Source organism: Stenotrophomonas sp. TWI602, assembly GCF_039674045.1.
Classification (GTDB): Bacteria; Pseudomonadota; Gammaproteobacteria; order Xanthomonadales; family Xanthomonadaceae; genus Stenotrophomonas.
The window spans coordinates 342,816-458,158 of sequence record NZ_JBDJMT010000001.1 but is presented as its reverse complement, the minus strand read 5'-3'; the positions used below and the strand labels follow the sequence as shown (position 1 = coordinate 458,158).

91 protein-coding genes and 1 pseudogene (2 of these 92 cut by a window edge) are annotated in these 115,343 nt (G+C 66.8%); 45 read left to right on the top strand and 47 right to left on the bottom strand.

Features of this window, described 5'->3' with window-relative positions; genetic code table 11:
- From ABE483_RS01975 to ABE483_RS01960, 4 genes are all read right to left on the bottom strand, one after another.
- Positions 1-2,229, bottom strand: the 5' portion of a protein-coding gene (locus ABE483_RS01975) for a glycoside hydrolase family 3 C-terminal domain-containing protein (RefSeq protein WP_346481056.1). The gene continues 396 nt to the left of window position 1, outside the view; only the first 2,229 of its 2,625 coding nucleotides appear in the window; it begins with the start codon at positions 2,227-2,229; the stop codon falls past the left edge of the window.
- Positions 2,230-2,300: 71 nt separating this feature from the next.
- Positions 2,301-3,998, bottom strand: a complete 1,698-nt coding sequence (locus ABE483_RS01970; protein ID WP_346480986.1) for a glycoside hydrolase family 43 protein — start codon at positions 3,996-3,998, stop codon at positions 2,301-2,303.
- Complete coding sequence (locus ABE483_RS01965) at positions 3,998-6,010, bottom strand: sialate O-acetylesterase (RefSeq protein WP_346480985.1); 2,013 nt, start codon at positions 6,008-6,010, stop codon at positions 3,998-4,000. Before ABE483_RS01965 ends, ABE483_RS01970 begins: the two co-directional genes overlap by 1 nt.
- Positions 6,007-8,121, bottom strand: a complete 2,115-nt coding sequence (locus ABE483_RS01960) for an alpha-glucuronidase family glycosyl hydrolase (protein WP_346481055.1) — start codon at positions 8,119-8,121, stop codon at positions 6,007-6,009. Before ABE483_RS01960 ends, ABE483_RS01965 begins: the two co-directional genes overlap by 4 nt.
- Positions 8,122-8,232: 111 nt before the next feature.
- Here ABE483_RS01960 and ABE483_RS01955 point away from each other — a divergent pair, with 111 nt between their 5' ends.
- Positions 8,233-9,288: a LacI family DNA-binding transcriptional regulator gene (locus tag ABE483_RS01955; protein ID WP_346462363.1), complete on the top strand. Its 1,056-nt coding sequence runs from the start codon at positions 8,233-8,235 to the stop codon at positions 9,286-9,288.
- Between the two features lie 17 nt (positions 9,289-9,305).
- On the opposite strand, the gene ABE483_RS01950 is transcribed toward ABE483_RS01955, so the two are convergent.
- From ABE483_RS01950 to ABE483_RS01915, 8 genes are all read right to left on the bottom strand, one after another.
- Positions 9,306-11,870, bottom strand: coding sequence for an exo 1,3/1,4-beta-D-glucan glucohydrolase (locus ABE483_RS01950; RefSeq protein ID WP_346480984.1), 2,565 nt, complete (start codon positions 11,868-11,870; stop codon positions 9,306-9,308).
- A complete protein-coding gene (locus ABE483_RS01945; RefSeq protein WP_346480983.1) occupies positions 11,867-13,276 on the bottom strand; it encodes a sugar porter family MFS transporter in 1,410 nt (469 codons plus the stop codon). The genes ABE483_RS01950 and ABE483_RS01945 overlap by 4 nt, the downstream gene beginning before the upstream one ends.
- A gap of 47 nt (positions 13,277-13,323) precedes the next feature.
- A complete protein-coding gene (gene xylA / locus ABE483_RS01940) occupies positions 13,324-14,658 on the bottom strand; it encodes a xylose isomerase (RefSeq protein WP_346480982.1) in 1,335 nt (444 codons plus the stop codon).
- 42 nt (positions 14,659-14,700) lie between these two features.
- Complete coding sequence (xylB, locus tag ABE483_RS01935) at positions 14,701-16,194, bottom strand: xylulokinase (protein WP_346462367.1); 1,494 nt, start codon at positions 16,192-16,194, stop codon at positions 14,701-14,703.
- A gap of 64 nt (positions 16,195-16,258) precedes the next feature.
- Positions 16,259-17,788, bottom strand: coding sequence for a tryptophan halogenase family protein (locus ABE483_RS01930; protein ID WP_313218406.1), 1,530 nt, complete (start codon positions 17,786-17,788; stop codon positions 16,259-16,261).
- A 13-nt stretch (positions 17,789-17,801) separates the two neighbouring features.
- Complete coding sequence (locus tag ABE483_RS01925; RefSeq protein ID WP_346480981.1) at positions 17,802-18,821, bottom strand: cupin-like domain-containing protein; 1,020 nt, start codon at positions 18,819-18,821, stop codon at positions 17,802-17,804.
- A gap of 3 nt (positions 18,822-18,824) precedes the next feature.
- Entirely contained in the window at positions 18,825-19,583 is a 759-nt protein-coding gene (locus ABE483_RS01920) for a SapC family protein (RefSeq protein ID WP_313209774.1), read from the bottom strand.
- A gap of 68 nt (positions 19,584-19,651) precedes the next feature.
- Entirely contained in the window at positions 19,652-22,783 is a 3,132-nt protein-coding gene (locus ABE483_RS01915; RefSeq protein ID WP_346480980.1) for a TonB-dependent receptor, read from the bottom strand.
- 298 nt (positions 22,784-23,081) lie between these two features.
- Between ABE483_RS01915 and ABE483_RS01910 the strand changes: the two genes are divergently transcribed.
- Positions 23,082-24,170 (top strand): LacI family DNA-binding transcriptional regulator, encoded by a 1,089-nt coding sequence (locus tag ABE483_RS01910; RefSeq protein WP_346462373.1) that lies wholly within the window; start codon positions 23,082-23,084, stop codon positions 24,168-24,170.
- Positions 24,171-24,182: 12 nt separating this feature from the next.
- Here ABE483_RS01910 and ABE483_RS01905 read toward each other — a convergent pair whose 3' ends face one another.
- The 5 genes from ABE483_RS01905 to ABE483_RS01885 all read right to left on the bottom strand — a co-directional run bounded on the left by ABE483_RS01905 (position 24,183) and on the right by ABE483_RS01885 (position 29,068).
- The gene (locus tag ABE483_RS01905) at positions 24,183-24,707 is read right to left on the bottom strand and encodes a GNAT family N-acetyltransferase (protein WP_346480979.1); all 525 of its coding nucleotides are present in this window, start codon (positions 24,705-24,707) and stop codon (positions 24,183-24,185) included.
- Between the two features lie 130 nt (positions 24,708-24,837).
- Positions 24,838-25,365, bottom strand: coding sequence for a DUF6622 family protein (locus ABE483_RS01900; RefSeq protein WP_346480978.1), 528 nt, complete (start codon positions 25,363-25,365; stop codon positions 24,838-24,840).
- 155 nt (positions 25,366-25,520) lie between these two features.
- Positions 25,521-25,988 (bottom strand): hypothetical protein, encoded by a 468-nt coding sequence (locus ABE483_RS01895; RefSeq protein ID WP_313209785.1) that lies wholly within the window; start codon positions 25,986-25,988, stop codon positions 25,521-25,523.
- Positions 25,989-25,995: 7 nt separating this feature from the next.
- Positions 25,996-27,378: an aldehyde dehydrogenase family protein gene (locus tag ABE483_RS01890; protein ID WP_346480977.1), complete on the bottom strand. Its 1,383-nt coding sequence runs from the start codon at positions 27,376-27,378 to the stop codon at positions 25,996-25,998.
- Between the two features lie 34 nt (positions 27,379-27,412).
- Positions 27,413-29,068 carry an acetolactate synthase large subunit gene (locus tag ABE483_RS01885; protein WP_346480976.1) on the bottom strand — a complete coding sequence of 552 codons (1,656 nt, stop codon included), beginning with the start codon at positions 29,066-29,068 and terminating at the stop codon, positions 27,413-27,415.
- 294 nt (positions 29,069-29,362) lie between these two features.
- Between ABE483_RS01885 and ABE483_RS01880 the strand changes: the two genes are divergently transcribed.
- The gene (locus tag ABE483_RS01880) at positions 29,363-33,976 is read left to right on the top strand and encodes an autotransporter outer membrane beta-barrel domain-containing protein (RefSeq protein ID WP_346480975.1); all 4,614 of its coding nucleotides are present in this window, start codon (positions 29,363-29,365) and stop codon (positions 33,974-33,976) included.
- Between the two features lie 77 nt (positions 33,977-34,053).
- The gene (locus tag ABE483_RS01875) at positions 34,054-35,241 is read left to right on the top strand and encodes a hypothetical protein (protein WP_346480974.1); all 1,188 of its coding nucleotides are present in this window, start codon (positions 34,054-34,056) and stop codon (positions 35,239-35,241) included.
- Between the two features lie 58 nt (positions 35,242-35,299).
- Here the strand turns inward: ABE483_RS01875 and ABE483_RS01870 are convergent, their stop codons facing one another.
- The 8 genes from ABE483_RS01870 to ABE483_RS01835 form a co-directional block, all read right to left on the bottom strand.
- Positions 35,300-36,472, bottom strand: a complete 1,173-nt coding sequence (locus ABE483_RS01870) for an MFS transporter (protein WP_313209798.1) — start codon at positions 36,470-36,472, stop codon at positions 35,300-35,302.
- Positions 36,473-36,573: 101 nt separating this feature from the next.
- The gene (locus tag ABE483_RS01865; RefSeq protein WP_346480973.1) at positions 36,574-37,479 is read right to left on the bottom strand and encodes a LysR substrate-binding domain-containing protein; all 906 of its coding nucleotides are present in this window, start codon (positions 37,477-37,479) and stop codon (positions 36,574-36,576) included.
- A 150-nt stretch (positions 37,480-37,629) separates the two neighbouring features.
- Positions 37,630-38,565, bottom strand: coding sequence for a hypothetical protein (locus tag ABE483_RS01860; protein WP_346480972.1), 936 nt, complete (start codon positions 38,563-38,565; stop codon positions 37,630-37,632).
- A gap of 109 nt (positions 38,566-38,674) precedes the next feature.
- Complete coding sequence (locus ABE483_RS01855) at positions 38,675-40,906, bottom strand: TonB-dependent receptor (RefSeq protein ID WP_313209804.1); 2,232 nt, start codon at positions 40,904-40,906, stop codon at positions 38,675-38,677.
- Between the two features lie 245 nt (positions 40,907-41,151).
- Positions 41,152-42,150 (bottom strand): dipeptide epimerase, encoded by a 999-nt coding sequence (locus tag ABE483_RS01850; RefSeq protein WP_346480971.1) that lies wholly within the window; start codon positions 42,148-42,150, stop codon positions 41,152-41,154.
- A gap of 184 nt (positions 42,151-42,334) precedes the next feature.
- Positions 42,335-43,783 (bottom strand): serine hydrolase, encoded by a 1,449-nt coding sequence (locus ABE483_RS01845; protein ID WP_346480970.1) that lies wholly within the window; start codon positions 43,781-43,783, stop codon positions 42,335-42,337.
- 37 nt (positions 43,784-43,820) lie between these two features.
- On the bottom strand, positions 43,821-45,440 hold the full coding sequence (locus ABE483_RS01840; RefSeq protein ID WP_346480969.1) for a D-aminoacylase: 1,620 nt from the start codon (positions 45,438-45,440) through the stop codon (positions 43,821-43,823).
- Positions 45,440-46,459 (bottom strand): alpha/beta hydrolase, encoded by a 1,020-nt coding sequence (locus ABE483_RS01835; RefSeq protein ID WP_346480968.1) that lies wholly within the window; start codon positions 46,457-46,459, stop codon positions 45,440-45,442. The genes ABE483_RS01840 and ABE483_RS01835 overlap by 1 nt, the downstream gene beginning before the upstream one ends.
- Before the next feature lie 383 nt (positions 46,460-46,842).
- Between ABE483_RS01835 and ABE483_RS01830 the strand changes: the two genes are divergently transcribed.
- From ABE483_RS01830 to ABE483_RS01800, 7 genes are all read left to right on the top strand, one after another.
- Entirely contained in the window at positions 46,843-47,241 is a 399-nt protein-coding gene (locus ABE483_RS01830; protein ID WP_313219202.1) for a hypothetical protein, read from the top strand.
- A gap of 173 nt (positions 47,242-47,414) precedes the next feature.
- Positions 47,415-49,454, top strand: a complete 2,040-nt coding sequence (locus ABE483_RS01825) for a TonB-dependent receptor (RefSeq protein ID WP_346480967.1) — start codon at positions 47,415-47,417, stop codon at positions 49,452-49,454.
- 1 nt (position 49,455) lies between these two features.
- Positions 49,456-50,865, top strand: a complete 1,410-nt coding sequence (locus ABE483_RS01820; RefSeq protein ID WP_346480966.1) for a PepSY domain-containing protein — start codon at positions 49,456-49,458, stop codon at positions 50,863-50,865.
- Positions 50,866-50,992: 127 nt separating this feature from the next.
- Positions 50,993-52,336 (top strand): TolC family protein, encoded by a 1,344-nt coding sequence (locus ABE483_RS01815; RefSeq protein ID WP_346480965.1) that lies wholly within the window; start codon positions 50,993-50,995, stop codon positions 52,334-52,336.
- The gene (locus ABE483_RS01810; protein ID WP_346462400.1) at positions 52,329-53,345 is read left to right on the top strand and encodes an efflux RND transporter periplasmic adaptor subunit; all 1,017 of its coding nucleotides are present in this window, start codon (positions 52,329-52,331) and stop codon (positions 53,343-53,345) included. Before ABE483_RS01815 ends, ABE483_RS01810 begins: the two co-directional genes overlap by 8 nt.
- Positions 53,342-54,529 (top strand): ABC transporter permease, encoded by a 1,188-nt coding sequence (locus ABE483_RS01805; protein WP_346480964.1) that lies wholly within the window; start codon positions 53,342-53,344, stop codon positions 54,527-54,529. The genes ABE483_RS01810 and ABE483_RS01805 overlap by 4 nt, the downstream gene beginning before the upstream one ends.
- On the top strand, positions 54,526-55,638 hold the full coding sequence (locus ABE483_RS01800) for an ABC transporter permease (RefSeq protein WP_346480963.1): 1,113 nt from the start codon (positions 54,526-54,528) through the stop codon (positions 55,636-55,638). The genes ABE483_RS01805 and ABE483_RS01800 overlap by 4 nt, the downstream gene beginning before the upstream one ends.
- A gap of 29 nt (positions 55,639-55,667) precedes the next feature.
- On the opposite strand, the gene ABE483_RS01795 is transcribed toward ABE483_RS01800, so the two are convergent.
- Positions 55,668-56,024 carry a YkgJ family cysteine cluster protein gene (locus tag ABE483_RS01795; RefSeq protein WP_313218440.1) on the bottom strand — a complete coding sequence of 119 codons (357 nt, stop codon included), beginning with the start codon at positions 56,022-56,024 and terminating at the stop codon, positions 55,668-55,670.
- Between the two features lie 184 nt (positions 56,025-56,208).
- On the opposite strand from ABE483_RS01795, the gene ABE483_RS01790 reads away from it, so the two are divergent.
- The 3 genes from ABE483_RS01790 (at position 56,209) to ABE483_RS01780 (ending at position 59,371) form a co-directional block, all read left to right on the top strand.
- On the top strand, positions 56,209-56,679 hold the full coding sequence (locus ABE483_RS01790; RefSeq protein ID WP_265308006.1) for a hypothetical protein: 471 nt from the start codon (positions 56,209-56,211) through the stop codon (positions 56,677-56,679).
- A 213-nt stretch (positions 56,680-56,892) separates the two neighbouring features.
- Positions 56,893-58,092 carry an MFS transporter gene (locus ABE483_RS01785; RefSeq protein ID WP_346480962.1) on the top strand — a complete coding sequence of 400 codons (1,200 nt, stop codon included), beginning with the start codon at positions 56,893-56,895 and terminating at the stop codon, positions 58,090-58,092.
- 31 nt (positions 58,093-58,123) lie between these two features.
- The gene (locus ABE483_RS01780; RefSeq protein WP_346480961.1) at positions 58,124-59,371 is read left to right on the top strand and encodes an arsenic transporter; all 1,248 of its coding nucleotides are present in this window, start codon (positions 58,124-58,126) and stop codon (positions 59,369-59,371) included.
- A 41-nt stretch (positions 59,372-59,412) separates the two neighbouring features.
- On the opposite strand, the gene ABE483_RS01775 is transcribed toward ABE483_RS01780, so the two are convergent.
- From ABE483_RS01775 to ABE483_RS01755, 5 genes are all read right to left on the bottom strand, one after another.
- Positions 59,413-59,703 carry a hypothetical protein gene (locus ABE483_RS01775; RefSeq protein WP_346462409.1) on the bottom strand — a complete coding sequence of 97 codons (291 nt, stop codon included), beginning with the start codon at positions 59,701-59,703 and terminating at the stop codon, positions 59,413-59,415.
- 82 nt (positions 59,704-59,785) lie between these two features.
- Positions 59,786-61,057 carry a carbohydrate porin gene (locus ABE483_RS01770; RefSeq protein WP_346480960.1) on the bottom strand — a complete coding sequence of 424 codons (1,272 nt, stop codon included), beginning with the start codon at positions 61,055-61,057 and terminating at the stop codon, positions 59,786-59,788.
- Positions 61,054-62,451 carry a cytochrome c gene (locus ABE483_RS01765; protein ID WP_346480959.1) on the bottom strand — a complete coding sequence of 466 codons (1,398 nt, stop codon included), beginning with the start codon at positions 62,449-62,451 and terminating at the stop codon, positions 61,054-61,056. Before ABE483_RS01765 ends, ABE483_RS01770 begins: the two co-directional genes overlap by 4 nt.
- Positions 62,448-64,088, bottom strand: a complete 1,641-nt coding sequence (locus ABE483_RS01760) for a GMC family oxidoreductase (RefSeq protein WP_346480958.1) — start codon at positions 64,086-64,088, stop codon at positions 62,448-62,450. The genes ABE483_RS01765 and ABE483_RS01760 overlap by 4 nt, the downstream gene beginning before the upstream one ends.
- Positions 64,089-64,134: 46 nt before the next feature.
- A complete protein-coding gene (locus ABE483_RS01755) occupies positions 64,135-64,680 on the bottom strand; it encodes a sugar dehydrogenase complex small subunit (protein ID WP_346480957.1) in 546 nt (181 codons plus the stop codon).
- Between the two features lie 182 nt (positions 64,681-64,862).
- Between ABE483_RS01755 and ABE483_RS01750 the strand changes: the two genes are divergently transcribed.
- From ABE483_RS01750 to ABE483_RS01735, 4 genes are all read left to right on the top strand, one after another.
- Entirely contained in the window at positions 64,863-65,114 is a 252-nt protein-coding gene (locus ABE483_RS01750; RefSeq protein ID WP_313209861.1) for a hypothetical protein, read from the top strand.
- Between the two features lie 6 nt (positions 65,115-65,120).
- On the top strand, positions 65,121-65,315 hold the full coding sequence (locus ABE483_RS01745; RefSeq protein ID WP_313209863.1) for a hypothetical protein: 195 nt from the start codon (positions 65,121-65,123) through the stop codon (positions 65,313-65,315).
- A 207-nt stretch (positions 65,316-65,522) separates the two neighbouring features.
- Positions 65,523-67,109: an SDR family oxidoreductase gene (locus ABE483_RS01740; protein WP_346480956.1), complete on the top strand. Its 1,587-nt coding sequence runs from the start codon at positions 65,523-65,525 to the stop codon at positions 67,107-67,109.
- Positions 67,110-67,235: 126 nt separating this feature from the next.
- On the top strand, positions 67,236-68,972 hold the full coding sequence (locus ABE483_RS01735; RefSeq protein ID WP_346480955.1) for a sensor domain-containing phosphodiesterase: 1,737 nt from the start codon (positions 67,236-67,238) through the stop codon (positions 68,970-68,972).
- Here ABE483_RS01735 and ABE483_RS01730 read toward each other — a convergent pair.
- A complete protein-coding gene (locus tag ABE483_RS01730; protein WP_346480954.1) occupies positions 68,962-69,636 on the bottom strand; it encodes a ChrR family anti-sigma-E factor in 675 nt (224 codons plus the stop codon). The genes ABE483_RS01735 and ABE483_RS01730 overlap by 11 nt on opposite strands.
- On the bottom strand, positions 69,633-70,259 hold the full coding sequence (locus tag ABE483_RS01725) for a sigma-70 family RNA polymerase sigma factor (RefSeq protein WP_123729332.1): 627 nt from the start codon (positions 70,257-70,259) through the stop codon (positions 69,633-69,635). The genes ABE483_RS01730 and ABE483_RS01725 overlap by 4 nt, the downstream gene beginning before the upstream one ends.
- 197 nt (positions 70,260-70,456) lie before the next feature.
- Here ABE483_RS01725 and ABE483_RS01720 point away from each other — a divergent pair, with 197 nt between their 5' ends.
- The 5 genes from ABE483_RS01720 (at position 70,457) to ABE483_RS01700 (ending at position 75,006) form a co-directional block, all read left to right on the top strand.
- Positions 70,457-71,596: an SPFH domain-containing protein gene (locus tag ABE483_RS01720; RefSeq protein WP_346480953.1), complete on the top strand. Its 1,140-nt coding sequence runs from the start codon at positions 70,457-70,459 to the stop codon at positions 71,594-71,596.
- Between the two features lie 21 nt (positions 71,597-71,617).
- On the top strand, positions 71,618-72,964 hold the full coding sequence (locus tag ABE483_RS01715; RefSeq protein WP_313218460.1) for a TFIIB-type zinc ribbon-containing protein: 1,347 nt from the start codon (positions 71,618-71,620) through the stop codon (positions 72,962-72,964).
- Positions 72,961-73,227: a hypothetical protein gene (locus ABE483_RS01710; RefSeq protein WP_313209877.1), complete on the top strand. Its 267-nt coding sequence runs from the start codon at positions 72,961-72,963 to the stop codon at positions 73,225-73,227. The genes ABE483_RS01715 and ABE483_RS01710 overlap by 4 nt, the downstream gene beginning before the upstream one ends.
- A 69-nt stretch (positions 73,228-73,296) precedes the next feature.
- Positions 73,297-74,244: a prolyl aminopeptidase gene (gene pip / locus ABE483_RS01705; protein WP_313218462.1), complete on the top strand. Its 948-nt coding sequence runs from the start codon at positions 73,297-73,299 to the stop codon at positions 74,242-74,244.
- 9 nt (positions 74,245-74,253) lie between these two features.
- On the top strand, positions 74,254-75,006 hold the full coding sequence (locus tag ABE483_RS01700) for a sulfite exporter TauE/SafE family protein (RefSeq protein ID WP_313209881.1): 753 nt from the start codon (positions 74,254-74,256) through the stop codon (positions 75,004-75,006).
- Here the strand turns inward: ABE483_RS01700 and ABE483_RS01695 are convergent.
- A complete protein-coding gene (locus tag ABE483_RS01695) occupies positions 74,945-76,411 on the bottom strand; it encodes a serine hydrolase domain-containing protein (protein WP_346480952.1) in 1,467 nt (488 codons plus the stop codon). The genes ABE483_RS01700 and ABE483_RS01695 overlap by 62 nt on opposite strands.
- A gap of 62 nt (positions 76,412-76,473) precedes the next feature.
- Positions 76,474-76,608, bottom strand: a complete 135-nt coding sequence (locus ABE483_RS01690; RefSeq protein ID WP_313209886.1) for a hypothetical protein — start codon at positions 76,606-76,608, stop codon at positions 76,474-76,476.
- 273 nt (positions 76,609-76,881) lie between these two features.
- Here ABE483_RS01690 and ABE483_RS01685 point away from each other — a divergent pair, with 273 nt between their 5' ends.
- Complete coding sequence (locus ABE483_RS01685) at positions 76,882-78,114, top strand: MFS transporter (RefSeq protein ID WP_346480951.1); 1,233 nt, start codon at positions 76,882-76,884, stop codon at positions 78,112-78,114.
- Between the two features lie 10 nt (positions 78,115-78,124).
- Here the strand turns inward: ABE483_RS01685 and ABE483_RS01680 are convergent, their stop codons facing one another.
- Entirely contained in the window at positions 78,125-78,922 is a 798-nt protein-coding gene (locus tag ABE483_RS01680) for a helix-turn-helix transcriptional regulator (protein ID WP_346480950.1), read from the bottom strand.
- Between the two features lie 104 nt (positions 78,923-79,026).
- A pseudogene (xth, locus tag ABE483_RS01675) lies at positions 79,027-79,803 on the bottom strand (exodeoxyribonuclease III); the annotation flags it as partial.
- Between the two features lie 179 nt (positions 79,804-79,982).
- Here xth and ABE483_RS01670 point away from each other — a divergent pair.
- The 4 genes from ABE483_RS01670 (at position 79,983) to ABE483_RS01655 (ending at position 82,956) form a co-directional block, all read left to right on the top strand.
- Positions 79,983-80,603 (top strand): DNA-3-methyladenine glycosylase, encoded by a 621-nt coding sequence (locus ABE483_RS01670; protein ID WP_346480949.1) that lies wholly within the window; start codon positions 79,983-79,985, stop codon positions 80,601-80,603.
- The gene (locus tag ABE483_RS01665) at positions 80,600-81,178 is read left to right on the top strand and encodes a M23 family metallopeptidase (protein ID WP_346462434.1); all 579 of its coding nucleotides are present in this window, start codon (positions 80,600-80,602) and stop codon (positions 81,176-81,178) included. The genes ABE483_RS01670 and ABE483_RS01665 overlap by 4 nt, the downstream gene beginning before the upstream one ends.
- Before the next feature lie 91 nt (positions 81,179-81,269).
- Positions 81,270-81,767: a ferritin-like domain-containing protein gene (locus ABE483_RS01660; protein WP_346480948.1), complete on the top strand. Its 498-nt coding sequence runs from the start codon at positions 81,270-81,272 to the stop codon at positions 81,765-81,767.
- A 109-nt stretch (positions 81,768-81,876) separates the two neighbouring features.
- Positions 81,877-82,956, top strand: coding sequence for a catalase family protein (locus ABE483_RS01655; protein WP_313209901.1), 1,080 nt, complete (start codon positions 81,877-81,879; stop codon positions 82,954-82,956).
- A 15-nt stretch (positions 82,957-82,971) separates the two neighbouring features.
- Here ABE483_RS01655 and ABE483_RS01650 read toward each other — a convergent pair whose 3' ends face one another.
- Positions 82,972-83,865: an ArgP/LysG family DNA-binding transcriptional regulator gene (locus ABE483_RS01650; RefSeq protein WP_346480947.1), complete on the bottom strand. Its 894-nt coding sequence runs from the start codon at positions 83,863-83,865 to the stop codon at positions 82,972-82,974.
- A 101-nt stretch (positions 83,866-83,966) separates the two neighbouring features.
- On the opposite strand from ABE483_RS01650, the gene ABE483_RS01645 reads away from it, so the two are divergent.
- Positions 83,967-84,584: a LysE/ArgO family amino acid transporter gene (locus ABE483_RS01645; protein WP_346480946.1), complete on the top strand. Its 618-nt coding sequence runs from the start codon at positions 83,967-83,969 to the stop codon at positions 84,582-84,584.
- A 3-nt stretch (positions 84,585-84,587) separates the two neighbouring features.
- On the opposite strand, the gene ABE483_RS01640 is transcribed toward ABE483_RS01645, so the two are convergent.
- From ABE483_RS01640 to ABE483_RS01610, 7 genes are all read right to left on the bottom strand, one after another.
- Positions 84,588-85,211, bottom strand: coding sequence for an AAA family ATPase (locus ABE483_RS01640; RefSeq protein ID WP_179458840.1), 624 nt, complete (start codon positions 85,209-85,211; stop codon positions 84,588-84,590).
- 3 nt (positions 85,212-85,214) lie between these two features.
- On the bottom strand, positions 85,215-85,556 hold the full coding sequence (locus tag ABE483_RS01635) for a type II toxin-antitoxin system prevent-host-death family antitoxin (RefSeq protein WP_261996700.1): 342 nt from the start codon (positions 85,554-85,556) through the stop codon (positions 85,215-85,217).
- A gap of 93 nt (positions 85,557-85,649) precedes the next feature.
- Positions 85,650-87,944: a GH92 family glycosyl hydrolase gene (locus ABE483_RS01630; RefSeq protein ID WP_346480945.1), complete on the bottom strand. Its 2,295-nt coding sequence runs from the start codon at positions 87,942-87,944 to the stop codon at positions 85,650-85,652.
- Positions 87,945-88,134: 190 nt separating this feature from the next.
- On the bottom strand, positions 88,135-89,622 hold the full coding sequence (proP, locus tag ABE483_RS01625; RefSeq protein ID WP_313212147.1) for a glycine betaine/L-proline transporter ProP: 1,488 nt from the start codon (positions 89,620-89,622) through the stop codon (positions 88,135-88,137).
- 367 nt (positions 89,623-89,989) lie between these two features.
- The gene (locus ABE483_RS01620) at positions 89,990-90,319 is read right to left on the bottom strand and encodes a thioredoxin family protein (RefSeq protein WP_346480944.1); all 330 of its coding nucleotides are present in this window, start codon (positions 90,317-90,319) and stop codon (positions 89,990-89,992) included.
- Positions 90,320-90,328: 9 nt separating this feature from the next.
- Entirely contained in the window at positions 90,329-90,742 is a 414-nt protein-coding gene (locus tag ABE483_RS01615) for a host attachment family protein (RefSeq protein ID WP_313212149.1), read from the bottom strand.
- Positions 90,743-90,858: 116 nt separating this feature from the next.
- Positions 90,859-91,911, bottom strand: coding sequence for an alpha/beta hydrolase fold domain-containing protein (locus tag ABE483_RS01610; protein ID WP_346481054.1), 1,053 nt, complete (start codon positions 91,909-91,911; stop codon positions 90,859-90,861).
- 234 nt (positions 91,912-92,145) lie between these two features.
- Here ABE483_RS01610 and ABE483_RS01605 point away from each other — a divergent pair, with 234 nt between their 5' ends.
- From ABE483_RS01605 to ABE483_RS01535, 15 genes are all read left to right on the top strand, one after another.
- Complete coding sequence (locus ABE483_RS01605; protein ID WP_346466404.1) at positions 92,146-93,138, top strand: aldo/keto reductase; 993 nt, start codon at positions 92,146-92,148, stop codon at positions 93,136-93,138.
- 75 nt (positions 93,139-93,213) lie between these two features.
- Positions 93,214-94,398 (top strand): hypothetical protein, encoded by a 1,185-nt coding sequence (locus tag ABE483_RS01600; RefSeq protein WP_346480943.1) that lies wholly within the window; start codon positions 93,214-93,216, stop codon positions 94,396-94,398.
- A gap of 78 nt (positions 94,399-94,476) precedes the next feature.
- A complete protein-coding gene (locus ABE483_RS01595; RefSeq protein WP_346480942.1) occupies positions 94,477-95,154 on the top strand; it encodes a DUF3348 domain-containing protein in 678 nt (225 codons plus the stop codon).
- A gap of 10 nt (positions 95,155-95,164) precedes the next feature.
- Entirely contained in the window at positions 95,165-97,570 is a 2,406-nt protein-coding gene (locus ABE483_RS01590) for a DUF802 domain-containing protein (RefSeq protein WP_346480941.1), read from the top strand.
- Positions 97,567-98,214, top strand: coding sequence for an OmpA family protein (locus ABE483_RS01585; RefSeq protein ID WP_313218474.1), 648 nt, complete (start codon positions 97,567-97,569; stop codon positions 98,212-98,214). The genes ABE483_RS01590 and ABE483_RS01585 overlap by 4 nt, the downstream gene beginning before the upstream one ends.
- Complete coding sequence (locus tag ABE483_RS01580; protein ID WP_346480940.1) at positions 98,204-98,809, top strand: DUF2894 domain-containing protein; 606 nt, start codon at positions 98,204-98,206, stop codon at positions 98,807-98,809. The genes ABE483_RS01585 and ABE483_RS01580 overlap by 11 nt, the downstream gene beginning before the upstream one ends.
- 294 nt (positions 98,810-99,103) lie before the next feature.
- Positions 99,104-100,747, top strand: coding sequence for a malonate decarboxylase subunit alpha (gene mdcA, locus ABE483_RS01575; protein WP_346480939.1), 1,644 nt, complete (start codon positions 99,104-99,106; stop codon positions 100,745-100,747).
- A gap of 10 nt (positions 100,748-100,757) precedes the next feature.
- Entirely contained in the window at positions 100,758-101,078 is a 321-nt protein-coding gene (gene mdcC / locus ABE483_RS01570) for a malonate decarboxylase acyl carrier protein (RefSeq protein WP_121036901.1), read from the top strand.
- Positions 101,075-101,971 carry a biotin-independent malonate decarboxylase subunit beta gene (locus ABE483_RS01565; RefSeq protein ID WP_346480938.1) on the top strand — a complete coding sequence of 299 codons (897 nt, stop codon included), beginning with the start codon at positions 101,075-101,077 and terminating at the stop codon, positions 101,969-101,971. Before mdcC ends, ABE483_RS01565 begins: the two co-directional genes overlap by 4 nt.
- Positions 101,962-102,666 carry a biotin-independent malonate decarboxylase subunit gamma gene (gene mdcE / locus ABE483_RS01560; protein ID WP_346462447.1) on the top strand — a complete coding sequence of 235 codons (705 nt, stop codon included), beginning with the start codon at positions 101,962-101,964 and terminating at the stop codon, positions 102,664-102,666. The genes ABE483_RS01565 and mdcE overlap by 10 nt, the downstream gene beginning before the upstream one ends.
- Positions 102,667-102,669: 3 nt before the next feature.
- A complete protein-coding gene (gene mdcG, locus ABE483_RS01555) occupies positions 102,670-103,308 on the top strand; it encodes a malonate decarboxylase holo-[acyl-carrier-protein] synthase (RefSeq protein WP_346480937.1) in 639 nt (212 codons plus the stop codon).
- Complete coding sequence (gene mdcB / locus ABE483_RS01550) at positions 103,305-104,171, top strand: triphosphoribosyl-dephospho-CoA synthase MdcB (protein WP_346480936.1); 867 nt, start codon at positions 103,305-103,307, stop codon at positions 104,169-104,171. The genes mdcG and mdcB overlap by 4 nt, the downstream gene beginning before the upstream one ends.
- Positions 104,168-105,085: a malonate decarboxylase subunit epsilon gene (mdcH, locus tag ABE483_RS01545; protein ID WP_346466414.1), complete on the top strand. Its 918-nt coding sequence runs from the start codon at positions 104,168-104,170 to the stop codon at positions 105,083-105,085. The genes mdcB and mdcH overlap by 4 nt, the downstream gene beginning before the upstream one ends.
- A gap of 87 nt (positions 105,086-105,172) precedes the next feature.
- Entirely contained in the window at positions 105,173-106,516 is a 1,344-nt protein-coding gene (locus tag ABE483_RS01540; protein WP_123729373.1) for an SLC13 family permease, read from the top strand.
- 75 nt (positions 106,517-106,591) lie between these two features.
- Positions 106,592-107,311, top strand: a complete 720-nt coding sequence (locus ABE483_RS01535) for a GntR family transcriptional regulator (RefSeq protein WP_346480935.1) — start codon at positions 106,592-106,594, stop codon at positions 107,309-107,311.
- A gap of 30 nt (positions 107,312-107,341) precedes the next feature.
- Here the strand turns inward: ABE483_RS01535 and ABE483_RS01530 are convergent, their stop codons facing one another.
- A complete protein-coding gene (locus ABE483_RS01530; RefSeq protein WP_346480934.1) occupies positions 107,342-107,587 on the bottom strand; it encodes a hypothetical protein in 246 nt (81 codons plus the stop codon).
- Between the two features lie 430 nt (positions 107,588-108,017).
- Here ABE483_RS01530 and ABE483_RS01525 point away from each other — a divergent pair, with 430 nt between their 5' ends.
- Positions 108,018-110,372 carry an ATP-binding protein gene (locus tag ABE483_RS01525; protein ID WP_346480933.1) on the top strand — a complete coding sequence of 785 codons (2,355 nt, stop codon included), beginning with the start codon at positions 108,018-108,020 and terminating at the stop codon, positions 110,370-110,372.
- A 241-nt stretch (positions 110,373-110,613) separates the two neighbouring features.
- Here the strand turns inward: ABE483_RS01525 and ABE483_RS01520 are convergent, their stop codons facing one another.
- Positions 110,614-115,343: the 3' portion of an ESPR-type extended signal peptide-containing protein gene (locus tag ABE483_RS01520; RefSeq protein WP_346480932.1), read on the bottom strand. 457 nt of this gene lie beyond the right edge of the window; only the last 4,730 of its 5,187 coding nucleotides appear in the window; the start codon falls outside the window, past its right edge — the gene reads right to left on this strand; the stop codon is at positions 110,614-110,616.

Sequence of the window (115,343 nt, the reverse complement as noted above, 5' to 3'; positions counted from 1 at the left end):
GGGATACAGCGGCGTGCCGCGGAAGTAGCGGTAGGTGCGGCCCTGCATCGCGTAATCATCAAATGCGGGCATCACCTGGTCTGCGCTGTAGAACGTTACCGGTAGCCGGCCGCCCGGGTTGACGTCGCCGAACAGCGCTTCGCCCACGGCGGTGCCGCCGCGTTGCCCGGGATACCAGCTCATCAGGATCGCGGACAGGTTCGCCTGAGCCCACTCCACCGCCAGCGCCGATCCTCCCGTCAGCACCATCACCACCGGCGTGCCCGTGGCGTGCAGCGCGTCCAGCAGGGCGCGCTGGGTGGCGGGCAGGCGCAGGTCGGTGCGGTCGCCGCCGGCGAAGCCCGGATAGTTGACCGTCATCTCTTCGCCTTCCACGTCGCCGGTCAGGCCGCCGACGAACACCACCACATCCGCGCTGCGGGCGGCATCGACGGCTTCTTCGAACGGCGGCTTCGCCCCGGGCATGCGCCAACCCAGCCGCACGCCGGCGTCGCGCTCGGCATCGTAGTACTCCAGCGTCAGTTCATAGGCACGGCCCGCCCGCAGGTCCAGGTCCACCCCGTCGCTGCGCAGGCGATCGCTGTTGGCCCAATGGTCCAGCACCCGCTTGCCATCCACGTAGAGACGGAAGCCGTCATCGGCGGCCGCCTCGATCCGGTAACGGCCCGAGACCGGCGGCAGCAGCTGGCCACGCCAGCGGATGCTGAAGCCATCGTTGGGAATGCCCTGCCCCGGCGCCGCTTCACCGCGGGCCAGCAGGTTGTCGGTCGGCGAGCCGCGGTCCCAGCGGAAGCCGATCTGCGCATCGGTGCGGACGAGCGCCGGTGTCCCGGACAGATCGGGCGTACGGAAGTACTCGCCGCGCAGGCCGCGTTCCGGGGAGTCGGCCGAGGGTCGCAGATACGCCGCCTCGATCAGCGGCGTCGCGCTGGGATCATCGCGTCCTTCGACCAGATCCACGCCGCGTGCATAGCGCACCTCGATGCCCTTCGCCGCGTCGCGGATGCCCTGCAGGATCGTCACCGGTGCCGCCGGTGTGCCGAAGTAGTTGCCGAGCAGTGCCATGGTGTCATCGGCAGTCGGGCCGACCACGGCAATGCGCTTGAGGGTGCGTGACAGCGGCAGCACGCCATCGTTCTTCAGCAGCACCAGCGATTCCTGGGCGGCCTTCAACGCCAGCGCATCGTGTGCCGGGGCCTGGTTCACCGACGCGGGTATCCGCGCCCAGCGGACGCGCTCGGGTGGATCGAACATGCCCAGCCGCATCCGCGCGGTGAACAGGCGCGTCACCGCGTCGTCGATCTCCGCCTCGCTGATCAGGCCCTGGCGTACGGCTGCGGGCAGCGTGGCGTACTCCTGGCCGCACTCCAGCTCGGTGCCATTCTTGACCGCCAGCGCCGCGGCGGCCTCGCGGGTCGGCACGATTTTGTGATGCTTCCAGATATCGACGATGGCCCAGCAGTCGGACACCACGTAGCCCTTGAAGCCCCAGTCCCGGCGCAGCACGTCGCGCAGCAGGAACTTGCTGGCGCTGGCGGACTCGCCGTACACCCGGTTGTAGGCGCCCATCACCGCGTCGACCTGGCCTTCCTTGACCAGTGCCTCGAAGGCCGGGAGGTAGGTGTCGTACAGGTCGCGCTTGCTGGGCCGTGCGTCGAAGTGGTGGCGATCCGCCTCGGGACCACTGTGTACCGCCAGGTGCTTGGCCGTGGCGTCGAGCTTGCGGTACACCGGGTCGTCGCCCTGCAGGCCGTGAACGAAGGCGACGCCCATGCGCGCGGTGAGGTACGGGTCTTCGCCGTAGGTTTCCTGGCCCCGGCCCCACCGCGGATCGCGGAAGATGTTGATGTTCGGCGACCAGTAGGTCAGGCCCTGGTAGCGGCCATGCGAGCCCTCGCGCACGAACTGGTGATGCTTGGCGCGTGCCTCGTCGCTGATGGTGGTGGCCACCTGCCCCATCAACGGCACATCGAACGTGGCGGCCAGCCCGATGGCCTGCGGGAACACCGTGGCCTGTCCTGCCCGCGCCACACCGTGCAGGCCCTCGTTCCACCAGTCGTAGGCCGGAACGCCAAGGCGCTCGATGGCCGGCGCGGCGTTCTGCATCTGGGCGGCCTTTTCCTCCAGGGTCATCTGCCCCACCAGCGCGGCGGCGCGGGTTTCAAAGCTGGCCGAGGTGTCCAGCCACGGCTGGGTTTCCGCGGCATGACCGGCGGTCGCCGCTGCCATGGCAGCGCACAGCACCAGGGTGCGGAAGGTGGGGCCACGACGGCCACTGCAGAGGTAAGGCGCACGCGTCATCATTTGCTCCTCAAGGCGCGCTCGTCGCGCGCGAATGGTCCCAGCAGCGCGCCGACAAAGCCGCCTGCGCGATCCGTACTCAACACCGTTCCGTCCACGTCGTCGGCGAGCGTCTGCCAGCCCTGCCCATCATCCGTGTCGAATGCGAACGCATAGCGGCCCCCGTCACCTGCGATCTTCAGGCGCAGCGACGTGGACGCCGTCGCGGTACGCGTGGCCAGGGTGCGGGTCACGCCGCTGCCATCGCGCCCTTCCAGGAAGATCGCCACGCGATCCCCGCCGAAGCTGCGCACGCCCAGGAAGTACCAGTAACGCTCGCTCTGGAACGCAGCAAGGCCCGCCGCCACACCCGTCGCCGGCCGCGTCATGTCGGTGCTGGCCTCGAAGCGCAGATGCTGCTGACGGCGGCCAAGGAAGGCGGGGTTGCGCAGCGTATCCAGGTTCTCCGGCAACGGATGCACGGCCAAGCTACCCGGACGCAGGCCCAGGTCTGCCCACGCCTGTTTGGGGACGCGTACCCGCAACCATCCCATGCCGAGCGTCGGTGCATCGAAGCCGTCGCGATCGACGAAGTTGCCGGTTGATGGGGCCTGCGAGGCATCGCCCTGCATCCACGACGGCGCCTTGACCACGTACGGAATGGCCTGGTTGGCCGGCAGGATCACCGGCCAGCCATCCCGCCATTGCACGGGCAGCAGATACGTCTCCCGCCCCGTGTTGTAGTGGCGCGTCTGGTAATTGCGACTGGCCAGGAACACCGCCCACCAGGCGCCGTCCGGACCTTCCACCAGATCGGCATGGCCGGCGTTGGTGATCGGCAGCGGCCGGTCGTCCGGCAGGTCGCGCTGGGTAAGAATCGGATTGCCCGCATACGGGAGGTAGGGCCCCCAGACCTCGCGGCTGCGCAGGACCACCTGGGAATGCTGCGGCCCGGTGCCACCCTCGGCATCGGAAAGGTAGTACCAGCCATCGCGCTTGAAGACATGCGGACCCTCGATCCAGATCGGGTTCTTCGCCGGCTCCACCCCGCCGTCGATGAGCACCCTGCGCGGCCCCACCGGCTTGAACGCGGCCAGATCGATCTGCTGCATCCAGATGGCGCGGTGGCCTTCGTAGCGCTGCGGACCGGGTGGCACATCGTTGTTGACCAGGTAGACGGCGCCGTCTTCGTCGAAGAACAGCGACGGGTCGATGCCCTCCACGCTGGGCAGCCAGTGCGGGTCGGACCAGGGGCCGGCAGGGTCGCGCGCGGTCGCGATGAAGTTGCCGCCACTGTCGACGGCCGTGGTGACCACATAGAACATGCCGTCGTGGTACTCGATCGCCGGCGCGAAGATGCCGCGCGATACGTTCAATCCATCGAAGTCCAGCTGCGTCGGGCGGTCGATCACGTTGCCGATCTGTTTCCAGTGCACCAGATCGATGCTCTCGAATACCGGAATGCCCGGGAAGAACGTGAAGCTCGAATTGACCAGATAGAAGCGGTCGTTGGCGCGGACGATGCTGGGATCCGCATGGAAGCCGGCCAGGATCGGGTTGCGGTAGTGACCGGCGGGCAGCGGTGCTTCAAAGGCCGCGTCGTGACCCGAATAGTCGAACCAGTCGAAATAAACCGGTGGCGCAGGCGCAGGCGCAGCGCCCAGTGGCGACACCGTCGCCGACAACAGCAGAACGACCGTGGCCATCAGCAGGCGCATCAGCGAATCTCCGCAGCGTTAAGGGAAAGCTCGAAGGGCCCGGCCGGCGCACCGCTGCTGTCGCGCAGCGTGCAGACCGGACCGTCCGCCCAGCAATAGCGCACACGCAACGCGCCGCTCCGGTCGTGCCGGCCGCTGGCCGGCTCCACGCAATCCATGCAATCCAACACAACCTCACGCCCCTCCAGCACCGCGTCGGCATAGCGGCAGTGCCGTGCATCGGCGTCACAGAGCTCGAATCCTATGGGGCCGTTCGCACCGGTCGTGACCAGGGTGCCGGTGACATTGTCGAACGCAATCCTTGCTTCGCCCTGCCCGCGCGACACGGTGCGAACCGTCGGGCCGGAAGGTGCCAGCGCCCGTTCGCCGTAGGCCACGTGACGTGCCACCCGGGCCAGGCGCCGGCCCAGCTCCTGTTTGTTGGGCGGGTGGATGTCGTACGCATCGCCGATGTCGATGGCCACCGCGAGCCCGGTAAGCGGGTCTTCCGCCGCGACGCGACGCTGCGCCTCGCGCACCTGCGCCCAGCCACTCTCCACCGGCGCCTGGGGCGGCTGCCCATAGCCGGCCAACTGCACCACCAGCAACGGCAACCGCGCACCGAACCGGCTGCGCCAGTCATCGCGCAGGCTGCGCAGCTGGTTGGCATAAGCGGCACCGTCCGCCGTGTTCGACTCGCCTTGGTACCAGAGCATCCCACGCAGGCCATAGCCGCCGAGCGGTGCGATCATGCCGTTGTACAGCGTCGACAGACCGGTGGCGGCATGCCATGGCGCCAGCGGCGGTGGTTGTGTGCCGGGCGCCACCCGGTAGTGCCACGGTGCGTCCAGGACGATGCGCGTGCCGTCGTCCAGCTGCACGGCGTGAGCGTCGGCCGGTCCCGACAGCCCGCCCTCGCCGTAGGTATCCAGTACGTTGATCACCACCGTGTTCTCACCGGCGTTCAAGAGCCCGGCCGGAAGTGTGTAACGCCGCGCCTCCCCGGCACCGTACTGGCTGCCCACCGCCACGCCGTTGACCCAGGTCATGTCCGTCTCATCGACGGCGCCCAGCGCAAGCCGTGCACCCTGCGCCGCCTGCGCGGCGGTCAGCGTGACCTGGGTGCGGTACCAGACCATGCCGTTGTACGCGGCAAGGTCCGGCACGCCCCAACGCTCCCATGCCCCCAGCGCGGCGGGGGCCCTGTGCCATGCCGTGTTGTCTGCGCCTGGCTGCCAGGGAGTGTCGCCTTGCCGGGCTCCGTCGCGCGTCGACCACCACTGCTGCCATACCTCGCCCCAGCCCGCGGTTGCCGCCGCAGGGTTGCTTGCGTAGAGCGCGAGCAGGTCAAGCGCGGGGTCCATGCCGCCCTGCGTATGCAGCGCGTCGGCGCTGGTCCACGCCTCGATCCGCGAGCCGCCCCACGCCGCCTGGATCAGCCCCATCGGGACGTTGACGGTCTTCTGCAGTTCACGCGCAAAGTAGTAACAGGCGGCGGAAAAGCCCCGCACCGCGGCTGGCGACGCCGGCCTCCACGCCGTCGGCGCCGGGAACGTGCTCTGCGGCGTAACGGCTTCGGCCTTGGGCACGGTGAGCAGGCGAATCGTCGGGTGCGTGGCGGAGGCGATCTCACTGTCTGCGTCGAGCGCGCGCCAGACCGGCAGGTCCATGTTCGACTGCCCGGAACACAACCAGACATCACCCATCTGCACGTCATGCACGTTCCGGGTGGCGTGCCCTGCGCGGACGCTCATGTCGTGAGGGCCGCCAGCGGGAATGGGTTTCAGCGTTGCATGCCACTGGCCGCCGGCATCCGCGCGCGTGGTGACGCTTTGTCGCGCGAACGCCACGGAAACCGGAGTGCCGGGCGCAGCATGGCCCCAGACCGGAATCGGCTGGTCGCGCTGCAGCACGGCGTGGTCCTGGAACAGTGGATGCAGCAGCCGTGTGGCCGGTTCCTGTGCCACCGCCGGCATGCCAGCGCATGCCACGGCGGTCGCCAGCATCCAGACGATCACCCGTGTCCGACTCATCGCCCGTCTCCCGGCGCGGAAGGAAACTGCAAACGCTGGTACCAGGTCAGCGCGTGTGGCGGCGCGGTTTCGCCCGCAGGCAAGGGCCTGCCGCTGATCGACTGGAAGTACGCCACACTGGCATCGCGCCACCACTGCGCTTCGCGCCGCTGGATGCTGAGGAAGGCGGCGACCTGCGCATGCCGCTGCGCATCCACCCTGCCCTGGAGGCCTGCCCAGGTGGCCTGCATTCCTTCCACCTGACGCACACCCAGGGAGTAACGCCCCACCAGTTCGTCCCACAACGGTCGTCCCGAGGCCATGCGGTGATTCCACGGGACATGGTGGAACCACAACAGGAGCGGCTCCGGCACCCGCGCCAGGTCGCCGTACACGGTGGCCACCTCGGGGGCGTACTGGGCCACCGCGTTGCTGCCGCTCGCGGTGCGATCGAAGCCGATGCCATCGCGGTCGGCGCGGTGGTAGTACACGGCGGTCCAGTCCGCGCGCGGACCGCCGTCCACCCAGGGGCCGGGCCCGTAATGGTGCCCGCGCGCCATCAGGTGGTGCAGACCCAGCGGCGTCATGTAGTTCACCGCGGCCTCGCGCGAGACCATCATCATCTCGACGATGGGCACGACCACCTCGGGATCCGGCGCGAACGTCATCGCGGCCCAGTCCGCCGCGATGTCGCCGGCAGACTGGGCCGGATTCCAGGCGAGACGGCCGAAGGTGTACCAGTTGGCCTGGTCGAAGTGCGACCCACTCCAGGTGCGATCGCTGCCGATGTTGGCGACGCCGGCGATCCCGGTCAGAAACTGCGCGACCGTGGCGCCCGCACCGCGTGCGTGGGTGTCGGACTGCAGCACCTCCTCGTACAGCGGCCCCAGGTAGACCAGATGCGTGGCGAAGCCGAGATACTCCTTGGTGATCTGGACCTCCATCATCAGCGGCGTGCGTGGCATGGCCCCGAACAGGGGATGGAACGGCTCCCGCGGCTGGAAGTCGATGGGCCCGTTCTTTACCTGCACGATCACGTTCGGGCGGAAGTCACCGTCGAGCCCGGCAAATTCGTTGTAGGCCTGCGTGGCGCGGTCCTCGGGCAGTTCATGCGCGTAGACGAAGGCGCGCCACATCACCACGCCGCCATGCGGTGCCAGCGCGTCCGCCAGCAGATTGGCCCCGTCCGCATGCGAACGGCCATAGTCCTGCGGTCCGGGCTGTCCTTCCGAATTGGCCTTGACCAGGAAGCCACCGAAATCCGGAATGCGCGCGTAGATCTCGTCAGCCTTGTCGCGCCACCAGCGCTGCACGTCCGGGTCGAGTGGATCGGCGTTTTTCAGCCCGCCCAGCTCGATGGGCGCGCTGAAGCGCGCGCTCAGGTATACGCGGATGCCGTACGGGCGGAACCTGTCTGCCAGCGCGGCGGCTTTGATGAGATATGCCGGCGCAAGGCTCTGCGCGCTCGCGTTTACATTGTTCAGTACGGTGCCGTTGATGCCGAGCGAGGCGTTGGCACGCGCATAGTCCGTATAGCGTGGGTCCCGCCACTCCGGCAGGGTCTGCCAGTCCCACAGCGAGCGGCCCGCATAGCCGCGTTCCACATAGCCGTCCAGGTTGTCCCAGTGGTCGAGCACGCGCAGTCGGAGGCGGGGTGATTCGCGAACCTCGAGGGCATCGAGTGACGCGCCGGTCTGCAGCAGTCGCAGCAGATGGAACACGCCATACAGGACGCCGATATCCCGGCGCGCGGCTACCAGCAACACCTCGCGCCCGCCGATGTGCGCACGCCTGAGCAGGTAGCCATCGTCGCCGAGTGAGTCAATCTCCTGGCGGAGGGGCGCGATCACGGCCGACGAATCCGGGGTGCCCAGCACCACGGTGGGGTCTGCGCTTGGCGCGATCTGCATCCGCGGCGCGCGACCCAGCAGGCCGGTGAGGCCACGCACAAGTTCCTCACGCGCGGCGCGTTGCGTCGGGGTCTGATCGGGAGCCACGACCCCGCCCAGCCGTGCCCGGGCGTCCGCCGCGAGCGCAGGTTCCAGCGGTGCGTAGCGCAGCCATAGGGCGTAACCGTCCTCTGCGCGCACGGTGCCCGAGCAGGCGAAAAGCGCCACGGCGACACCCAGCATCCAGTGACACCGCTCGACATTCCGGCGCAGCAGCAGCGTCGCCAGCAAACCTTGTAAGCTGGGGATGTGCCCGCCTCGCGGCAGCGTCACAAAGAAGAAAGGCAACACGCATTGGACAAGCCGAAGAAATCGGTCCGCCGCAAAACCAGTGGCGTGACGATCGACGAGGTGGCTGCCCTGGCCGGGGTATCGCCGATGACCGTGTCGCGCGCGATCAACCAAGGCAAGGTGCGCGATGTCACGCGCGAACGGGTGATGCGCGCGGTGCGCGAACTGGGCTACACGCCCAACCTGGCCGCGAGTTCGCTGGCCGCGGCGCAGCACACGCGGATCGCGCTGATCTACACCAATCCCAGTGGCGCCTACCTGCGGGAGCTGCTGGTGGGCCTGCTGCGTGTCGCGTCCAACGCGGCCATCCAGCTGGTCATCCATTACTGGGACAACTTCGACCCCGAGGCCGAGCGCAACGCTGCACGCGCCTTGGCCGGACGTGTGGATGGCGTCATCCTGCCGCCGCCGCTGTGCGAGTCGCAGGCGGCCGTCACCGAACTGGTCAGCGCCGGCATCCCGGTGGTCGCGATCGCATCGGGGCACCTGAGAGACGATCTTTCCTGCGTCCGCATCGACGACTTCCATGCGGGCAAGGAGATGGCCGAACACCTGATCCAGCACGGGCACCGACGGATCGGCTTCATCTGCGGCCGCAGCGACCTCAGTGCGAGCGCGCGTCGCTACGATGGGTTTGTCACCGCCCTGCAGGAGGCAGGGCTGCAGGTCGAACCCGGCCTCGTCGAACAGGGGGATTACACCTACCGTTCGGGGCTTGCCGCGACCGAGAAGCTGCTGTCCCAGCGTCGGCCGCCCACGGCCATCTTCGCCAGCAACGATGACATGGCCGCGGCGGCCATCTCCGTTGCGCACCGACGCGGCCTCGAGGTGCCCCGCGATCTGTCGGTCGTGGGCTTCGATGACACCTCGGCGGCAACGACCGTCTGGCCCGAGCTCACCACCCTCCATCAACCCATCGCCGCGATGGCCGACGCCGCCATCGATATCCTGCTGCGTACCATCCGCCGCAAGGGCGACGACACGCGCGTGCTGACCGATCACGTCATGCCGCACCGGCTGGTGGTGCGCGACTCGGTCGCGCGCCCGCCCAAGCGCTGAGGGCGCAGGCCGCATCGTCACGCGCCGGGGCATGCGATGGTGGCCTCCGCTTCATTCAAGGCGCCCAGGGCAACGCGTGACACCGAGAGCGTCATCGCGCCTGCCGTCCCGAGCGACCAGGGGCGATCCAGCTTGCCGACCTCCGCGCCGGCCGCCGCCAGACACTTCAAGGGCACGCCCACGCGGGTCCATTGGCCCACGGGCAGCGTTGCCAGCGCCGGTCCGAGCGCGACGCGTGCCGAACAACCCGTGCCGCAGCCCACGGACAACCACGCCTCGCCCTGGGGTGCGGCGTCGACGCGCATCGTCGTCAACAGCATCAGGTCGCCGTTGCTCTCGCGCTGCAGGTCCAGCGGCGTGTGCGACTGCAGCGCGACGATCGCCTCACCCTTGCCCGACCACGCCAGACGGCGACCATCTTCCTGTGCCAGGTGATCCACGCCGGTGACCTTCAGCAGGTCGCCCTCGAGGGATTCCGGCACCTGCGTGACGGTTACCCCCTGCCCGGCGCTGCCCTCCAACCGCAGGGCCATGCCGGAGCCGGCATCCCCGCGCGCGAAGAACACCCCGGCGGCCCCTTCGTTGCCCGTCACGCCCGAGGCTTCCGGCAGCGCGGCCAGATCGCCGTTGTCGGCATAGGTCAGGCCGAAGCCGAAGGCGAACAGGGGGTTGTAGTCCTTCTGCCCGACATTGTTGGCGTACTGCGTCGCGGTGCGCGGCCAGCTGAAGCTCAGCTTGCCCTTGAAGTCGTGCTGCACGCTGCCATCCGGCCTGCGCAGCAGCACATCGGCAATGCCGGCACCTTCCGAACCGGGCAGCCAGGCCGCCACGAAGGCATCGGTGGCGTTGATCTCACGATTCACCCAGAGCGGGCGTCCGCTGAGGAACACCGCGATCACGGGGATGCCGTCGGCCTTGAGCCGCTTGATCAATGCCAGATCCGCGTCGTCCCCCGGCTTGTAGGCAAGGGTCGCCAGATCGCCCTGGAACTCCGCATAGGGGTTCTCGCCGAACACCACCACGGCCACATCCGGTTTCGTGGTGTAAGCGCCATCCACCGCCAACTGCGCTTCGCCGCCAGCGGCCGTGGCCTGCTGCGCAATGCCCTCGTAGATCGTGTCCGCGTTCGGGAAGTCTTTGCGGGTGGTGCCGGTGCCCTGCCAGTTCAGCGTCCAGCCGCCCGCCTGCTTGCCCACGTCGTTGGCACCGTCACCGGCCACCAGGATGCGTTGCTTCGGCGACAGCGGCAGCACGCCGCCCTGGTTCTTCAGCAGCACCAGCGATTCGCGCACCGCCTGGCGTGCAACCTGACGATGCTCCGGCGCACCGACCAGTGCGAACTGCCCACCGACCGCGCGCGACGATGGCTTGCCCGCCTCGAACAGGCCCAGCCGCATCTTGACCCGCAGAATCCGGCGCACTGCGTCGTCCAGGCGTTGCTGGGGAAGGGAGCCGTCCTTCACCGCGGCCAGCGTGGTCTCGTAGAAACCCTTCCAGCTGTCCGACGCCATGGCCATGTCCAGGCCGGCATTGATCGTGGCCGGACAATCGGTGGTGGTGCAGCCCTTGACCTGCCCGTGGCCGTTCCAGTCGCCCACCACGAAACCACCGAAGTGCATGCGCCCCTTCAGCGCATCGGTCAGGTACGGCTTGTTGCCGTGCATTTTTTCGCCGTTGACGCTGTTGAAGGAGGCCATCACCGTCTGCGCGCCCGCCGCGATGGCGGGCGGATACCCGGCCGCGTGGATGCGCACCAGCTCGGCCTCGCTGATCCGGGTATCGCCCTGGTCCTTGCCGTCGGTGGTGCCGCCATCACCGAGGAAGTGCTTGACCGACGCGATGACATGGCGACCGTCAAGGAAGCCTGGCGAGCCCACCTTGCCCTGCAGGCCCTCGACCATCGCGCCGGCATAGCTGGCCACCACCTCGGGCGACTCGGCGTACCCCTCGTAGGTACGCCCCCAGCGGTCGTCCTGCGGTACTGCCACGGTCGGCGCGAACGCCCACTCCATGCCCGTCGCACGGGTTTCCAGCGCGGTGATCTCACCGATACGGCGCAGCAGCTCCGGGTTACGGGTCGCGCCCAGGCCGATGTTGTGCGGGAACAGGGTCGCGCCGATGATATTGCTCTGCCCGTGGACGGCGTCGATGCCGAACAGCACCGGAATCGCCTTGCCGCCCTGCGAGGTGTCCATCGAGGCTGCGTAGAACGCATCGGCCAGCGCCAGCCATTCGGCAGGCGAGGCATCATAGCGGCCGCCGGGATCGGAGTTGCCGCCCGCGAGGATCGAGCCGAGCCGGTAGGTGCGGAGGTCCTCCGGCGTGATGCTGGCAATGTCACCCTGCACCAGCTGACCCACCTTTTCCTCCACCGTCATGGTGTCCATCAGGTCGGTGATCCGCTTCTCCAGCGCGGCATCCTGGGGCAGCGGCCAGGTCACCTGCGGCCACGGATCCGCATCGGCCGCCGCCGGTGCAACGGCCTTGTCATCGTTCCCGCAGGCAGCCAACACCCCCATCAGCGCGGCCAGCAGCACGCCACGGCGGGCGTGGGCAAGGCGTCGATTCGTCATCGTGTTCATCCTTCCATCTGCTCCAGTTCCTTGCCCTTGGTTTCGCGCACGTACCTGAGCACGAAGAAGACCGAGATGATGGCCGAGGCCAGGTAGAGGCTGTAGGTCGCCGCGAGCCCGATGGCGGCCAACAGGATGGGGAACGTCACCGTGACCGCGAAGTTCGCGGTCCATTGCGCCGCACCCGCCACGGCCAGTGCCGAGCCGCGGATCTGGTTGGGGAACATCTCGCCCAGCATCACCCACATCACCGGCCCCCAGGAAAGATTGAAGAACACCACGTAGGCATTGGCCGCCACCAGCGCCAGCGTGCCCATGCTCCCGGGCAGCTGCAGGCGCCCATCGGCCAGCGAGCCACTCGCGAAGGCGACCACCAGGAGCGCCAACGACACCGACATGCCGGCCGAGCCGATCCATAGCAGCGGCTTGCGCCCGATGCGGTCGATCAGCAGCACGGTGACGACGCAGGCGCCAATGCTGAGCGCACCAGACAGCACGTTGATCAGCAGTGCGTCGTTCTCGGAAAAACCGACCGCTTGCCAGAGCACGGCGCCGTAGTAGAACACCACGTTGATGCCAACCAGTTGCTGGAAGATGGCCAGGCCGATGCCGACCCAGACAATCGGCCGCATCCTCCCGGTGACCTTGCTGCGCAGGTCCGACAGCCGCGGGCGATGGTGGTCCGTCGACAGCGAGGCGTCGATCTCGGCCAGCTTGGCCTGTGCCTCCGCACCGCCGAACAGCCGCGTCAGCACGTGCAGCGCCTCGTCCTTGCGGCGCTTCACCACGAGGTAGCGTGGGCTCTCCGGAATGGTCAACAGAAGCGCCAGGAACAACAGCGATGGCACCGCCTGCATCCAGAACATCCAGCGCCACGCCGCGTACCCGCCCCACAGCGCCTCGGTCGAGGCACCGGCGGTGGCCGCCAACAGATAGTTGGAGAGGAACGCGACGGTGAGGCCGCTGATGATGGCGATCTGCTGGACCGTCGCGAGGCGGCCACGGTAACGCGCCGGCGCAACTTCGGCGATGTACGCCGGCGAGATCACACTGGCTGCGCCGACCGCAAAGCCCCCCAACACCCGCGCGATGATGAACAGGGTCGAGGACGCCGCCGCGCCTGCCCCGATCGCCGACAGCAGGAACAACACCGCCGAGACGATCAACACGTTGCGGCGTCCCAGGCGGTCGGACAGCCGCCCGGCGCTGAAGGCACCGATGGCGCAGCCCAACAGCATCGAGGCGATCTCGAACCCCTGCATCCACTCGCCTGACCGGAACGTCTGGTGCAGGCCGTCCTGGGTGCCGTTGATCACGCCGCTGTCGAAGCCGAACAGGAATCCGCCAATCGTCGCCACCACGCTGATCAATACGATCAGCCGGGTGTTCTCCCTACCGCTCACTGCCTGGTTCATTGCCCTGCCCCTCCCCGGTTCGGTGTCATCGCTGCGAGCTGTCGCGCTCAGCGCAGCAGGTACTGGTTGAGCAGGTTCTCGTAGCGTTCCTGCTTGCCGCTGGTCTGGTTGGGCTCACCGCCCTTGGCACCCAGTGCGGCCAGGTCCGTGAGGCTGAGCGCGCCTTGCGCGAACTCCTTGCCGGCACCAGTGTCGAAGCTGGCGTAGCGCGCCGTGCGCCACTGTTCCAGCGGGGAGTCGTTGATCAGCGCGTGGGCCACTTCCAGCCCGCGTGCGAACGCGTCCATGCCGCCGATGTGGGCGATGAACAGGTCTTCCATGTCGGTGGATTCGCGACGCAGCTTGGCGTCGAAGTTCAGGCCGCCCTCCAGGCCGCCCTGCCGCAGGACGACCAGCATCGCGCCCACGGTGTCGTAGAGGTCGGTCGGGAACTGATCCGTATCCCAGCCGTTCTGCGCGTTGCCGCGGTTGGCGTCGATGCTGCCCAACAGGCCGCGGTCCGAGGCGACCTGCAGATCGTGCTCGAAGGTGTGGCCGGAGAGCGTGGCGTGGTTCGCCTCGATGTTGAGCTTGAAGTCCTTGTGCAGGCCATGCTCCTTCAGGAAGCCCGCCACGGTCGCGCTGTCGAAGTCGTACTGGTGCTTCATCGGCTCCATCGGCTTGGGTTCGATCAGGAAGTTGCCCTTCAGGCCGATGCTGCGGCCATAGTCGCGCGCCATCGTGAGGAACCGCGCGAAGTGATCGACCTCGCGCTTCATCTGCGTGTTCGCCAGCGAGGCATAGCCTTCGCGGCCGCCCCAGAACACATAGTGTTCGCCGCCCAGTTCAACCGTCGCCTCCAGGGCGGCCTTCACCTGCACGGCGGCGCGCGCCACCACGGCGAAATCCGGATTGGTGGACGCACCGTTCATGTAGCGCGGGTGCGAGAACAGGTTGGCTGTGCCCCACAGCAGTTTCATGCCGGTCGCATCCTGCCGCGCCTTGGCCAGGCCCACCATGTGCTTCAGATTCTTCTCGTACTGGCCGACGTCGTCCGCATCCGGCGCCAGGTCGATATCGTGGAAGCACCAGTACGGCACGCCGAGCTTGGTGAAAAATTCGAACGCCGCGTCCACCTTCGCCTCGGCGGTCGCCATCGGCGAGCCGGTCTCCCACGGGAAATTGCGGGTGCCCGGACCGAACGGATCATGCCCGGCGTTGCAGAACGTGTGCCAGTAGCAGGCCGCGAAACGCAGATGCTCCTGCATGGTCTTGCCACCGATGACCTTGTTCGCGTCATAGACCTTGAACGCGAGCGGGTTGTCCGAGCCGCGGCCTTCGAAGGGGATGCGGCCGATGCCGGGGAAGTATTCCTTGGCGCCGATGAAGGGTTGATTGCTCATGGTGCGTCTTCCTGTCGTTGTGCGAGGTGGTGCGTAGAGGGATCAGCCGCGATACAGCGGCGTGAGCGCGTCGAGATGTCGCAGGAAACGTGCATAGGCCGCGGCATAGGCGTGCGTACGCATCGGATCCGGGTGAGCGGACTGCAGCGGGTCGACCGCAACGTGCCGGTCCGCGATGTCGGCGATGGAGGCAGCGTCACCGCGTGCGTGACCCAGCGCCCACAGGGCCTGCAATGCCGCGCCGAACGCCGCCCCCTCGGACTGGGTCGGTACGTCCACCGGCAGGCCGAAGACATCGGCCACCATCTGCCGCCACTGCGCGCTGTTGCTGCCGCCTCCGGTCAGCACGATGCGGTCGAACCGCATGCCCGCGCGGACAAAAGCGTCGTACCCATACTTCAGGCTGTACGTGGCGCCTTCCATGGCCGCGCGGTAGAGGTGCGCCGGGGTCATGTTCGTCGTGTCCAGGCCCGCCAGGACGCCCTTGCCCAGCGGCAGGTCCGGCGTGCGTTCGCCATTGAGGAACGGCAGCATCACCAGGCCGTCGGCACCGGGCGAGGTCGCCCGCAGGTGTCCATCGCCATAGCGGGTGCTGAAACCGAAGGCGTCGGCGACCTGTTCGGTCACGACGGTGCAGTTCATCGTGCAGATCAACGGCAGCCAGCCACCGGTGGACGAGCAGAACGCGGCCCAGGCGCCGTCCGGATCGACCACGGGCGTATCCGAGTAGGCGAACAAGGTGCCCGAGGTGCCGAGGCTCATCGCCAGGCGGCCGGGCACGACGCAGCCGGTACCGATGGCGGCCATCATGTTGTCGCCCCCGCCGACCGCAACCTTCACCGTCCCGGGAAGCCCCAGTACGCCCGCCGTGGCCGGATCGATAGCGAACAGCTCGTCGGGTGCGGCGATGCGCGGCAGGCACAGGGCCAGGTCGCGCGCCGGATCGGTCGCGCGCAGCAGCGCGGCCGACCAGGTCCGGGTGCGCACGTCCAGCCAGCCCGTGCCCGACGCATCGCCGTACTCGCAGAAGCGCTGGCCGGTCAGCACGAAGTTGAGGTAGTCGTGCGGCAGCAGGATCGTTGCGAGCCGGGCGTAGGCGTCGGGCCGATGCGTCTTCGTCCAGGGCAGTTTGGACGCGGTGTAACCTGTCAGGATGGGGTTGCCGGCCAGCGCGATCGTGCGCGCGGGTCCGCCGAGTGCGTCCATGATCTGCACGCACTCGGCCGAGGTGCTGGTGTCGCACCACAGCTTGGCCGGTGCCAGGACCTCACCCGCGGCATCGACCGGTACGAAGCCGTGCTGTTGCCCTGAGACCGCCAGCGCGGAGATGCGGGAACGCACCTTGGAATCGATCGCACGGAAGCAGGCCTGAAGGGCTGCGACCCACGCGGCCGGCTGCTGCTCACGGCTGCCATCGGCGGCGGACGCCAGCTCCAGAGGTGAGCTCGCGCTGGCAATGAGATGCCGCCCGGCAGGGTCGTACACCACGACTTTCAGACTCTGCGTACCTGCATCGATTCCTGCAACCAGATCCATCTATCTCATCCCGTGGGTGTATGGAGGTAGCGCTACCATTTCTGTGCAACAGCGAGCTGCCCCGTCATGCCAGGGCTGAGACCCGTGGCCAGACGTCCCGCGCCGCCCTGCAGTAGCGTTCGATGAACGCTGCCTGCGACGGCATCGTCGCGACCGCCTGCTCCACTGGCTGGCGGATCCGCATCAACAGCGTGCGCAGGTCCGCGTCGCTGATGGCAGCGGCAAGCGGATGCGGAGGTCCCGGCTGGATCCCCTGCCCCATCAGCACGCTCGTCCAGGAGTCGACCCGGAACAGCTCGCCGGGGTCCTGCCAGGCATGCGCACGTTCGCGCCAGGCCCGCAGCCGGACCGCGAGCGATTCGGGCAGGTCCATGTCACGACAGGCCTTCCACATCGGCTCGTCGCGCTGGTTGGCGTGGTAGTGCAGGATGATGAAGTCGCGCACGTGCTCCATCTCCTGCCGGCTGACCTCGTTGTACAGGTCCACCAGCGCCGGGCTGATGCCGTCGGACGGGAACAGCTGGATCAGGCGCACCACCGCGCTGATGGTCAGGTGGATGCTGGTCGATTCCAGCGGCTCGATGAAGCCACTGGCAAGCCCCAGTGCCACCACGTTCTTGTTCCATGCCTTCAACCGGCGCCCGCTGCGGAACGGCACCAGCCAGGGGTCCCGCAGGGGCGGGCCGTCAACGTCGCGCAGCAGCTTGGCGTGCGCCTCGTCATCGGACATGTGGCGGCTGGAGAACACCAGCCCGCAGCCGACCCGGTGCTGAAGCGCGATATGCCACCGCCACCCGGCTTCGTGCGCGATGGCGCGGGTATACGGAACCGGCGGCGCGACCGATGCGGTCTGCACCGCAACGGCACGATCACTGGGCAACCATTCGTGCCAGTCCTCATAGCCGGTATGCAGGGTCTGCTCGGTCAACAGGCCGCGGAAGCCCGTGCAATCGATGAACAGGTCGCCCTCGATGACCTGCCCGTCTTCCAGCACCAGGCAGGCAATGGAGCCGTCGTGGGCATCTTGGCGGACCTCGCGGATCTTGCCTTCGACCCGTCGCAGCCCGTGGCCTTCGGCTTTGCGGCGCAGGAATTTCGCGTAGAGCCCGGCGTCGAAGTGATAGGCGTAGTTGACCTGGGGCTGGGTCTCCAGCGTAAACCGGTCATGCCACGAGGCCGCGCTTTCCAGGCAGAAATCGCCCAGGTCCGACGGCATGCCGCGGCGCAGGCTGTCCAGCCAGAAATGGTGGAACGGTGTGGCCCAGGTGCCCTGCCCGATCGTGCCGAACGGATGGATGAAACGTTCCCCGGGGCGACGCCAGTTCTCGAACGAGATCGAGAGCTTGAACGTGCCGGCGACGGCCTGCAGGAACTCCTGCTCATCGATCTGCAGAAAACGGTGAAACGTGCGGATGGGGGGCACGGTCGACTCGCCGACACCCACCGTGCCGATCTGCTCGGACTCCACCAGGGTGATGTCCAACTGATCACGGAACTGGTGCGCCAGCGCACAGCCGGCCAGCCAGCCGGCGGTGCCGCCACCGGCGATGACGACCTTGCGGATGCGCCCTTGCGTTGTGTTCGCCACGTTCAATGCGGTGCTCCCATCAGCGGTTGAGTCGAGCCAGCAGCTGGGCGCGCATGCGGCGCGCCTGCGGCTCGTCGAACGGTGCCAGGTCGCCCCGGGCGGCGTCGGGCAGGTGGTGTCCTGCACGCTCACCCGGGCCGAAGACGTAGTACTCGAAGATCGTTGCCCAGGCCTGCTTCTCGCGCGCCGGCAGGTCGCGCACGGCCCACATCGCGTGGTGGAGTGCCGGTAGCGGCGAGGACAGGAAGGCCGGCGAGCTGCGCCACCAGTAGTTCACCAGCACATTGAAAGGCGCGAGGCTGCGCACGTGGTGCCACCACAGGCTGGGAATGAAGATCGCATCGCCGGGTTCCAGCTCGGCGGTCTGTGCGCTTGCCAATGCATCACGGAATCGCGGGTGGACCGAGAAGTCCGGGCGGTCGAAATCCACCACGCTCACTACCTGTCCGCCCGGGGTGGGTTCCAGCGGCCCGGGATACAGGTTGTCGATCTGCTCCGGCGGAAACAGCGTGAACCGGCGCCGACCTACGGCGCAGCACGCCAGGTTGTCGGGCGTGTCGAAATGGCAGGAGGCGGTCACGCGGTTGCCGATCCAGATGCTTGCCGAAGCGTCGATGCCCTGCCCGGCCAGGCCGGCATCGTTGTGCTGCGCGAACCCGGGCAGTGCTCGATCGATCAGCAAGGACGCGACATAGTAGGTGGGCGGCCGCGGTGCCTCGAGGGTGGCTTCAATCTCGTCCAGCACCTGCGTCAACAATCCGCGCCGGACCTCGACGTTCAACCGGGTGAAATCCTTGTTATAGAACGGGCGCCCCTCGATTTCAGGCCCGCCGAAGGAGTACGGGACCGGCACACCTGCCTCGAAGCCGCGCAGATAGCCCAGTGCCGCCTGCGTGGAGCGTAACCCGGCCTGCACCAGCGCCCAGTCGCGCGCGATGCCGCGCAGTATCACCGGCTCGCCAGCGGCCACCAGTGCCTCCAGCGGAAGCGCGCCAGGCGCCAGGCCTTCCAGTGTCCGCATGGCAATGCCGTCCAGCACCGGTCAGTTCCTGCCCGCCGCAGCGGCGGCATCCTGCAGACGCAGACGTTTCTGTTTCTCTGCGATCAGGCGACGCATGTTGTGCAGCGACGCCAGCATCAGGTACGCCCCTTCCAGGTAGCCGGCGCGATTGAGTTCGGCCAGCGCCGGACCGTCCAGCTGGGCAAGCCGGTCACGGTCGATGGCGTGCAGGCCGTTGACACCGACCCGATGCTCCTGGGCAACCTGCACGTCGAGCGTGATCGGGTGAATGAGGCCTTTAGCATCCAGCTCGGCAAACATCGCCGCCCCGAAGGCGTGTCCCTCGTGGATACCGCGCAGCACGCCTGCGATGTGGTCCAGATAAGGTGTGTTTCCCCCCTGCGGCAGGAATACCGGCTCGCCCTGCATCGCCGTCACGCGCGGGTGATCCAGATCCACGTGCAGCACCGCTTCCTGGGTGAGCGTGCCATCGATCCGGTTTTCCTGGAAGCCGATCAGGAACGGCCCCTTGGCCGCCGCCCCGGGCAGGTAGGACGCATTCCAGCGGCCGTCCTGCAGGTAAAGATTCTCGTGCTGCTCAAACCCAAGCAGGACCACGGACTGCCACTCACCCGTGGCGGCGTCCCTGCGAAGGAAAATGGGGTATTCGCGCTGCAGTTCGGCGAACTCGCTCGGGTAGGCCGGCACCATGCCGACCGCATCGCCAAACGCGGACCCGAAATCGGTGGCCACGCGCAGATCGCGGTGGGCGATGTTGTTGAGCATTTCGTAACGCGGCATGGTGTTCTTCCAACCCCATCAGGACCCTTGAACGGGTGCCGCTGCCAGGGCAGCGGCACCCCCACACGTCAGAACCTGTAACGAACGCCGAGCATGTAACGCGGGCTCTGGTCAGCCAGCTTCACGATCATCTGCGAGGTGCGCGAGCGCCAACGGACGTCCTCACCGGTCAGGTTGATCGCCTCAAGACCGAACGACCAGTGATCATCCAGGGTGTAGTTCACACTGAGATCCCACTGTTCGTACGCTTCCACGTAGTACGGATTGCGACTGGTCCCCTGGTTGGCGAGGATCAGGTACTGGTCGCGCCAGTTCCACGCCAAACGCACCGACCAACCATATTTTTCGTACATTAGCACGGCGTTTGCGGTGTCACTGAGGCCGGTCAACGAGAACTGGTCGATGCCCGGGTCGCCCCCGTTGTTGTAGCCGACATCGCCATCCACCAGGGTGTAGTTGGCGAGGACGCCAAAGCCGGTATCGCCGAAGAAGTACTGACCCCCGAGCTCCCAACCGTGCAGTTTTGCCTGGTTCTGGTTGATGGGACGGTTGACGCTGAACTGGTAGAGCGGATCATCGCCCTCCCCGTACAGGTCATAGGCCGCTTCGGTGGCCAGGACCTGCGCGTCGGTACCGTTGTAGGCGCCCAGTCCGGCCGGATTGTTGCGCAGCAAGGCCAGCGCGGTGAACAGGGCCGTATCGTTGGCCGAGCAGGCCGCCGCATTGGCCGCGCCGACCTGGGTGATACAGGCGCCGCTGTTGAGGAACGCCAACGCGGCCTGCGCATCCGGGCCGGCGGTAGGATCCCTCAGCCCATACAGGTTCTCCTGCACGATGGTGTTGCCGATGAAGTTGTTGACGGACTTGTTCCAGTACGTCAACGACACGTAGCTCGCATCGGCGAAGTACCACTCCAGTGCCAGGTCGAGGTTGTCCGACTCCAGCGGCTTCAGCTGCGGGTTCTGTGCGGTGCCGCTGGCCCGCGAAGACGGATCGATCAGCACCGAGCCAAACGGTTGCTGTGCGGTCGGGCCTGCGTAGAGGTTGCCGATCGGCGCGCGCGCGATACTCTTGCCGAACGAGACGCGTGCCTTCAGATCGTCCATGAGGTCGATGCTGAAATCGAGGTTGGGCAGGATGTAGCTGTAGCTGTTCTTCTCGGTGAACGGCTGCTGCTCATCGGACAACACCACGCGGAAGTCGTTGTTGGACTGCCATTCGATGGCTTCCGGGATGGCGATGACCGACGTCGACACCACATCGGTGGTCTCATAGCGCACGCCCAGGCGGGTATTGGTGCGCAGGCCGCCCAGCTCGCCGTCCAGCTCGACCTGGAAATAGGCCGACTTGGTCTTCTCTTCCACCAGGTTGTCGGCGGCGCGCTGCGGGCTCACGCCAAGACTGGCGCCATAGTTGTCCGCGGCCCATTGCGCCAGGCGGCCCGCATCGCCGCGCCAGGCGGTGAAGCTGTTGGCATTGAAGTCGTTGAACAACCCGACGATGTTGACCGGCTGCAGCAGGTCCATCAGCCCGTTGGCCACATCCCCGTCAACGTTGGCCACGCCCCAGTCGCCCAGGGTGTTGTAATTCTCCGCGGCCTGGATCCGGTGGGTGGTCTGCTTGCTGGAGTCCACGCCAAACTGGAAGCGCCCCCGGTCGAAGCTCCATTCACCGTCGACGCGTCCCTGCTTGATCTCGCTGACCTGGGTCTGCGAATTGATGCGCAGCACCTGCGAACCAATTTCGCCCGGCACGAAGCCCGGGTTGACCACGCCGTTGGTCTTGGCGATGGCATCGGCCGTGCTCGGGTACCAGACCTGGGTACCCACGGGCAAGCCGTTGTTGAAGTTCATCTCCTGTACCCACGACCCACCGCAATGCGGCCCGGTAGTGCAGTTGTTGGTGCCGGCGATGCTGCTGAAGATGGAGCCGCCGCCGGTGAGCGGGTCGTTCGGTCGGCTCTCGTTCTTTGAATTGTGCGCGTCGAAGGTCAGCTTGAAGCGGTCGGTGACGTTCCACAGTGCATTGAAGCCGAGGGACCCCAGCTTGTACTTCTGCATGCTGCGCTGCTGCTCAAGCCCGAAATCCTTGGTGCCCGCGATTTCACGGATATAGACCGGCGTCGCAACCGCACCGCTGGTGTCGAACGTGACATCGGTGTAGTTGCTGTTCTGCAACCACATGCCCTGTTCGCCACGATTCTCGGTGATCTCGTTCGTCGAATAGGTGTAGTCCAGGGTCAGGGTCACCGCGTCGGTCGGCGCGAACTGCAGCACCGCCTGGCCATTGATGCGCTCACGCTCGAACTCGGAGAACGCATAGCGAAGGTCGTTCGGACGACCGTACAGCGCGCCCACCGCCGGTGCATTGACCACGGTCGGGTTGCCGGGCATCGTGCCGGTCCACGGCTGGATGTTCCAGTAGTTGTTGGTGGCCTGCACCGAGCCACCCTTGCGCTTCTGGTAGCTCGCACTCACGCCAACGCCGAAGGTCTTGTCCGGGTTGCTGTAACTGAAGATGCCGGACAGTTCAGGCGTCAGGTCGCTGTCGAATGGCTGGCTCTGGTCGGAGACGACCTTGGCACCGGCGCTGGCGACGGTGCCGTCATGATCGAACGGGCGTCCGGTCAGGATGTTGATGGTGGCGCCGATACCGCCGCTGGGGACATTGGCCTGGCTGGTCTTGTAGACCTCGATGCCATTGATGGATTCGGCGGCCAGCTGGGCGAAGTTGAAGGCACGGGTGCCCCCGTCGACGCCGCCGATGGCGACCTGCCCAGAGGCACCGAACGCATCTGCGCCCGGCATCTGCCGTCCGTTGAGCGTGACCATGTTGAACTGGGGGCCAAAGCCGCGTGCCGTGACCTGCGCGCCTTCACCATCACGACGTTCGATGGAGATGCCGGTGATGCGTTGCAGCGATTCGGCCAGGTTGGTGTCCGGAAACTTGCCGATATCCTCGGCACTGATGGCATCCACCACGCCGGCCGAGTCACGTTTGATGTCCATCGCCTGGCTGAGGCTGTTGCGGATGCCGGTGACCTGCACGGTATCCAGCTGTGTCGGGCTGGGCTGGGCCTGCGGCTGGGCGACGGGCGCGGGCGTTGGCGCGTCCTGTGCAAACACGGGATTGATGACCAGGACGCCACCGACAAACGTAAACATGGCCCTGGAGGTGAACTTCGCCAGCGTGCGGCTCATGAACGAGCCCCCCGGCATTGGGTACGACGGAACGTAGAAGCGCTCATGACTCTCCCCTCTGACATAACGATCGAATGGATGCACCGCCCCTCCTGGGGGCACGTACGGGCGATGCCCGTCTTCCACACCGAACATCGCAGCGCGCTGTGCGCGTGCTGCGACTTACACTCGCTTTCAGGCTTGCCAGAACAGCCGCGTGGTAAAGGGGGGGTACCCGTTGGCCCTTACCCCGGCCAAGTGGTAGCGCTACCATCACGTCACGGCCGCAGACTAATCATCCGGGGTCGCGCTTGTCATCATGCAGCGCAACAAAGGAGCGCGTGTCCTGAAAAACAGCCCGAAAGCCGTGCGTCGGAAAGCCAGCGCCATCACCATCGACGACGTCGCAGCGCACGCCGGCGTGTCCGCCATGACGGTGTCGCGCGTCATCAACGGCCATGCGGGGGTGCGTGACGGCAACCGGGAGCGTGTCATGCGCAGCGTGCTCGCACTGGATTACCGCCCCAACCTTGCGGCGAGCGCACTGGCCGCGGCGCAGCACACCTGCATCGCGTTGATCTACACCAATCCGAGCTCCAGCTACCTGCGCGAACTGCTGGTGGGCGCGCTGCGTGGCTCCACCCGGGCAGCGGCACAGCTGGTGATCGCCACCTGGGATGAACTGGGCAGCCAGCAACGTCGCGAGGCAGCACGGCAATTGTCCAACAGCGTGGCGGGCGTGATTCTTCCGCCGCCCCTGTGCGAATCACAGGACATCGTCGACACCTTCGTGACCGCCGGCATTCCCGTCGTCTCCATCGCATCCAGCCATTTCAGCGACCGGCTGTCGTGCGTGCGCATTGATGACCGCCAGGCAAGCCACGACATGGTGTCGCATCTGATCGCTTACGGGCATGCCCGCATCGGCTACATCACCGGCGATCCAAATCAGACCGCCAGCGCGCACCGCTGGCAAGGCTACCGGGATGCCTTGGCTGACGCCGGCATCGGCTACGACGACACGCTCGTCCAGCCGGGATATTTCACGTACCGCTCCGGGCTGGAGGCGGCCGAACGGTTGTTGACGCTGCCCCAGCCGCCCAGCGCGATCTTCGCCAGCAACGATGACATGGCGTCGGCCGTGGTTTCCGTCGCCCATCGCCGCGGGTTGGAGGTGCCAGGGGATCTTTCGGTGGTGGGCTTCGACGACACCTCCGCGGCAACGATGGTGTGGCCGGAACTGACGACCATCCATCAGCCGGTGGCCGCGATGGCGGACACGGCCATCGATATCCTGCTGCGCGCGATCCGGCATCCCGCGTCCTCGGCGCGCGCCACCGTGAACCATGTGCTGCCCTACCAGTTGATCACGCGGGCGTCTGTTTCGAGGCCTTTGCTGGCCCTTTAGCCGACGACTGCTTCACAAACGGCGGTCAAGAACCTGACCCGGCCAACCGTCTATGTTGAAGATCGACAACCGTTCGTAACCGCACGATTCGTAGAAACGCACCAGGTCGCCACTGCCCCCGGCATAGCAATCCACGCGCACGTAAGCGACACCCGCGGCACGTGCCTGCTCGTCGGCGAACGCCATCAGCCGGCGGCCGATACCGCGCACGCGCGGATCGCGCGAAGCAATCAGCACACGCACGTAGAGCTCTGGCTCGACCGCTGCCGGCACGTAAGGCATGGCGTCTCCCAACGCCAGGAACGCACGCACCTCGCCCTGTGCGGTCTCAGCTACCCACGCACCCGGCAGCGCGCAGGCGTCGGTCACCTGGGTGATACGGCGTGGAATCGATGACCACGCTTCGCTACCCCACTGCTGTGGGTTGCCGATGGCCACGAACCAGGCAATCACCTCGTCGAACAACCGCAGTACAGCGGGCGCATCGGCCACGCTGGCGCGGCGCATCGTCAGTGTTTGTTTTGCTGCATCAGTCACGCATACCTCTCCTGCCTGGTGGCGCTACGCCACAACCAGCAGCAGTGTGCCGCCATCGGTGGCAGACACCAAGCCTCTCGCGAGATCGATGTTGGCATCGCAGAGACGGGGCGTGTAACGCCAGGTGGCCTCAGCCGGCCGCTTCCAGCGCCGAGCGCGGCATGGCAAGCCGCGAGGCGCGCAGGGATCGCAGGTACTTTCCGATGAAGACGCCGGTGAACCCGCCCGACAACAACAGATAGGCGGCGCGGAAGCCGACATCGAGGTTGAGCGAAGGGGAGACGGAAAGCGCTACCTCGAAGCCGTACTTCACCACAAACGTGAGCAGCAGCAGCGGCAGCAGGGTGTAGTCCGCACTGCGCCACAACCTCCCCGTGGATATGTTGACGGTGAGCGTTGCCCGTCGCAGCAGCATCCACCCAAGGCCCATGCCCGCACCGATGCCGACCACCCATTCCCCCCACGCCTCCCAGGAACTGCCGAAACGGTGGCCGAGCGACCAGGCCCCCCAGGCGGTGAAGAGCGCCGGCACGATGGCCAGTTTCGTGAGCGAGGTTTCATCGGGTCTCATGGCAGCGATGCCGCGGCTGACCAGGAAGACCAGGAGCGCCCAGACCCACACAGGGGTGTTCGAGATGAGGTGCTGCAGCATGATCACGGGGAGTCCTTGATGTGGGCGGGTGCCGACGATGCACGCCGCGCGGGAATGGCTCCATTCTCGCTTTGCACCGACCCATCACAAGTGACAGGTGTCAGGCATCAGTAAGTACGACCATCATTTCCCTGGCGTCGAGCCATGGCGCGTGTAGAGGGTCAGGTCCGCTGCAACTCATAGTTGGCCACCATCCTGTCCAGAAGGTCCAGTTCGTTGGGAGGAACTGGCGAGGCGGTATCACACACAATCGACGAGGCCAGATAGTACTCGGTGTCATTGCGGAGGCGGCCACGCCGCAGGAGGGCCTTGTAGTGACGAGAGCGGCGCTGCCAGAGCTGACTCATCGTCGGTGCACCAGCCCCGGCTAGCGAGGCATCTGCTGCAGCGATCTGCTGTGGCGAGAAATCCCCGAAGTCCTCCAGGATGTCATTGACCGCTTGTTTCAGGCCTGGCAGGACACGTGAAACACCCAGCTGGCGCTCGTAGACCGCAAGCACATTGATTGGATTGTGCGGGTGCTCGAGCCCCAACACCCGTTGCGGCGTGAGATGTGTCTCCCAGTGAACGAAGAAGCGCTTCAGTTCGTCGTACTCACGCTGCTTTTCTGCAGATACCGACCTGACCATATGAGGTTCAACTCCGCCGCATCAGAATCATCTTCTCCTGCGACATGTCCCGCATCGTGTACGGAATCCCGCCCGTGCCATAGCCCGATTCGCGGCGGCCGGCGAAAGGCATCCAGTCCGTGCGGAACGCAGTCGGATCATTGATCATCACGGCCGAGGCATCCAGCCGGTTGGCGGCGCGCATGGCGATGTCGATATCCTGCGCGAACACGCTGGCCTGGAAGGCGGTGGGCAGGGCGTTGGCGCGCGCGATCGCCTCGTCGAGGTCGGTGTAGCGATAAACGGCCACCACCGGGCCGAAGACTTCCTGCGTGGTCACCCGCGCGTCGCTGGCCGGATCGAGCAGCACGGTGGGCTGCAGTGTGGTCTCGGAAAGTCGCTTGCCGCCGGTGGCAAGCTGCGCACCGCCGCTCACCGCTTCGTCAATCCACTCGGCCACGCGGTCGGCCTCGCGCGGCTGGATCAGCGGGCCCACCTCAGTGTCCTTCAGGGTCGGGTCGCCGGTACGCAGCCGTTCAACCCGGGCGACGAGGGCCTGGGTGAAGGCGTCTGCAATGTCGTTGTGGACGAAGATGCGCTGTGTGGACACGCACACCTGGCCGGCATGGTAGTAGCCGCCCTTGACGATCGGCTCGATGATCCTGGCCAGGTCAGCACTGCGGTCGACGAGGGCGGGCGCAACCCCGCCGTGCTCCAGCGCCGAACGTGCGCCGTGTGCCAGCTTGGCGTGCAGCGACCACCCTACCCTCGCCGAACCGATGAAGCTCAGAAAGGCAATGCGCCTGTCGGTGGCCAGCGCCTCGGCCAGGTCGTTGCCTTCGGGGAGGAAACTCTGGCACCACGGTTCGGGCAGCCCGGCCTCATGCACCATCGCCACGAATTCCAGGCAGGACAGTGGCGTTGCCGAGGCCGGCTTGATGATGACCGGGCAACCCACGGCGATGGCCGGCGCGACCTGATGGACGATCAGGTTGAGCGGGTGATTGAACGCCGAGATGGCCGCCACGATGCCGATGGGCTCCCGGGTCGTGAACGCCCAGCGGCCTTCGGACGCTGCGGAAAGACCCATCGGGATTTCGCGGCCGGCAAAGTTGCGCAGCTCGTCGGCCGCATTGTGGACGCCATCGATCGCACGTGTCGTCTCGATGATCGCATCCGGGAGCGGTTTGCCGCCCTCGCGTGCAATCTGCAGGGCGAGGTGGTCGCGTTTGGCATCCATCAGGGCGGCAAGCTTGCGCAGAATGGCGATACGCTGGTGCGGGGCGAGCCAGCCGTCGCGGTTCTTGAAAACCCGCTCGGCGGCACTGAGCTTGCGCTCCAGCGCGGCGGCGGTATCCAGTCCGATCTCAGCGATAGGGGCGCAGTCAAAAGCCTGTACGACGGTCAACATCTTGAGCTCCTTGCGGAAGGGTCAGCGAGGGCGATCACGCGCAGCCCACGTCCGGCGTGCGGTTGCGCAGCTCGTCCACCAGCACGCGGGTGTTCTCGGCATAGTCGATCGGCACATCCAGCACGTGGACACCGCCGCCTGCGAAGGCGGCTTCGATCATGGGCACCAGGTCGCCTACTGCGGTCACCCGGCTCCCCTTGGCGCCGTAGGCCTCGGCATACTTCACGAAATCCGGATTGCCAAAGCGCATCCCGAAATCCTCGAAGCCATCCACCGCCTGTTTCCAGCGGATCATGCCGTAGGCGCTGTCGTTGAGGATCACCACCACCAGGTTGAGTCCGAGGCGCACGGCGGTTTCCATCTCCTGCGAGTTCATCATGAAGCCGCCGTCACCGCATACGGCCAGGACGCGCCGCTTCGGGTACAGCATCGCGGCCATCATGGCGGACGGCAGGCCGGCCCCCATCGTGGCCAGCGCATTGTCGACCAGCAACGTGTTGGCGACATGCGTGCGGTAGTTGCGCGCGAACCAGATCTTGTACATACCGTTGTCAAGGCAGACGATGCCGTCGTCCGGCATGGACTGGCGCACGTCATGTACCAGCCGTTGCGGCGTGACCGGGAAGCGGTCCTCCTCGGCACGGTCGTTGAGACGGGCCAGGATCTTCTGGCGCAGCTCGATCATGCCTTCGTCAGTCGCCAAGCGGCCTTCCAGCCGCCCGGCCAGGGCATCCACCGAAGCCCCGATGTCGCCCAGCACCTCGATATCGGGGTGATACACCTGCTCCACCGTGGCGGACTGGAAGCTGATATGGACGACCTTGGGGCCGCCGCCGCTCTTCATCAGGAAGGGCGGCTTTTCGACCGTGTCATGGCCAATGGCGATGATCAGATCAGCACGGGCAACGGCTTCGTGGACATAGTCGCCCTCGGAGAGCGCGGCCGTTCCCATGTACAGGTTGAAACCGCCGGTGACGGCGCCCTTGCCCATCTGCGTGTTGAAAAACGGCAGGCGGGTCCGCGTGACGAACGCGGAAAGCGCCTCGGCGAGCCACGGGCGGCTTCCCGCCGCACCGATCATCACCAGCGGCCGTTTGGCGGCCAGGATGGCCGCTTCTGCGCGGTCGAGCGCGGCAGGCGGTGCGATCGGACGCTCCAGCGGATGAACCGGGATGACGGGGATATCCTCCACCTCCTCGCCGGCGACATCCTCCGGGAGCTCCAGATGCACCGGCCCTGGGCGCTCTTCCATGGCCACGCGGAAGGCATCGCGCACCGTGGCCGGAATCGCGGCCGGGCTGACGATCTGACGCGTCATTTTCGTGAGCGGCTTCATCGAGGCCACGATATCCACGATCTGGAACCGTGCCTGCTTGGCGCTCATCACCGGCTTCTGCCCCGTGATCAGAATCATCGGCCACGCGCCGAGGTGGGCATAGGCCGCGCCGGTGGAGAAATTCAGCGCGCCCGGGCCGAGCGTGGCCAGGCATACACCTGGCCTGCCGGTGAGCCGGCCGTGGGTGGCGGCCATGAACGCGGCCGCCTGCTCGTGGCGTGTGAGCACCAGCTCGATGTGCGAGGTCCGGAGCGACTCAAGGAAGTCCAGATTCTCCTCGCCCGGGACACCAAAGATGCGGTCGACGCCTTCGTTCTCCAGCGCCTTGACCAGTAGATCCGAGCCCTTCTGCATAGCTTCGATCCTTACGGTGAAGTCAGGATCACTATACCCGGGCCGATGTCAGCGCTGCGTCGGATGTCTGCGGGAGGCTGTGCGCCGCGGGTGCCGGTAGTTTTACTGACCTCACCCCGCACGTATTGCGGTTGAGCACGTGGAGCGCTGTGGCCAGACTCGAGTCACACCCGGTGCCCGCCATGCGTGGCGACGTCGTGCATGTAGATCAACACAGCACATCATGGATAAAACGTGGAGACTTCCCGATCTGGTCGCCGAGCAGCCTCCGGCGTGACGTGTGCGGGTACGTTCGTGTCACCGCAATCGATCCGCGGCAGCCTGCTCGTGGTCGGGCTGGCTGCGTCGGCGCCCTGGTGCGCATTGGCGCAGAGCGTGGACGCGGCCAGCTGTATCACGGTACCGGCAAGCGTACCCGCCCAGCAGGTCCGCGCGAACGGCACGGTCCTGACGGTCGCAAGCGGCACCTACGCGCCGACCACCGTCGGTGCACCGGCCTTCTATGCCGCCAATGCCGGCGTGATCAACGCTACCGGCGCGGTGGCGTTGATCACCAGTGCCGCCAACACGTCCACGGTCTGCTCGACCAACGCGGGCGCGGTCAACTTCCTGGCGGCCGGCTCCACCGTCAGCCGGCTGGGCGCCGGGGGGCCTGCTGCCCGCCTGGAGGCAGGCACCACGCTGACCTCCAACGGCACGCGTTTCTACACGTCCCTGGCCAACAGTGAAGGCATCCAGGTCGCAGGCGGCCGCTTCACCGGCAGCGGCGATGTCATTGCCACCGGGGTATTGCTGGGGACGCAACCCGGCAATCCCGCCACCTACGGTCTGCCGGTGGACGCCAGCGGCAATCTCGTCACCGATCCCGATGCCTACGTGGGCAAGGCCGCAACGGCGGCCCACGGCATCAGTGCCATTGACGGCACCGTCCGGTTGAATGTGGACAGCGCCGGCGTTCCCACAGGTGGCACCACATCGATCCATATCCTCGGCACCGGCGCCGGTGCAACCAATGGCAGTCACGGGTTGCTCGGCGCCAGCGGCGCGCAGTTCGACGTGCATGCGGTGAACATCCTCACCCGCGGCAACAACAACAGTGGTGGACGCTTTGCCACCGGTTCGCGCCTCCAGGCATCCCAGCTTTCCATCGATACCACCGGCACCGGCGCGACCGGCCTGGTGTTCGCTGATGCGCAAGGCACCTTGTCCGGGCTGACCATCAACGCCACCGGCATCACCGCGCACGGGCTGTCGGCCACCGGCACCTCCCAGGTGCAGGTTGATGGGCTGGACATCCGCGTGGCCGGGCAGAATGCGCACGGCGTGCTGGCCGGGAGCGGCAGCACGGTCACACTGGCAGGAGCGCCGGGTGTCGTCATCGCTGCAGGACAGACCGGCAATGCGCTGCGCGCCGAAGGCGGTGGCAGCGCGCTTACGGCAAACGGGCTGCGCCTCTCAACGCTGCTCAACGGTGCCATCGCTGGCCATGCGCTGACATCAGGCACGCTCACGCTGAGCGGCAGTGCGATCTACACCTCCGGCATTGCCGGCGGCAACGCGGCGGTTGGCCTGCAGGCCGCCAGCGGCGGTACCGTGGTCAGCCAAGGCAATGCCCTGCTGACCGGCGTACAGCTCGGCACGGATCCTGCCGCCGCCAGCTATGGCCTGCCGGTGGATGCCGGCGGCAATGCCACCACGGATCCTGCCGCGTATGTGGCCACCGGCACCACCGGGGCGAACGGCGCGCAGGTGTCCTCCACGGGTGGCACGCTGCGGCTGGACGTGGCGGCCGATGGCTCAGCGTTGGGCACCACGACCCGTATCGAGACCTACGGCAACAACAGCACCGGCGTGCTGGTAGCCCAGGCGGCTTCCGCGACCTCGCGGCTGCAGGCAGCAGACACGGTGATCACCACGCACGGGATGAACGCCAACGCCGTGCTGGTCCAGGGCGCCGTCGGCGGGGTCGGACCACAGGCGGCGTTGCTGCGCCTGGACACGCGCACCACCGATCTCAATGCCAACGGCGTGTATGGCCAGGCTGGCGCGCAGGTCAGCGTCACCGACAGTATCCTGACCACCTCGGGAAGCGGGGGCGGTATCCGTGCCGATGGCGCGGCAACCCGCATCACCGCGCGCAATCTCTACATCGGCGGCGGTGGCGCGGGTGGCATCGGGCTGAACGCCACCGGCGGCACCATCGACAGCGCTGGAACGACCATCATCAACTCAGGCCGCCCCGGGATGACGCTCAACGCCAGCGGTGGCACCGCGGGCACGCTGATCTCCAGTGGCGACACGATCCGTACCGGCGTCCTGCTGGGAACCGACCTGGCGCTGCCGACCTTTGGCAGGCCGATCGATGCAGGCGGCAACCCGGTGACCGACCCCGCTGCCTTCATGGCGTCCGGCATCTCCGGGCACGGGGTGTATGTGGGCACGGCCGGGGGGCGGGTCTGGATGAACGTCACTCCGGTGACGGGGCAGGCCGACGGCGCACGCAGCAGTATCACTACGCTGGGCAACGCCAGCGAAGGCTTCAACATCCAGGGCGTGGATGCGATCGCGACCCTGGCCAATGTGAGTGTCTCCACGCGCGGCACCGATTCCATCGGTGCACGCGCGGCGGGGGCTGGGCAGATCCGTACGAGCGGCATGACCGTCACCACCAGCGGGTTGCATGGCTACGGGCTGGCCGCGTATGCCGACAGCCTGCTGACTGCGACGGCAAGCAGCATCGCCACCACAGGCGTGCAGGCGCACGGGCTGATTGCCTGGGCCGACAACGGGCACCTGCTGCTGGGCGGCGGCAGCCATGTCACTACCCGCGGTGCGCTGGCCCACGCAGCGGTGGCATGGAACGGCGGTCGGGTGGACGTGGCGGATACCACGCTGGCCACGACCGGTCCCGGCGCGGCGGCGTTGCTGGTCCGTGGCGACCCCGCCCCAGCCTCGGCGTTCGTTACGCAGTCCACGCTATCCGCTGCGGACGGCCCCGGCGTGGGCGCCATCGGTGCGGCGCAGATCGACCTGACCGGCACCACGGTGCAAGGCCGCGACCTGTGGCTCAAGGTCGGTGCCATTGCCGATTTCGACGGGCTCGACGCCGCTGTCCCGCTCCTTCCCCCGGACCTTCCGCCCGATGATCCGCCAGTGCCCCTGCCGATGGCCTTACCGGCGCCGCAGGGTGTGTTGCCGGCCGCCGACACCCCGACCCTTGCCAGCATCACCGCGACCGGCAGCGTGCTCACCGGCGCCGCGACCACCCTGCCCGGCAGCCTCTCCAATGTGGCGCTGCATGACACGCTGTGGAACCTGACCGGCAGCTCCACGCTCACCACGCTGCTCAATGATCGCAGCCGGATCGCGTTCGCGGTGCCTGGCGGAGATCCCGTCCAAGTGGCCAGCTACAGAACCCTGACCGTGTCGCGCTACAGCGGTAATGGCACGCTCGCGCTGAACACCTGGCTGGGCGACGATGCCTCGCCCTCGGACCAGCTGGTCGTGGTGGATGGCAGCAGCAGTGGCCCGGGCGTGCTGGAGATACACAACACCGGCGGACGTGGCGACCGGACGCTGGCCGATGGCATCCGCGTGGTGCAGGCAAGCAACGCCACCAGCACGCCCGACAACTTCGCGCTGGCGGCACCGGTGGTGGCGGGTCCGTACGAGTACTTCCTGTTCCGCGGTGGCGCGGCCACGGTCTCCGGCGCGGATGTGGAGAACAGCTGGTACCTGCGCTCGGTGATCGACTGCGCCAGCCCGGGTGCGCCGGTACCGCCCTGCCCCGCCCCTCCTCTCCCGCCGCCACCGGATCCTGCTCCGCCGGATCCCGTGCCCCCTGAACCGCCCAGCCCCTCGCCGCCCCCGGCCTATCGCCAGGAGGTGTCGCTGATCGCGGCCGTACCGGCGATGGCCCAGGTGTACGGCCGCACCCTGATCGATACCCTGCACGAACGGGTCGGCGATGAGCAGCTGCTGCATCAGCGCGGCGACCTGGATACCGAACGTAGCGGATTCAATGGCGCCTGGATGCGCTATCTCGGCCACGACGGCGAACATGATGGTGGCCGGCGCGGCATCTATGGCGATCGCGGGCCCGACTTCGACTACCGTTTCGATGCGTTGCAGATCGGTACCGACCTCTACCGGCGCGTGGATGCCGATGACCTGCGCCGCCGTCACGCCGGTGTCTACCTCGCGTATGGCAAAGGCAAGGGCGAGGTGCGGCACAACCTCCTGGATTACCGCTTCCATGCTGGCACTGACCGGTTCAAGGCCGGCTCGGTCGGCGGCTACTGGACAGCGTTCTCCGCCAAAGGCGCCTATATCGACGCCGTGGCCCAGTACACCTGGTATGACATGCGCCTGCAGTCCCCGCGCACGTCCGACAGTTTTGTCGATGCCGATGGGCTGGCGCTGTCGCTGGAAGGCGGCTGGCCGTTCATCCTCAACGAGGGCGACGGGTCCTCCGGCGAGGACGGGCGTTGGCGTCTGGAGCCGCAGGCGCAGGTGATCTGGCAGCAGATCGACGTCGACGACCTCGATGATCACACCGCGCAGGTGCACTTCAGCGACGGTGACTCGCTGGTCGGGCGCATCGGCGCGCGATTGAATCGCACCGGCCAGCACGAGACCGCGCAGGGTGAGGCCCGCAGCAGCAATGCCTGGCTGCGCGCCAACGTGTGGCACGAGTTACGCGGCACGCCCCGCGCCGCGTTCGCCACCAACAGCGGCTACGTGCCGTTCGCCGTGGATATGGGCGGCTCATGGGGCGAAGTGGGCATCGGCGGAACCTGGCAGGTCACCCAGACCGGCTACCTGTTTGCCGATCTCGATTACAGCTGGAGCTTCAATGGCGACGAGAACGCGTGGAACGGCAAGCTGGGCATGCGGTGGAACTGGTAGACGCTGTGATTCCAGGGGATGGTGACAGCCGATAGTGCCTGTGAAATCATGCGCGGTTGTCCGCCCGGCGAGCTTGCATGTTTCAACGATTCTTCAGGAAGAGCCGCACGACTGTGGCAGCGACCGCTGCGCTCGACGTCCGTAGTCAACGCCCTTCAGCGGGCGAGATCCGGGTTGAAGGCGCGACCGAGACGCTGTTCCTGTCTCCCTTGCCGGTGTACACCGGGCAGGTGCAATCCTCCCGTCGCCATTTTTCGGACATCAATGATGTGTTCCTGGACCTGGGAGGGAGCAACTGGGGAACCGTAGAGGGCGGCAAAATGCTTGCCGGCGGAATCGTCGGCCTGTTCGTGCTCGCGTTCATCGTGCCCGCGCTCATCATGCTCTACCTGGTGCTCGCCTACCCGGAGAACTTCCCGACGCCATGGGCGGATTTGAAGATGTTCATTCAAGTGTTTTCTGCCGGCGCGCTTCTCGGCATCCTCCCCTTGGGGGCATTCGCCTACGGGATGTTCTCGGATGAGTTCAAACGCGCAAAGCCCTATCCGGTGCGCTTCAACCGTCAGCGTCGCGAGGTGTGCTACATCGACCGCGAGAGCGGCCGTGCCCTGATCGTGCCCTGGGAGAGCATCGTTGCCTGGGTGTCCAATTCACAAGGCATCACCCCGTATGGCACAACGCGCCAGTACACCTTCGGCATGGGCCTGGAGGATAAAGAGCGCGACACCGTGCAGTTTGTCCTGCTGCCACAACCCAGTGATTCGCACTCACTGGGCCTGTGGGCGTCGATCCGGAACTACATGGAGGACGGGCAGTTGTTCAATGCACCCAACCCATGGTTCCAGGCATTGGGGTTGGTCCCGACCAAGGATCGACTGAAGCCGTATGAGGGCATGCACACCTTTGAGATCGAGCGTGAGGATGCTCGCGCGATGGGTTCGCTCGACGATGGCGGTGATGATCTGACGCTGGAACAACGGGAGAAGTATGGCTACGACAAACGCTCCTACTGGCCGCTCCGTCGCTGGTACGCGTGGCGTGTCCTTACCTTCTGGAAGCTGCCCTACCTGCTCGCCGAATGGGTCCATCGCCGCGGCCGTCCTTCGCTGCCGGCCGTGGTGGAAGCCTGGTCCCAGGCATTGCCGGAAGCGCAATGGGCCACCCCCAGCGGGGCGCTTGTGAACGCCAGCAAGCGCGTGAGAACGGCCATGGATAAACAAGGCGCGACGTTCGTCGATGCCTGCAAGGCAGCCGGCTTCGAGTGAGGTGACTGCTCCAGAGCATCTCGAGGGTATTGAACGGCAGCGGACGTGATCCACCACTTCAAACAGGCGATCCGTGCCTGCGGCGAGCAAGGCGATACAACACGGTGCCAGCCAGTACCGCGGCCACGGCCCCTGTCAGCGGTACCGATGCCAGCGTTGCATAGCTGATCGTAAGGCTGCCCATGGCGCCCCCGAGCGCGGTGCCCAGGTTGAAGGAGGCGATGTTCAACCCGGCCGCGACCGGGCTGTAGGCGGGAATCAAGCGCTGCGCCTGCTTGAGCAGACGCAGCGTCAGCAGCGTCACGATGCAGAAGAAACAGATGCCCAGCGTGCCGATCAGCAGCATCATCATGGCCGGCATGCTGGCGAACACGTAGAGCCCGAGCAGATTCAACGCCAACGCGCACAGTGCCAACTGAAGGCTGCGGTCCCCGTCCATCGCGTCGCCCAGCGCTCCCCCGAGCAGGTTGCCTGCGATCGCACAGACGCCGAACAACAGCATGCCCAGGCTCAGCCACTGCACGTCCACACCAGTGACCTGCTGCAGATACGGCGAGACGAAGGTGAAGAACGAAAACGTCGCGACGCTCACCAGCGCGCCGATGCCGGCCGTCGTCAGGAGCTGGGGATGGATGATGGCCTGGATGCCCTTCCATGCGCCGCCGCGGGACGGGGCCGAACCGGCAGCTCCCCTCGGCATGCACAGCGCCAGACCCAGCATGCCGACCACGCTGAGGACGCCGATGGACAGGAAGACTACGCGCCACGACCAGAGACTGCCCAGGTACGTGCCGATCGGAACGCCGAACGCCAGCGCGAGGGTCAACCCGATCCACACGACCGACAGCGCCCGGCCGGATCGCTGCGGGTCCACGAGCCGGGTCGCCGCGTCGGAGGCGACCGCCATGAAGACGCCGTGGCCGAGGCCGACCACGAAGCGGATGGCCAGCAGTGTGACCAGATTGGGCGAGGCGCTCATCAGCAGGCTGCCCAGTCCGAGCAACGCCGTGGCCAGCAGCAGGATCTGCCGGTCCCGCCAGTGCGCGACCAGCGCGGTGATGAACGGTGCGCCGATGGCCGCGCCCAGTGCATAGGCGGCAATGGCCGTACCGACGAGGGATATCCGCGCCCCGAGGTCATCGGCAATGGTGGTCAACAATCCCGCGACCACAAACTCGGAGAGCCCGAACGCGAACGCGCACAGGGAAAACACATAAATGGCAGCAGGCATCGCAGGTCCTATCCAGCAGAGCTGCGGAAGCCTAGTGCCTGGCCATTTGCGGGTGAAGGACGGTTTACATACTGCAGCAAGACGCCGCGCGTCTTGTCACCTCAGGGCAGAGAACGGTTCTGCAGAATCGCCTGTATCAACCGGTCGCGGATCGCTGAGGTCCGGGTCTCGTTCCACGCCATGAACAGCTCCAGCCGTGACACGTCCTCCGCCGCTTCCACCTGGAGCGGACGGAACACAACGTCCTCGCGCGTTTCCGTCGCCAGCGAAGCGGGCAGCAGCGCGATACCGAACCCCGCAGCCACCAAGGCAATCAAGGTCTGCATCTGCCGGCCGTGCTGCACGATGTCGGGCACGAACCCGGCTGTCTGGCACAGGCCGATCAGCTGGTCATGAAATCCTTTGCCGAGTGTCCGGGGCGAGGCGACGAATGCTTCGTCCCTGAGCAATGCCAGGTCGATGCCCGCCTTCGCCGCCAGCGGATGACCGGCCGGCAGCGCGACGCAGATCCGTTCGCTCAGCAGCCTTTCCATGCGCAGGTGCGGCGTCGTGGTGCCCGGTGTCCGCATGAAGCCGATATCCGCCTCTCCCTGCTCCAGGGCGTTGACCTGCTCCTGGGTGCTGGCCTCCCGCATCGTGAAGGCGATGCCCGGGTTGAGCTCGCGAAAGTGGCGCAACGCCTGCAGCAACGAGGCATAGGGGGCGATGTTGATGAAGGTCAGGGTCAGGTGGCCCTCCATGCCCTGGGCCACGCGGCGCGTCTGGGCGACGCCCTCCTCCAGCGACTGCACGGTACGGCGCGCGGTCTCAAGGAAGGCTGCCCCCGCCGGTGTCAACGCGACGCTGCGAGGGGTGCGCTCGAACAACGGGGCTCCGACGGCGCCCTCCAGCTTGCGGATGGCCTGGCTCAGCGGCGGCTGCGCCATGTGCAGCCGCTCGGCGGCGCGATTGAAGTGCAGCTCCTCGGCCACGGCAATGAACTGTTGGAGCAGACGGGTCTCTATCACTGAAACACCAGACCTCTGGAATGCCGGAATTGAGGGTGTTCAACATACCAAATCTCTACGTTGTCCAGAGCGCGCCAGCAGGCGCCTGCTGGAGGGACTGGTCATGATGCTGCTGCTCGTCAGCGATGCTCGACGAGGGGCCGGACAGCGTTACTTCGTGGCGTCGCGCGCCGTCGCGTCCGCTTCCATCAGCTCCCGGCGCTGGGCCTCGATCCAGGCGTCCCCGGCGGCACGTGCCTGGGCATCGAGTTCCTTGTTCTGCCGGTCGTTTTCCTGGTACTGCGCCCACACCTCGGGCGTGATCGTCTCCAGTCGATGATCGGGGCGCAGCTGGATCGAGGGGGACGCCCCCATGGCCACCGTGAAGTTATCGAACAGCCATTGGCGGCGAAGCTCAGGCGAGGCATACAGAAGGTCCGGCTCCGCATAGGTCCGCATCGGCAGTGCCTGCTCGGCGAGGGGCGTGTCGGACGAAATCCTCGCCAGCCTGACGACCAGTCGCTCATGGTCCCGGTCTTTGTGATACAGGGCGGCGATATCGCCATCGATCCACAGGACGTACGCGTACCCCGCGATGGGATGGACCTGGAACGGGTGTTCACGGACCAGGATGAGATCACTGCGGTCTGTGTAGAGCGCCCGCCAGCCCGGCGGTGCCGGACGGATGCCGCAGTCGACGGTCCCTGCCGTGATCTTCTCCAGCGTCGCCCTGCCGCGGCTCGCGGAAAGCCGCGTTGTCCAGCAGCGTGAGCTGTCACGATTGTGCGATGCCATCAGAACTGCGTCTTCGTCCAGCACCACCGCATCGGTATGCACAAACGGGGCGTCTGTGGCGGCATGATCCTGCAGCAGCGTCGCGAAGTCCTTATCTGACAGCGCACTGCCATTCTCGTAAACGGCGTACGTGGTGTGGTGCTGGTACTTGCTGCTGTTGATATCCAGCCTGCTTTCCGTCACGGCCACGACCTTCAGCGTGTCTGACGAAAACACGGTCTCCCGCTGGGTGCGTGCACATCCAGCGGTGAGCAGCGCTGCACACAGCAGCAGCGCAGCAGAAAGCAGGACGGAACATGTTCTGGCGTGCATCGCGCTGCTGCCTGCGGGTCGGGATGGGATCCGTGCAAGCATATCCGCTTCGGCCACGGTTACCGGGCAGCACGGCCCCAAAGGGGCCGCACTGCCCTGCCCCGCTGGATCAGAAGCTGTAATCCAACGAAACACCCACGGTACGCGGCTGCATCATCACCGCATTCCAGCGCCGGTACTGCTGCGCGCCCGCGGCAGGAATCGTCCTGCCAGCGGCGACGTAGATGTCCTTGTTGGTCAGGTTGGTGATGAAGAAGCGCACGGTGGTGTTCTGGCTGCTCACTTCGGCAGTCAGGTCAACGGTGGTGTAGCTGGGCAGGTCGAAGGACTGCGTTGAGGCCACCGATGCCGCACGCTCGCCGTAATAGCGCAGCGCGCCACCGACGCTCCAGCCCCATTCGCCGCTCGTCGGGAACTGGTAGTCGGCCTGCAGGCTGCCGGCCCATTCGGGCACCTGCGGCAGCTGGGCGCCGGATTCGGCCTGGTTCGGGCCGCCCGGACGGGCCGGGGGAATCGGAGCCGTCAACGTGGCGTCGGTGTAGGTCAGGCTGCCGCTCAGGCGCAGGCCGTCGACGGGCATCAGCGCGCCGGTGAATTCAACGCCCTGGCTGCGTGCTTCGCCCCCATTGACACCATAGGAGATGCCCTGCGCCGTGAGCAGGTTCAAGCGGATGTCGTCCCAGTCGATCCGGAATGCCGCCACTTCCACCAGCGCACGACGATCCCAGAAGTGGCTCTTCAGGCCGGCTTCGTAGTTGATCAACGTATCCGACTTGACCTGCGCGGGCACCTCCGGGGCGGCCGGCAGGATGGGATTGGGGCTGCCGGCGCGGTAGCCGGTGGCGACCCGCACGTAGGCCATGGTGTCTTCGCCCAGGAACAAGCGCGGGCTGGCGCTCCAGGTGGTCACGCTTTCCGAGGAGTCGGTGATGCGCTGCACGCCATCGCCGCCCAACGGACCGCCGAGTGTCTGGCGGAATTCCTGGTCGTTGCGCGCATGGCGCACGCCCAGGGCCAGATCGAAGCGGTCGGTGAACTTCCAGGTGGCATTGCCGAACAGGGCCTTCTCTTTATACGTGGTCAGCACCGAGGCGGTGAACAGATCAAGCACCGGATTGAATGCCGGGCTCAGTGCACTGCCGCGCTCGATGTAGGCGGCATCTTCATCGGTATAGAACGCGCCGAGCTGCCATTGCAGGCGACTGTCGCCCTTGGAGGTCAGGCGGAATTCCTGGGTCCACTTCTTCAGCTCGATATCCGTGTCCAGGCCGGCGTACGCCATCACCGGGCCCACGCCGGGCTTCTGCCCCAGCAAGGGGATGTACTCCACCGACTGGTCCTGCAGGCGCCATGAATTGGATTTCATCCAGCTGCTGGCGGAGGTGAAGTCGGCCCAGCCCAGATCCCAGTCCACCGTCAGGCCGTACACGTCGTACTTGATCGTGCTCGGCTGCAGGAACAGATACTCGTTTGAGTAGCCGGGCAGCTTCGGCTTGAAGGTGGCCGGGTCGAGCGCGACCGTCGCGAAATTGTCGCCCTTGTTTTCCTGGCGCATCGCGGTGAGCAGCACGTCCACCGTATCGGAGGCCTTCCACAGCAGCGAAAGGCGGCCGGCGTTCTGGTACACATCGTTGGTGTCGCGGCGATGCAGGACGCTGTTGTCGATCCAGCCCGGACTGGTCTGCTCGGCGTAGCTGGCGCGCAGGGCCAACTGACCCTTCACCAGTGGCACATTGACGGCGGCGCGCTCGGAATGGCCCACCCGGCCGCCATCGTCGACAACGCGCATCGTGGCGCCGGCGCGGCCCGAGAAGTACTCCAGGTCCGGCCGTTTGGTGACGTACTTGACCACGCCGCCCAGCGCACTGGCACCGTACAGCGTGCCCTGCGGGCCGCGCAGCACTTCCACGTTCTGCACGTCGTACGGCAGCAGGTCGAACATGCCGGAGGTCGCACCGGACAGTGAGCCATTGGCGGTGAGCGGCACGTCGTCAACGTAGATCGAGGTCGAGGCGGTATTGCCCATCGGGGTGATGCCGCGGATCGAGATCGTCGAGCGGCCCGGCGCACCGAGGCTGGTGATCTGCAGGCCGGGAACCAGCCCGGCCAGGTCATTCATGTTGTTGACCTGGAGGCGGTCGAGCTGCTCTTCGCTGATGACGCTGATGGACATCGGGATATCGGTGACCACTTCCACGCGTTTCTGCGCGGTCGCGGTCACAGTGCCCAACGTATGTACGTCGTCGCGGTTGGGGTTCTCGGCGGCGACCTGTGCCAGTGCCGTGGCGCTGCAGCCCAGGGCCAGGATGCCTGCAGTGCAGGCCAGCGACAACGCGTTCATTCGGAGCGAACAGTGACTCATGTGATGAGACCTCGGTAGCGAAGCTGGACGCCCACGGCAATGGGCACGGAATGCGGCAGTCAGGGCACCCCGTCGTGCTGGGGTGGGGGCCGGCCTGGCAGTGACGCTCCTGGGATGAATGGCTATGCGTAAGCCCATGTAGGACACAATAGTCCTGTTCAGAGAACTGTCAATCCTGCGTCGCAGCATTGACATGAATTCATGCGCCAGGCCCGCCCCGGACCTCAGCGTCCGGCGCCCCAGACCGCTTCGTCACACCAGATCGTGCCGTCGCGATAGAGCACCCCGGGCGTGCGGTCCTGCTTGAGGAAGGTGGGCCCGTCCAGGTCGACGAGATCACACAACTGCCCGACCACGAAGCCCGGCGCAGCGCCCAGGCTGCTGCAGACCATGCACCCGACCATGACGCCCAGCCCGGCCTCGCGCGCCGCGGCGGCGATCAGCAGCGCCTCGGTCAGGCCGCCGCATTTGTCGAGCTTGATGTTGAATACGTTGAAGCGACCCTTCAGGGCGTCGACATCGGCCAGGGTGAGCGCGCTTTCATCGGCGGCCAGAGGAATCGGCGACACGAATCCGTCCAGATCGGCTTCGCGCCCCCGGGCCAGCGGCTGTTCGATCAGCGCTACATCGGCGTCCACCATGGCTGCCACCAGCCGCTCGAGATCGCCGACCTGGTAACCCTGATTGGCATCGACCCCCAGCCATACCTCGGGCCGCGCCTGACGGATCGCCGCGACGCGCGCGATGTCCAGGTCGAGATCACCGGTCAATTTGACCTTGATCGAACGCGCCTGGCGATACGCGACCGCGGCGGCCGCCATCGCCGTCGGCTCATCGGCGCCGACCGTGAAGGTCGTGGGGAGCGGCCGCGGCGGCGGCAGCCCTGCAAGCGCCCATACGGGCTTGCCTGCCTGCTTCGATTCCAGCTCCCAGAGGGCAGCATCAACCGCGTTGCGAGCGCCACCGGCTGGCAGGATCGCGCGCAGTTCCTCGCGCGTGGGGTGTGCCTCGATGGCATCACGCACGGCTTCGAGCTGGAGGCGCATGGTCTCGATGTCTTCGCCCAGGTAATAGACGCCGGTCGCCTCACCGCGGCCGACGTGCGTGCCGTCATCCAGGGTGACAAGGCAGGCCAGCCGGCTGTCGAAGACGTGGCTGGCGATGCGGAACGGTGCGGCCAGACGCAGCGCGTCGACGGCGATGCCGAGGGTGAGGCGGGCCATCAGGCGTTCACTCCGGATGCGGCCATGTCACGCGCCACAGCGGGCGTTGCCAACAGCTTGATCGAGCACATCTGCTTTCCCTGCCTCAAGGTGAGTAATTCTCACATCGAGACATTAGTTCTCCGCGCGGAGAACTGTCAATGGGCGCCGTGTCCGGCGCCCCTCCCTCGTGCCGCGTTACGGATTACTTCGCAGCTACCGGGGCCGGGGCCGGTGCCAGTGCGGCCGCGATCTGCGACAGATACTTGTTCCAGTCGAACTTCTGCCCTTCCGGTGTCCAGCCCAGACGCACGATCACCGCATCCTGCGAGGGAATCACCGCCATGATCTGATGGTTGTGGCCCATCGCCATGAAGGCATCGGGAGGCACGTCCTGCAGCACCTTCCGACCTTCTTCTGCAGCCGCGGCCCGGTTCAACCACAGCTGCGCGCCGTATGAGGGGCGCGGTGATGCTGGCGTGGGCGTCACCGCGAACTGGAGCCATTCCGGCGACAGCAGCCGCTTGCCACCGGCCTCGCCGTGGTTCAGATGCAGCAGCCCATAGCGCGCCCAATCCCGTGCCGTTGCATACCCGTAGGAACTGCCGACCAGGACACCGGACTCGTCCGGCTCGATCAGCGCGCTGCGCATGCCGGCCGGCTCGAACAACCGTGTCTGTGCAAATCGGGTCATGCCTTCCAGGGTGCCGCCGGTGGCCTCGAAGACGATCCGCGACAGGATGTTGGTCGTACCCGAGGAATAGCTCCAGTGCGTGCCTGGCGCATGTTCAAGCGGCATCGCGGCCGCCAGCGCGCCCATGTCACCGGCCTCGAACAGCATCTTGATCGATTCGTTACCGGGCTTGTAGCTCTCCACGAAGGCCAACCCGCTCGACATCGTCAGCAACTGGCGCAGCGTGATCGCGCCGCGCGGATCGCCTTCGCCCTTCCATTCCGGCACCGGCGCGGGGTCATCCAGCTTGAGCACGCCGTCATCCACCAGCAGGCCAACCAGCGTGCCCATGATGCTTTTGGTAGCCGACCAGCCCAACATGCGGGTGTTCTGGTTGAAGCCAGGCGCGTAACGCTCGGCAACGATCGCCCCACCCTGCACCACCACGATCGCACGGGTGTCCGGGTAACCGCCCACGTTCTGCTCATCGAAGGCCGCACTCACGGCCGCGTCCAGTGCGGCACGGTCGAGCTTCCCTTCTGCGGCGGCCTGCAGCGCCGGCACAGGCCGGTCACCCTGTGGCCAGGGGCGCGCCGCCAGTGGCGATAGTGGCGTGAGCTGGGCCGCCTGGGCCTTGAGCGCCGCGAGCTGCACGTCGCCCGTGGTCAGCGTGCAGCCGACCGCCGGGCGATGCAACGCGGTCCGGCTGGCCGTCCCAGGCGCGGAGGCGGTGACCGTCCCTGCCTTGCGATCGACCGCCAGCGCCACCGTCCTGGTGAATGGCGCCAGTGCGTGGATGTCGTCGCGCAGCACGTCGGCCTCGGCGCGGTTGGCCACGAAGATGCCGGCGCAGGCGATCTGTGCCGAGACCGCGGTGCCCAGATCCTCCGCGCTGGTGATCGGTGGTGCGGCGGCCAGTGCTGGCGCGGAGGCGGCGAGCGCCAGAGAGAGAAGACTCCAGCCGGAGGCGTGTCGGATCATGAGGTGTGTCCTGTGTTTGTTGGAGCGCGCACGTGGATCAGCGCGTGCGGCATGGGTGGCGCAGCGCCGAGCCCGCCCGGGCGCCGGTGTGTTTGCCACCCTCGAAACTCACCACACCGTTGACGATCACGGTTTCGATGCCGGTCGGCGCGCCGGCGGGCGCGTCCCAGCTCGCCACATCGTCCACCGTGTCCAGATCGAACAGCACGATATCGGCGCGCATCCCCTCGCGGATCAGCCCGCGATCGCTCAACCCCATCCGCTGTGCGGGCCAGCTGGTCATCTTGCGGATCGCGTCTTCCAGCGTCAGCACATGACGCCGCTTCACATACTCGGCGAGGATCCGCGGGAAGGTGCCATACGCGCGCGGGTGTGGCAGGCCGATGGCGCCGTCGCTGCCGTAGTTCACCGCGGCGGCCGCGTCACTGCCAATACTCACCCAGGGCTGGCGCAGCGCGAGCTGCACATCCTCTTCGCTGATCATGAAATACAGCGCGACCGCCCGATTGGGCAACCCTTCAAGCGCGATGTCCCAGGCCGCATCCGCCGGGTCCAGATTCAGTTCGGCACCGATCTCGGCCAGTGTCTTGCCATGGAAGCGCCGGTACTTCTCACTGAAGCTGTTGGCCAGGCGCACGTTCTGGAAGCCACCCGACGCATGCACCAGGTTGGACCAGCCCGGCATCGAACCGGCGGCAACCTCCTTTTTCATGCGCTCGCGCACCTTCGGATCGCGCACGCGCTCGATACCTTTCTCAAGCCCGTCGGCCCAGACCCAGCTCGGCGCGATGATCTCCAGCCCGGTGCCGCCGGCGGTGTAGGGATAGAGATCGGCGGCAACATCGACGCCGCGGTCCCGCGCTGCATTGATCGTCGCCAGTGCCTGGGGCATCAGCTTGCCCCACTCCGGCGCATAGGCAGCCTTCAAGTGGAAGATCTCCACCTTGACGCCGCCCTTCTCGCCGATCTCGATGGCCTCTTCAATGGCCTTGACCACGCCCTCGCTCTCGTCACGCATATGCGTGGCGTAGAAGCCGTCGCATTGCGCGGCCACCTTGGCCAGCGAGACCAGATCGGAGGTGCTCTGGAAGCTGCTGGGTGCATAGATCAAGGCGCTGGAGATACCGAACGCACCGGCCTCCATCGCAATCTTCACCTGCTCGCCCATGGCATCGAGCTGCTTCCTGGTCGGCGCACCAGCGGCATCGCCCATGACGTGCACGCGGGCCTGGGTGGAGGAGTAGTACGTGCCGAAGTTGACCGCGATACCCTGCGTTTCGAGCTGCTTGAAGTAGCCCGGCATCCCCGCCGCAGGCACCGGCGGTCCGCCCTCGCCGCCGATCAGCGTGGTCACGCCCATCCGCAACTTGTTCTCGGCCGCGCCGTCCTTGAGCAGCGCCGCGCCGGACTGATCCATCATGTCGATGAAGCCCGGCGACACATAGCGCCCCGTCGCGTCGATCTCGCGGGTGCCCTTGCCGGGGACCTGGCCGACCTGGACCACGCGCCCCTCCTTGACCGCCACATCGGCACGGACCCACGGGTTGCCGGCACCGTCGAGCACGCGTCCACCGCGGATCACCAGGTCATAGTCGGCCGCGGCCGCGTTGGCGGCGAACAGCATCGATACGCCCGCCCAGAGCAGGGTGCGCTTCATCATTGCATCTCCTTGTTGGTGCGCGCCTGCGCACGCACGTCATCCACGACCTCGCGAACCGCATCCACCACGCGATCAGGCTGATCGATCTGGATGTAGTGGCCGGAATCGCTCACGATCTGTTGCTGCCCGCGGCTGGACAGGGCGGCCTGCTCGGCATGCAAGGTGCGCCATTCCTGCTTGAACCGGGCGCCCTCCTCCGCCGTCAGGCCCATCTTCTTCAGCTCGTCGGGCCTGAACGGCTTCAACGCGGTCAGCACGATCACCGGGCGGTCGCCAAACGATGTAACCGCGCGGGCATCGTCCATGGTGCTGTCGAAGCCGTCGAGTTCTGCGGTCGCGCCTGTGACCGAGGCACTGGAGAAGGCAGTGATCTCCGCGGCCTCATCCTTCGGGCGTGGACCATGATCGGCGCGCGAGAACAGGAAGCGCACCAGGCCGGTCCGTGACAGTGCCGTGGCGGTATGCATCAACAGCGACACCTTCTTCGGGTGGACATCGATGCTCACCACGCTGCCGAGCCGGGCGATCTGATCCGGGTGCGAGGGGTCGACCATCACCAGCCCGGCGACCTGATCGCCGTAGCGCCCCACATAGGTCCGGATGTACGGCCCGCCGATGGAATGGCCGACCAGCACCAGCGGATCGGTGATGCCCGCGCCTTTCAACAGGGCGTGCAGGTCATCGGCCACGGCCGACGCACGCTGCGGGGTGTCCTTCGCATCGCTGCGCATGATGCCGGCGCGGTCGTAGGCACAGGCGCGGGTGAAGCGGGCGATCCGGTCGTGCACCCGGGTCCAGTCCATCGTGCCGCCCGTGCCGAGACCGGACTCGAAGATCACGGTCGGGGTGCCACTGCCGCGACACTCGATATGCATCTGGCGTCCGCCGACATCGACCATCTGGCCGCGCAGTGGATGATCGGTCGCCGCGCTCCGGCGTGCCAAGGCCTCGTAGACCACCCCGATGAGGGTGATCAGGATCACGACCGCCAGCAGACCCAGCGCGATCCACTTCACCCACCGACGAAACCGCCGCCAACCCTTCACTGCTGTCATGTCGTGCTCTCTTGAATGGCGTGCTGAAGCCTGCGTTGCGCCGCAGGCGGTTGAGAATCCTGTGACCTGCCTGCCCGGCCAACGCAAACGACCGGGGACAGGTTCAGGCCCATATAGGATATAAGCGTCCTATTTGGAGAATTGTCAATGTGCAGTGCGGGGCGCGCGGCCAGCCCATGGGCCACTCCGGAGGGCACGCTGCCCAGCGCCAGACTGCGACAAACCGTCGCAATCGAGCACGAACCGGGCATTTTCGCCGGGAATCCCGACAGACATGCCTTACCATCGGGCCGGTGCGTGCGTCCCTCCTCCACCGCTGGCTTCATTCATGGGCCTTGCTGGCGATTGCGCTGGTGATCGTGGCGCCCATGGTCAGCCGGGCATTGGCGCCGGTGAACGCGCCCGTCATGGAGGCCTCGCCGGCACCCGATCCGCATGCGGCGCATCACGCCATGACGGATGCCGACGCGCATGCGGGCCATCACGCGCATCACGATAGGGATCAGGGAAAGGCCAGCCCCGCTGCCGAAGCGCCTGCCGATCCGCATGCCAGCCATGAGATGGGCGTGGACTGCGAGTACTGCCTGATTGCGGCCCGTCTCATCAGCCTGCTCGTGGCTCTGCTCCTGCTGCTGACGCAATGGCCGGCCGTGTTTCGATCGCTGTCGGGTCTGGTCGACTGTCGCCGCGCCCCCGCACGGGGAACGCTGGGAGCTCGCGGCCCGCCGCTGCTGGCCTGCTGATCCGGTCCTGACCAGGTGCAGCGCTGCTGCCCCCTGCCCTGTCTGCTGATCCATCGTGTCCGGTGGGGCCAGGCGATGCCGGATTGGAACCGATGCCCCGCGCCATCCGGCGTCTCTGCCGGACCTTGTTCCTGCCCCGGTCGATCTGACCGTGGCGACCGATGCTGTGGACCATGACAACTTCTTTTTCGTATCGACCGTTGGCCAAGGCCATCACGGCCGTGCTTGCCGCTGCCCTTCTCCTTCCCGCCACCGTCGCCGCCCAGAACGGTACCGTGCTGACCCTGGGCACCGTGCAGGCGCGTTCGGCCGCCGAGCGCGAGCTGTCGGCCCGTTCGGTCTTCACCTCGGTGGATCTCATCGGCGGCGATGTCCTTCAACCGCAGAAGGTCGACCATAGCTGGGAGCTGCTGATGAATGCCCCGGGCGTGCAGGTCACCCAGTTCAAGATGGGCACCGACGCCGGCCGTTTTTCGTTCCGGGGTTTCAATGGCGAGGGCCGCATCAACGCGGTCAAGCTGCTGATCGACGGCATTCCGAGCAATGACAATTCGGGCGGCATGCCCTACCTGGATGCGGTGTTTCCGCTGGACATCGCCGCGCTCGAGATCGTGCGCGGCACCAACGATGCCCGCTACGGGCTGCATGCGATTGCCGGTGACGTGAATGTGTTGACCCGCCAGGGCGGCACTGACGGCCAGCTGAGCATCACCGCTGGCAGCTTTGGCACGCAGGATGTGCAGTTGGCCAAAGGGTTCGAGCGCGGCCCCTGGTCACAGAACTATTTCGTCGGCTGGCGCACGTCCGACGGCGAGCGCGACCATGCCGATGGCACCCAGCGCAGCTTCGTCGGCAAGTGGTTCTACACCGACCCTGACGGCCGGTGGCGCGCAGGGCTGACCAGCCGCTACTACAAGAACGCCGCACTGGAAGCCGGCTACCTCAGCTATCCGGAGGTGCAGGCCAATCCGACGCAATCGCCGGCCTACGCACGCGATGACCGCAGTGAGCGCGAGACGGTCCAGACCGCCATGCACATCGATGGCGCACTGGGCAGCGACTGGAGCTGGAACGCCAAGGCCTACCAGAACGACTATCGCAACCAGCGCTGGGTGACGTTCACCGCGGGAGGCGCTCAACAGGAACGTTTCAACGATGAGACCCATCGCGGCCTGCTCTTGAACACCACCTGGCGCCCGGACTCGCGGCTGGCCGAGTTCGTCCTCGATGCCGGCGTGGATGGGCAGTGGCAGGACAACACGGCCCGCCGCTACAGGACCGTCGCGCGCGAGCGCCAGGCGACCCTGCGCGATTGGGACTACACCCTCGATACCCGGGGTGCCTACGTGCAGGCGGTAATCCGGCCGATGGACGCGCTGAAGATCGTACCCGCCTACCGGGTGGATCGCGTGTATGGCGACTTCCACAATGGGGCGACCGGCCTGCGCGCACCGGTCTACGACTATGGCCTGATCAAACAACCCAAGCTGAGTGTGTCCTACGATCTCAGCCCAACCACGGTCGTGTACGCCAACTGGGGGCGAACGTTCCAGATCGGCAGCGGCAATGGCGCGTATCGCACGCAGGTGAACGATCTTGCTCCCTCCCTCAACGAGGGCTGGGAGGCCGGTATGAAATGGGCGCCCGTGCAGGGGCTGCAGACCCGGATCGCGTACTGGGAGCAGCGGGCCAGCGATGAGGTCGCCACCGTCCTGGGCGTCAATGGCGTGGTCGGGGCCAATGAGGTCGGCAACGTGGGCCAGACGCTGCGCCGCGGTTGGGACGCCCAGCTGACATGGCAGGCCAGCGCCCAGTGGCGCGCCTGGGCCGCGTACTCGCGGCAGAAGGCGGTGATCGAGGTGCCCGACCCCAGTGCGCCGCAGACCCGCGGGCGGCAGATCGAGAACGTGCCGAACTGGCTGGCCAGCGCGGGGGTGGACTACGCCCCGACGGCCGACTGGGCCTTCAGCGCCTGGGGCAATGGCCAGGGCGACTACTTCGTGGAACGAACCAACACGCTGGGACGCTACGGCGGCTATGCACTGTTGAACCTGAGCGCCACGTACCGCCTGGACGCCCGCAACAGCCTGGCCCTGCAGTTGAAGAACGCGACAGATCGTTTCTACGTGTATGCCTGGTACGACAGCGGTTCCTCGGGCTACTCACCCGGTGATGGCCGGGCGCTGTACCTGAGCTGGACCCGGGAGCTCTGACATGCCAACCCCCGCTACCCCGCGTGCATCGGATCGCTGGCGTTTCTACCGCGCGGTGTGGCGGTGGCACTTCTATGCCGGCCTGTTCGTGCTGCCCTTCATCGCCTGGCTGGCGTTGACCGGGGCCGTGTACGTCTACCAGAAGCCGATCGATCGCTGGATCCATCACGATCTGAAGGTCGTGGAGACCGCAGCGCTGCCACCCTCGCCTGCCAGCGCCCAGCTGGCGGCCGTCAATGCCGTCAGTCACGGGGAGATCTTCCGTTACACCACGCCGGACTACGCCGACGGCACCATCGAGATCGGCGTCCAGGAGGCCGACGGTCGACGGCAGGTCTACTACGTCGACCCGGGCACCGCGCAGGTGCTGGGGCACCTGCCCGACAAAGGCACGTTCTCGGGCGTGGTGCGGCAGCTCCACAGCCTCGATCTGCTCGGCGATTACGCCAGTGCCCTGATCGAGATCGCCGCTGGCTGGGCCATCCTGCTGGTGGCGACCGGCGTGTACCTGTGGTGGCCGCGCGGGCAGAACGGTGGGAACACCACGGTTCGCGGGCAGCCGCGACAGCGGCTGTTCTGGCGCGATCTGCATGCGGTGACCGGCGTCTGGGTCGGCGGTGTGCTCGTGTTCCTGGCCGTGACCGGCATGCCCTGGTCGGTGGTCTGGGGCCATCAGGTCAATGCCTGGGCGAACGGTCACGACTATGGTTACCCGACCGGGGTGCGGGTGGACGTGCCGATGTCCGCGCATCGGCTTGCCGACACCACCACGCCAGCCTGGTCGATGGCGCAGGCACAGCTACCGGTCTCAGCGGTGCCGCATGCCCAGCACGCCGCTGCCGATGACGGGCATGCCGCACATGGCGGCGGTCCACTCGGGGTTCTGTCGCCGCAGCCCGGTGCGCTCGGCATCGACGCGGCCATGCGCCGGTTCAGCGCACTGGGGCTGGCACCGGGTTACAGCATCGCGCTGCCGCGTGGGCCCATGGGGGTCTACACCGCCTCGGTCTATCCGGAGGATCTGTCGCGCCAGCGGGTGGTGCATCTGGACCAGTACAGCGGCCGGGTTCTGCTGGACATGGGCTACGCCGATTACGGTGCGCTTGGGCGAGGACTGGAATGGGGCATCAATGTCCATCTCGGCAACGAGTACGGCACGGTCAACCGTGTGGTGCTGATCATCGCGTGCGCAGCGATCCTCCTGCTCTGCCTCAGCGGTGCGGTGATGTGGTGGAAGCGGCGGCCCATCGGCGGGATCGGCGTGCCGCCACTGCCGAAGCACGGGCGAAGCGTGGCGGGTGTCTTCGTGCTGCTGTGCATCGGCGGCGTGGTGTTCCCGCTGGTGGGCCTGTCGCTGTTGGTCGTGGGGCTGCTGGACTACCTCGCCACCCGTGGCTGGCGACGGACGTGAAGACCCGCACTTCACGCGGCGCACACTACCCTCTTGCCGTCACACCCCATGGAGCTGCCCCCTCGTGAGCCGGCATTGGCCGCCAACGCGCGCGTTAAAAGGACTTACCTGTCTCTCCCTGCTTTGCATGAGTGGCGCTGCCATCGCCCAGCCCGTACCGGACGGCGCCACGGTCCCCGCCTTGGATTGGCAGCAGTCCCAGCAGCGGCTGGAACAGGTGTCCGATGCCCTGGCCGCGGCGGATGCGTCGGTGCGCAACAAGCAGGACCTGCAGGACGCCACCCGCCTGCTGCGCCTGCCCGAGATCACCGGTGAAGTGCGCCGGTTGCAGTTCCAGAAGACGCTCACCCTGCCGCTGGGGTCCTTGGCGCCGGTCGCTGAGGCCTTCGGCATCGACTCGCCGTTGCAGTTCACCGAGCGCGACTGGCGCACCCGCCCGGTGGTCACTGCGGTACTGCCGTTGTACACCGGTGGCTTGATCCCCGCCGCCCAACAGGCCGCTGCCGGCGCGACCGATCAGGCCAGCGCCGAGCGCGAATCGCAGCGCCAGTCACTGAGCGTGCAACTGGTCCAGGCCTATTTCGGCCAGCGCCTCGCCGAGCAGGCGGTGGACGTGCGCCGCGAGGTGCGCGATGGGCTGCAGCGTCACCTCGATGATGCCCTGAAGCTGGAACGCGAAGGCTTTGCCACCCGCGCGCAGCGCCTGCAGGCCAATGTGGCCCGCGACAAGGCCGAGCGCGAGTACCAGAAATCGCTGAATGATCTGCAGACGCTGAAGGCCGCATTGGCCACCCTGCTGCGCAGCGGTGGCGACGTCCGCCCGCTGTCGCCCTTGTTTGTGCATCGCGCGCCGATCGGTGCGCTGCCTACCTTCGAACGCGATGCACAGGCCCGGCAACCGCAGATTGCCCGCCTGCGGGCCCTGGTGGCCCAGGCCGAGCAAGGCGTGCGCGTGCAGCAGGCCAAGCTCAAGCCCACCGTGTTCCTGTTCGGCCAGTACGATTTCCGCCGCCGCGACGAAATGTTGACCGACCCGGACTGGGCGTTCGGCATCGGCCTGAAGTACACCTTCCTGTCGCCCACCTCGCGTCCTGCCCAGATCAGCGCCGCCCGCGCGCAGCAGGATCAGGCCGAAGCCGGCCTGCGCGAAGCCGAGAACCAGGTGACGCTGGGCGTGCGCAAGGCCTGGTACGAACTGGATACCGCCCGCCAACAGTTCCTGCTGCTGGACAGCAGCATCGAACAGAACCGCGAGAACCTGCGGCTGCAGGAGCTGGCCTTCCGCGAGGGCCAGGCCACCTCGCTGGATGTGATCGATGCGCGCCTGGGGCTGGGCGGCGCACAGGTGGAACGCGCGCAGGCCGCGTATCAGTACGACGTGGCGCTGGCACAGCTGCTGGAGATCAGTGGACAGATGGACCGATATGAAGAATTCCGCCGCCGGGGCGACGAGGTGATCGCGCATGAATGACACATTGCAGGCGCCGGCCGACGCGCCGCCGCCGAAGAAACGCAAGGCCGGCATCCTCATCGCGCTGGTACTGGCGATCGTCGTCGTGGTCGGGCTGTGGCTGGCCTGGCGCACGCCGGCCGAACAGCTGCAGGGCATGGCCGATGCCGACACCGTCAACGTGGCGGCGAAGATCACCGCGCGGCTGGCCGAGCTGAAGGTGCGCGAGGGCGACCGGGTCACCGCCGGCCAGGTGCTGTTCGTGCTGGACAGCCCCGAAGTGGCAGCCAAGGAGCAGCAGGCCCAGGGCGCGCTGGAAGCGGCGCGTGCGGTGGCCGACAAGGCCGACCAAGGGGCACGCAGCGAGGACATCCGTGCTGCGCAGGCCAACTGGAAACGCGCCGAGGCGGGTGCCACCCTTGCCGATGCCACCTATCAGCGCGTGCAGAACCTGTACAACGAAGGCGTGATGACGCGGCAGAAACGTGACGAGGCCTTGGCCCAGGCGCGCAGTTCGCGCGAGCTGTCCAATGCCGCACGGGCGCAGTACGACCAGGCGCTGGCCGGCGCGCGCGACCAGGACAAGCGCGCCGCGCAGGGCCAGGTTCGCCAGGCGCAGGGCGCCGTGGCCGAGGTGGATGCGGCCCGCGACGAGATCAACGGCCGCGCGCCCATGGCCGGTGAGATCAACAAGCGCATGTCGGATATCGGCGAGCTGGTCCCGGCCGGCTACCCGGTCTTCACCCTGGTCGACATCGACCGCATGTGGGTGTCGGTGAACCTGCGCGAATCGCAGATGCGGGGCCTGAAGGTGGGTACCCGCCTGCGCGGCAACGTACCCGCGCTGGATCGTGATGCCGAGTTCGAGGTGTATTTCATCAATCCTGCCGGTGACTACGCCACGTGGCGTGCCACCCGGCAGTCGTCCGGCTATGACGTGCGCAGCTTCGAGATCCGGCTGCGCCCGGTCGCCCCGGTGGAAGGCTTCCGCCCCGGCATGAGTGTGCTGTTCGGGTGGCCGCAGGGATGAGCCGGTCGGTGTGGGCGAGTGCCAGAGCCTCGTTCCAGCGCGAGCTTGAGCACCTGCGCCGCGATCGTGCCGATCTGCTGCTGGTCACGCTGCTGCCGGCCGTGATGCTGGGGTTGATGGCATGGCTGTTTGCCGCCTCGGTGATGCGCGATATCCCCATCGCCATGGTCGACCTCGACCGCAGCGCGGAAAGCAGACAACTGGCCCGCATGCTGGATGCCAGCCCCGGCGTGACCATTGCCAGCCAGCCGTCCACCCTGGCCGAAGCGCAATCGCAGCTGCGCCGGCTGGAGGTGTTCGCGGTGGTGCTGGTGCCGCGCGATGCCACCCGGCAGGCGCTGCGTGGTGAACAGGGCACGGTGTTCGCGTACTACAACGCCACCTACCTCACCACCGGCCAATCCGCCGTGCGCGATATCGTCGAAGCCGTCAGCGCCTGGAATGCGCGGCTGCTGGGCGAGCGCATCGGCAAGCAGGTCGGCCCGGCCACGCTGCGCGCCCCGCCGATCGCCGTGCAGTCGGACATCCTGCACAACCCGGCACGCAGCTATGAGCTGTTCCTGCTGCCACTGCTGTTCCCGGCGATCCTGTCGCTGGGGCTGGCACTGGCCGTGGCAGCCAGCCTGGGCCGTGAGGTCCGTGATGGGCAACTGCGCGATTGGCTGGGCGACACCCCGTGGTCGGCGATCGCCGGCAAGGTCGTGCCATACGTGCTGCTGTTCTCGATGTACGGTGCACTTGGGGTGCTCTACCTTGCCCTGCTCCGTGGCGATGGCATCGCCGGCAGTGCGCTGTTGCTGATGCTGGGGCAACCGGTGTTCTACCTGGCCTGTGCGGCGGTAGCCCTGCTGTTTGTCGGGCTCACCCGGGACATGGGCACATCGCTTTCCGCGATCGGCTTGAGCATCGGCACCGCGCTGGCATTTTCCGGCGCCACCTTCCCGGTGGTCGATGCGCCGCTGTTCACCCGGGTCTGGAATCTCCTGCTGCCACTGACCGCCTACGTGAAACTGCAGACCCAGCAGCAGTTCGTCGGCGCGCCTTGGAGTGTCTCGCTGTGGCCGCTGGGCACGCTGCTGCTGATGGGGGTGGTGGCCGGTGGCATCGGTGGCTGGCGGCTGATTGCTGCCGCGCGCAGCGCCGATCCAGCATTGCCGGGCGCACCGCGCGAGGCCGGTGCATGAGCCGCTTCGTCGACAGCCTGCGCCTGACCCTGCGCACGGTGCTCACCGACCGGTATGCCGTCGTGTTGATGGTCGGCGCGGTGGTGCTGTACTCGTTCTTCTACCCGGCGGCCTACCGCCATCAGGTAGCCAGCAACCTGCCCATCGTGGTGGTTGACCACGACCAGAGTGCCACCAGTCGAGAATTGCTGCGGCGGGTGGACGCGCTGCACACGGTCCGCATCGTCGATCAGCCGGCCAGCATCGACCAGGCACGCCATGTGCTGGAAACCGGCAAGGCCGAAGGCATTCTGCTGATCCCGGCCAACCTTGAACGCGACATTCTGCGCGGCAGCCACGGCTATCTGGTGTTGATGGGCAACGGCGCCTACCTGGGCCGCGCCAGTTGGGTGCTCGGCGGCGTGGCCGAGGCCCTGACCGCGTTCGCGCGCGAGGCGGCCGTGTCCCAAGCGGCGTTCATGGGGGCGCCGCAGGCACCGCCGATCACGTTGGTGCAGCGCCCGCTGTTCAATACGCAGGAAGGGTACGGCAGCGCCATCGTGCCCGGCGTGGCCGAGCTGATCGTGCATCAGACGCTGCTCATGGGCATCGGCGTACTGCTCGGCGCGCGACGGTTGGCGTTGGGCCGGCGCCTGCGCTTTGACATGCCGACACTGGCCGGCATGGCGATTGGCTTCGGTGCCATCGGCCTGCTCGGGCTGCTGTATTACGCCGGTTTCACCGCGTGGGTGCAGGACTACCCGCGTGGTGGCAATCCACTCGGGCAGTTGCTGGGCGGCACGTTGTTCATCGCCGCCACGGTGGCGTTCGGGCTGTTCATCGGCAGCTTTTTCGCGACCCGAGAACGTGCCTTCCAGGTGGTCGTCGCCTGCTCCATCCCGCTGTTCTTCCTGGCCAACCTGTCCTGGCCGGCGGTCACCTCCCCGCCCGTGCTGGTGGCCCTGGCCCACCTGCTGCCGACCACGCCCGGCATCAACCTGATGGTGCGGTTGAATCAGATGGATGCCAGCCTGGGTGAAGTCAGCCACGAGCTCTGGACCCTGCTCGCGCTGCTGGCGCTTTACGGTGGTCTGGCGATATGGCGGCTGGGCGCACGCAGGCCGGACTGACCTTGAGCCTCGCTGGTGGCCCAGCGCTGCTAGATCAGCACCTGCCGCGTGCTGCGAAGAAACTGATGGATCTCCTTCTCCACCGACTCATCCAGCATGTAGACCGGACGCTGGCCGTTGGGGCAACGCAGGCTGGGGGTCGTCCCGAACATGCGGCAGATCAAGGGGCGTTCTTCGTAGACCTCACAGCCCTGCTTGCCCAGATAGGGACAGCTCAGCTCCGCCAGCGCGGCAGCGTGCTCGGCATCGCTCTTGACCGGCAGCCGCGCCACTTCCTCACTTGAGGCGGTGACCGGGCCACAACAGTCCGTACACCCCACGATGCAGCGGAAGGTCGGGATCTGCTCGCGCAGCCGCTGGATCGCGTCGCGGGTGGTGTATGGCATTGCGATGGGCCCTGGAACGGCGTCGGCGGTGTGCCATTTTAACGCGTTGGCGCAGTGTTCACGCCGACAGGGTCGGTGGGCCGGCTTGCGGCCACCTGAACGCCGCGGGCGCGCCGCTTGAATCTGTGGCGGACAGACGCATTGAACCAGAGCGCCCGCGGTTGGGCGCTCTCAGGAGAAATGCATGCCGCACCATGAAAAGGTCGCCCTCGCCGGCGTCATCGAACACGTGTTCGCGCACCGCTTCACCCTGATCTGCAACGATCAGGCGTATCTGGCAGACCTCGGCCCCAAAGGGGCAGAGGCGTTTGCGCTCAAGGAAGGCGTTGCCGTCAGGCTGGAAGGGGAACAGCGTCCGTCGGAAATCAAAGTGGCCCGTATCGCCAGGAAGGGCGGCAGCTTTGTAGAGGTGGAGCACAAGAAGCCGCATCACGGCCCCAAGCATCGTCACCCGGAGGGGCCGGCGGATCCTCGTGTCGCCGTGGCCGCAGTGAAGAAGGATGGCTGGACGCCAACCGGCGAACCCGCGCGCAAGCCCAAGCACTTCGAAGTGCTCGCACGCCGTAAGGGTGGCGAGTGGACCGAGCTCCATGTGGACTTCTCGGGTGTGATCTACAAAGAGAAGCACGCCGACCCGGAGAAGTGGGGGCTGTAAAACCCGGTCGGTCTGAAGCACATGGTACCCAGAGCCCTGGAGATTCCGGGGCTCTTCTGCGTGTGGCGCCACACGACCATCACAGGCGGACGCGCATAACATGCGCGCCCCACCGGCATCGGGGCTGACCCAGCGAGCATCGAGCCAACGCACGTGAACCCACCTCCCCCTGCCCCCTTGCCCGTGCGCTCGGCTGATCGCGCGCTTGACGCCGTGAACTTTTTCCTGGCCGATGTCCGCGATGGATTGGGGCCGTATCTTGCGATCTACCTGTTGGCCGTGCACAAATGGGACCCAGCCAGCATCGGCCTGGTGATGACGGTGGCGGGACTCGCTGCCCTGCTGGCGCAGACGCCGGCAGGCGCGCTGATGGATCGGGTCAACGCCAAGCGGGCCACGGTCGTCATCGCTGCCCTTCTGGTCACCGGCAGTTGCGTCGTGCTGCCGTGGATCACCTCGTTCACGCTCGTGGCCGCGACCCAGGCTGTCAGCGCCGTCGCGGGTACCGTCTTTGCCCCGGCGATCGCGGCCATCTCGCTGGGCATCGTCGGGCCACGGGCGTTCGCGCGGCGCATGGGTCGCAATGAGACGTTCAATCACGCAGGGAACGCCGTTGCGGCGGTCCTGGCCGGGGGGCTGGCGTACATCGGAGGCCCGGTCGTGGTGTTCTACCTGATGGCCGCACTCACCCTGGCCAGCGTGGCCGCGGTGCTGATGGTGCCGGCCAAAGCCATTGACCATGAGCAGGCGCGCGGATCGCCGGCCGCACCGGAGCGACAGCCGGGGCCATCCTCCTTTGGCATGCTCCTGCGCGACCGTACCCTGCTCATGCTGGCAGCGTGCTGTGCGCTGTTCCACCTGGCCAACGCGGCGATGCTGCCCCTGGTCGGTCAGAAACTCTCCCATACCAACCCTGCGTTGGCCACCACCTTGACGGCGGCGTGCATCGTCGCGGCACAACTGGTCATGGTGCCGGCCGCGATGCTGGTCGGAACACGGGCCGATGTGTGGGGACGCAAGCCACTGCTGTTGGCCGGCTTTCTGATCCTGCCGATCCGTGGCGTGCTTTACCCACTGTCCGATGCGCCGGCATGGCTGCTGGGCGTGCAACTGCTGGATGGCATCGGTGCGGGTATCTTCGGGGCGCTGCTCCCCGTCATGGTCAGTGATCTGACCCAGGGAACCGGCCGATTCAACGTCACGCTCGGTGCAGTCTCGACGGTCTTCGGGCTGGGTGCTGCGCTCAGTCCGGGCTTGGCCGGGGTGATCGTGCAGTCCGCTGGGTATGATGTCGCGTTCCTGACCCTGGCGGCGATTGCAGCCCTGGCCTTCGTGCTGGCAATGGCCATGCCGGAGACCCGACCTCACACAGGCCGCGCTTCCACGGTGGCAGCACCGACGGACGCGACCTGACGCCAGCCACTGCGTTATTCCTGAGCCATGCATGCACGTCCCCACAACCTCCCTGATCATCTGGATGGTGACCGCCGTTGCCACCAGCGGTGTCATCTTTCGTCCTTGGCGGATCCCCGAGTATGTCTGGGCACTGGGCGCTGCCGTGGTGCTGGTGGCGACAGGTCTGGTGCCCATCCCCACTGCCATCGGGGCGGTGGCCGAAGGCGGCGACGTCTACCTGTTCCTGATCGGCATGATGGTGCTGGCCGAGCTGGCGCGTCACGAAGGCCTGTTCGACTGGCTGGCCATGTATGCCGTCCAGCACGCCAAGGGATCCGGGCGGCGCCTGTTTGATCTGGTCTTCCTGGTTGGCACGCTGGTGACCATTTTCCTGTCCAACGACGCCACCGCCGTGGTGCTCACACCGGCGGTTTACGCGGCCTGCAAAGCGGCCCGCGCCAATCCACTGCCCTACCTGTTCGTCTGCGCCTTCATTGCCAACGCAGCCAGCTTCGTGCTGCCGATCTCCAACCCCGCCAACCTGGTCGTGTTCGGCAGCCACATGCCCTCGCTGCCTGAGTGGCTGCGGCAGTTCAGCCTGCCGTCGCTGGCGGCGATCACCATGACGTATCTGGTGCTGCGCCTGGCTCAGCGCCGTGAGATCGCGCACCCCCTGGCGGAGCGGATCGAGCACCGCGCCCTGTCCGAGGGCGGTCGCCTGTGCGCCATCGGTGTCGGGCTCACCGGCATCGTGCTGCTGGTGACCTCGGCGATGAACGGCCCGCTCGGCGTGACGACCTTCTGCGCAGGTGCGCTCACCTTGGCGGCGGTTCGCCTTCGCCAGCGTCGCAGCCCGCTGCCGATACTGCGTCACGTCGCCTGGGGGGTGCTGCCCCTGGTGGCTGGCCTGTTCGTGCTGGTCGAAGCCGTTGCCCAGACCGGGGTGATCCGCACGGCGGCGCACGCATTGGATGCGCTGGCACGGACCTCGCCTTCGGAAGCCAGCTGGGTGGCAGGGATCGCGGCAGCGGTGGCGAGCAATCTGGCCAACAACCTGCCCATCGGGCTGGTGGCCGGCTCGCTGGGGCAGATGGCGGAGCTGCCGGCGCAGACCCGCGCGGCGCTGCTCATCGGTGTCGATCTGGGTCCGAACCTGTCGGTGACGGGATCGCTGGCGACGATGCTGTGGCTGGTCGCGCTGCGTCGGGAGGGCGAGAACGTCAGCGCGCTGCAGTTCTTCAAGCTGGGCATGCTGGTGATGCCACCGGCATTGATCGCGGCGTTGCTGCTGCTCTGATGATCGCGTGGCGTCGCGGCAATGCCGTGACGCCGACACGCTCAGGCGGCTTTAGGGGTCCACTGGCGCAGCGTGGCGGCTTTGAGCGACTGCTCGCCGCAGCCGGTCGGGCAACGCAGTACCCGCGCGGCCGAGGTACTGACAAAGCCAGCGCCTTCCTGCGCCTTGAAGATCACCTCACACGACAGGCAGCGCGCCACCATCGAATACAGGTGGACGATGCGGCCGCTGCAGGGGTCCTGCAGCGCGCTCACATCCAGCAGGTCGAAGTGGCAGCTGTCGGGCATCGCGCGACGGGGGAACGGAAGGGAAACGGTCGTCTGCAGGTTCACGCGTGCCAGCCTCGATGAAGTGGCACCCACTTTAGTGAGCCCGCTGTGGAGCGTGCGTGCACTGGACGACCGTGTCGTGTGATCAGAGCGTAGCCTGCGCCTGCAGCGTGAACACCCAGCTGTCCGGGCGGCTCTCATACGCCCCGGGACGGGCTACATACTGCACCGCAGGCCGCAGGATCAGCCACGGAGTGACCTGCACACCGTAATTGAGCTCCACGAACTGCTCGTTGCTCTGCACGTCCTTGCCGGTGATGCGCTGGTACTGGGCAAGGCGGTCGGAGATGTCCAGCCGGGTCCACGCCAGGCTCAGCACATCATCCTCGCGGGATGCCACCACACCGCGCCAGCTCAGGCCGGCTTCCCACGAGTACCGCATGAGGCCGGTCCTGGCATCCGCACGCGTGGCCACGCCGAATACCGACAGACCGCGCACGGTGTCGCCTTCGGGCTTCAGCACGCGCTGCGCCAGCTGGATGTACGAACCGCTGCGATGCGACGCGCGCGGTGCGGCCGGATTGCCGATGTCGTCCGCGTTGGACGTGTCCAGGTAATAGCCGACCTTGTAGGTGCCACCGTAATGCTCGCCGGTGTTGCCGTGGCTGTAGCCCACTTCCACGGGCAGGAACAGGCCGGTCTTGCCACGGTCGGACACGCGGAAGCCACTGCCCTCCTGCTTGCGCATCGGCACGACATCGTAAATGCCGGTCTGTGCGTACCAGCCCGAGGGATCAGCCCACTTCACCCGCAGGCCCCACTGGCCGGTCGGATTGTCCAGCCAACCGGAGCTGTAGATCGGGCCCAGCGGATGACCACACTGGCCGTTGTTGTTGAAATTGCAGGTGTACGGCAAGCCGCCGAAGTCGTTGCCCATCGAGTAGAAGCCGCCCTTCAGGCTCAACCGCTTGTCCAGCAGCCAGCGCTCGTAGGAGAGCTCGTTGAAGCGCAGGTTCTGCCCTTGGCCATAGAACGCCTGGTTCTGCACGTAGGAACCGGTCGAGCGGTCATTGACCGCATTGCCGAAGCGGTCGGAGAACACCACCCGCATCGTGCCGTCGAAACCGAAGGCCTTGCCGGTATCGATCATGGCACCGAAATCAACGTGCTCGGCGGTGGACCAGCCGGTGCCCTTGTAGCCGTCGCTGTTGACGCCCGTAGCGATCACGATGCGGGCGCTCGGGGTCACGCCACGGTCCTGCAGCCAGATGCGGGCCGCCCAGTCCGCACTGAGCGGTGTCTGGGCAATGGTGTCCACGGTCTTGGGTTTGGGGACCTCTGGTTCAGCCGCCCATGCCGGCAAGACGGCCGCGGAGGCCATCAGCCCGAGGCTTACAACGAAGGAGGTGCGCTTCATGCCGAAGCCCTCCGCTGCTTGCGCCTGGTCCACGCGCGTCGCACCAGCAGGATCACCACCACGAAAGCCGCAAGCCCCAGGATGAGCAACGGTAGCCACAGGCGCGCGATCTTGGCCAGCAGCGGCTTCTCACCGCCGTCGCGGATCAACGCGACCTGCGCTTCGGTGACCTGGTCACCCGGGCCGAAGGTGGTCCGCACGTACGTGGCGACGGCCGCGATGTCCGCGTCACTCAGCGCCTGCACGTACGAGCCCTCGGAGAAATGCGGCATCAGTACATGTTCGCCATCCACTTCGCGGTCGATGCCGCCGATGATGGTGGCGACCAGATTCTGTGGCCGGACCATGCCCACGGTGCTGTTGTGCACCAGCGACGGGTAGTAGCCGTCGTTGCTGCCCTCGCCACGCGAGCCATGGCAGCTGGCGCAGAGGCCGGAATACAGCACCGCACCCGAGGCGATGGGCGCGTCCGTGCCGCGAATCGCGGGCTCGCCCGGCGCCGTGGCGGCATCGCCCCAGGCAAAGGCCGCGCGGGTGGCGTCCTTGTCGGCCACCGCCGGCACCGTCCGCAGATAGGTCACGATCGCGCTGATGTCTTCGTCGCGCAGTTTGGAAAGGCTGTTCGTCACCGCCTCGGCCATGCCGCCACCGGCCTGCCCCTTGCCTTCAGCTCGGCCGGTCTTCAGGTACTGGGCCAGTTCGTCATCGGTCCACCCGCCGATCCCGCTGATCGGATGCGAGGTGATGTTGGGCGCGTACCAATCGCCCAGCGAACCACCGGCAAAGGCCTTGCCGCCCACTTCCTGCATCATCAGGCCGCGTGGACTGTGGCAGCTGGAGCAGTGCGCCAACCCTTCCACCAGGTAGGCACCCCGATTCCACTGGGCACTCTGCGCCGGATCAGGTTTGAAGGGGGTCTTGTCGAGGAACAGCAGATTCCACACCGCCATGGACGAGCGCACGCTGAAGGGGAATGGCAGTTCGGTGGTACGTGCCTCCTCATCGACCGGGGCGACCGCCTGCATGAAGTAGACGTACAGCGCGTGGATGTCCTCGTCGGTCAGCTTGGCGTACGAGGTGTACGGCATCGCCGGATACAGACGGGCACCATCCTTGCGCACGCCCTCCCGGACCGCCTTGGCGAAATCGGCCTCCGTGTAGTTGCCAATGCCGTGGGACGTGGACGGGGTGATGTTGCTCGCCCAGATCTCACCCAGCGGCGAGGCGATCGCGTAGCCGCCGGCGTAGGGCTTGCCCTGCTTCGGGCTGGTGTGGCACGCCACGCAGTCCGCGGCCACGGACAGGTAGCGCCCACGTTCGACGGCGTCGTCGGCGCGCGCGGTGTGGCTGACGCCGGCCAGCAGGCCCAATGCGATGAGCAGGAAGGTCTTCATGCCGCACGCTCGATGGCATCGGCCGCGCGCAGGGCCAGCGCGGCCATGGTCAAGGTGCTGTTGACGACGCTGGCCGAGACCATCGCGCTGCCACCTGGGAGCCACAGGTTCGGGTGATCATGCGCGCGGCAATCGCCATCCACCACGGAATCGCGCGGGTCCGCGCCCATGATGGTCGAGCCCATGATGTGGTTGTTGGCATTGAGCGCCGTGGTGATCACGAATTCTTCGGCGTTGAACAGCTTGCCGATGTGCCGCAGCTGCTCGCAGGATTTGTCGTAGCCCTTGCGCGCGTAGTCGCCCAGCGAGTAATGGATGTCCGGGCACGCCAGGCCGTGGCCATCGACGCGGGTCGTGGACAGCGTCAGGCGGTTGGTCGGGTCGGGCAGCGGCTCCAGGCTGATCGACAGGTCCACGCCGTAGATCGCGCGCCGTCGGATTTCCGCGTCCAGCGCCTCACCGGCCAGCCCCATCTTCAACGCCTGGTCGGTGGCGATCGCCACCCGGCTGATGTTGTTGAGGATGATCTTGGTCGCCGAATACTCCGACCGGAACGCGCCATCGCGTGGCCCGACCATGCAGCTGGACTGCGCCGGGCCACGCCCCAGCCAGATCGGGCGGTCCGCAATGAAGGAGCAGTGGAAGCCGGAGTGGTCCAGCATGTTGCGCCCGACCTGGTCGGACGAATTGGCGATGCCGTTCGGGTTCTGTTCGTTGGCAGCGAGCAGCAGCAGGCGTGGCGTTTCCAGCGCGTTGCAGGCGATCACGAAACTGCGGCCGGTAGCCTTGTGGCTGACCTTGTCGCTGTCATACCAGTGGATGGCGGTGACCCGGTTCTGCGCATCGGTGTCGATTTTGTACGCTACGGCTTCGGCCAGCACCTTGGCGCCCAGCGCTTCGGCAGCATGCACGGTATGGACGCCGTTGTACATGGCGCCGATCGGGCAGATCGGCTGGCAGTTGTTGTTGCCACAGCACGCGGGGCGATCATTCCAGGGCTTGATCATGCGCCCCTGCGGAATCGGCACCAGGTTGTAGCCGTGCGGATTGACTACCTCGGCAAACACCTTGTCGCCGTTGCCCCACGGAATCATGTCGGCCAGGTACGGCCTGGAGCGCTCCGAGGGGCTCTGCTGCGCGGGGTCGTTCGGCCCGGAGACGCCCATGGCCTCTTCAGCGCGGCAGTAGTACGGCTCGATGTCCTCGTAGCTGATCGGCCAATCGCGCCCGACCCCGTAGGCGGACTGCATCTTGAAATCGACCGGCAGATGGCGCCAGCAGGAGGCAGCCCAATGCCAGGTGGTGCCACCGACTGCCTTGATGAAGCCCTGATGGAAGCTGCTGGCATCGGGGCCGGTCAGGCCGACGTAGTCGTTGGCGGGGAAGTACAGTGGCGCCGTGGCGAATTTCGATTGCGGGAACGGCCCTTGGAAATCGCTGCCGATGCGCCGTTCGAAGCTGACGTTGCGCCAGTTCTCGACCACGTCGGAACGGTTCAGACGGGGGCCGGCCTCAAGGACCAGGACCGATTTGCCGGCGCGCACCAATTGGTGGGCGATCAATGCACCGACAACGCCCGAACCGACGATCACGACGTCGGCATCGGCGTCGCCATCACGGAAAACCGGAGCTTTCATGGGAGGGGTTCCAGATCGATAACAGGGAAAAAAGGACCGCGCAGGCTCAGGCGTGGGCGCGAATCGGGGCCGGCGGCTCAGCGGTCCACCAGGCGGGGCCACCTTGGGCGTAGGTCGGCGGTGAAAGACCGTCATCCACGCAGCGCTGCATCAGCGCATCGCGGTAGGACACGGTCACGGCATGCACGCCTTTGCCAACGGTGCCCGTGTACCACGCGGTGATGATGGCCAGGGCCGCGGGCTTGGCATCGCCAGCGGCCGCGATCAGCGCCTGCGCGCCACTGACCTGTCCTGCCAGGGTGACCAAGGCGGGGAACTGCGCATGCAGCGCTGGCTGAAGGGTGGCAAACGCCTGTTCGATCCGGTCGGCCGTGGCCGGGTCCAGATCGGTCTTGCCGGTCAGGGCATGAGAGAGGTCGAGGAAGGCGGTGTCGGTCTTTGCCGCAGGCAATGTGGCAGCCGGCGCTGCCACCGCAGGCGCTTTGTCACGGCAGGCCGCGAGCAGCGACACCGAACCGACCGCAAGAAGGAAGCCTCGTCGTGTGAGGCCCTGCCCCCGACGACGCCCGTCCAATCCCTCGGGAATACTCATGATGTGAACTCTGCTCCGTAACACGCCGGCTCCCCGCCCGTAGACCACGGAACGGCTAAGCATCGACGGCGGCAAGGGTACTCCATGCGGTTGTCGTCAAAGAGTGATCAACGGGGTGATCACGCATCGCCAACGGCGTCGGCGCTACAAACCGGATTCGTCATCACTGCAGGAGAATCGCCATGCGAATCGTGTTGTTGAGTGCCCTCGCGACCCTCGCGCTGTCGGCCTGCAGCCAGGATGAGCGTAACGAGCAAGGCCAGCATGCCGATGCGATCGAGCAGCCTGCCGCCGCGACGGCGCCTGCGGGTGGTGAGGCCGCGCGTAACGTGCCCGGGGGTGGCAGCGGCACGGCGGCCTCCGAGGAGCAGGACTCCGGCCATGGCACCGAGAGCTCCGCGGAGCCGAAACACGCAGCGCCGCCGAAGCCGTAGCACGTCATGACGCCACTCGATAAACCACTGCGCCGGGAAGTCCAGATCGGCGACGAGACCTATACGCTGACCATCGATCCAGACGGGATGAAGCTGGTGTCCAAGGGCAAACGGAACGGCCTCACGTTGAAGTGGACCGAGCTGGTGAATGGTGACGCGGCGCTGGCGACGGCGCTGCAGGCTTCGCTCCAGGTGCGCTGAAGCCCCCAGGCCGGCGGCAACCAGCTGCAATGACCCCCATGGCCATCTGCACATCGGGCTGCATGGGTGCCGCCTGATCAGCACCAAATCCCAGGATCAGGGACAATAGCCTCCCACCGTATGCCCCGGGCTGCTGGCGGATGCCCCCTCAGGGGCCGTCGCGCGGCGCCCCATGCCCGTCATCCTGCCGCTTTTCCCGGATCTGAATTGAATACCACCGCCCTGCCCCTTGCCGACGACGACCTGCCCCTGACCGACCGCCTGCGCACCGCGCTGGACCTGCTGGAGGCCATCGAAGCCGACCGCAGCGTGCTCGATACGCTGCCCGAGGCTGATCGCGTCCGCCTGCACCAGGTGGTGGCCAAGGTGTATCACCCCGAGCCCAAGGCCCGCCGGGCCAAGCTGAAGCAGCAGGCCAAGGCGCGGCATCAGGAAAAGGTGGCCAAATCCGAGGCGCTGCTGGCGCAGACCGGTATCCGCGCCCTGCGCCGCAAGCCGGTATTCAGCACCCCGAACTACTTCCCGCCGCACGCGGCCGGTCTGCATGACGCCTCCAACGGCGAGAATGCGGCAGCCACGCCGGAACCGGTGCATTCCCCGGAACTGCGCCACTGCTACGTGTGCAAGCAGAAGTTCACCCAGCTGCACCACTTCTATGACCAGATGTGCCCGGCCTGCGCCGAGCTGAACTTCGTCAAGCGCACCGAGACGGCGGACCTGACCGGGCGCGTCGCGTTGCTGACCGGCGGCCGGGTCAAGATCGGCTACCATGCAGGCCTGAAGCTGCTGCGGGCCGGTGCCGAGCTGATCGTGACCACGCGCTTCCCGCGGGATTCGGCCGCGCGTTACGCCGAAGAGCCGGACTTCGGCGTGTGGGGCCACCGCCTGCAGGTGTACGGCCTGGACCTGCGCCATACCCCGAGCGTGGAGGCCTTCTGCAACGAGCTGCTGGCCACCCGTTCGCGCCTGGATTTCATCATCAACAACGCCTGCCAGACCGTGCGCCGACCGCCGCAGTTCTATGCGCACATGATGGCCGGCGAAACCGCCGCGCTGCATGAGGTACCCGAGACGCTGCGCAAGCTGATCGGCGATTACGAGGGGCTGCGCAGTGCCGAACTGCTCGGCACCACCGCCTCGGCCGCGCTGCCGGTGGTCCAGGGGCGCGATTTCAACGCCGCCAATGGCCTGACCCGTGCCGCCGAGCTGTCGCAGGTGCCGCTGCTGGAGGACGAGCTGGTCGCCCAGCAGCACCTGTTCCCGGATGGCCGGCTGGATCAGGACCTGCAGCAGGTGGATCTGCGCGGTCGCAACTCCTGGCGCATGCTGATGGCCGAAGTGCCGTCGGTCGAGCTGCTGGAAACCCAGCTGGTCAACGCCATCGCGCCGTTCATCATCAATGCGCGCCTGAAGCCGCTGATGCTGCGCACGCCCGAGCGTGACAAGCACATCGTGAACGTCTCGGCGATGGAGGGGCAGTTCTACCGCAACTTCAAGACCACCCGCCACCCGCATACCAACATGGCCAAGGCCGCGCTGAACATGATGACGCGCACCTCGGCGGCCGATTACCAGAACGACGGCATCCACATGAACAGCGTCGACACCGGTTGGGTGACCGACGAGGATCCGGCGGACATCGCGGCCAAGAAGGTGAAGGAAGAACGCTTCCACCCGCCGCTGGATATCGTCGACGGCGCCGCGCGCATCGTCGATCCGATCATCCACGGGTTCAACACCGGCGAACACGTCTGGGGCCAGTTCCTGAAGGACTACGCGCCCACGGACTGGTAACTGCATCCGGAACCGCGTTCGGTGCGTATAGAGTGGACAGCGGGCCGCTTGCGCCCGGCCCCCAGTCGATACGAAATGAGCCCCCCACCCTCCCCCCTGGATGAAAGACGCGCGGTGCTTTGCGCCATGCAGGTCGACGGCGTGGCGTCGTTGCCCGCGCTGGACCGGATCACCGCGCTTGCCGGCTACACGTTCAACGCGCCGGTGGCCTTCGTCTCGGTCCTGGGGGATGTAAAGCAGCGCTTCATTTCCCGGATCGGTCTGCCCATGGCGCAGACCGACATCCGCTCGTCGATCTGCGCCCACGCCGTCACCTCCGGCGGCGTCCTGGTCGTCCCGGACCTCGAGCAGGATCCGCGTTTCCGCGACAACCCGCTGGTGACGCACAGTCCCCACCTGCGTTTCTATGCGGGCGCGCCGCTGGTGGCCAAAAATGGCGTGGCCATCGGTGCGCTGTGCGTCATGGACACCCGCCCGCGCACCTTTGACGAGCGGGATCAGGAGCAGTTGGCCACTCTGGCCGAGCTGGTGATCGCGCAACTCGAACTACGCAACCTCTCCGGCAACCTCGACCCGGTCAGTGGCCTGCCCAGCCGGCACCAGTTTCATACGGATCTGCCAGGCGTTCTTTCGCGCTGCGCGGAAGGGACGGCTTACGCCGTCGCGGTGGACGTGCTGGATATTCCGCGTGCCAGCCAGGTCGGCCAGGTGTTGGGCCTGCGCCCGTTGGAAGCACTGATCCGGCGTGCCGGCGTCCGGCTGCGCACCGCGCTGGAGGACGTGGCGACCGTGTACCACGTCGGGGTGACCCGGTTTGCCTTCGTGGTCGAGATGCCGACGGCAGGCCACGTCGAGAGCCTGGTCCTGGAGCTGAGGACGCGCATGTTGCGTCCGTTGATGGCCGCCGCCGTCCCGATGTCCCCCCGCTTCCATGCGGGTATCTGTGCGGTCGATACGGATGAGCAGGACAGCCATGACCTGCTGCGGCGGCTGCTGGTGAGCATGCAGGGCGCGTTCGATGCGCGGCAGCCATTCTGCTGGTATTCCGCACAGCGCGACGAGAAGATGCACCGCGCCTACCGTCTGGCCTCGGATGCCGAACGCGGCCTGCAGAACGGCGACTTCCATCTGGACTACCAGCCGCGCTTCACCCTTGACGGTCGGCGCCCGGTCTCGGCCGAAGCGTTGATCCGGTGGAACCACCCCACCCTGGGGCCGATCAGCCCGGGCGAGTTCATTCCGGTTTTCGAGCGGACCGCACTGATGGATGAGGTGACCAACTGGGTGCTGGACACGGCGCTGGATCAGGTCCGGGCGTGGCGCGCCCAAGGGCAGGACATTCCGGTCTCGATCAACCTGTCCAGCAGCTATCTGTCCAATGCCTCGGCCTGGCAGGACATCCGCAGCAAGCTTGAGCACAGGGCGCTGCCGTTCTCGATGATCGAACTGGAGATCACCGAAGGCGAATGGCTGCGTCCGGGGTCGCCGGCCATCGGCCACATCGCGGCGATGGCACAGGCCGGCATCACGGTGGCGATCGATGACTTCGGCAGTGGCTACAGCAATTTCAGCTACCTGTCCGACCTTCCCATCCACACCGTCAAGCTGGACAAGTCACTGGTCGATGGCATCGCCAGCAGCTCGCGCGCCCGCGCCAAAGTTTCGGCCATCCATCATCTTGCGCACGAGCTGGGCTATCTGACCGTGGCCGAAGGAGTTGAGCAGGAGGCGCAGATGGACGTGCTGGCAAACATGGGGATCGACGAAGTTCAGGGCTACCTGCTTGCCCGGCCCATGGCGCCGGCCGCGGTGATGCAGGTGTTCGAACAGGCCGCGATCACACCGCGCCCCGTCAGAGTTTGAACACCTGCTGCAGCTTGCGCGCGAACCACCCGCTGAAGACCAGCGGCGCATCCAGCGCTGACACACAGATGCACGCCACACCGGGGGTGGTCACGGGCTGATGCTCGACGTCGCTGTCCAGATCGGCCACATCGCCGGGGGCGAAATGCCCCAGGGAATCGTCATAGGCGCCGCGGAGAATCTGGGTCAGCTCGCTGTTGCCATGGCTGTGCATGGGCAGGCATTTGCCGGGGGCGATCTTGAGCATGATCAACGAGGGGTGCGCCGGTGCACGGATGCAGTGGACACCCGGGGCCATCCACCGCCATTTCAGCGAGCGGTAGGACGTCCCGAAATGCGGTGCCAGCGCGGCCGGCAGTTGATCCGGATCGTGACCAGCGGCGCTGCGGGCCACCGTTTGGTCATGCACGCCACCCGCAGGCGCGGCAGTATCCAGGCGCTCCAGCATGGTCTGCCGCAGTGCGGCCTGGCGATCCTCTGCCGAAGGCGGCGACAACTGCTGCTCCAGCAGCAGTCCGCCCACCCGTTCGGCCGAGCGCAGGTGCTGCCGACAGTGCGCGCAGGCTTCCAGGTGCGCGGCAGCGACCACGGACATTTCCGGCGCCAAGGTGCCGGTGGCAAAGCCCAGGACGGTGGTCGGGTCCAGATGGTGACGAGGGTTCACTGCCGCTCTCCCATCAAGGACTGCAGCTGAAGAAACGCACGTCGGATATGGGATTTCACAGTGCCCAGTGGCATATGCAGCTCGTTGGCGATCTCGGCGTGGGTTTTTGCTTCGAAGTAGGACATCCGGATCAATCGGGCCTGCGTTGCGGAGAGTTCGTCCAGCCGCTGCTTGAGCCTGACGTGCTCGGTATGCCGTTCGGCCAGAGAGCCACCGCCATCCTCTTCCTCCGCCGCCTGCTCGACCACCTCATGGGCATGCACCCAGATATGTTCGCGACGTACCCGGTCGATATGCAGATTGCGCGCCACCCGGTAGAGCCACGTGCCCAGGCTGCTGCGCGCCGGATCATAGAGCTCGGCCCGGTTCCACAGTTTCAGCAGCACTTCCTGGGCCAGATCCTCGGCCACGCCATCGGGCGCCCCCAGCCCACTCAGGTAGCGGCACAGGCGCGGCATGAAATGATCGTAGATGCGCATGAAGCACTCCCGATCGCGCGACGTGGCGACGCCGGCCATGTCGGCCGCCCAGGTTTTCAGCTCCGGGCCGGGTTGAGCGGGAACGGCAATCATCCGGGCTGCCTCGAAGGGCGTCATCCTGGCGGTGGACGGGTCAGTGTCCATCGTAGGCGAGTTCCGGCAGATCGGGGACATGGGCTTCATGGACGTGTGTACGGACGGCCGCGCGGTTTGGATGCAGCCGCTACCGGACCCGGCACCGCGGCCGGGCCAGAGGCGCCACTGTCGATACACCGGCTGCTGATATAGTCAGCCGAGCATGGCGGGCACGGTGCCCGTCCACGAATCGCAGGGAGTGGGTCATGGGTCTTCGTCAGGCAGTGGCAGGGGCAGTCGGTGGCGCTCTGGCCGACCAGTGGAAGGATTTCTACACCGTGCCGACGGGCCTGCCCTCCACGGCAGCGCTGTTTGCGGCGGTGCCGCGCGGCACCAATGCCGGTCGTGGCTCCAACACCAGCGCCTCCTCCAACATCATCACCAACGGCTCGAAGATCGTCGTGCCCGAAGGGTACGGCCTGCTGCTGTTCCAGGACGGCGCCATCACCGGCTTTGTCGCCGAACCGGGTGGCTATGAATGGCGCTCGGATGACCTGAACTCGCAGTCGATCTTCGCCGGCGACGGTTTCGTCAGCCCGCTGATCAAGCAGAGCTGGGAACGCTTCAAGTTCGGTGGCCAGCCGGGGTCGCAGCAGGCGGCGTTCTTCGTCTCCCTGAAGGAACTGCCGGACAACCGCTTCGGCACGCAGTCCGAAATCTACTGGGACGATGGTTTCCTCGGCACGCAGGTCGGCGCGGTCACGCGCGGCTCGTACACCCTGAAGATCGTCGATCCGATCCTGTTCGTGAAGAATTTCGTACCCGCCAGCTACCTGCAGCCGGGCCAGGTGTTCGACTTCACCGATCTGGACAACGCGGCCGCCAGCCAGCTGTTCAATGAAGTGGTGGGCTCGCTCGCGCCAGCCTTCAGCCTGTATACGAACGACCCGGGCAAGGGCAACCGCATCACCAAGCTGCAGCAGGATTCGCTCGGCTTTGCGCAGAGCCTGTCCGCTGCCGTCGAGCAGGGCTACCAGTGGAAGTCCGACCGTGGCCTGGCCATCGTCAAGACCGCCATTGTCTCGATCGAGTACGACGCCAACACCCGCGAGCTGCTCAAGACGGTGCAGCGCGCCGATGCGCTGGCCGGCTCGCGTGGCAATTCCAACCTGCAGGCCAGTGTTGCCCAGGGCATCCAGTCGGCGGGCGAGAACGGCGGTGCTGCCGGCCTGGTCGGCGTGGGCATGGCCTCGGGCATGCTCGGGGTCGGCGGCATGCAGCAGCCGGTTGCTCCGGCGGCGGATGATCCGGTCGCCAAGCTGAAGAAGGCCAAGGAGATGCTCGACCTCGGCCTGATCACCCAGGACGACTACGACAAGCTCAAGGCCAAGGCGCTGGGGCTGTAAGACACCGAGCGCATCGACACCATGTCCGACCCCAAGATGCCACCGCCGATCCCGGCGGCTCCGCCACCGTTGCCGCCCTCTCCGGCGGCGCCGGTCTCCGGCCCGGGCTCGCCCCGGGAGGTCCCGCCGTTGCCGGGCAGTTTCCCGGTGGATCCGGCCACCCTGCCCCAGCCCATCCGCGATGAGGTGCAGGCCCCGGATCCGGTCGCGCTGGACACCGCCGCGGCCGAACTCAAGGACGGCCTCAACCGCTGCCCGAAGTGCGGCTCCAGCGATATCCGGCTCAAGCTGGGCACCGATGTGCTGGTCTGCCAGTTCTGCCGTCACGAATGGCACGGCGAGCGCGTTGAGGAGGCCTTCGGCTTTGGTGAAGGCATCGACCAGCTGCGCGGCACCGTCATCGCCTCGGGCGCGCGTGACATCGCCGCCGATACCGCCAGCCTGATGAGCTTCAAGTGCACCGGTTGCGGCGCCGAAGTCACGATCAATACCGAAAGCACGATGACCGCCCGCTGCCACTGGTGCCGGCATGTGTTCGGGGTCAACGAGCAGATCTCCAACGGCGCGGTGCCCGATGCGGTACTGCCGTTCCATATCAGCAAGGACGATGCGGTCGCGCGGATCCGCCAGTTCGTGGACAAGCGCCGCCTGTTCGCGCTCAAGGCGTTCAAGGATCAGTTCACGCCCGAGAATGTCTCCGGCGTCTACCTGCCCTACATGGTGGTGGACAGCAATGTCAGCGCCAGCGTCTCCGGCAAGGGCGAGATCCAGACGCGGCAGTACACCCGCGGCACCGAGAAGAACAAGAAGACGTATTACGACGCCGACGTGTACCAGGTGGATCGCCAGGTGGATTTCACCGTGGACGATCTCACCCTGGAATCCTCGGCCGAGCGTGGCAACCTCGATACGCAGACCAACACCAACAACATCATCAACGCGATCCTGCCGTTCGATACCAAGAACGCCCTGAAGTGGAACGCCTCCTATCTGGCCGGCTTCACCTCGGAAAAGCGCAACCTCGACGTGGAAAAGCTGCGCCCACGGCTGGAAGACCAGCTGCTGTCGATCGCCCGCGCCCAGGTGGAGGGCTCGGTACGCCGCTACGATCGTGGCGTGCGCTGGGAACGCGAGCGCGTGGATGTGCACGGGACGCGCTGGGTATCGATGTACCTGCCCGTCTGGCTGTACTCGTACCACCAGCCGGGCCGCAATGGCGGCATGCTGCACTACATCGCGGTGAATGGCCGCACCGGTGAAACCATGGGCAGCGTGCCGGTGCAGCAGTGGAAGCTGCTGCTGGCCGCGCTCACCACCGGCACGATCATTGAAGCCCTCGTTCTCTTCTTCCTGGTAGCTGCCTCATGAGCGATGACAGTGGACTCTGGCTGCTTGCCGCCGGCCCCGCCGGCGCGACGGCGTTGTACTGGGCGTTGTACCGGTACTACCGCAATACCGACAAATCGCATGCGTTCGAGCGTGATACCGCCATCGAGGCCAAGCCGGTCACGGGCGCGGACCGAAAGGTCGATACCGTGACGGGCACGCAGGAGCGACGCATCCGCGGAGACAACGTGGCGGCGTACCGCACGCGGGTACAGCGCGACAGGGACAGCCCCCCACCCTTGTGACGCGTCACGGACGCGGCTCGACGAACCCGGGCGGTATCATGTGGCGTCAGTTTTCCGTAGGACGCCCCCATGCGCACGCTTTATCCAGCGATCACGCCCTTCCTCACCCATCAGGTGGCGGTCGACGACCTGCACACCTTGTTCGTCGAGGAGTGCGGCAATCCTGACGGCATCCCCGTGGTGTTCCTGCATGGTGGGCCCGGCGCAGGCGTATCGCCGACCCACCGGCGTTTCTTCGATCCGTCGCGTTATCGCATCGTCCTGATCGACCAGCGCGGCAGCGGTCGCTCCACGCCGTTCGGTGAGCTGCGTGACAACACGACACAGCACCTGGTCGCGGACGTAGAAATCATCCGCGCCCTGCTGGGTATCGAGCGCTGGCTGGTGTTCGGTGGATCGTGGGGCTCCACGCTGGCACTCGCCTACGCCCAGACCCATCCGGAACGTGCAACCGGCATCATCCTTCGCGGGGTCTATCTCGGCCGTGCCGAAGAGAACCGCTGGTTCGCCGAATCCGATGGCGGTGCACGCTGGGTGTTTCCGGAGCGCTGGGCGCGCTACGAGGCACATATCCCTGAAGACGAACGCGGCGACATGATCGCCGCGTACTGGCGTCGTCTGGACAGTCCGGACCAAGCGACCCGCATCGCCGCCGCCCAGGCCTGGCTGGGGTGGGAAGATCACGCGGCCACGCTGGAACACGACGTCGATGCCGTGTCGGGTGATGACCCACTGCACACCCTGGCCAAGGCGCGCATCGAAGCGCACTACTTCCGCAACCACGCATTCCTCGAGCATGCGCAGCTGCTGCGCGATATCGACCGCATCCGGCATCTGCCCGGCGTGATCGTGCAGGGTCGCTACGACATCATCTGCCCGGCGCGCAGTGCCTGGGACCTGGCCTGTGCCTGGCCCGAGGCCTCGCTGCAGATGGTGCTGTCAGGCCACAGTGCGACGGAACCCGCCACGGCAGATGCGCTGGTGCGCGCGACGGATGCGTTCGCAGAGCGCCAGTAAGGAGGCGTCGTGGATTCGATCTACCTGATGGTGGCGCTGGGCGCCATCGTGGCGGGCTTCGTGCAGGGGCTGTCGGGCTTCGCCTTCGGGCTGGTGGCCCTGTCCTTCTGGGCCTGGGTGCTGGATCCCAAGCTCGCGGCCACCCTCTCCGTGTTCGGCGCCCTGACCGGCCAACTGCTGGCGGCCTTCACCGTGCGCCGCGGCTTCAATCTGAAGACCCTGCTGCCCTTTGTTCTGGGTGGGCTGGCCGGCATTCCGCTGGGCGTCTACCTGCTGCCCATGCTCGACATGAACTGGCTCAAAGCGATCCTGGGCACTCTGCTGGTGCTGTGGTGCCCGGCCATGCTGCTGTCACGCCAGCTGCCACGGGTCACGGCAGGCGGGCGCGCGGCGGATGGCGTGGTGGGGTTTGCCGGCGGCATCATGGGCGGCTTGGGCGGCTTCACCGGCACCCTGCCGACGCTGTGGTGCACGCTGCGCGGTTACGAGCGTGACGTGCAGCGCTCCGTGGTCCAGAACTTCAACCTGTCCATGCTGCTGGTGACGATGGGCACCTATGTCGGCACCGGCATCGTCACCCGCGAGATGCTGCCGATGTTCGCCATCGTGGCACCCGCCATGTTGATCCCGACCCTGCTCGGCACCCGCCTCTACATCGGCATCAGCGACCTGCGGTTCCGGCAGATCGTGCTCAGTCTGCTCACCGTGTCGGGGATCGCGTTGCTCGCCTCGTCGTTGCCGGCGCTGCTGGGCGGGCGCTGAGGCCGCGCTGCGACAACGGCAGACGGTTGCCGACGAAGTTGACCACGTTCTCCATCGCATCGGGATCGACATTGCTCAGCCCGATCACCACGTAGCCGTGGCTCGGCAGCACGATGAGCGCGGCGTTCGCACCGGGCGCCCCACCCTCGTGGCCATACTGATGCTGCTCGCCCTCGCCGCTCACCATGAAGCCGTAGCCGTACCACCCCTTGGTGTTCTGCGGTGAGGTGGCCGCGTCCAATGCCGAGGCCGGGATCAGCCTGCCACTGCGCAACGCCTCGGCGAACCGGAGCAGATCGTGGGCGGTGCTGTAACCGCCGCCCGCCGACGTACCGCGCAATGGCAGGGTCTTGGTCTCGCGCACCCACCGGCCGTCGCTCAGCGTGTAGGGCACCGCGCGGCCTGGCACCAGGGTCGCCTCGGGCGCCGATCCGGTGGCGGTCATGCCCGCCGGCCCGAAGATGTGCTGTTCGACGTAGGCGTCATACGACTGTCCCGATGCCGCCTCGATGATCGAGCCCAGCAGGATGTAGCCGTAGTTGGAATACTGGTCCTGGGTGCCCGGCTGGAAGGCCGGTGCCGCAGCACCATAGACCTCCCAGTAGTCGGCCAACGTCTTGAGTGATGCTTTCCGGCGTTCGAACGCCTCGTCGAAGATCTCTCCCAGGCCACTGGTGTGGTTGAGCAGCTGCCGGATCGTGATGGATGTCGCGACCGCCTGATGGGGATAGTCCCTCAGGTGGCGGGCAATCGTATCGTCCAGTGTCAGCTTGCCAGCCTCGGCCAACTGCAGGATCGCCACCGCGGTGAACATCTTGTTCAACGAGGCGAGCCTGAATGTCGTGGAGCTATCGACCGGAATGCCCTGCTCCCGGTCGGCCCGCCCGCCCTGCCACGCCATCTGCACCTTGCCGTCCTGCGCCAGTAGAAAGGTGCCGGAGAGCTTGTCCTGTGCTGCCAGCGTGTCCAGACGGGCACGGCTCTGCGCGATGAGCGCGGGCATCTCAAGGCGCGCGGGTTTGAATGCGTCGGGTATCTCCACCCCTTCCAGCTGCAGCGTCTTCAGGTACGGCCGGTTCGCAGGATCGATGGCCACGGTGATCAGGATCCCGCGATCGCTTGAGGTGCCGCGCACGATCGCGGCGATCGTATCGGGCGTATCGACGGTCCTGGTCAGTACGTCAAACGGGCCGAAGGTCTCGCGGATGTCCAGATACCGCTGCGCGGTGTGGTCGATCCCGTGGCTCGACAACACCGCCTGCAGCGCCTGGCTGTCACCGGCGTTGTAGGCCGCCAGCCAGCGGCGGAATATCTGCTCGGCCTGCGCAGGGTCGGTGGGCACCCTGGCCCAGGTCGAGGTACTGAAGAGAAGCAGCACCACCATGAGTGTTCTGATCAGCAACATCCTGTGCTCCTTTCCGCTGGGCTGCCACCCGGCAGTCGGACGGATTATGCAGCGGCGCGGGATCACTTGGATCGTGCCGCCTGCCTTTCAATCGTTTTTTGCATGCCCATCCAGCGGGCAGTCAATACTCCCAGCGTGACTGCGATGAGTGTCCAGCTGCTCAAGAAGATGGCAAGCCCTATCCAGATGCTGCTCATGATCCGATGTCCTCGTCGTAGAGCCGTTGATGCGATTTCGTGCGTGGTAGCCGGTCACTTCGCAGGCATTTACTTTATGCGGTGCGTTCGCCCTGCGACATCCAATTAGTTGCAAATATGGCGTGGCTGCCTGCCCTGATTGCGACGACAGCCGCCCCTATCGCGAGAGACGGGGGGCCAGCCGCGGTCTACGCTTGCCTCCCGTCCGCTCCCGTGATGCCCGTGCGGCTGATACCACACGCATCGGCACCCTCCCGTTCCCGATCCCGGCCCATGACCCCTGAAACCACTGCCCCGCCCGTCATCCCCACCGAACCGCTCACCCCCGCCCCCCACCAGGGCTTTGCAATCCGCATCGTCGGTGCCGCAGCGTTCGCGCACCTGCTCAACGACATGATCCAGGCGGTGCTGCCGGCGGTGTATCCGATGTTCAAGAGCGAGTTTTCGCTCACCTTCGGCCAGATCGGCATCATCGGCCTGGTGTACCAGGTCACCGCCTCGCTGTTGCAGCCGTGGGTGGGCATGTACACCGACAAACGGCCGCTGCCGTATCTGCTGCCGTCGGGCATGATCGCCACCTTCGTCGGCATCGCCCTGATGGCGATGGCCACGAGTTACGAAATGCTGCTCATCGCCGCGGCCATCGTCGGGATCGGTTCGGCCACCTTCCATCCGGAAGCCTCGCGCGTGGCGCGGATGGCCTCGGGCGGTCGCTTCGGTACCGCACAATCCACGTTCCAGGTCGGTGGCAATACCGGCTCGGCGATCGGGCCGCTGCTCGCCGCCGTCATCGTGATTCCGCATGGGCAGCGTGCCATCGCCTGGTTCATGCTGGCGGCCGCGTTGGCCATCACCGTGCTGTTCCGCCTCACCGGTTGGACCGTGCAGCATGGCCAGGCCAAGATGAAGAGCCTGGCCAAGAGCCATGGCGTCGGGCTGAGCCGTGGCAAGGTGATCCAGGCCATCGCGGTGATCGCGGTGATCGCGGTGCTGATGTTCGCCAAGTTCGTGTATATCGCCTCGTTCACCAATTACTTCACCTTCTACCTGATCGAGCGCTTCGGCCTGAGCGTGCAGCAGAGCCAGATGTACCTCTTCATCTTCCTGGCCTCGGTCGCGCTGGGCACCTTCATCGGTGGCCCGGTCGGGGACCGGATCGGGCGCAAGGCGGTGATCTGGATTTCCTTCCTGGGCGTGGCGCCGTTCGCGCTCGCCCTGCCCTACGCCAACCTGATGGGCACGGCGGTGCTGGCGGTGGTGATCGGGCTGGTGATGTCCTCGGCGTTCGCTGCGCTGGTGGTGTATGCGCAGGAGGCCGTGCCGGGCCGCGTGGGCATGGTGTCGGGCCTGATGTTCGGCCTGATGTTCGGCATCGGCGGTATCGGTGCGGCCGGGCTGGGCAACCTGGCCGACGTGCATGGCATCGTATGGGTCTACCACTTCACCTCGTACCTGCCGCTGCTCGGGCTGGCGACGGCGTTCCTGCCGAAGACGACGATGCACTGAGGCGTTTGCCTCAGTGGAAGAACTGGCTCGGCAACTGGCCGAAGCGCTTCTTGAACATCGCGGTGAAGGCGCTCGGACTGGCATAGCCCAGCGCGAGCGCCACGTCGATCACCTTTTCGCCGTGCGCCAACTGTTCCAATGCACGCAGCAGGCGCGCCTGTTGCCGCCATTGCCCGAAGGTCATGCCCAGCTCGCGTGCGCACAGCCGCTGGATGGTCTTGACATCCACGCCGAGGCGGCCGGCCCAGTCCTGCAGGGTGGACGGATCGTCCGGCGTGGATTCCAGCTGCCGGCCAATCGCCTGCAGGCGTGGATCGGCAGGCTGCGGCAGGTGCAACGGCAGTACCGGCAGCATCTGCAGCTCATCCAGGATCAACTGCATCAGCCGCCCGTCGCGCGACTGCGCTCGGTATGGCGTCGGTACGTCCATCGCTGCGTGGATCAAGGCGGCCAGCAGTGGTGTCACCGAGACCGTCGATGCGCTGGCCGGCGGCTGGGCGATCGCCCCCGGCAGGATGTACAGGCTGCGCATGCCGACCGCGCCGATGCAGCTGACCTTGTGGCCCGTACCGGCCGGGATCCAGATCGCGCGCGTGCTCGGGACGACCCAGCGCCCTGTCCCGGCCTGGACCACCAGCACGCCGGTTTCGGCATACACCAGCTGATGACGGTCCGGATGGTGATGCAGCGCGATGATCGTGCCGGCGCGATATTCGCGCGCCCGGCAGAATACGGGCGTCTCCGGGCCTACCGGCAGGCGTTTACCTTCGCCGAGACCCGGGGCGATGTCCCTTTTCCGATATGGCATGGCAATACCCTCGCAAACAACCTGCCGGGGGACTCTAGCGCGTCCGGCGTGTTTTCGATATCGGGCCGGCGCGGTTATCGGGGCTTGAAAGGCGCCACCACCTCGATCCACGTGGGCGCGTGGTCGCTGGGCTTCTCCAATGCGCGCACCCACCTGTCCACGCCGGCATCTTTCAGGCCGGGAGCAAGGACCGGATTGAGCAGCAGATGGTCGATCCTCAATCCACGGTCACGGGCGAAGTGCTCACGGAAGTAGTCCCAGAAGGTGAAGATCTGTGCGTCGCCGTGCACCGCACGCAGGCTGTCGGTCCAGCCTTGGGCGAGCAGTGCCTGGTAGGCCTCGCGCACCTCCGGCTGCAGCAGCGCGTCCTTCCGCCAGGACTTGGGCTCGTAGATGTCCGCATCGGTCGGGACGACGTTGAAATCGCCGATCAGTGCGACGGGATGCGGCAGCGCGACCAGGCTCTTGGCGTGTTTTTGCAGGCGCTGCATCCACTTCAGCTTGTAATCGAACTTCGGGCCGGGCTGCGGATTCCCATTGGGCAGGTACAGCCCGCCCACGATCACCCCGTGCGCGGCCGCCTCCAGATAACGGCTCTGGTCATCGTTCGGGTCGCCGGGCAAGCCGCGCCGGCTCTCGATCGGGTCCTGGCCGCGCGCCAGCAGCGCGACGCCATTCCATGAGCGCTGGCCGTGCCAGATGCAGCCGTATCCCGCATCGCGGATCGCTGTCTCCGGGAAGGCCTCTTGGGTCGCCTTGAGTTCCTGCAGTGCCACGATGTCCGGCTGTTCGCGCGCCAGCCACGCGAGCAGATGCGGCAGCCGGGTCAGCACGCCGTTGACATTGAAGGTCGCGATTTTCAGGCGCTTTCTGGCAGGCATGGTGCGTGCTGCATGGCGGCGGAGACAGGCCTCGAGGATTGCCCCGCGTCAATCAATCTGCCGCGAATGCCGGGCGAGCGTGGCGTGACGATGGCGGCGTTGATCGTGCATTGACCCTCGTCGCGTCACAGTAGGCGCTCGTTTCGGACTGGCAAAGGGTATCCATTGCGTGGAGGGTCATGAAAACGTGGACGGTTCTGCCGCGGCGTTTTTACCAACGCCACCCAGCCGAGGTGGCGCCCGAGCTGCTGAACAAGCTGGTGGTGCGCGATGACGGTCGCGCTGGGCGCATCGTGGAGGTGGAAGCATACGCAGGTGACCAGGACCCGGCGGCGCATTCGTATCGCGGTATGACCGCGCGCACCGCCACGATGTTCGGTGAAGCCGGTCATCTCTACGTGTATTTCAGCTACGGCATGCACTGGGGCTCGAACGCGGTGTGTGGCGAGATCGGTCAAGGCTGGGGCGTGCTGCTGCGGGCATTGGAGCCGGTGGCCGGACTGACGTTGATCCAGGAAGCGCGGCCGGCGATCAAGCGCGCGCGCGATCTGGCCAGTGGCCCCGGTCGGCTGTCGCAGGCGATGGGCATCACCAAGGCCTTGGACGGCGCGGATCTGGTGCGCAATGACCGCGGCATCCGCATCGTGTCCGATGGGATGGCGCCACCGCAGGACCCGGTGGTCGGGCCCCGGATCGGCATCAGCAAGGCAATCGAATTTCCGTGGCGGTGGCACGTGCCGGCGCATGTGCATGTGTCGGGACGCACGGCGGCTAAGAAGACGGGCGGGACAACACCGTGAGCTTTTCGCCGCCCGCCCCCTCCCCGGCCCGCCGCGTACGACGCTGGCTGGTGCGGCTGTTCATCCTTGTCGTCTGCATCGTAGTGGCAGGGGTGGTGTGGAACAGCCCCATCGCCGAATCACCGCGGGCACTCTGGCGCCTGTCACAGATGCCTGCACCCACCGCGCTGCCCGTCCCCGTGGCGGGCGTGGCCGCACGCCAGGTGGCCAATACGTTCGGCGCACCGCGTGGACGCGACCGCACGCACGCCGGCGTGGACATCTTCGCCAAGCGGGGCACCGAGGTGCGCAGCGCCACCCCGGGAATCGTTGCCGATATCCGCGAGAGCGGTCTGGGCGGGCGTCAGGTCTGGGTGATGGGGCCGGCACGCGAGCGCTATTACTACGCCCATCTGGATGACTGGCGCGAAGGCCTGGCGCGTGGCGACATCATCGAGCAGGGCGACGTGCTGGGCTACGTCGGCGATACCGGCAACGCGAAGGGCACGCCGCCGCATCTGCACTGGGGCATCTACGGTGCCGACGGCGCTTACGATCCGCTGCCCCTGCTGAAGGCGTGGCCCGACGCGCCCTGAGCGCGCGTGCAGGGGCCCTTCACAACAAAGCGCACCGGACTAACACCCACGCGCCTAGCGTCGGACACTCAAACCCACCGGCAGCACCTCCATGGCGATCAAGACCGCAGAAGACCTGTTCATCCACGAGCTCTCGGATATCTACAGTGCAGAGAAGCAGCTGACCAAGGCGCTGCCCCGACTGGCGCGCGCCGCCTCCAGTCCTGACCTGGCCGCCGCGTTCACGACGCACCTGGAAGAGACCCAGGGCCAGATCGAGCGCATCGACCAGGTGGTGGAACTGCTGGGGATCCGGCTCAAGCGCATCAAATGCGCCGCGATGGAAGGCCTGGTCGAGGAAGGCAAAGAGGTGATCGACGGTATCGAGGAGGGCCCGGTCCGCGATGCTGCACTGATTGGTGGCGCGCAGAAGGTCGAGCATTACGAAATCGCCTCCTACGGCACGATTGCCGCACTGGCCAAACAGCTGGGCTACAAGGCAGCCGTGCCACTGCTGCTGGAAACGCTCAAGGAGGAGAAGGACACCGACGAGAAGCTGACGCTGCTGGCCCTGGCCGGCGGCGGCAATGCCAAGGCCGCCGCGGCCTGACCTTCCCGTTTCCCCTCCGGCATTGCATTGTGCGGGGAGCCGTCCTCCCCGCGCAGCGCGTTGCCCTTTCCGCGCTTGATCGCCGCCGTTGATCACAACAGGAGCCTGCATGTCACTGCCCCCACCCGTTCTTTACCACGCCTCGCTCGAGCATGCCGACGAAGATGAGGCGACGCATATCCGTGAGTTGACCGAGGTGTTCGCGCGCATGGCGCTGACGGTGGCTGAGCAGGAAGGCCACGCCCACCGCGCGGTGCACGCCAAGGGCCAAGGGTTGTTGAAGGGCCGGCTGCGCGTACTGGACGGGTTGCCGGCCGAGCTGCGCCACGGCCTGTTTGCGCGGCCCGGCAGCTACGACGCGCGGGTGCGATTGTCCTCGCCGCCGGCCGAGCAGCTTCCCGATTCGGTCTCCACCCCGCGCGCGATGGCGCTCAAGGTGATCGGCGTGGACGGCGCGCGTGCGGAAGGCGCCGAGGAGCAGCACACGCAGGACTTCCTGATGGTCAACGGCCCCGCGTTCAACACGCCCGGTGTGGCCGGCTTCCTGCGCTCGGCCAAGCTGCTTGCCGCGACCACCGAACGGATGCCGCGTACCAAACGGATGATCTCCGCCACGCTGCGGGGTGCGGAGGCGGCGCTGGAGGCGGTCGGTGGCCAGAGCGCCCTGCTCAAAGGCATGGGCGGGGAGCCGCAGCACCATCCGCTGGGGGAGACCTTCTTCAGCCAGGTGCCGTTTCTCTACGGTCCGTACATGGCCAAGTTTTCGTTGGCACCGGTCTCACCTGCCCTGCTCGCACTGACCGGCGACAAAATCGGCTCGGACGAGGATGCGCAGCGCGACGCGGTGGTGGCCTTCTTCACCGACCTGCCCAATCCGGTCGAATGGGAGCTGCGCGTGCAGCTGTGCCGCGATGTGGAGCGCATGCCGATCGAAGATGCGTCGGTTGCCTGGGCCGAGGCGGACAGCCCGTTCCTGCCGGTTGCACGCCTGAGCGTGGCGCAGCAGGAGGCGTGGCAGCCTGACACCTCGCCGGGCGTCGAGGATGCGCTCGCGTTCGCGCCGTGGCACGCGCTGGCCGAGCATCGTCCTCTCGGCGGACTGAATCGTGCACGCCGCGTGGTGATGGCCGCCTCGCGTCAGTTCCGCTCCCGATTCAATGGATGCCCGATCCACGAGCCCGTCGGCTGAAACGCGCCGGCCCCGTTACGGATCGCGGAGCACCTTGCCTGCCGCGTCCCGCATGGCAGCCGTGATGCCCTGAAGCGTGGTCGAGCGGATCGCGGCGTGCTGCCAGTACAGCGGCACGTCGATCCAGCGCGCTGGATCAAGCTCGACCACGGCGTTTCTCTGCAGCGCAGTGGAGGCGAGCGACTCGGGCACCAGGCACCAGCCCAGCCCAAGTGCAGCGGCCTCGACAAAACCCGTCGACGTAGGCAGGTAGTGCACCGGCGGGGACAGCGTGGCGCGCGTAACGGTGCGTAGATACCGCGCCTGCAGCCGGTCCTTGCGGTTGAAGACGATCATCGGGGCAGTGGCCAGGGATGCCGCGCTCACGCCCACACCGAAATACGCCGCTTTGAATGCCGGCGCCGCGATCGCCAGATAGCGCATCGTGCCCAGCGGATGGACATTGCAGCCCTGCAGGGCCTTGGCATCCGCCGTCACCGCGCCCAGTGCCGAGCCGTCTCGCAGCAGATCCAGCGTGTGGTCCTGGTCGTCCACGCGCAGGTCGAAGGTATAGCCATGCGCAGCATGCAACGCGGCCAGCGCGGGAAGAAACCAGGTTTCGAGCGAGTCGTCGTTGACCGCCAGGCAGACGTTGCGATGCTGCACCTCCGCATCCGGCAGGAAATCGGCGAGCACCTCTTCTTCCAGGGTCTGCATCGGACGTACCCGGCGCAGCAGCTGCTCACCGGCAGGTGTGGGGCGGCACGGTGCCTGGCGCACGATCAGGACCTGGCCGAGACGGTCCTCCAGCGCCTTGATCCGCTGGGAGATCGCGGACTGGGTGAGGTTGAGCCGCCGCGCGGCGGCCTCGAAGCTGCCCTCCTCCAGGACGGCCAAGAACGCGGCGAGTTGGGGATGGAGCAGGTTCATGGCGATCTCGGCATCAGGAATGCTTATCGTGCCACAGGAAATGTAGCTGGGCTTATCCGCCTCCTGCGGCCACCCTGCACGCCCCTTCCGTGGATTTCCCCATGCAGCCAGCTGCCGCCCTCGCCGGATTTCTCACAGGCGCCGGTCTCATCATCGCCATCGGCGCCCAGAACGCCTTCGTGCTCCGCCAGGGCCTGAAACAGCAGCGCGTCGCGCTGGTGGTCGCGGTCTGCGCAGCCGGCGACATCGCCCTGATACTGCTGGGGGTGGCCGGCATCGGCGCAGCCGTGGCGCGTTTCCCATTGCTGCTCGAGGTCCTGCGCTTCGGTGGGGCGGCCTTTCTCGCGGTATACGGCCTTATGGCAGCGCGCCGGGCCTGGTCCGGCGGTGGCGGGCTCGATGCAGCTTCTGACATGCAGGCGGGATGGCGGCGCACGCTGCTGGTCTGCCTGGCATTCACCTTCCTCAATCCGCACGTCTACCTGGACACGATGGTGCTGCTCGGCAGCCTCTCGACCCGCTACCCGGGCGACGCCCGCTGGCTGTTCGCGGCAGGCGCGTGCCTGGCCAGCGTGTCGTGGTTCACCCTGCTGGGCGTCGGGGCGCGCTGGCTGCAACCGTGGTTCGCGCATGCCAGGGCGTGGCGCTGGCTGGACGCGGGCATCGCGGTCTTCATGCTGACGCTGAGCGTGCTGTTGCTGCTCCGGCCCCTGCAGTAACGCTTACGCAGGGGTATGCAGCTCCATGGCCCGCATCACGATCGGCTTGGCCCAGTCCGGGGTCTGCAGCAGCTCGATCGCCGAGGCAGGATAGTGCAGCCCGTTGCGATCCAGCTGCAGCACCGGCAGCGGTTCGGCGCCATCGGCATCGGCCGGGGCGCTGTTGTCGTAGACATGCAGCTCGGCCAAGTGCGGCAGCAGGGCCAGCAGGTTTTCGCGCGAGGAATCGTAGCGGGCACGGATCTTGTCGGCGGGGATGTCATGCCCGCCGCGGCTGACCCGGGCCGCGACACGTTCCATGTGCAGCTCCACGCTCTGCAGGCCGCAGAACCAGATCGCCACGTCGTGCTGCTCGCACGCCTCACGCAGCAGACGCGGGATGGTGTTGCCGCCCAGCGTGGTTTCGAACGCGAAGTCGGTGCCCTCGTCGATCGCCTGCCGCAGCCGGCGCGCGCCTTCATTCCAGGCCGCAGCGTTGGCCTCGCCCAACGACCACCCCGTCTCCACCAGGCGGCGGGTGAACGTATCCGGGTTGAACCATGTCAGGCCTTCTTCTTCCAGCCACATGCCCAGCAGCGAACTCTTGCCGGCGCCATTGACACCGGCCAGCACCAGAATCCGTCCCATTGGTCAGAGCGGACTGCCGAGGGCGACCTTGCGGCCGCGTCGGATCGGCTGCCCCAGTACCTTGCCCAGCCCACCATCGCGGCCAAGGCTGGCGAGGGTGGTATCGAACGCGGCGCGCAGGCGTTCCAGCTCGCCCATGCGCTCATCGAGGTCGCCGCCGGCGGCCTTGGCCAGCAGTTCCTGGTAGGTCTTGATGTCCACGATCACCGCTTCGGGATGATTGTGGTTGGTGATCACCAGGGCCTGCTTTTCGCGAACGGTGCGCATCAGGCTGGGCCAACCGCGGGTTTTCACCGACGAGGCCGTGGCCTTCTCAAGGCCGGGCAGATCCAGTGGCAGGGTCATGGCACGCTCCAGGACGGGATGGGCACACTATACCCCTTCTGGCCAAATTGGACATAAATCCCATTTTGGCCAGAAGGAGGGTCCAGAGGCTCGTCAGCGGGACATCGAGTACGCCTGCTCGGCGCCCTGCCCCGGCCAGGCCATGTTCGGCTCGGCCTGGAGCGTGAAGCGCAGCTCGCCGCCGGCCAGGATCTCGTCGTGGCGCAGGAAGGTGCGCTGCAGCGGGTGGCCATTGAGCGTCACCGAGCCGACGTAGTCGTGGCCCTTGCCCAGCCCGTCGGTGACGATGGTGAAGGTCTTGCCGTTAGGCAGGTGCAGCGCCGCCTTGGGCAGGAACGGGCGGCCGATGATGTACTCGCCACTGCCCGGGGCCACCGGATAGAAGCCCAGCGCGGTGAACACGTACCACGCCGACATCTGGCCCAGGTCGTCATTGCCGGCCAGGCCATCGGGACGGTCGGCGTACTGGGTGTCCATGATCTGCTTCAGGCGCGCCTGGGTGCGCCACGGCTGCCCGGCATGGGCATACAGATAGGCCACGTGGTGGCTGGGCTCGTTGCCGTGCGCGTACCAGCCGATCAGGCCGGTGATGTCTTCCATATGCTCGAAGATCGAGGGGTCGACCTTGGCCTCGAACACCTGGTCCAGACGGGCCAGCAGCGCGTCGCTGCCCCCGTGCGCGGCGGCCAGGCCGGCCACGTCGTGCGGCACATACCAGGAGTACTGCCAGGCGTTGCCTTCGGTGTAATCCGTGCCGTAGCCGCTGGCGCTCGGGTCGAACGGCGTGCGGAAGCTGCCATCGCGCTTGCGCGCCCGCATGAAGCCGGTGTCCTTGTCATAGGCATTGCGCCAGTTCGTGGCGCGCTTCTCGAACTCCCCGGCAACCTTCGTGTTGCCCATGGCCTTGGCCATGCGCGCGATGGTCCAGTCGTCGAACGCATATTCCAGTGTCTTGCTGGCGGCCTCGCCTTCTTCATCGATCGGCACCCAGCCCAGCTCGCGGTACTGCGCGATGCCATCGTACGGGCCGTAATTGGCGGTAGCCACCATCGCCGCCAACGCCTTGTTCTCATCGAACCCGCGGATGCCCTTGAGGTAGGCATCGGCGATCACCGGCACGGCGTGGTAGCCGATCATGCACCAGGTCTCCTGGCCGTGGAACGCCCATACCGGCAGCATCCCGTAGGCGCTGTTGTGCTGGTGCGCGAGCAGCGAATTGATGAAATCGCTGTTGCGCTTCTCCGGCTGCACCAGGGTCAGCAGTGGATGCAGGGCGCGGTAGGTGTCCCACAGCGAGAACGTCGAGTAGTTGGTATAGCCCTCGGCGCGGTGCACGGCATTGTCCGAGCCGCGGTACTGGCCATCGCTGTCCATGAACACGGTCGGCCCGAGCAGGCTGTGGTACAGCGCGGTGTAGGCGCTGCGGCGGTCGTGCTCGGGGCCGTCGATATCCAGTACCGACAGTGCCTGCGTCCACTGCGCTTTCGCCTCGGCGCGGACACGGTCGAAATCGAAGCCGGGCACTTCGCTTTCCAGGTTGGCGATCGCACCGGCCTCGCTGACCGAGGAAATCGCCACCGTCACCACCAGCGGCGTGTCCAGCGTGCCGAAATCAAACGTGCCGACCAGCTGGCGCCCTTCAATCTGCGCACGCTGCGCGGGGCTCTGGTGCCCCGGCGGCGGGAAGCCCTTGTAGGCGATGTCGGTCTCGGTGTTGTGGAATGCGTGACCGGTCAGCGGCCGCGAGAAGCGCATCGCGAAATACAGCTGCCGGCCCGGTGCCCAGCCGCGGGTCTCGCGGAAGCCGGTGATGGTGCCGTCCTCGCGGGCGCGCAGGCGTGACCACATGATCTTGCCCGGGTAGTCGTAGAGGCTGGTGCGCAGGTCCAGCAGCACGCGTGCGGGCTGGTTGGCCGGATAGGTATAGCGATGCACGCCGACGCGGGTGCTGGTGGTCAGCTCGGCGCGCACCTTCGGATCATCCAGGGTGACGGCGTAGTAGCCTGGTTCGGCGCGCTCGTCGTCGTGGCGGAAGCGCGAGGTATAGCCGCTGCCGGGTTTGTCCGGATCGCCCCGCTCCAGGCTGGCATCGGTGCGCACCGGCATCAGCAGCACATCGCCCAGATCGGAATGGCCGCTGCCGGAGAAGTGCGTGTGCGAGAAGCCGACGATGCTGGTGTCGTCATGCCTGTAGCCGGCGGCCCAGCCATAGGCCTTCTCGCGCGGCTGGATACGGGTGTCCGGACTGAGCTGCACCATGCCGAACGGAACGGTCGCGCCGGGATAGGTGTGCCCCTCCCCGGCCGTGCCGATGAACGGATCGACCGCCGCATAGGCGCGTTCGCCGACCTTGGCCGGTGCCGCTGTGGCAGTGCTGGCCACCAACATCGCCCCTACCGCGAGCCCCAACCACCGCACCGTCCCCGTTTTTGTCATGGCGTTGAATTTAGATCGATTCAGGTGAGGTCGATCCTAGCACTGGCCGATCGGGCTGACATGTTGCGGTGCGGGTGTTGCCGGCGCCGGGCCGATCGCCCGGCGCCATTGGTGCGCCGTTGATGATGGACGCGGACCGGCGTTACGCCGGACGCGCGTCCTCCGGCACGGCGGCCACCGGCAGCGTCGGCTGGGTCGCATCCACCGTGACCGGCTCGTCGCTGTGCATCAGCGCACGGGCTTCGGCCTCGCTGGCCACCGCCGGCGGCGAACCACGCAGCGGCATCCCGGCCGTCTCACGCACGAACAGCATGGTGATCACGCCGATCACCGCCGCGCCCATCAGGTAGTACGCCGGCACCAGCGGATCGCCGGTGCGCTCCACCAGCCAGGCGGTCACCAACGGCGTGGTGCCACCGAACAGCGAAACCGATACATTGAACGCGATCGACAGCGCGCTGTAGCGCACCGGCGTATAGAACAGCGCCGGCAGCGTGGACGGCATCGAGCTGGTGAAGCACACCAGCGCCACGCCGAGCAGCATCAGCCCGAGGAAGATCAGCCAGTCATTGCCACTGCCGACCAGCTTCAGGCACGGGATCGCCAGCAGGAACAGCGCGATGCAGGCACCGATGATCATCGGGCGGCGGCCCAGGCGATCGCTGAACAGCCCGCCCAGCACATTGAGCGGCATCATTACCAGCATCACGATGATGATCAGCAGCAGGCCTTTGCTCTCGGCATAGCCCATCGTGACGCTGAGATAGCTGGGCATGTAGGTGAGCAGCATGTAATCGGTGACGTTGAACACCAGCACCAGGCCGACACAGATCAGCAGCTGGGCCCAATGCACACGGAACAGCGCGCCCAGGCCGGGGCGTTCGTGATCGCGCTTCTCGGCCTCTTCGGCATACGCGCGGAACGCCGGCGTCTCTTCGAGCTTCATGCGCATGTACAGGCCAAGCAGACCCAGCGGACCGGCGACGAGGAACGGGATGCGCCAGCCCCAGTCCAGCATCTGCGTGCTGCTCAGGGCCATGTGCAGCGCGGTGACCGTGCCGGCACCGGCGATGTAGCCGCCCAGCGTACCGAACTCCAGCCAGCTACCCATGAGGCCACGATTGCGGTCGGTCGAATACTCGGCGATGAACGTTGCCGCGCCGCCATACTCACCGCCGGTGGAGAACCCCTGCACGATGCGGGCAAGCAGCAGCAGCGCCGGCGCCCAGATCCCGATGCGGTCGTACGAGGGAATCAGGCCGATGCTGAAGGTGCCGGCGGCCATCAGGATCATGGTGGCCGCGAGCACCTTCTGCCGCCCGTACTTGTCGCCCAGCGGCCCGAACACCAGCCCGCCCAGCGGGCGCACCAGGAAGGCGACGGTAAAGGTGGCGAAGGTGGCGATCAGCTGTGCGGTCGGGCTGCTGTCGGGGAAGAACACCTGGCCAAGGGTCACGGCGAGGTAGCCGTAGACGCCGAAATCGAACCACTCCATCGCGTTGCCCAGCGCGGCGGCGCCAACGGCCTTCTTCAACATGGGACGATCAACGACGGTGACTTCGTCGACATGCATCTGGCGGCGGCGTTTGAACCAGCCGAAATGAGCGTGTGCGGCAGGCAGGTCCTGCATCTGCTTTCTCCTGGAAGCAGGCCATCACGGCGCCCGAGGTCCCGCGCACGGCACAGGAAATACCGCCTCTGATGACACAGCGCGATGCGCGAAGAGGGGTTGCAACAGACGATCCCGGACGGCCGCGTGGACTCAGCGACGCTGCGGGATGGATGACCAGGAAGCGGGCAATAGCCCGGGGGTGATCAAGCGAGCCATGTTACTACATTTGGCCAGCGCGAGCCCCGTACTGCCCTGTCTGGCAGCGTGGAACAGCGTGTTTCAAGCTGTTTGGGTGCGCTTTTCACGCGATGCATACACGCCTGCGCAACGCGGGAAATGGATTGTACTGACTGTGATCGCACGGCGGTTGAGAGTGGGCCGTGTGTTACTGCCCGCTCTCAAGCGCATCGATCAGTGGCGTCAGATCCTCGCGTTCATGCGGTCGCACCGCCCGCGCGATTTCGTGGCCGTCGCGCAGCAGGATCACGGTCGGCCACAGCTTCACGGCAAAGGAGCGGCCCAGTGGCCGCCCCTTCCCGTCCTCGACCTTCAGGTGTGTCGCGTCGTAGCCACCCAGAAACTTCTGCAGCAGGGGCTGGGCGGCACTGCAATGGCCGCACCAACCGGTACCGAATTCCAGCAGCACCCATCCGCTGCCCGCATCGATGTCGGCACGGGTGATGTCCGATGGGCTGTACTCACGAACGAAGGTCATGGGCGATTCTCAGGACAGCGCGCGCTGGATATCCTCCAGCGGCGCGTTGGTGAAGTCCTTGGCCAGATCCTTGAGCAGACGCTCCTGGGTTTCCTTGTGCAGCAGCGGGCGGATACGGCCCAGGGTCTGCGGGTCGGCGATCAGGATCAGGTGCGCGTAGCGGTTCTTCAACGCGTCTTCGTTCAACTGCGCCGCCACCTGCTTGGCAAACGTCGCCTCGTTGAGCTGGGAAATCGACATTTCCTGGGGCACCGAGCCGGACGGCCCCTGCCCGGATGCGCCGGTATCGCTCACGGCCTGCAGCTGCAGTTCCCCCTCCTGCTTGAGTTGCAGCTTGTGCGCGGTGCCAACGTTGGTGAACACGCGGGCCGAGCCGCCATCGGCTACAACGACCAGGGTACCTTCGGGAATCTGCTGACTCATCATCTACTCCTTATGGGGAAAACCGAGCGCGGGTGCACTCGGGTTCCACCGTAGGCAACGGCATGTAAGCACCGTGCATACGGATGTATGCACAGCGTATGCAGGCCCTGTGCGCCCTACTCCCCCGGGGATGCCGGCAGCGGCATCTGCAGGTGCCTGGCGAAGAAGCGCGCCATCACCCGGTAGGCCTGCTGGCTTTCCGGCAAGCGCGCGTCCAGGTGGAAGGCGTGGCCCAGGCCGTCCCAGACGTGCAGGTCCGACGCGCGGCCGAGGTCCACCAGTCGGGAATGGGTGTAGGCGACGTTGCTCATTTCGGCCGCGCGGGTGGCGGTGATGAACAGCGTGGGCGGAAACCGGGCCAGTACCGCATCTGAAAACACCGGCGACACCAGTGGATCCCGGAAATCGACCTTGCCGTAGTACAGATCTTCCATGATCGGCAGCGTGCCATCGGCATGCGGCAGCAGGGCGTCGGTCACCGCCGCGGCCACATAGCGCGAGTCGCCGCCGTAACGGGCATCGCCGCCGGCGCAGAACAACCCGGCCGCGGCCGGCATCGGCAGCTTCTCCTTGTCGAACCACGCCAGCGATTCACCGGTCAGCACGCCGCCGGCCGAGCAGCCGAACAGGCCGATGTGCTGCGCGGGCATTTTCTCCAACGCGGCGCGATATACCGCCGCGACATCCTCGCTGGCGGCCGGAAAGTGGTGCTCGGGCCCCTGCCGATATTCCACCGCCACCACCGTGGCACCGGTCATTGCCGCCACCGGGATCGCCTCGAGCAGGCCGAGACTGTCGGCACGCCCGAAGACGAAGGCGCCGCCATGCAGCTCGATCAGCAGCCGCCGCTGCGCCGGGTCGGCGGGTGCACTGTGCGGCTCGACCCGCACCACCGGCACGCCGTTCCAGCGTTCATGGTGCAGCTCAACCGGATAGCGCTCGCGCAGCGCCTGGATTTCTCCGTAGGCCCACGCGTCCGCGCCCTTGCGGATCGCTGCCAATTCCTTGAGCACGGTGGCGTTGTCCATCTTTGCGACGGGATCACCGTTGACCACCGCGCTGCGCATCGCCGCCTGTGCTTCAGGGCTCAGATAGGGCGAGAGCGGTAAGGCAAAACCGGGGACGTTCCGCACGCCCTCCGCGGCTGAAGGTGCGGGCGTGGCCGCCATGACGGTCCCGCTGGCGGCCAACCACAGCGCCATCGGCGCGATCTTCCCGGTCCAACCCATCTTCCGCACTCCCCTGTGAGATCGGGTCACAGAGTAATCGTTGCCTCACCGCAGACGCTACGCAGCCGGGCCGGGATCCTTGCGCCCAGGGCAACTGTCTTTCGCCGCTGGACGGGTGTTTGCGGACCAACGCCGCGCGCAGACTGCCTGGCCTGCAACCTCGGACCCCACCGCATGCGCATTGATCTCCCCGGCCGCGTCGGCTTCGGCACCGCCCCTCTGGGCAACATGTACCGCGCCATCCCCGAACAGGAGGCACTGGACACCGTGCACGCCGCCTGGGACCACGGCATCCGCTACTTCGACGCCGCCCCCATGTACGGCGCCGGCCTGGCCGAACTGCGCCTAGGCGAAGCGCTGCAACACTATCCGCGCGATGCCTATGTGCTCAGCACCAAGGTCGGGCGTCGCCTGCTGGATGAAACCGAAGACACCGCCCAGCGTGATCTGGGTGAGAAAGGAGGCCTGTTCGAGCACGGACTGCCCAACAGAATCGTCTACGACTACAGCGCCGACGGCACGCTGCGCGCGATCGAAGAGAGCCTGAAGCGCCTGAAGACCGACCGCCTCGACATCGTCTGGATCCATGACCCGGCCAAGGATTTCCATGGCGATGACTGGCGCGCCGTGTTCCACCAGGCCATGTCCGGTGCCGCGACCGCGCTGACCCGGCTGCGCGAGGAAGGTGTCATCAACGGTTGGGGCCTGGGCGTCAACCGCGTCGAGCCCTGCGTGATGGCGCTGCAGCAGGCCGACCCGGATGGCTTCGTGCTCGCCGGGCGCTACACCCTGCTGGATCACCACGAAGCGCTGGCCAATCTGATGCCGGCGGCCGAAGCGCGTGGTGCCAGCGTCGTGGTCGGTGGTCCCTACAACTCCGGCATTCTCGCCGGCGGCGCGCACTATGAGTACCAGAAAGCCGGCGCCGAGGTGCTGCATCGCGTGGGGCGCCTGCAGCAGGTGTGCGCGCAGTTCGGCGTGGATATCCGTGCCGCAGCGCTGCAGTTCTCGCTCGCCCATCCGGCGGTCGCGGCGGTGATCCCGGGCGCCAGCCAGCCCAGCCGTATCGCGGAGAATCTGGCGTTGGCCGAGGTCGCGATTCCGCCGGCATTCTGGAGCGCGCTGCGCGAGCAGGGCTTGGTCTCCCCGCACGCGCCGTTGCCGTGACTACAACTTCTGGCACCCGCATTCGGTCCTGCAGCCTGCCACCCTGCGCGACACACCGTGTGCGCAGGAGCCGTAATGAACAGGATGTTGGTCGTGGGTGTGGTAGTGGCAATGCTGTCGTTGCCTGCAAAGAGCGCGCCGCCTGAAACAGCAACACAGGTGATCGTGCTGGGCGTGGACCATGCCGCGCAGCTCGTGGCGCGTGAGGATCGGCCCGCGGTGCTGGCGGCGTTCCTCGATCGCGCTGCGCCCGATGCCATCTGCATAGAGCGATCGCCGGAGGCATTTGCACGTAACGATTTCTATGAGTTCACCTACGAAGTGCAGGACGTGGTGGTGCCGTTCGCCCGGGAGCGCAACATTGACGTGTGCCCCTTCGACTGGCATCCCTCGACGGAAGACGCCCAACTGGGCTTCGGCATGGATCTGGAGGCGATTCCTGAAATCCGGCCGATCCGGGGCTTCCAACAGTTCCTGACCTTCCCCGAGCCGGCGCAATTGCACCGAACGCTTTTCCATGCCGACGATCCCCACAATGTGACGCGCTCCACGCAATGGAGCCTCACCCCAGCGGCACGTACCGCACAGGACCTGCCACGTCGCCTGTTCCTGTATCGCACCTTCCTGCAGGCCAAGCGCATCGCGGCCGCCGCGCGGGCGCATCCAGGCGGCACCGTGGTCGTGGTGGTCGGTGAGTTCCACAAGCGCGACATCGATGCTGTGCTGGCCGATGAGCCCGGCATCGTGGTGGTGCAACCGTCGAGCCTGGGTGCCCCGAACGATGCGGATGTCCACCAACGGGAACTGCCGGCGTACCGCTTCGCGGTCGCCAGCTTCAACCTGCTCGGCAGACAGGCAGAAACAGGCAACCGCGACGACGCATTCCTGCGCGAAACGGTGGACGCCCTGTCCGGGAGTGGTGCTGCCGCTGAGGTGCAGTTGCTGGCGACACGACTGGACCTGCTGCAGGGCCGCATCAGTCGCGCCGAGGCGATCGGGCGTTACAGACAGATTGCGGCCATCGCCGGCGAGGCACGATTCACCTGGACCGGGGTGAAGGATATCCGCCGTCTGGATTCCTGGTTCGACCCCTTCGGTAACCTCAGCGTGCGCCAACGCGCCCACCTGGAGCTGGCGCGTGAATCGATTCGGGCCGGCCGCCGCGCTGAAGCAGACCGGCTCAGGACGGCGCTGGGCGGTGAACTCACCGCCCGCCAGCGCAGGCAACTGGACGGTTACTGGCCCCTGCTGGCGAAGTGAGGGCCGGCCGAGCCTGAACCCCGGCGCCGGGCGGCTACCGGTCATTACGGTGTAAAATTCATCGTTTTAACCGGAACAATGGCCAAAACCGCGCAACGGACGCCTGTCCCGGGCCCGGCCTTCATCCGGCTGCTGGCCCGCCTCGCTGAGAGCAACCTGTCCTCGACGGGCCCTGCCCTGTCAGACCGGCTCAGCGAGTGGGTGGACTGGACGCGGGCGGTGACGTTGTCCAAGGCGCTCGATGGCCGGCTGCCGGCCGCGGTCGAGGGGCCGGACTTCGATGCCGACGAGGACGCCGAGTGCCAACGCCTTCGCGCGGCGCTGGAGGCGAGTATTGTTCAGGAACCTGAGACCACCAAGCCGCCTCGCCGGGTGGTTGACGCCGACGGTGCCGCCGCCCCTGTCGAATACACCGTGTACGGCGAGCGTTATCTCACCCTCCAGCGCGCCATGCTCAGCGCCACCAGCCGTCTGCGCGGGCGCCTGCGCGACATGTTGACCCGCCGCTCGCCCGAGATGGCGCGGCTGGCCGAGGTGGACGCGCTGATGGAGCAGACCCTGAGCGCTCGGGAGTACAGCCTGCTGGCCAAGGTGCCGGTGCTGCTGAGGGTCCATTTCGAGCGCCTGCGCGATGCCGGCACCGACGATGCCTGGCTCGAGGTGTTCCGCCGCGACATGCAGAGCCTGCTGTTGGCCGAGCTGGATATCCGTTTTCAACCGATCGAAGGCCTGCTTGCAGCGCTTCGCACCCACTAACCGGGACGTCATGTTCAGAACCAGTCTTCACTACGTTGTTTTCCTGCTTGGCCTTGTGGCGGTGTGCTGGATCGGGGCGGGCTATGCCAGCACCAATCCGGTCGGTTTCGCTGTCGCCGCGCTGATCGCCGTCTGCTACCTCGCCGGTGGCCTCGAGCTGTATCGCTACCGGCAGGCGACCGCCTCGCTGGCGGCGGCCAGCGCCAGTGCGGGCGCCGCCAGCGCCGGGCTCGCCACCTGGTTGGGCCAGCTGCATCCCAGCCTGCGCAATGCCGTGCGCCTGCGCGTGGAAGGCGAGCGCGTCGCCCTGCCCGGCCCGGTGCTGACGCCGTACCTGGTCGGCCTGCTGGTGCTGCTGGGCATGCTCGGCACGCTGCTCGGCATGATGGCCACCCTGCGCGGCACCGGCCTGGCACTGGAGAGCGCGACCGACCTGCAGGCGATCCGCGGCTCGCTGGGTGCGCCGGTGGAAGGCCTTGCGGTCGCCTTCGGCACCTCGATTGCCGGTGTCGCCACCTCCGCCATGCTCGGCCTGCTCTCGGCCCTGTGCCGGCGTGAGCGCCTGGAGGCGGTGCAGCGGCTGGACGTGGAGATCGCGACCACCCTGCACACGCACTCTCAGTCCTGGCAGCGCAATGAAGCCTTCCGGCTGCTGCAGCAGCAGGCCGAGCTCATGCCCGCGCTGGTGGATCGGCTGCAGGCCATGACCACGGCGATCGAGCAGCAGAGCAGCGCCTCGGGCGAGCGGCTGCTGACCAACCAGCAGAACTTCCATGCCAAGGCCGACGAAGAATACGCGCGCCTGACCGCCGCGATCGAGCAGTCACTCAAGGACAGCGTCGCCGAAAGCGCACGCGCGGTTGGCGCGGCCTTGCAGCCGGTGATGGACACCACCCTGGCCGGCATCGCCCGCGCCAACGCCGCCATGCACGAGACGGTGACCGAGGCAGTACAGCGCCAGCTGGCCGGCCTGACCGAGGGCTTCGACGCCAGCCGCGTCGCGACCGCCGCGACCTGGCAGGCCGCACTGGACAGCCAGCAGCAGACCAACACCGCATTGACCGCCGACCTGCGCGTCGCGCTGGACGGATTCGCCGCGCAGCACGATCAACGCGCGCTTGGCCTGCTCGATGCGGTCTCCGCGAAGCTGGTCAGCACCGCTGACGGTTGGCAGGCGGCCCAGTCCGCACAGCAGCAGATCAATGAAGCCATGGCGACCGAGCTGCGCAATGCGCTGGCCACGTTCGCCGAGCAGCATGGCGAGCGGTCCAGCGCCTTGCTTGAGGCGGTCTCGGCCGAGCTCAACACGACTGCGACGCGCTGGCAGCATGCCCAGGCCGCGCAGCAGCAGACCCATGCTGCGCTGACTGCCGACCTGCGCAGCGCGCTGTCCAGCTTTACCGAAACGCATGACGCCCGGGCCGCCGGTCTGATCGACGCGGTCGGCAGCCGCATGGAGGCCACCACCGCGCAGATTGCCGATGCTTGGCAGCAGGCGCTGGCCCGCCAGGATGCCGCTGCGACCGCAGTGAGCGCGCGTCACCAGCACGCGCTGGATGCTGCCGCCGCGACGCTGCAGACCCAGGCGGTGTCGCTCGGCGAGGCGATGCAGCACTCGCATGCCCAGCTGCAGGACGCACTGGAAGCACGCGATCAGCAGCGCCTGAGCGTGTGGACCGACGCCTTCACCGGCATGAGCGCCAGCCTCGGCGAACGCTGGGAGCAGACCGGCGCCAGTGTCGCCAGCCGTCAGCAGGAGATCTGCGACACCCTCGCCCGCACCGCCAACGACATCACCCAGCAGGCACAGGCGCACGCCAGCGAGACGATCAGCGAGATCTCGCGCCTGGTCCAGGCGGCGTCGGAAGCGCCCAAGGCCGCGGCCGATGTGGTCGCCGAACTGCGCAGCAAACTGTCCGACAGCCTGGTCCGCGACACCGCCACGCTGGAAGAACGCAGCCGTCTGCTGGCGACCGTGGAGACCCTGCTGGATGCGGTCAACCACGCCGCCAACGAGCAGCGCTTCGCCGTGGATGCCCTGGTCTCGACCTCGGCAGAGCTGATGGACCGCGTTGGCACGCGCTTCACCGACCACATCGAAGCCGAGACCGGCAAACTCGGCAGCGTGGCCGCGCAGGTCACCGGCAGTGCGGTGGAAGTAGCGAGCCTGGCCGATGCGCTCGGCAGCGCCGTGCAGTCCTTCGGCACTGCCAGCGACGGCCTCAACGAGCGCCTGGCCCAGATCGCCGCCTCGCTGGATGGTTCGCTGGCCCGCAGTGACGAGCAGCTGGCCTATTACGTGGCCCAGGCGCGTGAGGTGATCGACCTCAGCGTGCTGTCGCAGAAGCAGATCATCGATGAACTGCAGCAGCTGGCGGGCCGCCGCAGCAGCAAGGCCGGGGCCGCCTCGGCATGAGCGACGAGATCGAAGTCGAGGCCGACGGAGGCGCGCCGATCTGGGCCGCCTTCGGCGACCTGATGTCGGTGCTGCTCGGCGCGTTCGTACTGATCCTGGTCGGCGTGGTCGCGCTGCAGTTGGAGCTGACCAACCGGCTGGATGAAGAGGTCAAGCAGCGCCAGGCCGAAGTGCAGCGCCGCCAGACGCTGGAGCAGGCCTTGGCCGGCCCGCTCGCGGCCGGGCGTGTGACGCTGGTGGATGGCCGCATCGGCATCCGCGGCAATGTGCTGTTCGCGTTGAACTCGGATCAGCTGCAGCCGGAAGGTGCCGACGTCCTCAAGAGTCTGGCCGGGCCGTTGAAAGGCTACCTGGCCGCGCGCGAGGAGATCCTGATGGTCAGTGGCTTCACCGACGACCAGCAGGTGCGCGATGGCAACTGGCGCTTCGCCGACAACTGGGAACTCTCCGCCGAGCGTGCATTGACCGTGACCCGCACCCTGATCGCCGAAGGCGTGCCGTCGGATGCGGTGTTTGCCGCAGCGTTTGGCTCGGAGCAGCCGGTGAGTTCCAACGCCGACGAGGATGGCCGCGCCAAGAACCGCCGCGTCGAAATCGCCCCGATCCCGAAACCCAAGGCGAGCAAGGCCGCGGATGCCCCGTAACCCTGTCGCAACCGCTGAGATTCTCGAGAACTGGCGAGCGGACAAGCTCGACGGGCTGGACCGCACGCGTTTAGCGATGATCGAGGCGTTGCATACCCGCATGCAAGCGCATGACGGTGAGGTGCGGGCGCTGTTGCAACGGAAGCTGGATGCGTTGGTCGCGGGTTACGCTGAGCGGGTTGCCGAGGCGTCGGCATCGGTAGTGACCGCGCCGGGCCTGTCATCGGGACGCATCGGTCTGCAGGCGCTGGTCACGGAATTAACGGGGCAGCACAATGCTGCGTATCCGGATTTGCCGGTGCTGGGTGAGGTCCGGGCGACGTGGGCCAGGCTTCGCAATGCCAGCCAGCTCAAGCAATCGCTGGCCCAGATGCCCACCAATGGTGGGCCGTTGAACTCCGGTGTACTGGTCCATCGCGCCTTGACGCTGATGAAAGAGACCTCGCCCGGCTACCTGACGCATTTCATGGCGTACCTGGATGCGCTGTCGGGCATGGAGCACCTGCATCAGTGGGGCGTGCTGGTGGCGACGCCGAAAGTGGTGCCGCGGGGGGCGAAGCCGCGGCGGCCGCGTGCGGGAAAGGGAGCGGGCTGATCCAGGCGTTCCATCTGCGTGCCTTGATGGCCGCACGACATTGCCCCGAGCAACGCTGAGCCGAGGTCGCGCCAGCAAGGTATTGCGCGCTTTGAACAAACATGCCTGCGCGTTCGCCAGCCATCCCGCTCAGCAACGATGCCGCGACGCTCTGCGCATTGACGCTGAGGATGGCCAGGGGAGTCGGCTCTAACTGAATACGACAGGCCCAGAACTGGCCTCATCAGGCCTCTTGCCCCGGCCAAACTCGGGTGATAGCTTTGTAATTACAGCGTAATTATGCAGAGGCGGCAGATGGCTCGAGACTGGAACACGCTAGCGGATCGCCGCCAGGCAAGGCTGCAGCGGGCCGCCGATGCCGGGCTCGGGCGCTTGCTGCCCCATGCCGAGGTTCCCCGCCTGCTGCATACCGTGCTCGAACCCGGCGACCGGGTCTGCCTGGAGGGCAACAACCAGAAGCAGGCCGATTTCCTCGCCGAGTGCCTGGCCCAGCTCGATCCCGCGCAGGTCCACGGCCTGCACATGGTCCAATCCGTGCTCTCCCTGGCCTCGCACCTGGACGTCTTCGAGCGCGGCATCGCCCAGCGCCTGGACTTCTCCTTCTCGGGTCCGCAGAGCGGCCGGCTGGCCAATCTCGTCGCCGAGGGCCGGATCGAGATCGGGGCGATCCACACCTATCTCGAACTGTTCGGCCGCTACTTCATCGATCTCACCCCGCAGGTCGCACTGATCGCCGCCCAGGCCGCCGACCGTCACGGCAACCTCTATACCGGCCCGAATACCGAAGACACCCCCGTGATCGTCGAGGCCACCGCGTTCCGGGGCGGCATCGTGATCGCACAGGTCAACGAAATCGTCGACACCCTCCCCCGCGTCGACATCCCGGCCGATTGGGTCAACTTCGTCACCGAGGCGCCGCGCCCCAATTACATCGAGCCGTTGTTCACCCGCGACCCGGCGCAGATCTCCGAGATCCAGGTGCTGATGGCGATGATGGCCATCAAGGGCATCTACGCCGAGTACGGCGTGCAGCGCCTCAACCACGGCATCGGTTTCGATACCGCGGCGATTGAGCTGCTGCTGCCCACGTATGCCGAATCACTGGGGCTGAAGGGCAAGATAGGCACGCACTGGGCACTCAATCCGCATCCGGCACTGATCCCGGCGATTGAATCGGGCTTCGTGCAGTCCGTGCATTCGTTCGGCTCCGAGCTGGGCATGGAGCGCTACATCGAGGCGCGCTCCGATGTCTTCTTCACCGGCAGCGACGGCAGCATGCGCTCCAACCGCGCGTTCTCGCAGACCGCCGGTCTGTACGCCTGCGACATGTTCATCGGCTCCACGCTGCAGATCGATCTGCAGGGCAACAGTTCCACCGCCACCCGTGATCGCATCGCCGGCTTCGGCGGCGCGCCCAACATGGGCTCGGATGCCCGCGGCCGCCGCCATGCCAGCCCGGCCTGGCTCAAGGCCGGCCAAGAGGCGGCGCTGCCCGGGCAGATGCCACGCGGGCGCAAGCTGGTCGTGCAGATGGTGGAAACCTTCCGCGAGCACATGGCGCCGGCCTTCGTCGACCGCCTCGATGCCTGGGAGCTGGCCGAGCGCGCGAAGATGCCGCTGCCGCCGGTGATGATCTACGGCGATGACGTCACCCACGTACTGACCGAAGAAGGCATCGCCAATCTGCTGCTGTGCCGCAGCCCGGAGGAACGCGAACAGGCGATCCGCGGCGTGGCCGGCTACACCGCGGTCGGCCTGGGCCGTGACCGCGCGATGGTCGAGAACCTGCGCGACCGCGGCATCATCCGCCGCCCGGAAGACCTCGGCATCCGCACCCGCGATGCCAGCCGCGACCTGCTTGCCGCGCGCTCGGTCAAGGATCTCGTGCGTTGGTCCGGTGGGTTGTACAACCCGCCCAAACGCTTCCGCAACTGGTAAGGGGCACGCCATGGAAACCCTGCGTTATCGCTTCCCCGGGCAGCACGATCTCACCGAGCGCGACCATCACGCGCTGGTCGGCGTGGTCGCCTCGGGCAATCTGGAAGTGCTGATCGAACCCACCCCGCTGGACGGTGCGATGGAGATCGAGGTGATCACCTCGGCCACCGGCTTCGACACCATCTGGCAGGCCGTGCTGGCCGACTTTGCCGCGCGCCACCCGCTGCGCAACGTGCGGTTGTCGATCAACGATGCCGGCGCGACACCGGCGGTGGTCAGCCTGCGTCTGCAGCAGGCGCTGGAAACCCTGCAGGAAGGAGACGCCGCGTGAGCAGTCACAGCTTTTACGAGGCCGATGCGCGCGAGCGTATCCACGGACTGCTCGATGCCGGCAGCTTCAGCGAGTTCGTGGGCCCGGCCCGCCGCATCATCAGCCCACACCTGGCCCAGCTGGATCAGCCCGGTGCCTTCGATGACGGCATTGTGGTGGGCACGGGCAGCTTGAGCGGTCGTCATGTCCTGATCGCTGCGCAGCAGGGCCAGTTCATGGGGGGGGGCGTCGGCGAAGTGCACGGCGCCAAGCTCACCGGGCTGCTGGAGCGTGCCGTTGCGGTGCGCCCGGAGGCGGTGCTGCTGCTGCTCGACAGTGGCGGCGTGCGGCTGCATGAAGCCAACGCCGGCCTGGTCGCCATCTCCGAGATCATGCGGGCGGTGTTGGCCACCCGTGCCGCCGGGATTCCCGTGTTCGCCCTGATCGGCAGCGGCAACGGCGCCTTCGGTGGGATGGGCATCGTTGCCCGCTGCTGCACGGCGGTGGTGATGTCCGAAGAAGGCCGTCTCTCGCTGTCCGGCCCGGAAGTGATCGAGACCGTACGCGGCGTGGAAGAGTTCGACTCGCGCGACCGTGCCCTGGTGTGGCGCGTGACCGGCGGCAAACACCGCTATCTGATCGGCGACGCGGTGCAGTTGGTGCCGGATCGCATCGAGGCCTTTGCCGATGCCGCAACGGCGCTGATGGCCGTACATGCCGAGGCGCAGGATCCGCTGGACGCGCTGGAACAGGCGCACGCCCGGCTCGGTGCACGGATCAACGCCTATGGCGGCTGCCGCGATGGCCTGGAGGTCTGGCGCCTGCAGGGCATTGCCGATGCCGACCAGCTGCCCGTGCTTGACACCGCTGACTTCCTTGACGCCGTCAAGAACCGGAGCCTGCCATGGAACTGACGCCGCTGCTCGATGCCCTGTTCCCGCTCGGCCACGCGGTCACCCGCGAGGACGATGTACTGGGCGGCACCGCGACCACCGCCGCCGGCGACGTCACCGTCATCGGCACCGCCAACAAGCTGGAGGTCGGCGTCGACCACGCACTCGCGCTGGCAGCCACCGTGCTCGCCAGCACCCGCGCGCACCCGCAGCGGCCGATCGTGATGCTCGTCGATACCGCCGGTCAGCGTTTGGCGCGCCGCGATGAAATGCTCGGCATCAACAGCTACTTCGCGCACCTGGCGCGTACGCTGGATCTGGCCCGCCGCCGCGGTGCGCCGCTGGTCAGCCTGGTCTACGGTGAATCCGTCAGCGGCGGTTTCCTGTCGTTCGGGCTGATGGCCGACCGCATCTATGCCCTGCCCGAAGCGCAGGTGCGCGTGATGGATCTGCGCGCGATGGCGCGCGTCACCAAACAGCCGCTTGAGAAACTGCAGGCGCTGAGCCAGAGCTCGCCGGTGTTCGCGCCGGGCGTGGAGAACTACGTACGCATGGGCGCGGTGGAGGCCGTCTGGGAGGGCGATCTGGCGCAGGCCCTGGTCGATGCGCTCCACGCGCCTGTCTCCGGCGATCAGCGTCGCGCCCGTGGCGCCGAGCGTGGTGGCCGCCTGTTGGCGCGCGATGTCGCCGCTGCCGTGGCCGCAGGCGAGGCCTGAACCATGCGCCGTCACGACCTCGTCTGGCTCGCTCCGCAGGCACCGTGGCAGGTGCTGACCCCGGGCGCGGATGCGCGCCTGCGGGCGTGGGCCCAAGCGCGCCTGCCCTTTGTCGTGGCGCGACGCGATCCGGTCACTGATGGCGATCAGCTGCGGCTGGGCGTGCCGTTGCCCTTGGCCGAGCGGCGCCAGCGGCTGTCTCTGCGGGTCGAACGCATCTACGTGCAGCGCACCGCACCGCCGCCGTTGCTGGCCGAGGTCGCCAAAGCACTGTCCGCCCCCTGGCGCGATGCACTGCGCCCTTTGCTGGCCGACCTGCTCGAACCCACCCGGCCGCCCCGCGTGTTCGGCAGCTTCGCCTGGCAGAGCCTGACCGGCCTGCCGTATCTGCACGCCGGCTCCGATCTGGACCTGCTCTGGGAGACCACCGATCACGCCCATGCCGCGGCGCTCACCGAACGCATGCGGCGCTGGGAACGCGAGCATGGCCTGCGCATCGATGGCGAGCTGCGCTTCCCCGCCCGGCGTTCCGTGAGCTGGCGCGAGTACACCGTCGATGCCGCCCGCCTCCTCGTCAAATCGGATGACGCCTGCTGGTTGTCCACACGCGATGCCCTGCTCACGCAGCCGGTGGCCGCATGAACGCCGTGCCCCGCCCCGCCCCGTTGCCACCGCCCCCCCCCACGGCGGCTGCGCATCGGCTGGCCCGGATGGCGATCACCAGCCTGCATGCCGAACTGGCCTGCGCCCCCAAACCCGGGCTGGTCACACCATGGAGCCGCGGCAGCCACGATGACATGGACGCGGCCACCTTCCTGCGCAGCCTGTTCGCGCTGCGTGGCTACTTCGTGGCGGTCGCCGCCGCCGGTGCGCACAACGCGCCGTTCGATCATCTGCGCATGCTCGGCATCGAGGCGGAAACCGCAATGCTGCGGGCGACGGGTGGCATCAACACCCATCGCGGCGCGATTTTCAGTCTCGGCCTGCTGGTCGCCGCGTCCGCGCGTCTGCGTCATGTCGAGCATGCTGCGCCTCAAGGCACTGCGGTCTGTCATGCGGTACGCGGGTACTGGGCGCCCGCGCTGCTCGCCGCACCGTTGAACAGCGCCAGCCCTGGCCAGCGCGCCCGCCAGCGGCATGGCGTCCCCGGCGTGCGCGAACAGGCGGCGCAGGGATTCCCGCTGCTGCGCGAGGTCGCCCTGCCCACCCTGCAGGCCACCCTGCGCGCCACCGCTGACCGACAGGCCGCGATGGTGCAGACACTGATGTCGCTCGTCGCGGTCACTACCGATCTCAACCTCCTGCATCGCGGCGGTGAACGCGGGCTGGCCTTTGCACAGCAGCAGGCACGTCGCTTCCTCGCCGAGGGCGGCGCGCTGGAATCCGGCTGGCGGGCACGGCTGGGGCCGGTGTGCGACGCATTTGAAGCACGTCGGCTCAGCCCGGGCGGCAGTGCCGATCTGCTGGCCTGCGCGTGGTTCCTGCACCTGCAGGAGCGCGCATGAGCCTGGTCCTGCTCTGTCCCGGTCAAGGCGGCCAGCATCCGGATATGTTCAAGCGGGTGCGCGGGAATCCGCAGGCGCAGCCGGTGCTCGATCTGGCCAGCGCGCTCCTCGGCGCACCGGTCGAACCATTGGCGGCCGACCCATCGCGCTTCCACAACGCAGTGGCCCAGCCGCTGGTCTGCGCCGCGGCGCTGGCACATTGGGCGGCGCTGCAGACGCAGCTGCCGCCCATCACCGCCGTCGCCGGCTACAGCGCCGGCGAGCTGGCCGCGCACGCGGTGGCGGGCAGCGTCGACACGGCCACCTGTCTGGCCCTGTCGCGCGAGCGTGCCCGGTTGATGGACGCTGCAGCGCCGGCCGATGCCGGCCTGCTGGCGGTGATCGGGCTGGACGAACGTCGCATCGCACGTCTGTGCGTGACGCACGGGGTGTTCCTGGCCATCGTCAATGGGCCCGATCACGTGGTCCTCGGCGGCCTGCGGCCTGCGCTGGAGGCCGTCGCCGCTGACGTGGCTGCCCACGGTGCCCGGACCGTCCCGCTGCCGGTGGACGTGCCCGCGCATACCCCGTTGCTGGCCGCAGCGGCGCAGGGCTTTGAGAAGCCGTTGCGCGCACTCCCACTGCACGCACCCCGGTTGCGCCTGCTGGCCGGCATCGATGGCCGCCTGGTCAGTGACGTCAGCCGTGTCGTGGCGACGTTGTCGGCGCAGATCGCCCAGCCGGTGCAATGGCAGGACGTGCTGCAGCAGGCGGTCGAGCGCGGTGGGCGAGTCTTCCTGGAGCTGGGCCCGGGCGCGGCGCTCAGCCGCCGGGTTCGCGACCTGCACCCGCAGCAGGAGGCGCGTTCCGTCGAGGATTTCCAGACGCTGGAGGGCGTCCTGGAGTGGGTGGACCGCGCATGCGCACGCGCATGAGGGTCCGCCGGTAACCGTTGCACCCCGTAACCCTCGATGGCGGGTCGCCATCATGCTGCACGCGTATCAAGTGTCTCGGGAGGGCGCATGAGTCCGCAAATCGCAACGATCATCGGCTTGGTGATCATGTTCATCGTGGCCACGGCCCTGCCCATCAACATGGGTGCCGTGGCATTCGCGCTGGCCTTCATCATCGGCGGCCTGTTCGTCGGGATGGAGGGCAAGGAGGTGTTGGCCGGCTTCCCGGGCGACCTGTTCCTGACCCTGGTCGGCATCACCTACCTGTTCGCCATCGCGCAGAAGAACGGCACCATCGATCTGCTCGTGCACTGGGCGGTCAAGGCGGTGCGCGGGCATATCGTCGCCATTCCGTGGGTGATGTTCGTCGTCACCGCGGTGCTGACCGCCTTCGGTGCGCTCGGCCCGGCCGCAGTGGCCATTATCGGCCCGGTCGCGCTGCGCTTTGCCAAGCAGTACAAGATCAACCCGCTGATGATGGGCCTGCTGGTGATCCACGGCGCGCAGGCAGGTGGCTTCTCGCCGATCAGCGTGTATGGCGGCATCACCAACCAGGTGGTGCAGAAAGCTGGCCTGGAAGTCACGGAAATGGCCGTGTTCCTGACCAGCCTGGGCTTCAACCTGCTGATGGGGATCATCTGCTTCTTCGCCTTTGGCGGGCTGGCCCTGATGCGTCGCGCACCAACCGCGACCGAGCCGTTGATCGCCGGCAGCCAGGCGTCCTCGCGCCAGTTTGCGATCGAAGGCCACGGCGCCCTGGTCTCGGCGGGCGGTGGCACGCTCTCCAATGATCCGGATGCGCTGGATGACGTGCGCATCAACCGCGAGCGCGTGTTCACCCTGATCGGCCTGCTCGGGCTGGGCATCGCGGCCCTGGTCTACAACCTCAACGTCGGCCTGGTCTCGATCACCGTCGCGGTGGTGCTGGCCCTGCTCTCGCCGAACTCGCAGAAGGGCGCGGTGGATGGCATCAGCTGGTCGACCGTGCTGCTGATCAGCGGCGTGGTTACCTACGTGGCCGTACTGCAGCAGGCCGGCGCGGTGGACTACATCGGCCATGGCGTGGGTGCGATCGGCATCCCGCTGCTGGGCGCGCTGCTGGTCTGCTACGTCGGTGGCATCGTCTCGGCGTTCGCCTCCTCGGCGGCGGTGCTGGGCGCCACGATTCCACTGGCGGTGCCGTTCCTGATGCAGGGGCATCTCAGCGCTGCCGGTGTGATCTGCGCACTGGCGATCTCCTCCACCGTGGTGGATGTCAGCCCGTTCTCGACCAACGGCGCACTGGTGGTTGCCTCGGCGGCGAAGGAAGAGCGCGAAGCCCTGTTCCGTCGCTTCCTGGTCTACAGCGGCCTGGTGGTGGCCTTCGGTCCGCTGCTCGCATGGCTGCTGTTCGTCGTGCCGGGCTGGATGTAAGCGCACGGCGGGTCTGCACCGGCAGGCCCGCCATGACCCGGTAGAATGCTGCACACCTGCCCATGAAGCCCTGCCATGCCCCTGGCCCCTGGTCCCCGCCTGTCCAAGAAACGCGTGCCGCTTTATGAAGAAGTGGCCGAGCGGCTGCGCCAGAAGATCTACGACTACGAGCTGCCACCGGGTGAATGGATCGACGAGCCGCTGCTCGCCGAAGAACTGGGCATCAGCCGCACCCCGCTGCGCGAGAGCCTGAAGCTGCTGGCCGCTGAAGGCCTGGTGCAGCTCGATGCGGGCCGCGGCAGCCGGGTCACCCGGCTGACCCTGGAAGACCTCAACCAGCTTTTCCCGGTGATGGCCATGCTGGAAGGCCGCTGCGTGCATGAGGCGGTCAAGCGCATCGATGAAGCGGGCGTGGTCCAGTTGCAGGCGCTGCACGATGCCATGGAAGTCGCCGCGGCCGCGGGCGACCTGGCCGAGTACTACCGCAACAACTATCTGATCCACGAAAGCCTGCAGACCCATGCCGGCAACCCGTGGCTGATCCGCGTCACCCACGACCTGCATCGCATCCTGAAGATGCATCGCGGCCGCCAGTTGCTCACGCCAGGCCGCATGGCCCAGTCACTGGCCGAGCATCGCGCCTTGATGGCATGCATCCGCAACCGTGATGCCGAAGCCGCCGAGCAGATGATGAACCGCCATCTGCTCAGTCAAGGCGAAGCATTGGCGGCCTATGTGGCAGCCGGTGGCCAGTTGAACGTGCCCGCGCCGCTGCCCCGGCAGGGTGGCCTCTAGTCGCGCAGCAGCGCGCTCGGACGACAGCCGCTATGCCAGCTCCACCGTCATCCGGGTCAGTGATTGGCCCAACAGGTGCAGGCGGATCTGATCCAGGCTGGTGAAGTAACAGACCGTGTCCGTCCCGGCCAGACGATAGATCCCCCGCTCCCCCCCGAGCAGCACGAATTTTTCCTGGTCGACCAGATACTGGGCGACCGGTGGCACGCCCTGTGCCTTGAGCCCGTCGATATCGATCGGCTCAAGTGCGTCGAGATCCTGCAGTGCGGTGGTCATGGTGCGGAAACATCCTTTGGGGTGCCTCGATCTTAGGCAGGTGCGCAGCAGCAGGGCGTGGATTGATCGTGATGGCCACGAGAGCATCGCGCAGGGCCACTCACGCCACCGGCAGCGCGTCCAGGCGCATGGCCTTCCAGCGCGACGCGGTAGCGCGCAATAATCGATGAGAACGGCAACGTCACGGCGATGTGCGGCATCTACCCTGTCCAGCTGATTGAGACGTCCATCCGCGGCACCCGTCGGGGCATCCCCGATAGGCAAGGACTATTGCATAGGCGCGCCATGCGACGCGCTGCAACGCCGTGCGCTACTGCGGCTTTCGTACTCGTTGCATATCGTGACCGGTGCGGGGCGTGTATCTCTGACGAACATGCGCTTGCCCTCGCGTTCTGCGCGCGGTAGTCGCCGGACCCTTAGAGATATCCATGTGACCACCGTCGCCCCATCGCGCGCCCTCGGCGCCCTCCTGTTGTTCAGCGGCATCGCCGCCGTCATTCTTTGCCTGGTCCTGCTGGCGCTGGCCACGCCGTCCCATCGCCGCCCGGTGTTCCGGCTGGCGATCGGCCCGCAGATGGCGACGCCGTATGGTCTCGGTGGGTCGCCATTGAACGGAGGGCCGAGCGCCTACGCAGAAGCGCTGGAGGCCCATGTCGGCATCCGGCTCGAGCTGCGCCGCTCGCCCTCCATCGAGCGTGCCATCGACCTGCTTCGGACCGGTGAGGTGGATGGCGTCGCATTCTCGCTGCCGTCGACCCGCGCACTGCTGCCGGCCTCGGCGGTCGTCTCCGCACCGTTCTACACCGGCACTTCCGTGCTGGTCACTCGCCGCGGTTCGGATCACGCTCCGCTCGCCGCATTGGCGGGTCGCCGCGTGGCAGTGATCGACAATGGCGAGTACCGCGCCTTTCTGGCACGCAACTATCCAGGCATCCAGGTCCTGCCCATGGCCTCACCGGGCGACATGCTGGCGGCGCTGGACAGCGGCACGGCCGACGCGGCACTGGGCGGCGATGCCATTCTGGTGCCACTGACCCGGCGCGATCACAATGCCATCCTGCAGGTGCACCCCGCGCCCGATGCGCCACCGGTGGAGCTGCGCGTGGCATCGGTACCGCGGCGTGCGGCCGATGTTGCCGCAGCCCACGACGCACTGGGTGCGCTGCCCTCGACCATCCACACCGACATCCTCGAGCGTACGCTCGATGCCATCTACCGCGCGCCGCCCACGATCCGCGCGGTCGCCCTCTACTACCGCGTCCCCATCGTGGTCTGCTGCCTGGTGATGCTGACGATCCTGCTGAGCATGCTGCGGGCCTATCGCATGACACGCCGCGCCGCCGCCCGCCAGGCCGAGGCCGCCCGCATCCTGACGCTGGTCAACCATGAGCTCCGCAACAGTGCGTCGTCCGTGATCTCGGCGATCGACCTTGCCGAGGCCGAGCCGGTGCAACCTTTGCGCGAACAGCATTTCGCATCCGCGCGCTCGGCCGCCGATGCCTTGCGGCACACGCTGACCAATGCCCTGGAATTCATGTTTCACGAGGCCACCCATCGTCACAGCGCCGGCGCCTGCCATCGCGCGCATGCCGTGCTGGTGGAGTGCATCTCCGGAATGCGGCCGCTGGCGCTGTCCAAGGGACTGCAGCTGCGCCTGGCCCTGGAAGGGCCCGATGCCACGGTCACGCAGTGCGATGCGCGTGCCCTCCACCACATTGCCAGCAATCTGATCTCCAATGCCATCAAGTTCTCGGACACCGGGGTGATCGGCGTCCGACTGGGCTTCCTGCGCGGCGTCGGCGAGCTCGGCCAGATCAGCATGCGGGTCACTGACACCGGCCCGGGCATTGCCACGGAAGATATCGAACGCATCTTCGTGGCGTTCAGTGGCACCGCCCAGGGCCGGCGCAAGCTGGGCACCGGCATCGGGTTGAGCTTGTGCCGCCGGATCGCCATCAGCCAGGGCGGTGACATCGCCGTGGTCAGCAAGCTCGGCCGCGGCTCGACGTTCATCGCCACGTTGCGCGGGCGGCGCGAGGCAACCACTGCAGCACCGGCGGCAACCCTGGATTGCCCACGGGCGCTGGTGATCGAGGATCAGCCAGCCATTGCCGAGATCATCCGGCGCAGGCTGCACAGTCAGCAGTTCGAGGTCTCGGTGGCCCACACCGGCGCCAGTGCCCTGGCCAGCCTCGCTGCGGAGGGTCCGTTCGCGCTGATCACGCTGGACGGCGACCTGATGGACCAGACCGGAAGCGCCATTGCCGTTGCCATCAGGCGCATGGAAAGCCGTCACGGCTGGCCGGCCGCCCGCCTGATCTCCCTGTCCGGCGCAACGGAAGACGGCGATCGCCAAGGTTATGCGGGCACCGATGTGCACCGCTTTCTATCCAAACCGGTGGCGTGGTGCGAGTTCGATGCTGCCGTGCGGCCGGGGCCGTCGCCGGCGCCCCGCGCGGCCCCTGTCGGCGGTGCACACGGGCTGGATGTCATGGCGATCTATGCCACCCAGATGCAGGTGGACCTCACCGATCTGGAAACGGTGATCGCCGCGGGCAACTGGCGGCGCGCACTGGCCATGGCACACCGCATCCAGGGCGCAGCGTCGATGGTCGGCGACAAGAATGCGGTTGCTGCGATATGCGCGCTGCAGACCTGTCTGAAGATCCACGCGATCAATGGCGACCCAGCCGATCAAGACCTGACGCAGTTGGCGATCCTGCTCGCCCGCCTGCGTGATGCTGCCAACGGCGGCGACACGCACCCCCCGACTTCGTCAGGCTGAGCCGCACGCAGGGCCCGCGGGGTCGCGCCCCTGACGGCGGGGCGCGTTCTCTGGAGATCGGCAGCTGCCCACCCGCGAGGGCGCCACGGGGGGCGGTCATCGGTTGTCTCCGACCGGCGAAGACCCGGCCGCAGCAGGGCCAGGCCATTCGCGGAAACCCGCGCAAGCAGGCCCCAAAACGCAGACTCCCCGGCGCGCAGATGCGAACCGGGGAGTGCTGGAACCCGCAATGCCGGGGCGATTACCAACCGATACCAACACCCAGGCCAACGCTCTGCTCACCGCTGTTGGTAAACGCGCCGTTGAGGCTGAAGGTGGCCGAGCCCTTCTCGTTGAGCACCCGCTGGTAACCCACGGCCATGGCCGACTCGCCATCGCTGTAGCCCACACCGGCACCGAGGCGGTTGTAGGTGGCCAGGCCGGCGGTGTTCATGGCCATCGCGCTCTGCGCGCTGTTCATGGCCGCCAGCCGGTTGAAGCGCTTGTCCATCTTGTCCAGACGCTGTTCGACCCCTTTGATCGCGTCATCGGTGTACTCGTTGGCGCGGGCGAGCATCTTCTCCAGATCGGCGGTGCTGACCTGCGGCGTGGGGGTGGGTGCAGGGGCGGGTGCGTCGGCCTTGGACGGCTTGCCGCCGTCGTCGGCACTGGCGATGCGAGCCCCACCATCTCCGGTAGAGGCGGCCTCCGGCGTACCCGATACCGCGCCACTGCCTTCGTCCTCCGCAGCCACGGGCGGCGTAGGTGCACTGGCGGTCGCCATTGCGCGACCTTCCGGCGGGGTGTCAACGCCCTGTTCCAGACCGTCGATGCGGCCATCCAGGCGCTGCTCCATGGCATGCAGCTGGCCGCCGTTGACCGCATCCCGGCTGCCGGGTGCGATCAGACCGTTGGCCACGTTGCCGAGCACCATGCCGTTGGCGCCGGCCAGGTTGAGCTGGTTGAGGCCATCAGTGCGGGTGGCGGGGCTGTCCTGGAAGACCGAGCGGAGTTGGTTCTCTACCCGGTCGACGCGGGTGCCGTTGGTGATCACGGCAGTGTCTAGCGCGGTCAGGGCATCGTTGACCGTGCTCTGCTTGCCACCCTGAACCTTGTAGGAAGGAGAAACGATGTTCCCCTGACGATCAACCGTAGCTCCCCCGCCAAGCAACGATAAAGAGTCTCGAAGCTGCCCGGCAGTCGCCGCATCGTATGAGGCAATTCCGTTTGCGACGCTCGTCAACCTGCGACGATTTGAGTAAGTTCCGATCGAAACTTCGTTGGAGCGCATCGCCTCAGAGCCCGCACCTATGGCCACCGAGTTCTCTGCACCGCCAAAGACCCAGGCGCCCTCACCGATCGCCATGCTTCTAAGAGCATCTGCCCGTGCGCTCGAGCCGACCGCCAGCCCGCCTTCGTTAAGACCGCTTACCGAAGAGGATTGGCCAATCGCCACGGAGTTTCTTGCGCTCGCCCGCGCAAAGTGACCGACTGCCGTGCCGCCCTCATCACCAACGCTAGCGAACGCATACTCGCCAATGGCTACGGAGCGCTCACCGGCTTTCGCGGGAGAGTTTCCGTCATTCTTCGAGCTCACTGCAATCGCCCTATTCATAAGCTCCAGATCCGAAACACGTTCATTGGTCTGAAAAAGCTGCGCGCCCGTCATCGCGTCGGAACTGCCGTCGGAGATCCTGCCATTGGAAATCCCTGTCACTCGATTACCTCCAAAATCGACGTCAGCAGATGGAGCATTCGCTATATCCGCCAATTTCACATCATTCCGATCCTTCTTCAGATCATCAAGCTCACTGCGATTTAGCGAGATCTCTCGCTTCGCCTCAAACAGCTGACTTCCTGTTACCGCATCACGACTGCCGGACTCCACGCGCCCGTCTGCAAGATTAGTCAGGATTGCACCCCCCGCCCCAGCCAAGACGACGTGATTGATACCGTCAGCTTGGACCGATGGGCTTGATTGGAAAACCGAGCGCAGTTGATATTCAATCGATCCCACTCGTGCGTCACCGTTGACCACCGCGTTGTCCAGAGCAGATAGCGCATCGCCCACGGTCTTTTGAGTATCCCCTTGGACGGTGTAGGTGGGGGAAATGACTTCACCATTGGCATCAATCCCTGCATTTCCACCAAGAGTTGCCAAAGAATCATGCAACTGCCCGACGGATGCAGCATCACTTGTCGACCTACCTCGCGAAACGTTGACTATTCGCCGCTTGGTAGTCAAATTGCCAACGGAAACGACATTATCTTCAAGAGCTTCAGAGTACGCACCAAGCGCAATCGAACCAGCAGCGTTCGTCCTGACTTTCGCATAAGCGCCGAGAGCCACGCCAAACTCACGTTCGACTTCTGTCCCCGCCCCTAGCGCGAATCCTGCAGTAGCAGCCTCCTTTACCATGGCTCCCCGACCTAAAGCGACGGAGTTAGTTGCCAATGAACTGGAGTAGCTTCCGATTGCAGTGCCGCCCTCAGACGCCATTGACGCCTGTGCGCCATTTCCGATCGCGGCGCCGAATATGCCGGCCTCCGCTGCTTCGGAATTGAGTTCTTGGCCGAGGGCAATGAGGCGTGCATCCGACTCCAACCCGCTCAAGCGCTCGTTTGTCGCGAACAACTGTCCACCGTTCACCGCATCCGTACTCGCCGCCGAGCTCACATCGCCCGCAGCCAGTCCACGCACCCGTCCACCATTCATATCGATGCTACCATCCGCAGCAAACTTCACCACACCGTCCAAGTCGGGATCGAAGTTCTCGAATTCGGTGCGCAACGCATCCAGGTCACGACGGTTGCCCGTGATGCGCCCATCCTGCCCGGACAGCTGCAAGGCGTGCGCCGCCAGCACCCCTTCCTGGGCCGTCACTTTCTGCTGGGTACCGAACAACTGCTTGCCTGTAACCGCGTCGGTACTGGTCGCACTCAGGGTGCCATCCGCCACACCGCTCAGCTTGCGCGCTGCATTGGACTTGTTGCGCAGGTCCAGCGTGGTGCCGGTGTTCTGAGCACCCAAGCGCAGGTTCCCGCTGGCTGACACCTGGCTGACCAGGCCTTCCAGAGCCGTCGCACGGCCTACCACACCGTCCGCCGTTCGCTGTGCGGCAGTTGCTGCCGTTTGAGCAGTGGCCGCCGCGTTCTGCGCTGCGGTCACATTGGTGTTGGTGACATTGAGCTGCTTCCCGGTTACCGCTTCGGTGCTGGTGGCACTCACGGTGCCATCAGCCACGCCGCTCAGTTTGCGTGCCGCGTTCGACTTGTTGCGGACGTCCAGAACGGTACCGGTGTTCTGCCCACCCAGGCGAAGGTTGCCCGTCGCCGACACTTGGCTGACCAGGCCCTCCAGCGCCGTCGTACGCGTCACTACCCCGTCCGCCGTTCGCTGTGCATCGGTCGCGGCGGTCTGTGCCGTCGTCGCAGCGCTGTGCGCTGCCGTCACGCTGGTGTTGGTAGCCGCGAGCTGCTTGCCGGTCACCGCCTCGGTACTGGTGGCGCTCAGCGTTGCATCGGCCACGCCGCTGATCTTGCGGTTGGCGTCGGATTTGTTGCGCACATCCAGCGTCGTGCCCGTGTTCTGCGCGCCAAGACGCACAGGGCCAGCGACTGCCGTCTGGCTGACCAAGCCCTCCAACGCGGTTGCGCGGGTGGTCAGGGCATCGGCCGTGCGCTGGGCGGCACCCGCTGCGGTCTGCGCACTGGTGGCGGTGCTCTGTGCGGTGCCGACGAGGGTGTTGGTCGCGTGCAGCTGGCTGCCGGTGACCGCATCGGTACTGCCCGCGCCGATGGTGCCGTCCGCCACGTACTGGATCTTGCGCTTCCCGCTGGCGTTACCCACAGAAACCGAATTGTCCGAAGCGGTGACAGAGCCGGCGCCCAAGGCCACCGCATTGCCATGGGTGGCACTGCTGCGATCGCCCAGTGCCAGCGCACTGCCCCCGCCTGCCTTGGCCAGGTTCCCCACTGCCGTGGCGTAGCTGCCGGTCGCGACCGCCTCGCGGCCAACCGCCGTGGCCTGGTTGGCGGTCGCCTGCGCACTGAAGCCCAGCGCCGTGGCGTGCGTCCCCTGCGCCTTGGCCGAGGTGCCGCTGGCCAATGCGCCGGTGCCGGTGGCGGTGGCTTTATTGGCCGCCGTCATGGCGGTGCCGGTGGCCGTGGTGTTGGCGGCCACCGTCGCCTTGGCCGCAGCCCCATCGGCAGCGGTCTTGGCTGCCGTAGCGGTGCTGGTGGCCGTGCTCACGGCCTGGTTGGTAGCGTGCAGCTGTTGCCCGGTCACCGCATCGGTACTGGTGGCGCTCAACACGCCGTTGTCGATGTTCTGGATGCGGCGCTTGGTTCCATTCCGGTTGGCCACGTCCAGCACGGTGCCAGTGTTGGAACCGCCGACACGGATCGTGCTGCTGGTTGACGTCTGCGTGACCAGCGAGGCAGCAGCCAGAGCGCGATCTGCGGTGGATTTGGCCGTATTGGCGGTGGTGCGGGCCGCGTTTGCAGTCGTCGTGGCAGCGGTCAGTCGTTCATTGGTGGCGTTGAGTTGCCGGCCAGTCACCGCGTCAGTGCTCGATGCGTTCAGCACGCCGTCTGCAACGTTCACAATGCGGCGTTTGGTCAGGTAATTGCCGACAGAGACGGTGTCGACTTCAGTTGCGCTCGATCCTCGTCCAAGCGCCACTGCACCGCGCGCTACGGCCAAGGCTTCGTAGCCGAGCGCCAATCCGTCGAATTCTGCGCGCGAGTCACCACCTACTGCAATGGCGCCTGTCCAGCCGCTGCTACCTGCATAGGCATCACCCCCAATGGCGATTTTGGAGATGCCCGCCCCATCATGGGTCTTGGAGCCGCTGCCAACGGCGACGGAGTTCTCGCTGTACGCCCTCGAGTCATTGCCAAGGGCCGTCGTCCCCACCCCATTGGCGATGGCGCCAGCACCCACCGCGGTGCCATAGCCACCGTTGGTCGCTCTGGCCCGGTAGCCGACCA

Coding starts and splice junctions, on each gene's coding strand:
- ABE483_RS01970 (WP_346480986.1), bottom strand. CDS start 3,998: ATGCGCCTGCTGATGGCCACGGTCGTTCTGCTGTTGTCGGCGACGGTG.
- ABE483_RS01965 (WP_346480985.1), bottom strand. CDS start 6,010: ATGAGTCGGACACGGGTGATCGTCTGGATGCTGGCGACCGCCGTGGCA.
- ABE483_RS01960 (WP_346481055.1), bottom strand. CDS start 8,121: ATGCTGGGTGTCGCCGTGGCGCTTTTCGCCTGCTCGGGCACCGTGCGC.
- ABE483_RS01950 (WP_346480984.1), bottom strand. CDS start 11,870: ATGAACACGATGACGAATCGACGCCTTGCCCACGCCCGCCGTGGCGTG.
- ABE483_RS01945 (WP_346480983.1), bottom strand. CDS start 13,276: ATGAACCAGGCAGTGAGCGGTAGGGAGAACACCCGGCTGATCGTATTG.
- xylA (WP_346480982.1), bottom strand. CDS start 14,658: ATGAGCAATCAACCCTTCATCGGCGCCAAGGAATACTTCCCCGGCATC.
- xylB (WP_346462367.1), bottom strand. CDS start 16,194: ATGGATCTGGTTGCAGGAATCGATGCAGGTACGCAGAGTCTGAAAGTC.
- ABE483_RS01920 (WP_313209774.1), bottom strand. CDS start 19,583: ATGCCGCGTTACGAAATGCTCAACAACATCGCCCACCGCGATCTGCGC.
- ABE483_RS01915 (WP_346480980.1), bottom strand. CDS start 22,783: ATGAGCCGCACGCTGGCGAAGTTCACCTCCAGGGCCATGTTTACGTTT.
- ABE483_RS01910 (WP_346462373.1), top strand. CDS start 23,082: ATGCAGCGCAACAAAGGAGCGCGTGTCCTGAAAAACAGCCCGAAAGCC.
- ABE483_RS01895 (WP_313209785.1), bottom strand. CDS start 25,988: ATGGTCAGGTCGGTATCTGCAGAAAAGCAGCGTGAGTACGACGAACTG.
- ABE483_RS01890 (WP_346480977.1), bottom strand. CDS start 27,378: ATGTTGACCGTCGTACAGGCTTTTGACTGCGCCCCTATCGCTGAGATC.
- ABE483_RS01885 (WP_346480976.1), bottom strand. CDS start 29,068: ATGCAGAAGGGCTCGGATCTACTGGTCAAGGCGCTGGAGAACGAAGGC.
- ABE483_RS01875 (WP_346480974.1), top strand. CDS start 34,054: ATGTTTCAACGATTCTTCAGGAAGAGCCGCACGACTGTGGCAGCGACC.
- ABE483_RS01870 (WP_313209798.1), bottom strand. CDS start 36,472: ATGCCTGCTGCCATTTATGTGTTTTCCCTGTGCGCGTTCGCGTTCGGG.
- ABE483_RS01860 (WP_346480972.1), bottom strand. CDS start 38,565: ATGCACGCCAGAACATGTTCCGTCCTGCTTTCTGCTGCGCTGCTGCTG.
- ABE483_RS01855 (WP_313209804.1), bottom strand. CDS start 40,906: ATGAACGCGTTGTCGCTGGCCTGCACTGCAGGCATCCTGGCCCTGGGC.
- ABE483_RS01850 (WP_346480971.1), bottom strand. CDS start 42,150: ATGGCCCGCCTCACCCTCGGCATCGCCGTCGACGCGCTGCGTCTGGCC.
- ABE483_RS01845 (WP_346480970.1), bottom strand. CDS start 43,783: ATGATCCGACACGCCTCCGGCTGGAGTCTTCTCTCTCTGGCGCTCGCC.
- ABE483_RS01840 (WP_346480969.1), bottom strand. CDS start 45,440: ATGAAGCGCACCCTGCTCTGGGCGGGCGTATCGATGCTGTTCGCCGCC.
- ABE483_RS01825 (WP_346480967.1), top strand. CDS start 47,415: ATGACAACTTCTTTTTCGTATCGACCGTTGGCCAAGGCCATCACGGCC.
- ABE483_RS01820 (WP_346480966.1), top strand. CDS start 49,456: ATGCCAACCCCCGCTACCCCGCGTGCATCGGATCGCTGGCGTTTCTAC.
- ABE483_RS01815 (WP_346480965.1), top strand. CDS start 50,993: ATGAGTGGCGCTGCCATCGCCCAGCCCGTACCGGACGGCGCCACGGTC.
- ABE483_RS01810 (WP_346462400.1), top strand. CDS start 52,329: ATGAATGACACATTGCAGGCGCCGGCCGACGCGCCGCCGCCGAAGAAA.
- ABE483_RS01805 (WP_346480964.1), top strand. CDS start 53,342: ATGAGCCGGTCGGTGTGGGCGAGTGCCAGAGCCTCGTTCCAGCGCGAG.
- ABE483_RS01800 (WP_346480963.1), top strand. CDS start 54,526: ATGAGCCGCTTCGTCGACAGCCTGCGCCTGACCCTGCGCACGGTGCTC.
- ABE483_RS01795 (WP_313218440.1), bottom strand. CDS start 56,024: ATGCCATACACCACCCGCGACGCGATCCAGCGGCTGCGCGAGCAGATC.
- ABE483_RS01790 (WP_265308006.1), top strand. CDS start 56,209: ATGCCGCACCATGAAAAGGTCGCCCTCGCCGGCGTCATCGAACACGTG.
- ABE483_RS01780 (WP_346480961.1), top strand. CDS start 58,124: ATGCACGTCCCCACAACCTCCCTGATCATCTGGATGGTGACCGCCGTT.
- ABE483_RS01770 (WP_346480960.1), bottom strand. CDS start 61,057: ATGAAGCGCACCTCCTTCGTTGTAAGCCTCGGGCTGATGGCCTCCGCG.
- ABE483_RS01765 (WP_346480959.1), bottom strand. CDS start 62,451: ATGAAGACCTTCCTGCTCATCGCATTGGGCCTGCTGGCCGGCGTCAGC.
- ABE483_RS01760 (WP_346480958.1), bottom strand. CDS start 64,088: ATGAAAGCTCCGGTTTTCCGTGATGGCGACGCCGATGCCGACGTCGTG.
- ABE483_RS01755 (WP_346480957.1), bottom strand. CDS start 64,680: ATGAGTATTCCCGAGGGATTGGACGGGCGTCGTCGGGGGCAGGGCCTC.
- ABE483_RS01750 (WP_313209861.1), top strand. CDS start 64,863: ATGCGAATCGTGTTGTTGAGTGCCCTCGCGACCCTCGCGCTGTCGGCC.
- ABE483_RS01745 (WP_313209863.1), top strand. CDS start 65,121: ATGACGCCACTCGATAAACCACTGCGCCGGGAAGTCCAGATCGGCGAC.
- ABE483_RS01735 (WP_346480955.1), top strand. CDS start 67,236: ATGCAGGTCGACGGCGTGGCGTCGTTGCCCGCGCTGGACCGGATCACC.
- ABE483_RS01725 (WP_123729332.1), bottom strand. CDS start 70,259: ATGGACACTGACCCGTCCACCGCCAGGATGACGCCCTTCGAGGCAGCC.
- ABE483_RS01720 (WP_346480953.1), top strand. CDS start 70,457: ATGGGTCTTCGTCAGGCAGTGGCAGGGGCAGTCGGTGGCGCTCTGGCC.
- ABE483_RS01715 (WP_313218460.1), top strand. CDS start 71,618: ATGTCCGACCCCAAGATGCCACCGCCGATCCCGGCGGCTCCGCCACCG.
- ABE483_RS01710 (WP_313209877.1), top strand. CDS start 72,961: ATGAGCGATGACAGTGGACTCTGGCTGCTTGCCGCCGGCCCCGCCGGC.
- pip (WP_313218462.1), top strand. CDS start 73,297: ATGCGCACGCTTTATCCAGCGATCACGCCCTTCCTCACCCATCAGGTG.
- ABE483_RS01695 (WP_346480952.1), bottom strand. CDS start 76,411: ATGTTGCTGATCAGAACACTCATGGTGGTGCTGCTTCTCTTCAGTACC.
- ABE483_RS01690 (WP_313209886.1), bottom strand. CDS start 76,608: ATGAGCAGCATCTGGATAGGGCTTGCCATCTTCTTGAGCAGCTGGACA.
- ABE483_RS01685 (WP_346480951.1), top strand. CDS start 76,882: ATGACCCCTGAAACCACTGCCCCGCCCGTCATCCCCACCGAACCGCTC.
- ABE483_RS01680 (WP_346480950.1), bottom strand. CDS start 78,922: ATGCCATATCGGAAAAGGGACATCGCCCCGGGTCTCGGCGAAGGTAAA.
- ABE483_RS01670 (WP_346480949.1), top strand. CDS start 79,983: ATGAAAACGTGGACGGTTCTGCCGCGGCGTTTTTACCAACGCCACCCA.
- ABE483_RS01660 (WP_346480948.1), top strand. CDS start 81,270: ATGGCGATCAAGACCGCAGAAGACCTGTTCATCCACGAGCTCTCGGAT.
- ABE483_RS01655 (WP_313209901.1), top strand. CDS start 81,877: ATGTCACTGCCCCCACCCGTTCTTTACCACGCCTCGCTCGAGCATGCC.
- ABE483_RS01650 (WP_346480947.1), bottom strand. CDS start 83,865: ATGAACCTGCTCCATCCCCAACTCGCCGCGTTCTTGGCCGTCCTGGAG.
- ABE483_RS01645 (WP_346480946.1), top strand. CDS start 83,967: ATGCAGCCAGCTGCCGCCCTCGCCGGATTTCTCACAGGCGCCGGTCTC.
- ABE483_RS01640 (WP_179458840.1), bottom strand. CDS start 85,211: ATGGGACGGATTCTGGTGCTGGCCGGTGTCAATGGCGCCGGCAAGAGT.
- ABE483_RS01635 (WP_261996700.1), bottom strand. CDS start 85,556: ATGACCCTGCCACTGGATCTGCCCGGCCTTGAGAAGGCCACGGCCTCG.
- ABE483_RS01630 (WP_346480945.1), bottom strand. CDS start 87,944: ATGTTGGTGGCCAGCACTGCCACAGCGGCACCGGCCAAGGTCGGCGAA.
- proP (WP_313212147.1), bottom strand. CDS start 89,622: ATGCAGGACCTGCCTGCCGCACACGCTCATTTCGGCTGGTTCAAACGC.
- ABE483_RS01620 (WP_346480944.1), bottom strand. CDS start 90,319: ATGACCTTCGTTCGTGAGTACAGCCCATCGGACATCACCCGTGCCGAC.
- ABE483_RS01615 (WP_313212149.1), bottom strand. CDS start 90,742: ATGAGTCAGCAGATTCCCGAAGGTACCCTGGTCGTTGTAGCCGATGGC.
- ABE483_RS01610 (WP_346481054.1), bottom strand. CDS start 91,911: ATGGCGGCCACGCCCGCACCTTCAGCCGCGGAGGGCGTGCGGAACGTC.
- ABE483_RS01605 (WP_346466404.1), top strand. CDS start 92,146: ATGCGCATTGATCTCCCCGGCCGCGTCGGCTTCGGCACCGCCCCTCTG.
- ABE483_RS01600 (WP_346480943.1), top strand. CDS start 93,214: ATGAACAGGATGTTGGTCGTGGGTGTGGTAGTGGCAATGCTGTCGTTG.
- ABE483_RS01595 (WP_346480942.1), top strand. CDS start 94,477: ATGGCCAAAACCGCGCAACGGACGCCTGTCCCGGGCCCGGCCTTCATC.
- ABE483_RS01590 (WP_346480941.1), top strand. CDS start 95,165: ATGTTCAGAACCAGTCTTCACTACGTTGTTTTCCTGCTTGGCCTTGTG.
- ABE483_RS01585 (WP_313218474.1), top strand. CDS start 97,567: ATGAGCGACGAGATCGAAGTCGAGGCCGACGGAGGCGCGCCGATCTGG.
- ABE483_RS01580 (WP_346480940.1), top strand. CDS start 98,204: ATGCCCCGTAACCCTGTCGCAACCGCTGAGATTCTCGAGAACTGGCGA.
- mdcA (WP_346480939.1), top strand. CDS start 99,104: ATGGCTCGAGACTGGAACACGCTAGCGGATCGCCGCCAGGCAAGGCTG.
- mdcC (WP_121036901.1), top strand. CDS start 100,758: ATGGAAACCCTGCGTTATCGCTTCCCCGGGCAGCACGATCTCACCGAG.
- mdcE (WP_346462447.1), top strand. CDS start 101,962: ATGGAACTGACGCCGCTGCTCGATGCCCTGTTCCCGCTCGGCCACGCG.
- mdcG (WP_346480937.1), top strand. CDS start 102,670: ATGCGCCGTCACGACCTCGTCTGGCTCGCTCCGCAGGCACCGTGGCAG.
- mdcB (WP_346480936.1), top strand. CDS start 103,305: ATGAACGCCGTGCCCCGCCCCGCCCCGTTGCCACCGCCCCCCCCCACG.
- mdcH (WP_346466414.1), top strand. CDS start 104,168: ATGAGCCTGGTCCTGCTCTGTCCCGGTCAAGGCGGCCAGCATCCGGAT.
- ABE483_RS01540 (WP_123729373.1), top strand. CDS start 105,173: ATGAGTCCGCAAATCGCAACGATCATCGGCTTGGTGATCATGTTCATC.
- ABE483_RS01535 (WP_346480935.1), top strand. CDS start 106,592: ATGCCCCTGGCCCCTGGTCCCCGCCTGTCCAAGAAACGCGTGCCGCTT.
- ABE483_RS01530 (WP_346480934.1), bottom strand. CDS start 107,587: ATGACCACCGCACTGCAGGATCTCGACGCACTTGAGCCGATCGATATC.